The sequence below is a fragment of the Kaistella palustris DSM 21579 genome (genome assembly GCF_000422265.1).
Lineage (GTDB): Bacteria > Bacteroidota > Bacteroidia > Flavobacteriales > Weeksellaceae > Kaistella > Kaistella palustris.
This window is the reverse complement of record NZ_AULL01000016.1, coordinates 57,672-173,014: the sequence shown is the minus strand read 5'-3', so window position 1 is coordinate 173,014 and position 115,343 is coordinate 57,672. Positions and strand designations below refer to the sequence as shown.

123 protein-coding genes and 1 riboswitch (2 of these 124 cut by a window edge) are annotated in these 115,343 nt (G+C 41.0%); of the genes, 31 read left to right on the top strand and 92 right to left on the bottom strand.

Annotation, left to right across the window (positions count from 1 at the left end; translation table 11 throughout):
• The 3 genes in view from nirK to H562_RS0106050 are tightly spaced (at most 32 nt apart) and all read left to right on the top strand, a layout consistent with a single transcriptional unit that may run on beyond the window.
• Positions 1–594 carry the 3' portion of a copper-containing nitrite reductase gene (gene nirK / locus H562_RS0106060; RefSeq protein WP_027376684.1) on the top strand. The gene continues 444 nt to the left of window position 1, outside the view, so 594 of the gene's 1,038 nt are visible here — the last part of the coding sequence; its start codon lies off the left edge, out of view; it ends in the stop codon at positions 592–594.
• Between the two features lie 32 nt (positions 595–626).
• Positions 627–1,466, top strand: a complete 840-nt coding sequence (locus tag H562_RS0106055; protein ID WP_034690812.1) for a formylglycine-generating enzyme family protein — start codon at positions 627–629, stop codon at positions 1,464–1,466.
• A 3-nt stretch (positions 1,467–1,469) separates the two neighbouring features.
• Complete coding sequence (locus tag H562_RS0106050) at positions 1,470–2,045, top strand: SCO family protein (RefSeq protein ID WP_027376682.1); 576 nt, start codon at positions 1,470–1,472, stop codon at positions 2,043–2,045.
• Between the two features lie 51 nt (positions 2,046–2,096).
• Here H562_RS0106050 and H562_RS0106045 read toward each other — a convergent pair whose 3' ends face one another.
• The 5 genes from H562_RS0106045 to H562_RS0106025 form a co-directional block, all read right to left on the bottom strand.
• Entirely contained in the window at positions 2,097–3,188 is a 1,092-nt protein-coding gene (locus tag H562_RS0106045; protein ID WP_027376681.1) for a DUF4407 domain-containing protein, read from the bottom strand.
• Positions 3,189–3,458: 270 nt separating this feature from the next.
• Positions 3,459–4,013, bottom strand: coding sequence for a crossover junction endodeoxyribonuclease RuvC (gene ruvC, locus H562_RS0106040; protein WP_027376680.1), 555 nt, complete (start codon positions 4,011–4,013; stop codon positions 3,459–3,461).
• 81 nt (positions 4,014–4,094) lie between these two features.
• On the bottom strand, positions 4,095–5,249 hold the full coding sequence (locus tag H562_RS0106035; protein WP_233701979.1) for a serine hydrolase domain-containing protein: 1,155 nt from the start codon (positions 5,247–5,249) through the stop codon (positions 4,095–4,097).
• A gap of 168 nt (positions 5,250–5,417) precedes the next feature.
• A complete protein-coding gene (locus H562_RS14750) occupies positions 5,418–6,032 on the bottom strand; it encodes a hypothetical protein (RefSeq protein WP_034690808.1) in 615 nt (204 codons plus the stop codon).
• A 78-nt stretch (positions 6,033–6,110) separates the two neighbouring features.
• Entirely contained in the window at positions 6,111–9,521 is a 3,411-nt protein-coding gene (locus H562_RS0106025; RefSeq protein WP_027376678.1) for a methylmalonyl-CoA mutase family protein, read from the bottom strand.
• Positions 9,522–9,792: 271 nt separating this feature from the next.
• Between H562_RS0106025 and H562_RS0106020 the strand changes: the two genes are divergently transcribed.
• The 4 genes from H562_RS0106020 to rpsB all read left to right on the top strand — a co-directional run bounded on the left by H562_RS0106020 (position 9,793) and on the right by rpsB (position 12,219).
• Complete coding sequence (locus tag H562_RS0106020) at positions 9,793–10,125, top strand: hypothetical protein (RefSeq protein ID WP_027376677.1); 333 nt, start codon at positions 9,793–9,795, stop codon at positions 10,123–10,125.
• Between the two features lie 275 nt (positions 10,126–10,400).
• Positions 10,401–10,856: a 50S ribosomal protein L13 gene (gene rplM / locus H562_RS0106015; protein ID WP_027376676.1), complete on the top strand. Its 456-nt coding sequence runs from the start codon at positions 10,401–10,403 to the stop codon at positions 10,854–10,856.
• A 5-nt stretch (positions 10,857–10,861) separates the two neighbouring features.
• Positions 10,862–11,248 (top strand): 30S ribosomal protein S9, encoded by a 387-nt coding sequence (rpsI, locus tag H562_RS0106010; protein WP_027376675.1) that lies wholly within the window; start codon positions 10,862–10,864, stop codon positions 11,246–11,248.
• 188 nt (positions 11,249–11,436) lie between these two features.
• Positions 11,437–12,219, top strand: coding sequence for a 30S ribosomal protein S2 (rpsB, locus tag H562_RS0106005; RefSeq protein ID WP_027376674.1), 783 nt, complete (start codon positions 11,437–11,439; stop codon positions 12,217–12,219).
• 106 nt (positions 12,220–12,325) lie between these two features.
• Here the strand turns inward: rpsB and H562_RS0106000 are convergent, their stop codons facing one another.
• The 17 genes from H562_RS0106000 to lpxB all read right to left on the bottom strand — a co-directional run bounded on the left by H562_RS0106000 (position 12,326) and on the right by lpxB (position 33,324).
• Positions 12,326–12,976, bottom strand: a complete 651-nt coding sequence (locus H562_RS0106000) for a DUF6759 domain-containing protein (RefSeq protein ID WP_027376673.1) — start codon at positions 12,974–12,976, stop codon at positions 12,326–12,328.
• Between the two features lie 15 nt (positions 12,977–12,991).
• Positions 12,992–13,669, bottom strand: coding sequence for a tRNA (guanosine(46)-N7)-methyltransferase TrmB (gene trmB, locus H562_RS0105995; RefSeq protein ID WP_027376672.1), 678 nt, complete (start codon positions 13,667–13,669; stop codon positions 12,992–12,994).
• 64 nt (positions 13,670–13,733) lie between these two features.
• On the bottom strand, positions 13,734–14,519 hold the full coding sequence (locus tag H562_RS0105990) for a DUF6759 domain-containing protein (RefSeq protein ID WP_034690805.1): 786 nt from the start codon (positions 14,517–14,519) through the stop codon (positions 13,734–13,736).
• A gap of 79 nt (positions 14,520–14,598) precedes the next feature.
• Positions 14,599–15,462 (bottom strand): hypothetical protein, encoded by an 864-nt coding sequence (locus H562_RS0105985; RefSeq protein WP_233701978.1) that lies wholly within the window; start codon positions 15,460–15,462, stop codon positions 14,599–14,601.
• A gap of 213 nt (positions 15,463–15,675) precedes the next feature.
• Positions 15,676–18,618: a reprolysin-like metallopeptidase gene (locus tag H562_RS0105980; protein WP_027376669.1), complete on the bottom strand. Its 2,943-nt coding sequence runs from the start codon at positions 18,616–18,618 to the stop codon at positions 15,676–15,678.
• Positions 18,619–18,868: 250 nt separating this feature from the next.
• Positions 18,869–19,528 carry a DUF6048 family protein gene (locus tag H562_RS0105975; RefSeq protein WP_027376668.1) on the bottom strand — a complete coding sequence of 220 codons (660 nt, stop codon included), beginning with the start codon at positions 19,526–19,528 and terminating at the stop codon, positions 18,869–18,871.
• A complete protein-coding gene (locus H562_RS0105970; RefSeq protein ID WP_027376667.1) occupies positions 19,494–19,973 on the bottom strand; it encodes a DUF6452 family protein in 480 nt (159 codons plus the stop codon). The genes H562_RS0105975 and H562_RS0105970 overlap by 35 nt, the downstream gene beginning before the upstream one ends.
• Before the next feature lie 124 nt (positions 19,974–20,097).
• Positions 20,098–21,507, bottom strand: coding sequence for a 23S rRNA (uracil(1939)-C(5))-methyltransferase RlmD (gene rlmD / locus H562_RS0105965; protein WP_027376666.1), 1,410 nt, complete (start codon positions 21,505–21,507; stop codon positions 20,098–20,100).
• A 118-nt stretch (positions 21,508–21,625) separates the two neighbouring features.
• Positions 21,626–21,928: a hypothetical protein gene (locus tag H562_RS0105960; RefSeq protein ID WP_027376665.1), complete on the bottom strand. Its 303-nt coding sequence runs from the start codon at positions 21,926–21,928 to the stop codon at positions 21,626–21,628.
• 77 nt (positions 21,929–22,005) lie between these two features.
• Positions 22,006–23,517: a TlpA family protein disulfide reductase gene (locus H562_RS14745; RefSeq protein ID WP_034690802.1), complete on the bottom strand. Its 1,512-nt coding sequence runs from the start codon at positions 23,515–23,517 to the stop codon at positions 22,006–22,008.
• Positions 23,518–23,674: 157 nt separating this feature from the next.
• Complete coding sequence (locus H562_RS0105950) at positions 23,675–24,097, bottom strand: thioredoxin family protein (RefSeq protein WP_233701977.1); 423 nt, start codon at positions 24,095–24,097, stop codon at positions 23,675–23,677.
• 53 nt (positions 24,098–24,150) lie between these two features.
• Positions 24,151–26,460, bottom strand: coding sequence for a TonB-dependent receptor (locus H562_RS0105945; protein WP_027376663.1), 2,310 nt, complete (start codon positions 26,458–26,460; stop codon positions 24,151–24,153).
• A 209-nt stretch (positions 26,461–26,669) separates the two neighbouring features.
• On the bottom strand, positions 26,670–27,437 hold the full coding sequence (locus H562_RS0105940; protein WP_027376662.1) for a succinate dehydrogenase/fumarate reductase iron-sulfur subunit: 768 nt from the start codon (positions 27,435–27,437) through the stop codon (positions 26,670–26,672).
• Positions 27,438–27,459: 22 nt separating this feature from the next.
• On the bottom strand, positions 27,460–29,472 hold the full coding sequence (locus H562_RS0105935; RefSeq protein WP_027376661.1) for a fumarate reductase/succinate dehydrogenase flavoprotein subunit: 2,013 nt from the start codon (positions 29,470–29,472) through the stop codon (positions 27,460–27,462).
• A gap of 94 nt (positions 29,473–29,566) precedes the next feature.
• On the bottom strand, positions 29,567–30,229 hold the full coding sequence (locus H562_RS0105930; RefSeq protein ID WP_027376660.1) for a succinate dehydrogenase cytochrome b subunit: 663 nt from the start codon (positions 30,227–30,229) through the stop codon (positions 29,567–29,569).
• Between the two features lie 166 nt (positions 30,230–30,395).
• Entirely contained in the window at positions 30,396–32,069 is a 1,674-nt protein-coding gene (locus H562_RS0105925; RefSeq protein WP_156831969.1) for a ComEC/Rec2 family competence protein, read from the bottom strand.
• 148 nt (positions 32,070–32,217) lie between these two features.
• A complete protein-coding gene (gene lpxB, locus H562_RS0105920; RefSeq protein WP_027376658.1) occupies positions 32,218–33,324 on the bottom strand; it encodes a lipid-A-disaccharide synthase in 1,107 nt (368 codons plus the stop codon).
• 42 nt (positions 33,325–33,366) lie between these two features.
• Between lpxB and H562_RS0105915 the strand changes: the two genes are divergently transcribed.
• Together H562_RS0105915 and H562_RS0105910 are read left to right on the top strand one after the other, a co-directional pair.
• Positions 33,367–33,873 carry a DUF2480 family protein gene (locus H562_RS0105915; RefSeq protein ID WP_027376657.1) on the top strand — a complete coding sequence of 169 codons (507 nt, stop codon included), beginning with the start codon at positions 33,367–33,369 and terminating at the stop codon, positions 33,871–33,873.
• 92 nt (positions 33,874–33,965) lie between these two features.
• A complete protein-coding gene (locus tag H562_RS0105910; RefSeq protein WP_027376656.1) occupies positions 33,966–34,631 on the top strand; it encodes a DUF937 domain-containing protein in 666 nt (221 codons plus the stop codon).
• Positions 34,632–34,666: 35 nt separating this feature from the next.
• Here H562_RS0105910 and H562_RS15865 read toward each other — a convergent pair whose 3' ends face one another.
• Entirely contained in the window at positions 34,667–35,008 is a 342-nt protein-coding gene (locus tag H562_RS15865) for a 30S ribosomal protein THX (RefSeq protein WP_034690799.1), read from the bottom strand.
• Positions 35,009–35,326: 318 nt separating this feature from the next.
• Between H562_RS15865 and aspS the strand changes: the two genes are divergently transcribed.
• Together aspS and H562_RS0105890 are read left to right on the top strand one after the other, a co-directional pair.
• Positions 35,327–37,081: an aspartate--tRNA ligase gene (gene aspS, locus H562_RS0105895; RefSeq protein WP_027376654.1), complete on the top strand. Its 1,755-nt coding sequence runs from the start codon at positions 35,327–35,329 to the stop codon at positions 37,079–37,081.
• A 124-nt stretch (positions 37,082–37,205) separates the two neighbouring features.
• Entirely contained in the window at positions 37,206–38,180 is a 975-nt protein-coding gene (locus H562_RS0105890; RefSeq protein ID WP_051190414.1) for a Fic family protein, read from the top strand.
• A gap of 15 nt (positions 38,181–38,195) precedes the next feature.
• Here H562_RS0105890 and H562_RS0105885 read toward each other — a convergent pair whose 3' ends face one another.
• The 10 genes from H562_RS0105885 to eno all read right to left on the bottom strand — a co-directional run bounded on the left by H562_RS0105885 (position 38,196) and on the right by eno (position 48,044).
• Positions 38,196–38,930, bottom strand: a complete 735-nt coding sequence (locus H562_RS0105885) for an SDR family NAD(P)-dependent oxidoreductase (RefSeq protein ID WP_027376652.1) — start codon at positions 38,928–38,930, stop codon at positions 38,196–38,198.
• Between the two features lie 3 nt (positions 38,931–38,933).
• On the bottom strand, positions 38,934–39,701 hold the full coding sequence (locus tag H562_RS0105880) for an enoyl-CoA hydratase/isomerase family protein (protein ID WP_027376651.1): 768 nt from the start codon (positions 39,699–39,701) through the stop codon (positions 38,934–38,936).
• The gene (locus tag H562_RS0105875) at positions 39,701–40,390 is read right to left on the bottom strand and encodes an SMUG2 DNA glycosylase family protein (RefSeq protein WP_027376650.1); all 690 of its coding nucleotides are present in this window, start codon (positions 40,388–40,390) and stop codon (positions 39,701–39,703) included. Before H562_RS0105875 ends, H562_RS0105880 begins: the two co-directional genes overlap by 1 nt.
• Positions 40,391–40,478: 88 nt before the next feature.
• Positions 40,479–40,859: a GxxExxY protein gene (locus H562_RS0105870; protein WP_027376649.1), complete on the bottom strand. Its 381-nt coding sequence runs from the start codon at positions 40,857–40,859 to the stop codon at positions 40,479–40,481.
• A 92-nt stretch (positions 40,860–40,951) separates the two neighbouring features.
• The gene (locus H562_RS0105865) at positions 40,952–41,287 is read right to left on the bottom strand and encodes a DUF6150 family protein (protein WP_027376648.1); all 336 of its coding nucleotides are present in this window, start codon (positions 41,285–41,287) and stop codon (positions 40,952–40,954) included.
• 12 nt (positions 41,288–41,299) lie between these two features.
• A complete protein-coding gene (paaZ, locus tag H562_RS0105860; RefSeq protein WP_027376647.1) occupies positions 41,300–43,795 on the bottom strand; it encodes a phenylacetic acid degradation bifunctional protein PaaZ in 2,496 nt (831 codons plus the stop codon).
• Positions 43,792–44,076 carry a hypothetical protein gene (locus tag H562_RS0105855; protein WP_027376646.1) on the bottom strand — a complete coding sequence of 95 codons (285 nt, stop codon included), beginning with the start codon at positions 44,074–44,076 and terminating at the stop codon, positions 43,792–43,794. Before H562_RS0105855 ends, paaZ begins: the two co-directional genes overlap by 4 nt.
• Complete coding sequence (locus tag H562_RS0105850; protein WP_027376645.1) at positions 44,076–45,221, bottom strand: hypothetical protein; 1,146 nt, start codon at positions 45,219–45,221, stop codon at positions 44,076–44,078. Before H562_RS0105850 ends, H562_RS0105855 begins: the two co-directional genes overlap by 1 nt.
• Before the next feature lie 162 nt (positions 45,222–45,383).
• Positions 45,384–46,670 (bottom strand): citrate synthase, encoded by a 1,287-nt coding sequence (locus H562_RS0105845; RefSeq protein ID WP_027376644.1) that lies wholly within the window; start codon positions 46,668–46,670, stop codon positions 45,384–45,386.
• A gap of 78 nt (positions 46,671–46,748) precedes the next feature.
• A complete protein-coding gene (eno, locus tag H562_RS0105840; RefSeq protein WP_027376643.1) occupies positions 46,749–48,044 on the bottom strand; it encodes a phosphopyruvate hydratase in 1,296 nt (431 codons plus the stop codon).
• A 174-nt stretch (positions 48,045–48,218) separates the two neighbouring features.
• On the opposite strand from eno, the gene H562_RS0105835 reads away from it, so the two are divergent.
• Positions 48,219–48,593, top strand: a complete 375-nt coding sequence (locus H562_RS0105835; RefSeq protein ID WP_027376642.1) for a hypothetical protein — start codon at positions 48,219–48,221, stop codon at positions 48,591–48,593.
• Between the two features lie 131 nt (positions 48,594–48,724).
• On the opposite strand, the gene rplQ is transcribed toward H562_RS0105835, so the two are convergent.
• From rplQ to rplC, 28 genes are all read right to left on the bottom strand, one after another.
• Positions 48,725–49,258, bottom strand: coding sequence for a 50S ribosomal protein L17 (gene rplQ, locus H562_RS0105830; protein WP_027376641.1), 534 nt, complete (start codon positions 49,256–49,258; stop codon positions 48,725–48,727).
• A 6-nt stretch (positions 49,259–49,264) separates the two neighbouring features.
• Complete coding sequence (locus H562_RS0105825; protein ID WP_027376640.1) at positions 49,265–50,260, bottom strand: DNA-directed RNA polymerase subunit alpha; 996 nt, start codon at positions 50,258–50,260, stop codon at positions 49,265–49,267.
• Between the two features lie 34 nt (positions 50,261–50,294).
• Positions 50,295–50,903, bottom strand: a complete 609-nt coding sequence (rpsD, locus tag H562_RS0105820; protein WP_027376639.1) for a 30S ribosomal protein S4 — start codon at positions 50,901–50,903, stop codon at positions 50,295–50,297.
• A 92-nt stretch (positions 50,904–50,995) separates the two neighbouring features.
• A complete protein-coding gene (rpsK, locus tag H562_RS0105815) occupies positions 50,996–51,385 on the bottom strand; it encodes a 30S ribosomal protein S11 (RefSeq protein WP_027376638.1) in 390 nt (129 codons plus the stop codon).
• 13 nt (positions 51,386–51,398) lie between these two features.
• The gene (gene rpsM / locus H562_RS0105810) at positions 51,399–51,776 is read right to left on the bottom strand and encodes a 30S ribosomal protein S13 (RefSeq protein WP_027376637.1); all 378 of its coding nucleotides are present in this window, start codon (positions 51,774–51,776) and stop codon (positions 51,399–51,401) included.
• Between the two features lie 9 nt (positions 51,777–51,785).
• A complete protein-coding gene (gene rpmJ, locus H562_RS15525; protein WP_007839480.1) occupies positions 51,786–51,902 on the bottom strand; it encodes a 50S ribosomal protein L36 in 117 nt (38 codons plus the stop codon).
• 136 nt (positions 51,903–52,038) lie between these two features.
• A complete protein-coding gene (infA, locus tag H562_RS0105805) occupies positions 52,039–52,254 on the bottom strand; it encodes a translation initiation factor IF-1 (protein ID WP_015806726.1) in 216 nt (71 codons plus the stop codon).
• A gap of 5 nt (positions 52,255–52,259) precedes the next feature.
• Positions 52,260–53,642, bottom strand: coding sequence for a preprotein translocase subunit SecY (secY, locus tag H562_RS0105800; protein WP_027376636.1), 1,383 nt, complete (start codon positions 53,640–53,642; stop codon positions 52,260–52,262).
• An 8-nt stretch (positions 53,643–53,650) separates the two neighbouring features.
• On the bottom strand, positions 53,651–54,097 hold the full coding sequence (rplO, locus tag H562_RS0105795; RefSeq protein ID WP_027376635.1) for a 50S ribosomal protein L15: 447 nt from the start codon (positions 54,095–54,097) through the stop codon (positions 53,651–53,653).
• Between the two features lie 106 nt (positions 54,098–54,203).
• On the bottom strand, positions 54,204–54,380 hold the full coding sequence (rpmD, locus tag H562_RS0105790) for a 50S ribosomal protein L30 (RefSeq protein ID WP_015806729.1): 177 nt from the start codon (positions 54,378–54,380) through the stop codon (positions 54,204–54,206).
• Between the two features lie 10 nt (positions 54,381–54,390).
• On the bottom strand, positions 54,391–54,912 hold the full coding sequence (rpsE, locus tag H562_RS0105785; RefSeq protein ID WP_027376634.1) for a 30S ribosomal protein S5: 522 nt from the start codon (positions 54,910–54,912) through the stop codon (positions 54,391–54,393).
• An 18-nt stretch (positions 54,913–54,930) separates the two neighbouring features.
• On the bottom strand, positions 54,931–55,278 hold the full coding sequence (gene rplR / locus H562_RS0105780; RefSeq protein ID WP_027376633.1) for a 50S ribosomal protein L18: 348 nt from the start codon (positions 55,276–55,278) through the stop codon (positions 54,931–54,933).
• Positions 55,279–55,295: 17 nt separating this feature from the next.
• Positions 55,296–55,841 carry a 50S ribosomal protein L6 gene (rplF, locus tag H562_RS0105775; RefSeq protein WP_027376632.1) on the bottom strand — a complete coding sequence of 182 codons (546 nt, stop codon included), beginning with the start codon at positions 55,839–55,841 and terminating at the stop codon, positions 55,296–55,298.
• An 18-nt stretch (positions 55,842–55,859) separates the two neighbouring features.
• Positions 55,860–56,258, bottom strand: a complete 399-nt coding sequence (gene rpsH / locus H562_RS0105770; protein ID WP_027376631.1) for a 30S ribosomal protein S8 — start codon at positions 56,256–56,258, stop codon at positions 55,860–55,862.
• A gap of 156 nt (positions 56,259–56,414) precedes the next feature.
• Complete coding sequence (gene rpsN, locus H562_RS0105765; protein ID WP_027376630.1) at positions 56,415–56,684, bottom strand: 30S ribosomal protein S14; 270 nt, start codon at positions 56,682–56,684, stop codon at positions 56,415–56,417.
• A 3-nt stretch (positions 56,685–56,687) separates the two neighbouring features.
• Positions 56,688–57,239, bottom strand: coding sequence for a 50S ribosomal protein L5 (gene rplE / locus H562_RS0105760; protein WP_027376629.1), 552 nt, complete (start codon positions 57,237–57,239; stop codon positions 56,688–56,690).
• 11 nt (positions 57,240–57,250) lie between these two features.
• Positions 57,251–57,577 (bottom strand): 50S ribosomal protein L24, encoded by a 327-nt coding sequence (gene rplX, locus H562_RS0105755; protein ID WP_027376628.1) that lies wholly within the window; start codon positions 57,575–57,577, stop codon positions 57,251–57,253.
• A 19-nt stretch (positions 57,578–57,596) separates the two neighbouring features.
• Complete coding sequence (gene rplN / locus H562_RS0105750; protein WP_027376627.1) at positions 57,597–57,965, bottom strand: 50S ribosomal protein L14; 369 nt, start codon at positions 57,963–57,965, stop codon at positions 57,597–57,599.
• The gene (gene rpsQ / locus H562_RS0105745) at positions 57,965–58,222 is read right to left on the bottom strand and encodes a 30S ribosomal protein S17 (RefSeq protein ID WP_088263399.1); all 258 of its coding nucleotides are present in this window, start codon (positions 58,220–58,222) and stop codon (positions 57,965–57,967) included. Before rpsQ ends, rplN begins: the two co-directional genes overlap by 1 nt.
• A gap of 12 nt (positions 58,223–58,234) precedes the next feature.
• On the bottom strand, positions 58,235–58,423 hold the full coding sequence (rpmC, locus tag H562_RS0105740; protein WP_027376626.1) for a 50S ribosomal protein L29: 189 nt from the start codon (positions 58,421–58,423) through the stop codon (positions 58,235–58,237).
• A gap of 11 nt (positions 58,424–58,434) precedes the next feature.
• Positions 58,435–58,860, bottom strand: coding sequence for a 50S ribosomal protein L16 (rplP, locus tag H562_RS0105735; protein WP_027376625.1), 426 nt, complete (start codon positions 58,858–58,860; stop codon positions 58,435–58,437).
• 83 nt (positions 58,861–58,943) lie between these two features.
• Complete coding sequence (gene rpsC, locus H562_RS0105730) at positions 58,944–59,687, bottom strand: 30S ribosomal protein S3 (protein ID WP_027376624.1); 744 nt, start codon at positions 59,685–59,687, stop codon at positions 58,944–58,946.
• Positions 59,688–59,694: 7 nt separating this feature from the next.
• A complete protein-coding gene (gene rplV, locus H562_RS0105725; protein ID WP_027376623.1) occupies positions 59,695–60,096 on the bottom strand; it encodes a 50S ribosomal protein L22 in 402 nt (133 codons plus the stop codon).
• 2 nt (positions 60,097–60,098) lie between these two features.
• Entirely contained in the window at positions 60,099–60,377 is a 279-nt protein-coding gene (rpsS, locus tag H562_RS0105720) for a 30S ribosomal protein S19 (protein ID WP_027376622.1), read from the bottom strand.
• Positions 60,378–60,379: 2 nt separating this feature from the next.
• The gene (gene rplB / locus H562_RS0105715; RefSeq protein WP_027376621.1) at positions 60,380–61,201 is read right to left on the bottom strand and encodes a 50S ribosomal protein L2; all 822 of its coding nucleotides are present in this window, start codon (positions 61,199–61,201) and stop codon (positions 60,380–60,382) included.
• Between the two features lie 69 nt (positions 61,202–61,270).
• Positions 61,271–61,561, bottom strand: coding sequence for a 50S ribosomal protein L23 (rplW, locus tag H562_RS0105710; RefSeq protein ID WP_027376620.1), 291 nt, complete (start codon positions 61,559–61,561; stop codon positions 61,271–61,273).
• Between the two features lie 3 nt (positions 61,562–61,564).
• Positions 61,565–62,194, bottom strand: coding sequence for a 50S ribosomal protein L4 (rplD, locus tag H562_RS0105705; RefSeq protein WP_027376619.1), 630 nt, complete (start codon positions 62,192–62,194; stop codon positions 61,565–61,567).
• A complete protein-coding gene (gene rplC, locus H562_RS0105700; protein ID WP_027376618.1) occupies positions 62,185–62,811 on the bottom strand; it encodes a 50S ribosomal protein L3 in 627 nt (208 codons plus the stop codon). Before rplC ends, rplD begins: the two co-directional genes overlap by 10 nt.
• Before the next feature lie 365 nt (positions 62,812–63,176).
• Between rplC and H562_RS0105695 the strand changes: the two genes are divergently transcribed.
• The gene (locus H562_RS0105695) at positions 63,177–64,145 is read left to right on the top strand and encodes a hypothetical protein (RefSeq protein ID WP_027376617.1); all 969 of its coding nucleotides are present in this window, start codon (positions 63,177–63,179) and stop codon (positions 64,143–64,145) included.
• Positions 64,146–64,147: 2 nt separating this feature from the next.
• Entirely contained in the window at positions 64,148–66,814 is a 2,667-nt protein-coding gene (locus tag H562_RS0105690) for a hypothetical protein (protein ID WP_027376616.1), read from the top strand.
• 179 nt (positions 66,815–66,993) lie between these two features.
• On the opposite strand, the gene H562_RS0105685 is transcribed toward H562_RS0105690, so the two are convergent.
• The 12 genes from H562_RS0105685 to H562_RS0105625 all read right to left on the bottom strand — a co-directional run bounded on the left by H562_RS0105685 (position 66,994) and on the right by H562_RS0105625 (position 77,632).
• A complete protein-coding gene (locus H562_RS0105685; RefSeq protein ID WP_027376615.1) occupies positions 66,994–67,329 on the bottom strand; it encodes a helix-turn-helix domain-containing protein in 336 nt (111 codons plus the stop codon).
• A complete protein-coding gene (locus H562_RS0105680; RefSeq protein ID WP_027376614.1) occupies positions 67,313–67,669 on the bottom strand; it encodes a type II toxin-antitoxin system RelE/ParE family toxin in 357 nt (118 codons plus the stop codon). Before H562_RS0105680 ends, H562_RS0105685 begins: the two co-directional genes overlap by 17 nt.
• A 296-nt stretch (positions 67,670–67,965) precedes the next feature.
• Positions 67,966–70,338, bottom strand: coding sequence for a multicopper oxidase domain-containing protein (locus H562_RS0105675; protein WP_027376613.1), 2,373 nt, complete (start codon positions 70,336–70,338; stop codon positions 67,966–67,968).
• Positions 70,325–70,813, bottom strand: coding sequence for a DUF305 domain-containing protein (locus H562_RS0105670; RefSeq protein WP_027376612.1), 489 nt, complete (start codon positions 70,811–70,813; stop codon positions 70,325–70,327). Before H562_RS0105670 ends, H562_RS0105675 begins: the two co-directional genes overlap by 14 nt.
• 85 nt (positions 70,814–70,898) lie before the next feature.
• On the bottom strand, positions 70,899–71,369 hold the full coding sequence (locus tag H562_RS0105665; RefSeq protein WP_027376611.1) for a DUF3347 domain-containing protein: 471 nt from the start codon (positions 71,367–71,369) through the stop codon (positions 70,899–70,901).
• A gap of 88 nt (positions 71,370–71,457) precedes the next feature.
• Entirely contained in the window at positions 71,458–71,835 is a 378-nt protein-coding gene (locus H562_RS0105660; protein ID WP_027376610.1) for an HYC_CC_PP family protein, read from the bottom strand.
• A 29-nt stretch (positions 71,836–71,864) separates the two neighbouring features.
• Entirely contained in the window at positions 71,865–72,350 is a 486-nt protein-coding gene (locus H562_RS0105655) for a low affinity iron permease family protein (protein WP_027376609.1), read from the bottom strand.
• A gap of 412 nt (positions 72,351–72,762) precedes the next feature.
• The gene (gene rpsJ, locus H562_RS0105645) at positions 72,763–73,068 is read right to left on the bottom strand and encodes a 30S ribosomal protein S10 (protein ID WP_027376607.1); all 306 of its coding nucleotides are present in this window, start codon (positions 73,066–73,068) and stop codon (positions 72,763–72,765) included.
• An 18-nt stretch (positions 73,069–73,086) separates the two neighbouring features.
• Positions 73,087–75,204, bottom strand: coding sequence for an elongation factor G (fusA, locus tag H562_RS0105640; protein WP_027376606.1), 2,118 nt, complete (start codon positions 75,202–75,204; stop codon positions 73,087–73,089).
• A gap of 6 nt (positions 75,205–75,210) precedes the next feature.
• A complete protein-coding gene (gene rpsG, locus H562_RS0105635) occupies positions 75,211–75,687 on the bottom strand; it encodes a 30S ribosomal protein S7 (protein ID WP_027376605.1) in 477 nt (158 codons plus the stop codon).
• Between the two features lie 25 nt (positions 75,688–75,712).
• Positions 75,713–76,126 carry a 30S ribosomal protein S12 gene (gene rpsL, locus H562_RS0105630; RefSeq protein WP_027376604.1) on the bottom strand — a complete coding sequence of 138 codons (414 nt, stop codon included), beginning with the start codon at positions 76,124–76,126 and terminating at the stop codon, positions 75,713–75,715.
• A gap of 108 nt (positions 76,127–76,234) precedes the next feature.
• Complete coding sequence (locus tag H562_RS0105625) at positions 76,235–77,632, bottom strand: glycosyltransferase family protein (protein WP_027376603.1); 1,398 nt, start codon at positions 77,630–77,632, stop codon at positions 76,235–76,237.
• 162 nt (positions 77,633–77,794) lie between these two features.
• Here H562_RS0105625 and H562_RS0105620 point away from each other — a divergent pair, with 162 nt between their 5' ends.
• The 6 genes from H562_RS0105620 to H562_RS0105595 all read left to right on the top strand — a co-directional run bounded on the left by H562_RS0105620 (position 77,795) and on the right by H562_RS0105595 (position 84,451).
• Entirely contained in the window at positions 77,795–79,426 is a 1,632-nt protein-coding gene (locus H562_RS0105620) for a leucine-rich repeat domain-containing protein (RefSeq protein WP_156831968.1), read from the top strand.
• Between the two features lie 83 nt (positions 79,427–79,509).
• Positions 79,510–79,986, top strand: coding sequence for a Dps family protein (locus H562_RS0105615; protein WP_027376601.1), 477 nt, complete (start codon positions 79,510–79,512; stop codon positions 79,984–79,986).
• An 86-nt stretch (positions 79,987–80,072) separates the two neighbouring features.
• Positions 80,073–81,257, top strand: coding sequence for a nicotinate phosphoribosyltransferase (pncB, locus tag H562_RS0105610; RefSeq protein ID WP_027376600.1), 1,185 nt, complete (start codon positions 80,073–80,075; stop codon positions 81,255–81,257).
• Between the two features lie 98 nt (positions 81,258–81,355).
• Complete coding sequence (locus tag H562_RS0105605; protein WP_027376599.1) at positions 81,356–82,117, top strand: DUF5995 family protein; 762 nt, start codon at positions 81,356–81,358, stop codon at positions 82,115–82,117.
• A 63-nt stretch (positions 82,118–82,180) separates the two neighbouring features.
• A complete protein-coding gene (rmuC, locus tag H562_RS0105600; protein WP_051190413.1) occupies positions 82,181–83,659 on the top strand; it encodes a DNA recombination protein RmuC in 1,479 nt (492 codons plus the stop codon).
• Positions 83,660–83,677: 18 nt separating this feature from the next.
• On the top strand, positions 83,678–84,451 hold the full coding sequence (locus H562_RS0105595; RefSeq protein WP_027376597.1) for a TrmH family RNA methyltransferase: 774 nt from the start codon (positions 83,678–83,680) through the stop codon (positions 84,449–84,451).
• Between the two features lie 55 nt (positions 84,452–84,506).
• On the opposite strand, the gene H562_RS0105590 is transcribed toward H562_RS0105595, so the two are convergent.
• Positions 84,507–84,845, bottom strand: a complete 339-nt coding sequence (locus tag H562_RS0105590; protein ID WP_027376596.1) for a hypothetical protein — start codon at positions 84,843–84,845, stop codon at positions 84,507–84,509.
• Between the two features lie 180 nt (positions 84,846–85,025).
• On the opposite strand from H562_RS0105590, the gene H562_RS0105585 reads away from it, so the two are divergent.
• Together H562_RS0105585 and H562_RS0105580 are read left to right on the top strand one after the other, a co-directional pair.
• Positions 85,026–86,192 (top strand): hypothetical protein, encoded by a 1,167-nt coding sequence (locus tag H562_RS0105585; RefSeq protein WP_027376595.1) that lies wholly within the window; start codon positions 85,026–85,028, stop codon positions 86,190–86,192.
• Positions 86,179–86,757: a hypothetical protein gene (locus tag H562_RS0105580; RefSeq protein WP_027376594.1), complete on the top strand. Its 579-nt coding sequence runs from the start codon at positions 86,179–86,181 to the stop codon at positions 86,755–86,757. The genes H562_RS0105585 and H562_RS0105580 overlap by 14 nt, the downstream gene beginning before the upstream one ends.
• Here H562_RS0105580 and H562_RS0105575 read toward each other — a convergent pair.
• From H562_RS0105575 to H562_RS0105550, 6 genes are all read right to left on the bottom strand, one after another.
• On the bottom strand, positions 86,697–87,281 hold the full coding sequence (locus tag H562_RS0105575) for a 5-formyltetrahydrofolate cyclo-ligase (protein ID WP_027376593.1): 585 nt from the start codon (positions 87,279–87,281) through the stop codon (positions 86,697–86,699). The two genes, H562_RS0105580 and H562_RS0105575, sit on opposite strands and share 61 nt — an antisense overlap.
• A 47-nt stretch (positions 87,282–87,328) precedes the next feature.
• Positions 87,329–87,559 carry a ferredoxin gene (locus H562_RS0105570; protein WP_027376592.1) on the bottom strand — a complete coding sequence of 77 codons (231 nt, stop codon included), beginning with the start codon at positions 87,557–87,559 and terminating at the stop codon, positions 87,329–87,331.
• Between the two features lie 62 nt (positions 87,560–87,621).
• A complete protein-coding gene (locus H562_RS0105565) occupies positions 87,622–88,866 on the bottom strand; it encodes a peptidase U32 family protein (RefSeq protein ID WP_027376591.1) in 1,245 nt (414 codons plus the stop codon).
• Entirely contained in the window at positions 88,866–90,221 is a 1,356-nt protein-coding gene (trhO, locus tag H562_RS0105560; RefSeq protein WP_027376590.1) for an oxygen-dependent tRNA uridine(34) hydroxylase TrhO, read from the bottom strand. The genes H562_RS0105565 and trhO overlap by 1 nt, the downstream gene beginning before the upstream one ends.
• A gap of 281 nt (positions 90,222–90,502) precedes the next feature.
• On the bottom strand, positions 90,503–91,663 hold the full coding sequence (locus tag H562_RS0105555) for a GlmU family protein (RefSeq protein ID WP_027376589.1): 1,161 nt from the start codon (positions 91,661–91,663) through the stop codon (positions 90,503–90,505).
• A gap of 129 nt (positions 91,664–91,792) precedes the next feature.
• Positions 91,793–92,044 carry a type B 50S ribosomal protein L31 gene (locus H562_RS0105550; protein WP_027376588.1) on the bottom strand — a complete coding sequence of 84 codons (252 nt, stop codon included), beginning with the start codon at positions 92,042–92,044 and terminating at the stop codon, positions 91,793–91,795.
• A gap of 184 nt (positions 92,045–92,228) precedes the next feature.
• On the opposite strand from H562_RS0105550, the gene H562_RS0105545 reads away from it, so the two are divergent.
• The 7 genes from H562_RS0105545 (at position 92,229) to H562_RS0105515 (ending at position 98,319) form a co-directional block, all read left to right on the top strand.
• Complete coding sequence (locus tag H562_RS0105545) at positions 92,229–93,614, top strand: hypothetical protein (protein WP_027376587.1); 1,386 nt, start codon at positions 92,229–92,231, stop codon at positions 93,612–93,614.
• Between the two features lie 14 nt (positions 93,615–93,628).
• Entirely contained in the window at positions 93,629–94,441 is an 813-nt protein-coding gene (locus H562_RS0105540; RefSeq protein WP_027376586.1) for an alpha/beta hydrolase, read from the top strand.
• Positions 94,442–94,448: 7 nt separating this feature from the next.
• Complete coding sequence (locus H562_RS14735) at positions 94,449–94,826, top strand: nucleotide pyrophosphohydrolase (RefSeq protein ID WP_051190412.1); 378 nt, start codon at positions 94,449–94,451, stop codon at positions 94,824–94,826.
• A 6-nt stretch (positions 94,827–94,832) separates the two neighbouring features.
• A complete protein-coding gene (locus H562_RS0105530; protein ID WP_027376585.1) occupies positions 94,833–96,068 on the top strand; it encodes a 3-phosphoshikimate 1-carboxyvinyltransferase in 1,236 nt (411 codons plus the stop codon).
• A 3-nt stretch (positions 96,069–96,071) separates the two neighbouring features.
• A complete protein-coding gene (locus tag H562_RS0105525; protein WP_027376584.1) occupies positions 96,072–96,860 on the top strand; it encodes an SDR family oxidoreductase in 789 nt (262 codons plus the stop codon).
• 102 nt (positions 96,861–96,962) lie between these two features.
• Positions 96,963–97,640 carry a hypothetical protein gene (locus H562_RS0105520; RefSeq protein ID WP_027376583.1) on the top strand — a complete coding sequence of 226 codons (678 nt, stop codon included), beginning with the start codon at positions 96,963–96,965 and terminating at the stop codon, positions 97,638–97,640.
• 4 nt (positions 97,641–97,644) lie between these two features.
• Entirely contained in the window at positions 97,645–98,319 is a 675-nt protein-coding gene (locus H562_RS0105515) for a hypothetical protein (protein WP_027376582.1), read from the top strand.
• A 15-nt stretch (positions 98,320–98,334) separates the two neighbouring features.
• Here H562_RS0105515 and H562_RS14730 read toward each other — a convergent pair whose 3' ends face one another.
• The 5 genes from H562_RS14730 to H562_RS0105480 form a co-directional block, all read right to left on the bottom strand.
• Positions 98,335–98,988: a phosphatase PAP2 family protein gene (locus H562_RS14730; RefSeq protein ID WP_051190411.1), complete on the bottom strand. Its 654-nt coding sequence runs from the start codon at positions 98,986–98,988 to the stop codon at positions 98,335–98,337.
• A 12-nt stretch (positions 98,989–99,000) separates the two neighbouring features.
• Positions 99,001–99,957 (bottom strand): methylenetetrahydrofolate reductase [NAD(P)H], encoded by a 957-nt coding sequence (gene metF / locus H562_RS0105505; RefSeq protein ID WP_027376581.1) that lies wholly within the window; start codon positions 99,955–99,957, stop codon positions 99,001–99,003.
• 327 nt (positions 99,958–100,284) lie between these two features.
• Entirely contained in the window at positions 100,285–102,945 is a 2,661-nt protein-coding gene (gene metH, locus H562_RS14725; RefSeq protein ID WP_084466339.1) for a methionine synthase, read from the bottom strand.
• A gap of 487 nt (positions 102,946–103,432) precedes the next feature.
• Entirely contained in the window at positions 103,433–103,885 is a 453-nt protein-coding gene (tnpA, locus tag H562_RS0105485) for an IS200/IS605 family transposase (protein WP_027376578.1), read from the bottom strand.
• Positions 103,886–104,043: 158 nt separating this feature from the next.
• Positions 104,044–105,054 (bottom strand): homocysteine S-methyltransferase family protein, encoded by a 1,011-nt coding sequence (locus H562_RS0105480; protein ID WP_027376577.1) that lies wholly within the window; start codon positions 105,052–105,054, stop codon positions 104,044–104,046.
• A gap of 311 nt (positions 105,055–105,365) precedes the next feature.
• Positions 105,366–105,472, bottom strand: a riboswitch (SAM riboswitch).
• A 114-nt stretch (positions 105,473–105,586) separates the two neighbouring features.
• Between H562_RS0105480 and H562_RS0105470 the strand changes: the two genes are divergently transcribed.
• Positions 105,587–108,229 carry an MGH1-like glycoside hydrolase domain-containing protein gene (locus H562_RS0105470; protein WP_027376576.1) on the top strand — a complete coding sequence of 881 codons (2,643 nt, stop codon included), beginning with the start codon at positions 105,587–105,589 and terminating at the stop codon, positions 108,227–108,229.
• Positions 108,230–108,270: 41 nt separating this feature from the next.
• On the opposite strand, the gene H562_RS0105465 is transcribed toward H562_RS0105470, so the two are convergent.
• The 7 genes from H562_RS0105465 to H562_RS0105435 form a co-directional block, all read right to left on the bottom strand.
• Positions 108,271–108,693 carry an OsmC family protein gene (locus H562_RS0105465; RefSeq protein WP_027376575.1) on the bottom strand — a complete coding sequence of 141 codons (423 nt, stop codon included), beginning with the start codon at positions 108,691–108,693 and terminating at the stop codon, positions 108,271–108,273.
• A gap of 142 nt (positions 108,694–108,835) precedes the next feature.
• Positions 108,836–110,158 carry a DUF58 domain-containing protein gene (locus H562_RS0105460; RefSeq protein ID WP_027376574.1) on the bottom strand — a complete coding sequence of 441 codons (1,323 nt, stop codon included), beginning with the start codon at positions 110,156–110,158 and terminating at the stop codon, positions 108,836–108,838.
• Between the two features lie 114 nt (positions 110,159–110,272).
• On the bottom strand, positions 110,273–111,280 hold the full coding sequence (locus H562_RS0105455) for an AAA family ATPase (protein ID WP_027376573.1): 1,008 nt from the start codon (positions 111,278–111,280) through the stop codon (positions 110,273–110,275).
• A 51-nt stretch (positions 111,281–111,331) separates the two neighbouring features.
• Positions 111,332–112,489: a DUF4350 domain-containing protein gene (locus H562_RS0105450; RefSeq protein WP_027376572.1), complete on the bottom strand. Its 1,158-nt coding sequence runs from the start codon at positions 112,487–112,489 to the stop codon at positions 111,332–111,334.
• Positions 112,482–113,294, bottom strand: coding sequence for a DUF4129 domain-containing protein (locus H562_RS14720; protein ID WP_051190409.1), 813 nt, complete (start codon positions 113,292–113,294; stop codon positions 112,482–112,484). The genes H562_RS0105450 and H562_RS14720 overlap by 8 nt, the downstream gene beginning before the upstream one ends.
• Positions 113,284–114,249, bottom strand: a complete 966-nt coding sequence (locus H562_RS0105440; RefSeq protein ID WP_027376571.1) for a hypothetical protein — start codon at positions 114,247–114,249, stop codon at positions 113,284–113,286. Before H562_RS0105440 ends, H562_RS14720 begins: the two co-directional genes overlap by 11 nt.
• Positions 114,206–115,213 (bottom strand): stage II sporulation protein M, encoded by a 1,008-nt coding sequence (locus tag H562_RS0105435; RefSeq protein WP_027376570.1) that lies wholly within the window; start codon positions 115,211–115,213, stop codon positions 114,206–114,208. Before H562_RS0105435 ends, H562_RS0105440 begins: the two co-directional genes overlap by 44 nt.
• A 23-nt stretch (positions 115,214–115,236) precedes the next feature.
• Between H562_RS0105435 and H562_RS0105430 the strand changes: the two genes are divergently transcribed.
• On the top strand, positions 115,237–115,343 hold the 5' end (the start) of the coding sequence (locus H562_RS0105430; RefSeq protein WP_027376569.1) for an RDD family protein. It continues 646 nt past the right edge of the window; only the first 107 of its 753 coding nucleotides appear in the window; the start codon lies at positions 115,237–115,239; the stop codon falls past the right edge of the window.

Genomic DNA, 115,343 nt, shown 5'->3' with positions numbered 1-115,343 from the left:
AATTTTAAAGCTTTAAATCCCGGATTATATGTTTACCACTGTGCTGCAGCACCGGTTCCTATGCACATTGCGAACGGAATGTACGGTTTGATCCTTGTAGAGCCGGAAGGTGGTTTGCCAAAAGTTGACCGCGAATATTACGTAATGCAGGGTGAATTCTATACCAAAGGAAAAACCGACGAGAAAGGACTTCAGGAATTCGATCAGGACAAAGGTGTTGACGAAAGACCGACTTACGTAGTCTTCAACGGTAAGAAAAACGCGTTGATGGGTGCAAATGCACTTACAGCCAAAGTTGGTGAAACCGTAAGGATCTTTGTAGGAAATGGCGGACCAAACCTTGTTTCTTCGTTCCACGTGATCGGAGAGATCTTCGATAAAGTATATGTAGAAGGCGGAAGCACGATCAATAAGAATGTACAGACCACTGTAATTCCTGCCGGCGGCGCTGCAATCGTAGAATTTAAAGTAGAAGAGCCCGGAAACTATATTTTGGTCGACCACTCTATCTTCCGTGCCTTTAACAAAGGAGCTATCGGAATGCTGAAAGTAACCGGCGAAAAAAATCCGAAGGTTTATAACAAAGTACAGTAATCAAAAATTCAAATAACATAAAAGGAACTGCCATGTCTAAAATTTTCAAAATATTATTTTATACCGGCAGTTTCTTTTTTATTTTTCTCTGCTGCGATAAGGCTGCCACGATAAATTCAAAAGATGATTCTGCCACCATAACCCAGGAGCTCAGTATTACGCCGGATGTGAAAATGATTCCCATCAAAGGCGGAAAATATCTGCCGTTTTACGGGGACAGTTCACTGGTGAAAGTCGAGGATTTTCTTCTCGATGAAAGACCGGTAACCAACGCTGAATTTTTAGATTTTGTAAAGAAAAATCCGAAATGGAAACGCAGTAATGTCAAAGGACTTTTTGCCGATGAAACCTATCTGAAAGATTGGCAGGACGATGAAACGCTGCCCAAAGATGCCGATCCGGATGCACCTGTTACGTTTGTTTCCTGGTTTGCAGCAAAAGCTTACGCCAAAAGTGCAGGCAAGCGTTTACCGACTTTGGATGAATGGGAATATGTGGCCATGGCAGATGAGGAAAGCGCCAATGCACGGAACAAACCTACGTATTCTGCGCACCTGATTAACCTTTACAACAAGAAATACCGCGAGAAAAACAAGGTTAAACTATCCCAACCCAACTATTATGGTGTCTATAATATGTTCGACCTTACTTGGGAATGGACAGACGATTTTAATTCCATAATGACGACCAGCGATTCCCGCACAAGTGAATTTGATGACAAAGGACTGTTCTGCGCATCTGCTGCAACAAGTGCCGCCGATGTTCTGAATTACGCTTCGTTCATGCGCTACGCTTTCCGGTCGAGTCTAAAAGCTAATTACACGGTAGAAAATCTCGGTTTCCGGTGTGCCAAAGACCTCAAAGAAAATTAAAAAATGAAACAATTTATAATCACATTTTTTTCTCTCCTTTTTCTTATTTCCTGTACCGAAAACGCAGATAAAAAGGAGGAAGTTAAAGAAAAGATGACCGACTCCATTTTTCTGCTCGATTCGAAATGGGAAAATCAGGATGGTAAAGAAATTCAGCTGAAAGACCTGAAAGGCAAAAACCTGGTTGTAGTAATGATTTTTACGCGTTGCCAAACCGCCTGTCCTTTGCTGGTTGGTGACATGAAAGCTGTAAAATCGAAGGTTAAGCTGGAACAGCTGAAAAACACTTCCTTTGTTTTCGTTTCCGTGGATCCTGAAAATGATACACCCGCAGTGTTGAAAAAATACGCCGAAGAGCGAAATATGTACGGTGAACCGTGGATCTTTCTTCGCAGCGACGTAGAATCAACGCGTGAATTTGCAAATGTGTTGGCAGTGAAATACAAAAAAATATCGCCTATCGTTTTTTCACATTCGAACATCATAAGTGTTTTTAACAGAAATGGTGAAATGGTAAGCCAGGAAGAAGGAACGGTAAACTCCGACGCAGTCGCGAAAACAGTTAATGAACTGAAGTAGCATCTTACTTAAAGAAAAAGCCCGTAGATTTTTCTGCGGGCTTTTTCGTGGTTAAAGTTCTTCATCTTCAGGTTTACGGAGCTGACTGCTGTAATCCTGAATCCGCCAGTCGGTTCCCACATTTCCCTTTTCGATCTTTTCTTTTGAATAAAGCCGGAAATCATTTTCGGTTTTCTCTAAAAGATAATCATAAGGTCCGACAGCAGAAATAAGTTTGACCAATACCGGTGCGATTTCCAGCGTAATGAAAAGTCCCATGATAAATGCAGCAGCGACGCCGATAATCGCAGAGTTTTTCCCAAGTTCGTCCAGGGCCTGCAGACGTGCGGCGAAACCATTGAACTGATCTTCGAAAGTTTCGGTTTTGTCGCGTTCTTTCTCAATGTTGGTATAAACTTTTGAGACTTCTTTGTCAAGATATTCGAGGCGGGGCGCGATTTGCTGCTGATAATTTTCGAGGTCACGGCGGCGCTGTTCTTTCAGTTCGGCTTTTCTTTTGGCGTTCGAACCATAACCTACTTTTCCGCTTGTCAAGCCACTTTGCTTGCCAAGGATTTCTTTTTCCAGTTCAACTGCCGCGGAATCGTAAGATTTCTGATAGTCGGCGATTTTGGTTTGAATTTGCTTTTTCTCGGTTTCAAAAGGTCCTGACTGCTGCAGAATGCGGCCGTTCATTTCCGCCTGAAGCTGGGTTTTATTTCTTTGAATGATGGTGTTCAGCTGCTTGTTAACTTCTTTCTCAAAAATTTTTAATTCTAAAGGCTTTGAAATAATAATTCCCAGGAACGCAGCTAAGATCAAACGCGGAACCGCCATAAGAATTTGGTTCCACCATGGCCCGGTCTTCTTGATGGACGACACGATATAGCGGTCCAGGTTGAAGATCATTAAGCCCCACAAAACAGCGAATCCTGCAGATGCCCAAATATTATCGAAAACCGTGAACATAGCATAACCTGCTGAAAGTGTCGCAAATATTGCAGTGAAGAGGACGATACCGCCAATTCCTGCAAATTTGTTCCACTCGCTCGGCGTTTTGCGGAGGATGTGAATATTACCACCCGAACAGACGAGCAGGAATTTCTGAAACCAGTTCATTGAATGGTTTACTGTATTTACGGGTTTTATCTTTTGTGGTATCATAAGTTTGGCATTAGAGATCTGATTTATTTGTCAGAAAAAACACTACAACGTTACAAATAGTATTAGGTTTAACCAAGTTAATATTTTGTAAAACAGTTATATATTTACTGCTACAAACAAGCAGCCTAAAAATCTGTGCATGAAAGAACTGGCGGAGAAACTTAAATTGTGCTTATAGCCCGGGATCGCAGTGGATCCCGAAACTTCGGGAGTAGCGGAGAGCCGGACCGCTCTTCGAAAGACAAACGAAATTTGATGCTCCTAAAAATCCTACTTCAAACGTTCGGGATTTTGTTTCAGAAAACTGTCCCAACCCGTGTAGGATTTCTGAGCGGACAAATTTCCGGAATTAAAGTGGTGGCAAACCGCAACGGCCAACCCATCGGACGCATCAAGATACCTGGTGGGAAATTCTTTCAGGTTTAATAGGTTTTTGAGCATGCCGGCGACCATTTCCTTGCTGGCATTGCCGTTTCCGGTGATGGCCATTTTAATTTTTTTCGGAGAATATTCGGTGATGGGAATATCGCGGTGCAAAGATGCCGCCATCGCCACGCCCTGCGCACGGCCGAGTTTGAGCATGGACTGAACATTTTTACCAAAGAACGGTGCTTCGAGCGCGACCTCATCAGGATGAAATTCATCGATCAGCGATAAAGTACGGTCGAAAATATACTTGAGTTTAGTCTCGTGATTGGGATATTTACTCAGGATCAGTTCGTGCATGGAGATCATCTTGATCTTACTTCCCTGCACCGAAATAAGGCCAAAACCCATGATGCTGGTTCCCGGATCGATTCCTAAAATTATTGTTTCATTCTGCACGCTACAAATGTAAAATGTTTAAACCAGATGAACGACTATTGGCGGCGCTTTTTGCAGGAAAGCTGCGACTGAATGCATATTTCACCGCTCCAGGTTGTGCAGTCTCACATTCAGCATGTCGCTGCGTAACCCCGTGACCGCCATTTCTATATGATCAGTCGCTTTTTTCACTTCTTTATGCGTCTTAAAAATCACGTTTTTACCCTTGCTTTCATCGGCAATATTCGAAAGTACAACTACTGAAGTTTTAGTTGCGGGATAATACACGTTCAGCGAAGGCGCGCCCTTCACATAACCCGTGTGAAAGTAAGCCTCGGGTTTTCCGACATTCATCATCAAACCAAAACCATAACCCATTTTTCCCAGGATCGGGTGATTGCGATCTGCAGATTTTTCGGTGAGCTTTTTTAAAGACGCAGGTTTCAGAATTATACCATTGAACAGAGCGTTATTCCAGCGGTGCAGATCATTAATTGTTGAAAGTATTCCGCCGGCGGGCACAGAAATCGATTTATCAGTGAGCCTCTCCGGCATATTCGCGACTTTGGTAAAATGCTGCTCATCGCCAAGGTATGCGCCGGCAAGGTAATTACCTGTAAACGTATTTGCGGTAAAGGAGTTGTTCATACCGGTTTTCCTGAAAAGATCCATAGCATTCTGATCATAAGACTTCCCGGAAACTTTTTCGATGATTTGCCCCAGATAATAAAATCCTTTGTTGGAATAATGGAACTCTGTTCCGGGTTCTGAAAGTAAACCATTGCCAAAATCACTGAGCCCGGAGGTATGATTCAGCAACTCTTTAACCGTAATTTCCTTAAAAGGAGCGGCCTTAAATGCAGTTAGAAATCCTGAAACACGGTCATCGGTAGAAAGTTTTTCCTGTTCTTCCTGCAGTAAAATCAATACCGCCGTAAATTGCTTACTGACGGATCCAATGGCAAAGACGGAATTGCTGTCGAGCGGTTTTTTATTTTTAAAATTTTCAAAACCATTTTCCTTTTCATACAAAACCTGACCGTTTTGAAGAACGGAAATACTCCCATTGAATTTATTTTTGGCAAAGACTGAATCGAGCTGGCTCTTCAGTAATTTCTGCTGGAACACTATGACAGTACTGTCGATAATTGACTTGCGGACAGTGGCCTGCGTGCTGACTTTTTCAGCTTCAGATTTACAGTAGCACAGCAAGAGTAAAGAGAAAAAGATGCAATAAAGTCGGATTTTTGGAATCACAGATTAGAATTTCATTAAAAATATAACATTAAAAGTAATCCCAAAGATCGAGGTATAAGATTTTATTGTGCGAGGTAAGAGTTTTTAGTTGTTGCAAGGAGTGTGGGTGGAAGGAAAAGTGATTTAAGAAATCCTTCAAGGATTTTAAATCCTTGAAGGATTGGTCTTTTAAAGATCGATCAGCAGATCGTTTATTTCGTCGCCATACTGGCGGTTCTGCCTGTGGTATAACTTATATTCTTCCACATTGCCGAACAACCTCAACACAAATTCTCTGCTAATCTTTGTCGGCAGATTTGAGATCACACTACTGTACGAACACCAGGGATAATCCTCAACCTGCGAAACAAAACGATGATTAACGGGATTATAATGAACAAAGTGAACTAAATCTTTAAGACATCCAACCGACTCAATTTTCTTCCGTTCGAAATTTTTCTCAAATAAACTGCCGGTTCTGTTATATCGCTTATTGATCGCCTTTGCATACGAATTAAATAAATGACCAAACTGCAGATGTACGTCCAGCTTCTGTGGTTTTTCAACGGTGGAATATTCCAGTTTTTCAACATTCACCAACTCGGCTTGTCTTACATAAATAAGAAAATGAAAATGGTTTTGGAGCAATACCCAGGCTATAGTTTCACAAAAAGGTGAGATATAACGGTCGTAACGGTTCAGGAAGAAGACATAGTTTTTTTCCTCGAAAAATATGTTCTGTCCATTATTACCGCGATTATAAATGTGGTAATAATTTCCCGGTTCAAGCAGTAGTTTTTCCATAGCGAAACTTTAATGGCTTGTGATAAGAAATCCTTCAAGGATTTAAAATCCTTGAAGGATTCTCCAACTAGATTCAGTTTACATATTTCTGCGGTATTTCCCACCCACTTCGAACAAAGCATTTGTGATTTGTCCGAGTGAACAGTATTTCACGGCTTCCATCATTTTTTCAAAAAGATTTTCCTGGTTAATAGCGGCGAGTTGAAGATTATGCAAGATCTGATCACTTTTATCAGCATGAGATTTCTGGAAGTTTTCTAAATTTTTGATCTGCAGTTGCTTTTCTTCTTCAGTCGAACGGATGACTTCTCCCGGGCGAACCGTTGGCGAACCGTCTTTTCCAAGAAATGTGTTTACTCCGATAATCGGGTATTCTCCCGTGTGTTTAAGCATTTCATAGTACATTGATTCCTCCTGAATTTTTGAGCGTTGGTACATGGTTTCCATAGCACCGAGGACGCCACCTCTTTCAGTAATTCTATCGAATTCCGTATAAACTGCTTCTTCTACCAAGTCGGTTAATTCCTCAATGATGAAAGAACCTTGCAGCGGATTCTCATTTTTTGCCAGGCCTAACTCTTTGTTAATAATGAGCTGTATCGCCATGGCTCTTCTAACAGAATCTTCAGTCGGAGTCGTAATTGCCTCGTCATAAGCATTGGTATGCAATGAGTTACAGTTATCATAAATCGCATATAAGGCCTGTAAAGTTGTTCGGATATCATTAAAATCGATTTCCTGCGCGTGCAAAGATCGACCGGAAGTCTGGATATGGTATTTCAGCATCTGACTTCTTTCATTTGCGTGATATTTAAACCTCATTGCTTTTGCCCAGATCTTACGCGCCACACGGCCGATCACCGCATATTCGGGGTCGACGCCGTTGGAGAAAAAGAACGATAAGTTCGGTGCGAAATCATTGATATTCATGCCGCGGCTCAGGTAATATTCTACATAAGTAAAACCGTTTGCCAACGTAAACGCTAATTGCGTGATCGGATTGGCGCCCGCTTCAGCGATGTGATAACCGGAAATTGAAACCGAATAGAAGTTTCTTACTTTTTGGTCGATGAAATATTGCTGAACATCGCCCATTAATCTCAACGCGAATTCGGTAGAAAAAATACAGGTGTTTTGTGCCTGATCTTCTTTTAAAATATCTGCCTGAACAGTTCCGCGAACGGTTGCGATGGTTTCGGCTTTAATTTTATGATACGTTTCAGCATCGATGACTTCATCACCGGTAAGTCCTAATAATTTCAAACCTAAACCGTTGTTTCCTTTCGGAAGTTTGCCTTCATAAACAGGTCTTTTCAAACCTTTATCGTCGAATTTCGCTTTTAATTTTTCCTCAACTTTATCCCAAAGATCATTTTCGGTTAAATATTTCTCCACGTTCTGGTCGATAGCGGCATTCATGAAAAACGCGAGCAACATCGGCGCAGGTCCATTGATGGTCATTGAAACCGAAGTCATGGCATTCACCAAATCGAAACCGGAATAAAGCTTTTTGGCGTCATCCAAAGTAGCAATTGAAACGCCGGCATTTCCAATTTTTCCATAAATATCCGGTGGAAAAGCGGGATCCTGGCCGTAAAGAGTTACTGAATCAAACGCGGTCGACAATCTTTTCGCATCCATATCTGAGGAAACGTAATGAAATCTGCGGTTTGTTCTTTCCGGTCCACCTTCACCTGCAAACATTCTTGTGGGATCTTCACCCGTTCTTTTAAAAGGAAAAAGTCCTGCGGTGTAAGGAAACTGTCCGGGAACATTTTCCTGACCTTTCCATCGCAACAGATCGCCCCAATCCTGAAATTTCGGTAAAGAGATCTTTGGAATTTTTAAATGCGACAGAGATTCGTATTTGGTTTCTACTTTAATTTCCTTTCCACGCACGAAATAAGAAAAGGAATCTCCCGACATTTCTTCTTTAAAATGTTTCCAGCCTTTCAGGAAAGCGATATTTTCTTCGGAAAGTTCTTTCTTTGTTTTAAGGAAAACTTTTTCCAGCTTATCCGTTGTATGTTGATCATCAGCGATCAAAGTTTTTGCACCTTCCAGTAGATACATTCGTTTCGCAATCAGGGCCTGGCTTTCAACATCTTTATCATATTCGTGATTGCTTTCTACAATTTCCGAAAGGTAACGCACGCGTTTTGGTGGAATTACCGTAGAATCATCGGAAACGTTTTGCTCTACAAACTCTTTAAATTTCGGAGCATTTTCGCCCTGAGTTTTTTCTAAAGTCTCGTTAACCTTATTAATTAAAGCATTGTATAATTCTGTGGTTCCGTAATCGTTGAACTGGCTGGCTTTTGTAGAAAAAACCGGCATTTCTTCCAACTTTTTTTCGAAAGCAACATGATTTCTCTGATACGTTTTCCGAACGGCCTGCAGTGCATCCAAAGCACCGCGCTTGTCTGACTTATTTAGCGCAATTAAATCTGCATAATCCAGCATATCGATTTTTTCCAGTTGGGTCGAAGCGCCGTATTCCGGCGTCATCACGTACATTGAAACATCTGCGATATCGGTAATTTCTGAACCCGACTGTCCAATTCCCGAAGTTTCCAAAATGATCACATCGGGTTTTGCCAGTTTCAAAACATCTAAAGTCGAGTGGATAAATTTGGAAACCGAAACATTATTTTCCCGCGTTGCCATCGAACGCATATAAACACGCGGATCATTGATTGAATTCATTCGGATTCTGTCGCCCAACAAAGCTCCACCCGTTTTCTTTTTTGAAGGATCTACGGATACAATTGCAATTTTCTGCTCGGGATTTGAACGTAAAAAACGACGAACCAATTCATCTGTCAAAGAAGATTTTCCTGCTCCACCAGTTCCGGTGATTCCGATAATTGGAATCTTCCTCACTCCCAACCCCTCTCCAGAGGAGAGGGGAGCGGCAGCTCTTTTATTGATCTCTGCAACAAGTTCAGGTTTTTCATCAGAGAAATTTTCTACGGCAGAAATCACTTCGGCAATAGACTTAGAATCTTCGAATTTAATTTTATCTAAATCTGAAACTTGAATATGTTCACCAGTTGCGAAGTCAGATCTTTGAACCAGATCGTTGATCATTCCCTGCAGTCCCATTTCACGGCCATCATCAGGAGAATAAATTCGGTCGATTCCGTAATCCATTAATTCCTTAATTTCTTCAGGAAGGATTACACCGCCGCCACCGCCAAAAATCTTGATTTGAGGTGCACCTTTTTCGCGTAAAAGATCATAAATATATTTAAAATATTCGTTGTGCCCGCCTTGGTAAGAAGTTAACGCAATTGCGTTGGCATCTTCCTGAATGGCGCAGTTCACCACCTCTTCAGCCGATTTATCGTGACCGAGATGAATTACTTCGGCACCAGTGGCCTGAATCATTCTTCTCATAATATTAATAGCAGCGTCGTGTCCATCAAACAAAGATGCAGCTGTAACCACTCTCACTTTATTTTTTGGGGTATATTTTTCTTGATTCATAATGTAATTTCGATTGTTCCAAAGGTAAGTATTTTAGAAATTTTAAGAAAAAGCATGTTGCGTGTGAATTCCCCAGCCAAAAGTCAGAACATATAATAAGGACCACTTAAATTTATTTTTAATTAAATCGATGCTGTTTACCACCGGCGACTTAGGTGCATTGAACTAAAGGATTTTTCCGGTGAACCCATTACTGATCAAAAGCGTCTTTAAAGAAAAATTGAAGGCCAATTCAATTTTAAAGCTTTATTTTTGTGCCAAAATTTTTAGCATGCAAAGAGCACTCCTCTATTTTTTCGCCGGAACTTTGATCAGTTTTTTGCTGAATTATTTTATTCTCGGCAGTCAGGGTTGGAAGCTCGATTTTTTTTACGGCCTTTCTTTCGGTTTGGCTTGGGGAACTGCTTATTTTTTAGATGACGCAAAATTCACTTTGCCGCAGAAATTTCTTATCTCATTTCTGGCTATGGCAGTTTTGGGCGTGGCAGGAACTTTTGTATTCGGGTTGGAGTATGCGGTGCCGGCGATCATTAAATTCTCAATGCTGTTTGTAGCGTATTATTTAATTGCAAGTTTTAAAGCATCAAAATCATTGCGGTCATAATAATAGATTCAGCTTACAGTTTAGCACCAGCACGAAAACTTTTACATAACTAAAGTAAGCGGCAATATTATATTTTAATGATTACTGGTAATGTATTTACAAAGAATGTGTTCATGTGCCATGCTGACATTAAATAAGATCCCGCGCAGAACTCCATAAAAAATATATTTAATCGTGCAGAAGAATTTTGTACAAGTCACTCTAAATATAAAAAAAATTCATACCTTTGCACACCCGTTTTGGGGAAAATTATGTTTAATCGTAAACGAAAAAGTGTGAATACATTAAGTTACAAAACCGTTTCAGCTAACAAAGCTACCGCGAATAAAGAATGGGTTGTGGTAGACGCTGAAGGACAGCCGTTAGGAAGATTAGCTTCCAAGGTTGCAAAGATTTTGAGAGGTAAGCACAAAACGAATTTTACACCTCACGCAGATTGCGGAGACAATGTAATCGTTTTGAATGCTGGGAAAGTTACTCTTTCCGGAAACAAGTGGGCTGACAAGACTTACATTTGGCATACCGGTTACCCTGGTGGTCAAAAGTCAATGACTGCGCTGGAACTTCAGAAAAAAGATTCTTTGAAAGTATTGGAAAAATCTGTAAAAGGTATGCTTCCAAAAAACAGACTGGGATCTCAACTGTTCTCTAACCTTTATCTGTATGAAGGTACTGAGCACAAACACGAAGCTCAACAGCCAAAAGTTATCAATATTAACGAATTCAAATAATTAATATGTCAGTAGTTCACAAAATCGGAAGAAGAAAAACTTCTGTTGCAAGAGTTTATGTGAGACCAGGTTCTGGTAACATCACTATAAACAAAAAAGATTCGAAAGAATATTTCGGAACTGACGTTTTGGTTTACAAAGTGAATCAGCCATTTTTATTAACTGAAACAGTAGGTCAGTATGACGTGACTGTGAATGTTTTCGGTGGTGGAATTACAGGTCAGGCCGAAGCGATCCGTCTTGGGATTTCCCGCGCGCTTTGCGAAATCAACGAAGAATTCCGTTTGCTTCTTAAGCCACACGGTTTGCTTACCAGAGACGCAAGAATGGTGGAAAGAAAGAAACCAGGTCAGAAAAAAGCGAGAAAGAAATTCCAGTTCTCAAAACGTTAAGACAAGATTTGAGACGCTTAGATTGGAGATTAGAGACTGTTGTCTCGTGTCTCAAGTCTATCAATCTTCTATCTAATTATTATCTAACCAAAAAATTGCCCCGTTAGTTTAGCACCCAAACATTTCTCCCATCTAAAGAAATTGTTGATTGCGATAAGCGGCACGTAAACTAAAAACAAAAAAGCGACATGGCAAAAGCAAATGTTAAAGACCTTTTAGAGGCAGGCGTACACTTCGGTCACATGACCCGTAAGTGGAACCCAAATATGGCTCCATACATTTTTATGGAGAAAAACGGTATTCACATCGTAGACTTACATAAAACAGCAGTGAAATTGGATGAAGCTTGTTCAGCTTTGGAAAAAATTACTTCTGCAGGTAAAAAAGTTCTTTTCGTAGCTACTAAGAAGCAGGCGAAAGAAGTTGTAGCAAAATATGCAGCTGAACTTAATATGCCTTATATTACTGAAAGATGGCCAGGCGGAATGTTAACAAACTTTGTTACCATCCGTAAAGCGGTAAAGAAAATGAACCACATCGATAAAATGAAGAAAGACGGAACTTTCGAAACTTTATCTAAAAAAGAAAGACTTCAGGTTGACCGTCAGCGTGCAAACCTTGAGAAAAACTTAGGTTCTATCGCAGACATGGTTCGTCTTCCGTCAGCACTTTTTGTGGTTGACATCATGAAAGAACATATCGCGGTTACAGAAGCGAAAAAATTGGGTATTCCAATTTTTGCGATCGTTGATACCAATTCAGATCCAAGAAAAGTAGAATATGTGATTCCTGGAAATGATGATGCATCAAAATCGATCGATATGATCCTTAGTGTTGTTTCAGATTCAATCAAAGAAGGTTTATCTCAAAGAAAAGCCGACAAAGAAAAATCCAAAGAAGAAGGCGAAAAAGTTTCAGCTGATGCTGATGCAGATTTCGATTCAGAAACTCCTGCAACTGCAGCAGAATAAGAATTTCATCTTTAAATATAAAAGGTTCAGAATTAATTTTCTGAACCTTTTTTTTGGTTAAAATTTTAAATGAGATGAAACAGGAACTCATTCAACCTGTTTATTTCTAGTTTGTTACGCCGCCTCTGTTTTGAATACCTGATGATGACGCCAGCTGAACCACCGGTTTATTGAGCACAACAAGCGTACTTTTTTCAATATGTTTGTTAGATGCATATTGGGCATCGCACACATTGCTTTTCAAAAGGTAATCACCCTTTTTCAGGACGAGTGAATTTTCACCATGTGCCGGCACCGCAAGATTGTAATAATCATTTCCCTGAATCCGCACGATCATATTACAGTCGGAATTGTTTTGCATAAGAAGAATAACTTCTTTGCTCGAAACATCACTGTTGAAAAGCTGATTCAGAAGCTTCACGGTTTTACCCTCATGATTTTTCGAGTTTTCTTCAAGAAGTTTTTTAAACTCTTCAGCCTCATCGTTATTTCTCTGCTTCAGGACACTTTTCGGAATTTCTACAATCAACGGTTTTAATGACCTTACAGGTGAATTTCGGTTTTTTGCCCACTGTGAATTGCGAAGTGATATCAGTTTCGGTTTCAGGACCGTCCGGCGTGGATCATCGGGGTGAGCGGTTCTCAGGAAATTTTCTATCTCGCTGATGTTCGTACTTTTTAAAATATCCGCATAATTCTTCTGTGCAGAAACTGAAAGGCCACTCAATAAAATGAGAATTAAAAAGCATTTCTTCATTAATGAAAACGTGGTTTAAGTGATTTTAAATTTAATATAGGTAATTGTTTTGCCCTTTGCCGAAAACAAAACTTCATAATAAGTCCTGATTTCGCGCAGCAAAGGCGTTTCCGGATCAAACTCAGGTGCTCCGTAAATGTCGTGGTTTGCAAAAAGGACCTCGTGTCCCAAACCCTGCAAAAGTCCAAGCGTATAGCCGTGCAGAAATTCCGAATCTGTTTTCAGATGAACAATCCCGTCCTTCTTTAATATTTTTTTATACCGTTCCAGAAAATCGGGATGCGTCATTCTGTGTTTGGTGCGTCGGTACTTGATCTGCGGATCGGGAAAAGTGATCCAGATCTCATCCACTTCATTTTCCGCAAAAAAACAGTCAACCAGTTCAATCTGCGTACGCAAAAAAGCCACATTATTTAAACCTTCTTCCACTGCTTCTTTGGCACCAAACCAAAATCGCGCACCTTTAATATCGATACCGATAAAGTTTTTTTCGGGGAAAGCTTTTGCCAGACCTACGGAATATTCGCCCTTGCCGCAACCCAGCTCCAGCACAATGGGATTTTCATTTTTAAAGACTTCCTGCCGCCATTTTCCTTTCAGCGGATATTGGTTCAGCGCCTGCGCTCTTGTTGGTTGAAATACATTTGGAAGTGTTTCGTTTTCGGCAAATCGTGCCAGTTTATTCTTACCCATTTCTCAGTCAAAAACGTACGATCTTATAGAAAATTGTACTGTTTATTTATTTTTAATGTTAAACTTATTTTGTCGGTGAATCACCAAGCGACACGATAATCGCCTTTTGTACGGTCTTTTGCGAAGAATATTCGGCGCCGCAGACCAGGCTGCCAAAAATATAATCTCCTTTTGCAACTACAATCGTATTTTCGGAATGTGCGGGAATCGGCAATCTGTATTTTGTATTTCCCACGCCCTCGATCCGCATAATAATATTGCAGTCGGATTTATTTTCGATCATAACAATACTTTCTTTGCTGTTCGGATCATTATCGAAAAGCGAATTCAGGATTTTTACGGTATTGTTTTTATGTTCAATTGGATTTACGGTCATCAGCATCGTAAACTCCTCTGTTTCGGTATCTACAAAATTTTTGCTTCCTGCTGTTGCAGCGGCGCCGGCATCAATTCCATAAGCCTTTGTGACATAAGCGGCATTGCCGGTCTTTTTCGTAAGTTCTTCTTTAAATTTGGCAATCTGTTTCTGGCGAATGATTTCATTCATCTCTTCAAAACTTATTCTGGTAGACGGCCGGCGCCGAAGCAGCGCGATTTTTTCCTGAAAATCTTTCACACGCTGATCGGCAGGATGTGCGTTCTTTATATACTCTTTCAACATCTTTATCAGTCGCGGTTTCAGAACAGTACGTTTCGGATCATCCGGATGGGCGTCCCGCAGGAAAGCGTCGATTTCGTAAATATTGGTGCTGCGCAGGATATTGCTGTAATCCTTGTATTTCTGCTGCGCGGAAAACTGGCAAAACCATAAAAATCCGAAAAGAAAAAGAATACTTTTTAGGAAGGTCATCTCATTTAAGTTAATGAAGTTTCCTCAGCAACATCAGGAATACTTCGTAAAAATTACAATATTCAAAAATACGGCAATTTTAGAAAACGGTTTGCTGTTTAGCGACATCCATCAAATGGGAATTCTTTAGCCTGCGCTCGTAGATCGGCCTGTATTTGTCGATATAAACAGCAATCGCATCATAGTTATTGGCTGCGATGTAAGGATACAGATTTTCCGAGGTGTAAACAAACTGCAGAAAGTTTTCGATCAGATTTGAGGGGATCTTCATGGCGGTAAAATAATTTTCACCATAATAATTTTTAATGCCGGCAACGGCACTGTTCATTCGCTCGTACTGCGTGGCTCTTTCCTTTTTCTTTCGGTCTCCGGAAATTATGTCGTAAATGCTTTCTAAACTAAAGGTTAAACCCCCACCGGAAAAACCTGCAACGGGCAGTTCTGGCGGCAGACCATTGCCTTTGGGTGCGGGCAGGCCGATCATTTTCTGGAGTGCGAGTGTTTTGTCACCGGTTTTCAGCGAGCTTACATCTTTACGCAGATTTCCTGTGGGTTTAAACTTACTGATAACCACTTCCTGAATATCGTAATACGCCACCTTTAATTCTACAAAATTATTGGTGTTGTCCAGATCCTGCTGCGTGACCTTCACATCTTTGCGGTCGGTGATTATAGAGGTGAAGCGAATGATATCTCCTGCTTTTGCCGGAATTTTAAAGGCGCCGAAATAATCGGTGTAAATGGTTTTCTGGGAAGTAATGTTGGTCACATAAACCTGATTCAGGTAATATACGGAATTATCTCTGATCAAAATTTCTCCCGAAAAAAACTGTGCCTGTGTTTTGCTCATCAGGAAAAACATTACCAGCAGAAATAATTTCTTCATATAGAGCGCAAAAATAATTGAATTTTCGCAAAGGCCCGAATTTAAGGCAATATTCATCGGTTAAAATTTGGTTAAAGTACTACAAATGTTGTTAAAAGTATGGATACTCAGACATTCTGGTTGCGAAAGACTTACCGGCTGTACAATTATTGCAGTCAAAATCTTTTCAGTTTTTCAATTGATCGGATATATTTCAAAAATTCACATTAAATCATTAACAAAAAAAATCCCCGGAAAATGCCGGGGATTCATTAATATAAAGAAGTGATTTTAGTTTTTGATGAACTTCACTTTATTTGACTGACCATTGTCTTCAACAGAAATCATATAAACTCCTTTCTGCAGTTTTGATACCTGTACCTGATTGCTGGTTACTTTGCCTTTAGAAACCAACTGCCCTGCTACATTGTAAATTGCATAAGTGGCATTGTTGGAAACTTTAGTTACATTTAAAACATCAGTCGCAGGATTTGGATAAACCTGAAGAGACTGTGCTTTTACATTGTCATTTACACCTAAAGTGGGGGAAATGCTTACTGCATAATCTTCAACTTCGCCGTAGGTATAAGTTCCGCAAGGAGCTGTCTGAGCGGTGTTAAATCTCAGTGCAACGCGCATGCCCACACTTTTATCACCGGTATAAGCATCTGCAGGCACTGCGAAAGTTGCAGTAACCGGGGTAGTGGTATTGGCAGTAGTCTGCATTACTATTTCACTTGCCTCGTAAGTTCCGCTACGGTCAAAATCAATCCAAACTGTAACAGCTTCGCTATACGGCGAACCGGTCCAGGCTTTTGTTACTGAGATTGTATTGTTGGTGGTTCCTTTTGCAAGTTTCATCAGACGAGCCGGATCAGTGGAATAATTGGTATAATTGGAAGCACCAGACGAACTGTTTCCACCCGCTGCACCTTCTGCAGTTATTTTCACGTTCGAAATGTATTCATCATTAGAATTTGTGGAAGATAAAGTACAGTAAGCTACCATCAAAGTAGTAAAGGTGCTTGAAGCTGTGAAGGTTCCGGTAGTTCCTGAACAAACTGAGGCTACCTGTACATCATAAGAAGTACTTTCATCCAGACCTGTAAATGTGTAGGTGGTTGTAGCTACAGGAACTTCAGTCCAAGTGGATTCAGAAGTTTTTTTGTAACGCACCACGTATGTCGCTCCGGCGATGGCATCCCACGTAACGGTGGCAGCCGCTGTAGTGACATTAGACACCGCAAATCCTGCAGGTGCAGTTCCGTCGCAAGGAACGATGGCAGAAACTGTGACAGGAGCAATGGTATAGAATACGTTTCCGATAGCAGAAATTCTCACTTTCAGTTGAGTGTTGGTAGCAAAACTTGCAAAACTCAGATCTTCTGTACCATCATTCGGAGTGGAAGCGGCAAGAACAACCCAGGTTGCACCATTATCGGCAGTGTAGTCGATCTTAACATTGGTTACGTTGAAAGGAGCTGCGTTAGTTCCCACAACATCCCAGGTCAATGGTCCTGCTGCATTATTATACACCTTTGTGGAAGTGATCTTGAACGGTCCGTTGTTACTTACAGTTACTTTCTGCAAAGCTTCCTGTGTTTGTTTCTGTGCAGGATCGGCATTGTTATCGCGCACTGTCACGCGGAAGTTTGAGGCTCTGGCTACAGTAGAAACCGCTTCCCACTCATCTACATTCTTAACTGCACCTGTAAGTACTGTAGACAGTTTAGGGAAATATCTCGTGGGGCTTGCTGTTCCGGTAATCGACCGGAAACTTGCACCTGAAGTCGTGTTCCCTAAGTTGTTTTTGGTGATCGCTGTAGACGCATTGTCAACTTCTTCCCAAGTGTAGGTAATTGGATCGCCTTCAGGATCTGTCGCTTGAGCGGTCAAAACGAAAGGAGTTCCTTTTGGAATCGTCACATCCGCCATTGGTGTAATTACCGGTGGGTTATTAGCGATTGGTGTTTCAATATCACATGTTTTGCTGGCTGCCGCCAGGTTAGTCTGAACCTGAATGATCGTGTTGATATGGAAATAAGCATCAGAATGTGGCTGTACATCTGTAGCACCTGTAATTCCTGCGTATCCCATAATTGTGGAACCTGATCCAGGCTCTACGTTTTGGCCGGTTCCTTCAAGATTCATGGAGAATGTGTGGTTTCCACCTAACTGGTGGCCCATTTCGTGTGCCACATAATCGATATCGAAGTTATCGCCTTGTGGAATCCCATCTGCAGGAGAAGTGATACCGGAACCTTTTCCGTTTCCTGTCGGTACCCCCGAGCCATTCATTGGTGGGCTCACACATACACAACCGATACAGCCGGCATTACCGCCGCCGCCGGATTTTCCGAACATGTGTCCGATATCATAGTTAGCTTCACCTGCTACCGCCGTGATGGCTTTTTGCGCTGCTAAATTCCACGTGCTCAGTGTTGTTGAGTAAGGATCTGTATTCGGATCAGGATAGATCAGCGCCGGGAAATCCTGGAGAATCAGGTGCAGACCGAAATCCATTTCGAAAATACCGTTGCAACGGGTAAGTGTGGCATTGATGGCCACAAGCGCTCCCGCTACACCACCGAAATATTGCGTGTACTCACCATTGGTAGTCATCGCAAGGCGCATGGTTCTGTATTTTTTATCAGAAGCTCTGCTGAAATCCCCGGGATTATTGGCAAATGTATTTCCGGACATATAAAGTCGGTCGATCTGTTGCTTACTCAGCGGCGCTTCGCTGGTGGAACATACAAATGCTTTGTCGGCTTCAGTCTTGTTGGTTTTCGGGTGCACACCATATACAGACTTGTCGGTGTTTTGCGGTTCGATGAATTCGTAAACCCCATTGCGGATCATCATCGACTGAAAATCGTTTGGAGCTACACTGAAACGCACATAAGCGGTAGGATCATCGATACCTACTCCTACGTAAGAACCCAGCTGATACCGGTCTGCCAGAGATTTTACAACCACTGGTAAACTGTAAACGGCAAATCTTTCCATCTTTCCTTCCAGGGTTGGGATTTTCAGCTCAACCGGCCTTGCATTCTTTCCGGTTTCCTGGGCATCTGCCAGTGTGGACCGAATCGCATTCAGATCCAGGGAATAATAACTTGTGACGTTAGACGCCTCTCTGATCTTTTCTCCCTTCATAGATGTAGGAGCCCACTGCGCCAGGGCAGCCGAACTCATCAATCCGCAAAGTAAAGAAGTAAAAATTTTCTTCATATGATTAAATATTGTAGTGAGTCTCAAAATTAGATTTTTTTTGTCTCGCCATCAAAATAAAAAACGTTAATTTTTTAATTATATTTCAATATATCGGCATTTAAACCGAACTACCAATACGAATATTCAGTCATTAAACAAATAATTTTAAATATAATTTAATGACGCTAAAAAATTTAAGATATTATCGGCAGCAGAATAGAAGAAATATTTTTGAAGATATATTCAGTGCATAACAGTTTGGAAACCATTAAAAATAATAGGCAATGTTCCAGGAAAAGCCAAGATTAAAACGCACCGAACTTTTACCAAAACCCGGCACGATCATTGGCTGTAACCCCTCTTGTTTAGTTGTATACACAAGATAACGCGGCTGCATATTGACATCAATATAAAATGCAGATTCGAAGAGCTGCACGCGGCCACCTACAGTTCCCTCGAGCCAGTAAGAACTTTGTGTAGAAGAAGGAAAAGCTTCAGAAGTCTCGCTGCCACCATATCCGCGCACCGGCACAGCAAAATATTGCTGGGTATAATAGGAACCCGCAATTTTTCCACCTGCGTAGAAACCGTTCAGTTCATTTTCGCGGTCAGTGGCCAACATATAAAAACCGCCAAGTTTTAAAAAAGGGCCACTCGCTTCTGCGTTGTAACCACTTTTATCGTAAGTGTTTTTTTCGAAACCCGCTTCAGCAATTGCATGAATGTTTTTAGAAATTCGGGATGAGACAAATCCCTGAAAAAGTTTTCTGTTTGAAAAAATACTTGCACCGGCATTCAATACATCAAAACCTACCATAAAATGAGGCTCGTATTTCCAACTGCTTTTAACTGAATCCTGCACGTTCTGCGCAAATGTAAAGAGATACAGAAAGCTAAAAAAGAAGGTAAAAATGCGTTTTTGATTCATCGAGGATTTGGGTTTGATTTTGTTCAATGTCAACAACAGCGGCAGGAACTTCCAGAACGGGCGTTACATTTTCGTACACTTTCTTTATTCCACAAGCCGGGGAAACATAAGACGATTTGGTGGTGTAATTAATTTTAATTTCGGAAGTGACTGCCTTTCGTGACAAACCAACATACATTTTTGTAAACGGATAATCATCAACGCGCAAGGGTATTAAAACAGAATCGGTTTTTGCCCTGGCCGCTATAACCTGTACAGGACCGTTCCCGTAATCCACATTGATAAAAAGCGAATCCAGTGTTTTCAGTTTTCCGGTAGCTTTGGTTTTAAATTTCATTTTCAGGCGCGGCGTAGCTTCACCGCCAAGACATATGTCATCATCGCTGCCACAGGAAAAGACCGAAAGCAGAAAAACCGAAAGTAAAAATATTTTTAAAAACTTCATTCCAATTCCGAAATCATTAATAATAAAAAAATTAGAGCACTGCGCACATCCGTACTGTAAATTTAAGCAAAAACATCCGGCCAGGTTCGGGAAAACACTTTATACTCTCAAAGAAAAGCAGAATTTATATTTTCACCAAAAGTGCAATATTTTCTACATGGTGCGTTTGCGGAAACATATCTACCGGCAGAATTTTTACGAGCTTGTACTGCTCTTTCATCAGGGTGATATCCCGCGCCTGTGTGGCAGAATTACAACTTACATACACCACTTTTTCCGGCGAAAGTTTCAGGATCTGCTCCACTACTTTCTGATGCATCCCATCGCGCGGCGGATCGGTGACCAAAACATCTGCTTTTGGATGAAGCGCCAAAAACTCATCGTTGAAGATCGCTTTCATATCCCCGCAGTAAAACGTGCAGTTCGACAAACCGTTAAGTTCCGCGTGTTCGCGCGCCGCATCTATCGCTTCAGGCACCGATTCAATACCGATCACATGCTGCGCGTTTCTCGCCAAATACTGTGCTATGGTACCTGTTCCTGTATACAGATCATAAACCACTTCATCGCCTTTCAAATCTGCAAATTCCAAAGTTTTGCGGTATAGTTCCAGCGCCTGTTTGTAATTGGTCTGAAAGAATGATTTCGGCCCGATCTTAAACTGCAGCCCATCCATCTCCTCCATTATATAACCGTCGCCGAAATAGGTCTGTACTTCCTGATCGTATATGCTGTCATTCTGTTTCGCATTGATAGCGTACACCAAAGTAGTGATCTGCGGAAACTCAGCCAGCAGAAAATCGAAAAGTTTTTCGCGGTTTGCTTTTTCCTCGCGGAAAAGCTGGAAGAGAACCATCCACTCCCCTTTTGCATTCTGGCGCAGCATCATGGTGCGCAAAAATCCTTTCTGTTCTTTCACATCGAAAAAATCCAAACCGTTTTTTACGGCATAATTTTTCACAGCGAGTCTGATCGCATTCGAAGGATCTTCCTGCAGCAGACATTCTTTCAGGTCCAGGATCTTGCTCCACATACCGGGAATATGAAAACCCAACGCATCACGGTTACCGAAATTTTCTTCGGAACTGATTTCGTACTGTGTCAGCCAACGCGCATTGGAAAAAGAAAATTCCATTTTGTTGCGGTAGAAATACTGCTGCTCACTGCCCAGAATCGGCAATGTCTCGAATTCGTCACAACCGCCAATTCTTTTTATATTGTTAAAGACTTCGTCCTGTTTTATGGAAAGCTGTTTTTCATAAGAAAGATTCTGCCATTTGCAGCCGCCGCAAACCCCGAAGTGAATGCACTTCGGTTCCACACGGAAAGGCGAAGGCTCCACGATTTCCACCATTTCCGCTTCAAAATATTTCGATTTCGATTTTTTTACGCGTGCATTTACCACATCGCCTGGCACGGCGCCGGAAACCAAAACGGTTTTTCCTTCCGGTGTGCGGCCTACTGCGACGCCTTTGGAGCCGGCAGAAACCAACTCTATATTTTCTAAAACTATATTTTTATTCTTATTTCTCATTTCTCAATTAATGACGGCAAAAATAAGGTTTTAAAACAAAAAAGTGGCGATAATTCAATTTCGGTTTCAGTATTCGAAATCATTAAAAATAACGGATAAACAGGAAAGCCTGCGCAGTTTAAAGACCAGCATGGTATTTCCGTCGGTTTGGCAGGTAAAAAAGCGCAGTTATGCCGCCTGCAAACAAAAAGCCAAGCGTCCAGAGATATTTGCCGGGATAATTATCTTTAAAGACATCCACAATCATTACAACTGCGACAATAAAACTGCAGAAGAGGGCAAAAAAGGTAATGATATGGCTGGCATAAGGCGGAAAATTATGGTACGAAACATCGACCGTTACTGTGATCACCATGAAAACTGCCGCAAAAAGCGCCAGGAAATAAAGCAAATTTTCGGGAAGGAGCAATTTTGTTTTCATATTGTTTTTTTTCAAATATAAATAAAATTCCCACCGGAGGACCGGCGGGAACTGTATATGTAAACATGTAAATGAAATTATTTTGTGGGCGCAGTTTGCTGTGCCTGCGGCTCAACCATAAGATCATTCTGCAGTTGTGCCTCGGGCTGCATTGTCGGCGCCTTTAATCCCGAAAGTTTATCAAGAACGGCCACGATCTGCGGATCGCCCAAACTCGCATAGAAAGGACTGGCGATTTTACCGTCTTTATCTAAAACTACAAAAGACGGAAGTTTAAATCCGTAGATTCCCCATTCTTTTGCGATCTCAGAGTTCATACCACCTTCTGCATACACGTTGTTTCCGGGAATACCTTTTAGCATGGCGTTGCTGGTTTTCACGAACTGCTCTTTGGTATCATCTAAATTCACGTAGGTAAAATCCATTTTCGATTTGTAGAAATCTACCACTTCTTTCAACACAGGAATTGTAGCTTCGGAGATATAAGGATTCCAGGAGGAGTAAAACATCACCAAGGTCGGCTTGCCTTTTACATCAGACAACTCAAAGGCGCTGCCATCGGCTTTTACCAGTTTTCCGGCGGGAACACTCTCGCCAATTTTCGGACCGCCGATCACGAACTGAATTCTTTCGAGATCTTTTTTAATTCCGGCATCCTTAATTTTATCATGAATGATTTTGGCAATCTTGTTTGAATTTTCGGTGGTAATTCCGGGCGCGATGTCACCGCTTGTAAGCACGAAAGCCAATAAATAATCCTTCGTAAGTTGGGACATGTCTTTTTTGGTATCAAGAAATTCTGCAAAAAGTTCAGAGGAAAGCGCATTGTCTCTTTTTTGATGAGCGCTTACGAATTTCTGGAAATCAGGGCTTAACTTACCCAAAAGATAGTTCCTGTAGATCGGCTGGTTTTTCAGTAACCGGTCACTGTCGGTATCCAGTTTCGCAATTGCGTCTTTGAAATTTTGGGATACTTTGTAGCCAGGATCCTGTACGGCCTGCGGATGATTCACTTCGTACTGGCTCATGAGCTGAAGCACACTTGCACGCAACTCGTCTTTTTTCCATTGCACGGCATCGCTGTCGGCATTATTTTTCTTCGCAGCCTGGTCGATATTATTGTCAATGTCTGTTCTGATCTTTTCAACGTCTTTTAAAAACTCAGGTTCATTTTTCGATACAAGTTCGCCTACATTTATTTTTGCAGCGTAAGACTGAATAAATTTCTGAACTTCTAAAAGGAAATCATTATTGTTTTTGGCATCGCCGGTTACTGTAAACTGGTTTGGGAAATTCGATGCCTGCCCGGAAATATTGAGTTTCTGACCACCTTTAAGGTAGATCATAGCGGTTTTTCCTGCATACGACATTATGTACATACCGTCTTTCGGTGCCTCGAAACTGCCGGAAAAACTTCCTTTGCTGTCTACACCCATATTCACGAGCGGCAAAGTGGCCACACCAGAGGCTTCCACAAATTCTATTCTTTCCAAAGGTGAACCGCCGGCGAAATTTCCGGTCACTTCTACTTTTTTTGAACATGACATCGCAACCAGGGCGATGATAAACATTAACAGATATTTTTTCATCCTTTTAATATAAATTTCCGCAAAAATAGGAGTTTTATTCCGAATGCAGCAGATGGCATCTCACAAAAAACGTTAAGTTTTCAAAATGCGCGATCACTCCGGAACTTTTTGCAAATCGGTGCTGATCTCTTTTTGAAGTCGTGTTTACCGGCTTATTTTATTTTGTTAAAATTTTAAGCAAAGCTTTTTCATCCAGAAACTGAAAGTATCGCGCCTCTGCCTGGAAATTTTCATTAAAAAGGACAAACGCAGGAAGCGAGAAAGGCCTGTTTTTTCTGCTTGCCAGAAGAAGAGCAATTTCATGTACGGGATTTAATTTCTTTTTTCTGTTATTAATGTAGGTCTGCTCTCCAAAAGTAATTTCTTCCTCACTTTCCACGTTCATTTTCACGGCGTAAAAGTCACGGTTCAAAATCCGGACTATCTGAGGATCCCGAAAAGTGGTGCGCTCCATCTCCGTGCAGTACACGCACCAGTCGGCATAAAAGTTGACAAAAACCTTGCGCGGTCTTACGGCTAAAGAGTCATTGAGCTGCGTAAAACTGATCCAGTTGATCTGGCCCGAATTCTTTTGTGCCATTAAAAAATTCACATTAAAAATAAGGAACAATGGTAAAATTAATCTGGGCATCGTTACAGAGATTTCAGTTTAATTCCTAAAAAGAGCGTTCTGGGCAAAGACGGACCATATATAAAATCACTGTCTCGGTTTTTACCTGTGTCGAAATTTTTCTGATAAGAATCGAAAATATTCTTTAGTCCGCCAAATAATTCCAGACCGGATTTCAGATTCGTAAACTTAAACGTATGACCAGCCCGTAAACCCAGATCGGTAAACGGCCGTGTTCTGAAATATGCATCGGTGTCTTGTCCTGTTCCCTCACCGGCCACGTGTGCCAGGAGCATCCTGCCGGTAAAGACACCATTTACACTGATGTTCCAGTTTTTATTTGGGTTGTAAGTGACGGTCGCGTAACCGTAATTATTTGGCGTGCGCAGAAATTCTCTTTTCGCTTCCAGACCATCCACAACGGACACTGCGGTGTTGAACCGGCTTTTTTGAAAGGTAAATCCGCCCTCCAGCTGCACTACATAATCAAAATTTGCGCGGGCTTCCAGGGTTATTCCTTTTACCAAGGCATGGTCACCGTTTCTCTTTTCGAAGATGCTGCCGAATTCATCTTTGCCCAGAGGAAACTGGAAAAATACATCCTTCAGTTTCGTATAAAAACCTTCTACCGTAAATCCCGCTATAAAATGTTCGGTTGCTTTATCGTAATTCACAGAACCTGTAAAACTGTTGGACCTTTCCTCTTTCAGCTGTGGCGAAAGTAAAATTCTGGATACCCCACCACCGGCAAATGCGATATGCAAATCTGTATCAAAAGCCTGCGGCGCGCGGAATCCTGTTCCCCAGCCCAGGCGGAACTGTGTATTGGTTACACCTTTGTAAAGTAACGATAGCCGAGGGCTCAGGATCGCGTGGTCAAGCAGATTGTGCTTATCTAAACGGAAACCTGTGAGGAAGTTTAGTTCTGGGGTGACATCCCAATCATTCTGGACATACGCACCGATATTTTTCGTGGTCTGGTCGATTTCATAATTATACGCTGAAATCTCGTCGAAGACTTTATCATATACATATTCGGCGCCCATAGTAAGCGTGGAGTTCCCGACAAGAAACCTGTTGAACCTGTGGTTGAACTGCAAACCGCCCTGGTGGGTGATCACATCTGAAGTCCCGTAAGGTGGATCCGCAAAAAAAGCAGAAAGTTCCTCCGGATCGTCTGGGTGAATGCCGGTGTAGTGTTTTCGGTCTGTCTTTTGGCCGCCATAAAACAGACTCAGGGAATTTTTGCCGTCATTGAAACCAATCGTGTAATCTGCGCTTGCCAAAAGTATTTCGTGCGTTCGCTCTTCCGACTGTCTGGCTAAATAAGCTGGTTTCTTTACCATTTCTCCACCGAACCTGTACTCGCTAATGCTGCTTAGACTCAGCTCCAGCTTTTGATTTTTGCCCGGCTTTATGAACATATTTGCTCCAAATGTATTGTCTTTCAGTTCCGGAAGTTCAGAGAAATTATCACCATTTGCATCATACTGACGGCGCTGACGGTTATTAAAAAACACGCTTACTCCCAGGTTCCGTTCTTTGTTGACGAAAGAAGCATTTCCCGTAATGACGTTATCGGCAGTACTTCCTTTAATGCTGTGCAGCGTGTTTGTAAAACTGTAATTATTTCCGTCGGGAATTTTGGTGATCACATTTACCGTTCCGCCAATCGCACTGGAACCGTAAAGTGCCGACACGCCGCCCCGCACCACTTCGATGCGGTCGATCATATTGGCAGGAATCTGTTCCATACCATACAATCCCATCAGCGGACTGAAAATCGGTCGGCTGTTGATCAGAATCTGGGAATAGCCACCCTGTAGGCCATTGATTCTAAGCTGGGTGTAATTGCAGGTCTGGCAGTCGGTTTCTACCCGTAAGCCAGGCTGATATTTTAAACCTTCAGAAAGCGTAGTAGCGACGACCTGATCCAGCGTTTTACTGTTTATTAAATTTACGATAACAGGTGAACTTGTTTTTCTTTTTGGCGTGCGGGTTCCGGTTATTACCACCTGTTCTATGGAGTGCAGTTCCGAAGTTAAGCCGAAGTCGAGCGTTGTGGTTTGTTCGTCAGTAACAGTAAAAGGTATCGTCATTTTCCTGTAACCTTCAGCTGATACGAAAGCGTGATAAGAACCTGTCGGGATATTTTCTATTTTAAAATTTCCGGCTGAATCGGTTACTGCTGAAAAAGGAGTTTTAGGAATGGTCACCGAAACACTGGCCAGGCTTTGGTTCTTTAAGCGCACTGTTCCAGCTAAGTTTCCTGTCTGTGAAAAAAGCTGCGCCACGCCTGACATCAGCACAAGAAATGTAAATATCTGCTTCATAAAAATAATATTAAGGCAAATATAAATAAAGTTCCTGCGTTAAAACAAATTATGTTAGATTAATCTAACAAGTATGTTGAAGTTTATATTTTATAATGGTTTTATGGAAAGGTACTATATAATAGTATTTCACGTTTATCCCTTTTTTAAAATCAAAAAAGCCGTCTCAGTATTTGAGGCGGCTTCGATAATAAATGTAAAGATTCTAATTATTCCTGGTCGAGTTTCGCAACAGCATATTCGCGGTTCATTCTGGCAATAACTTCCAGTGTAATTCCTTTTGGACATTCCACTTCGCAGGCACCGGTGTTTGAACAGTTACCGAACCCTTCTTCATCCATTGCAGCAACCATATTCAGCACGCGGCGTTTGGCTTCAACTTTACCCTGTGGCAATAGCGCAAACTGAGAAACTTTGGCACCGACAAACAACATCGCAGAACCATTTACACATGTTGCAACACAGGCACCACAAGCGATGCAAGCCGCGGCATCCATTGCTTTGTCGGCATCTTCCTTCGGAACCGGAATCGCATTGGCATCCAGCGTATTCCCAGAAGTGTTTACTGAGATAAATCCACCGGCTGCCATCACTCTGTCGAAGGCACTTCTGTCCACAACCAAATCTTTGATAACGGGGAAAGCTGCGCTCCTCCAGGGTTCTATGTGAATTGTTTCGCCGTCTTTGAACATGCGCATATGCAGCTGGCAGGTGGTTATTCCCGTATCGGGTCCGTGTGGCCGGCCGTTAATGTATAGCGAACATGTTCCGCAGATACCTTCGCGACAGTCATGATCAAAAGCTACGGGCTCTTTTCCCGCATTGATCAGATTCTCGTTGAGCATATCCAACATTTCAAGAAAAGAGGAATCTGTTGAAACGTCCGAAATCTTATAGGTTTCAAACTGCCCTTTTGTTTTATTGTTTTTCTGTCTCCAAATTTTCAGAGTCAGGTTTAAGCCTTTTTGTGCACTCATTGTTTATATAATTTTTTGGAGATTATTTATAACTTCTGGTTTTCACCTCGATGTTTTCATAAATGAGATCTTCCTTATGCAAAACTTCCTGGTTAATGTCGCTGCCGTTGTATTCCCAGGTCGACACGAATTTATAATGTTCATCATCCCTTTCAGCTTCACCTTCAGGCGTCGCGTGATCCCAGCGGAAATGCCCGCCACAGGATTCCTGTCTGTTCAGAGCATCAATGGCCATCAACTGACCCAGCTCCAAAAAGTCTGCAACACGGAAAGCTTTTTCCAGTTCCTGGTTCATTTCATTCGCAGTGCCGGGGACTTTCACATTTTGCCAGAACTCTTTTCTCACCTGTTCGATTTCTGCAATCGCTTCGCGCAGACCTTCGGGCGTTCGGCCCATACCTACTTTATTCCACATAATGTGGCCAAGTTTCTTATGGAAATGGTCTACGGAATGTTCACCATTATTATTGATGAAGAATTCAACTTTTTTCTTGATTTCATTTTCCGCCTCCGCAAAATCCGGAGTTTCCGTAGAGATCGGTCCCGTACGGATATCGGCTGCAAGATAATCAGCAATTGTATAAGGCAACACGAAATATCCATCTGCCAGACCCTGCATCAGCGCAGAAGCGCCCAGCCTGTTGGCACCGTGATCGGAGAAGTTTGCTTCACCAATCACAAAACAGCCCGGGATGGTAGACTGTAAGTTATAATCTACCCATACACCACCCATTGTGTAGTGAACGGCAGGATAAATCTTCATTGGTGTAACGTAAGGATTTTCGCCGGTGATCTTTTCGTACATCACGAAGAGGTTACCATATTTTTCTTCAATCCACGCTTTCCCAAGATCGTAGATCTGTTGCGGTGTAGGATTATGAATGTTTTTTTCAAGGGCAGCTTCTGTTCCTTTCTTTAAAATCTCCGTAGAGAAATCCAGGAATACACCTTCTTTAGTATCGTTGTTTTCTATTCCGTAGCCGGCGTCACAGCGTTCTTTCGCGGCTCTGGAAGCAACATCCCGCGGCACCAGATTTCCGAAAGCCGGATATCTTCTTTCCAGATAATAATCGCGGTTTTCCGGAGCAATATTTTCGGGACGTAATTTACCTGCACGGATTGCCTCAGCATCCTCAATATTCTTAGGTACCCAAATCCGCCCTGAATTCCTTAATGATTCCGACATTAACGTTAACTTCGACTGCTGCGTACCATGAACAGGAATACAGGTTGGGTGAATCTGCACGAAGCATGGATTTGCGAAATACGCTCCTTTTTTATGGATCTTCCACGCGGCGGAAACATTAGATCCCATTGCATTTGTGGAAAGGAAATATACATTACCATAACCTCCCGACGCGATTACAACGGCATGTGCAGAATGTCTTTCAATTTCACCGGTCACCAGGTTTCTGGCGATAATTCCACGGGCTTTTCCGTCGACAATTACCAGTTCCATCATTTCGTGGCGGTTGTACATTTTGATCCTGCCCTTTCCGATCTGGCGGCTCATGGCAGAATAAGCTCCTAATAAAAGTTGCTGGCCGGTCTGGCCTTTCGCATAAAAAGTTCTTTTCACCTGAACACCACCGAAGGAACGGTTATCTAACTGGCCGCCATATTCGCGCCCAAAAGGAACACCCTGTGCCACACACTGGTCAATAATATTTGCAGAAACCTCGGCAAGTCTGTAGACATTGGCTTCACGGGAACGGTAATCGCCACCTTTGATGGTGTCATAAAACAGGCGGTAAGTAGAATCACCATCGCCCTGATAATTTTTGGCGGCATTAATCCCACCCTGGGCAGCGATCGAGTGCGCACGTCTTGGTGAATCCTGGTAGCAGAATGCTTTTACATTATATCCCTGCTCTGCGAGGGTAGAAGCGGCAGAACCCCCTGCCAAACCTGTTCCTACAACAATAATATCAATTTTATCACGGTTGTTTGGGGAAACAAGGTTCATATGATTTTTATGGTTTGTCCATTTGTCAGCCAGCGGGCCTCCCGGAATTTTTGGATCTAATTTGCTCATTTTCAGAAATTTTGATTTTTGAATATATCCGGAAATTTAAATGACTAAATTTTTCGGATAATGTATTTTAAGTTTTAATTAAAAACCTAAAATTTTATTGAGTAACGAAATGATAGACGGCAATTAAAATAAATCCTGCAGGAATCAGGATCGAATACCAGGTTCCCAAAGCTTTGATCACCGGCGTATATTTCGGGTGTCTCGCACCAATAGACTGGAACGATGACTGGAAACCGTGTGCTAAGTGCAGACCCAAAAGCACAAATGAAACTACATAGATCACAACCCGCCACAGGTCGGCAAACTTAGCATGGATCTCTCCGTAAAAGCGTTCGGAATCCAATGGATTTCCCTGGATATATTTAAAGTTGATCTCATGCCACCAGAAGTCATAAAAGTGAAGTCCCAGAAATGCGAGAACAACAAGTCCCGAAATGATCATGTTTCTGGACATCCACGTGGAGTTTGCATTCCCATTGTTCATGCCATATTTGATTGGTCGGGCATTTCGGTTCCGGATTTCCAGAATAAAACCCATCACGAAGTGGAAAATCACTGCAAAACCAAGAATAGGCTGCATAAGAAACTGAACCAAAGGATTATACCCCATGAAATCTGAAGCCACATTGTAGGACCCCGGACTTACTACCGAAAGTAAATTTACCGTGAGGTGTAGTATAAGGAAGATCAGCAAAAACATTGCGGACAATGCCATTGCGTATTTTCTACCAATAGAAGAACTGCTTAATCCTGCCATAACAAGTGTTTGAATTTGAATTTCCACAAAGTTAAAAAAATGTGATGCTACATAAAGTGAGAAAAGTCACAATCTTTTAGTTTGTAATTCTTCTAAATAAGGCAGCCCTTCCGGTATCCAAAGATTCTTTAATGATTTTAAAACAATAATTACGGCGTTCAGCAAATTATTCAAATCGGTAATTCCTGCCATTTATTTTAACGGAATCTGCTTCATCGGGTACCACAATTATTTTGAAATTCTTAGTTCTTCTCGATGTCAAATAAGGTTCAATGACATATTTCTGTACTTTTTCCTGTGGTGCCTTTTGCTTTAAGACAAACCGAATCTCTTCTTTTGATTTCACCGAAATTATCTTTTCTTTGAAATATTGATGCTCCAAAACCTCCTCCAGCATACCAGCCCGGTATGTAAGCAAAATACGAAGAGAGATAAACATCAATATAAAATAAAGTAGCCGCACACCGTGTTTGATGTTCAGCTTCACCAGTGCAGACCTCAGATAAAATACAATACCAAAAGCTACAACCACTTCCAGCAAAGTCATAGGAATCAGTTGATAAAATGCAAAGTCGATTGCCGCAAAAAAATGAATCACCTTCAATGTGGCAGTCACGCAAAAATCGTAAATCTCAAACAAGACCGCAAAATGCAGTGAAAACTCCGTTATAACAGTCATTAACAGCGCAAAAACGATCAGAAGTTCAGAAAACGGAATGATTGCAAGATTCGCTATAATTGAAATAAAAGAATATTGGTGAAAATAATAAAGCACCAGCGGCAACGTGGCGATCTGCGCAGAAATACTTACTGTTACAATATTTACAAGAAAATTTTGAAAATTGTTTTTTGGTCTCGGCAGAAAACGCAGCAGCGGCTGGTTCAGCCAGAATATCCCGAAAACCGCCAGAAAACTCAGCTGAAAACCGACCTCGAAAAGCTGGTTGGTATCGGCGATCAACACCACAAATGCCGCCAGCGCCATGGAATGCAAAAGATCCGGTTTCCTCTGCAGCAAAATATATATGTAATAACAGGTAATCATAATACAGCTCCGCACCACCGAGTTGCCGTAATTAATGAAAACTGCAAATGACCATATTAAAATAAGTGCAATAACGATTTTAAAATTTCTGAATTTTTGCGGAAACACGGGATTCAGAACCAGCAATATCACCCAAAAAATAATGGCGATATGAGAACCCGAAATTGCCAGAATATGCACCAGACCGGATCTGCTGAAATCCTGCACAGTCTCTTTGTCCATTTCTGTACGGTCTGCCAGGATAATTCCTTTTGTAAATTCACGCGTTTGTTTGCTTAGTGGCGTTACATCGATTTTCTTTAATAGCTCCAGACGCTTTTGCCGGATTTTCTCAGCAAATGTCAGGTTCGCTTTTTCGAAGATTTTTACTTCGCCGGGCAAATAACATTGGAAATAGATGTCTTTCCGGGCAAGATATTTTCCATAATCAAACTGAAAATCACTGTATGGTTTTTCGGTTTTATTGATGAACACTTCAGCCTTATAAAAATGCTTGAAATCAAATTCCACCTCAGATTTCGGAACCGAAAGCACAGTCTGAAATGCTTCTTCGCCCTTCCATGCATTCACTTCGTACTTACGGTTTTTCTCGTTTGAATTCAGCTTGCGCCGAATTTCAAAAATAATGTTTTCTTTATTGTCAAGTAGCGGCAATTGCGGCTTTTGGGACTTTAAATAATGTCCAAACACGCCAAGCGAAAAGAAGAGGAGCAAAAGTGAAATGTGCCTGAACTTATAAACGTAAAAATTCTTAATGAAAAACATGGCGAGCAGTAAAAAGCTCAGCGACAACATAATATAGATTTCGGATATTTGCCACGCGACAATATCCTGGCAGAAAATCCCAAGAATGAAACAAATGCAAAGCAGAAATAAAGGCTGTTTGTGCAACGCTATTTTTAAGTAAAAATAAAAATCTTTACTTTACAAAAATAGGGTATAATCACCCATTCACGATGATCGCTGCAGCCTGCGCACTTGCGCCGGAACCGCCCAGTTTTTTCCTTAGCCGCGCGAAATCTGCCAGCATCCTGTCCCGTTTATCTCCTTCTAAAATGGCGCTCAATTCACGGATCAGATTTTTGGTATTTAGTTCGTCCTGGATAAGTTCCGTAACCACTTCTTCATCCATAATCAGATTTACAAGCGAAATAAATCTCAGGTTTTTCACTACGCGTTTACCGATTTCATAAGAAATCCTACTGCTGCGGTAACATACGATTTCCGGAACGTTGAGTAAGGCCGTTTCCAGCGTTGCCGTGCCCGATGTCACAAGTGCAGCTTTGGAACAGCGCAGCAAATCATAGGTTTTATTGGACACAAAATGCACGTTGTCATCCACATATTTTTCGTAAAATTCCTTCGGAAGACTCGGCGCGCCCGCAATTACAAACTGATATTGGGGAAAAGAATCACGAACCGAAAGCATGATCTGCAACATTTTATTCACTTCCTGCTCTCGTGAACCAGGTAAAAGCGCAATAATCTCTTTACCGTTTAAGCCATTCTCCTTTTTAAAGACTTCGGAATTAATTGGATGAAGTTCCGAAACTACATCCAAAAGCGGATGGCCCACAAAATGTGCATCGACGCCGTGACCTTTATAAAAACCCTTTTCGAAAGGCAGAATGACCAGCATTTCATCAACAAACTTCTTGATTTTCTCCACGCGGCCTTCTTTCCATGCCCAAAGTTGTGGCGAAATATAGTAAATCACCCGGATTCCCCGTGCTTTCGCAAACTCCGCAATCCGCAGATTGAATGCGGGATAATCCACAAGAATCAAAGTTTCGGGTTTCCAGCTCACAATATCCTGTTTGCAGAATTGGATATTTTGCAGGATTGTTTTTAAGTTTTTTGCGACTTCCAGAAAACCCATAAAAGCAAGATCGCGGTAATGTTTTACAGGCGGAAAGCCTGCAACTTCCGCCATCAGGTCACCGCCCCAGAAACGGAATTCCGCCTGGCTGTCTTCGTGTTTAAGCGCTTTCATAAGGTTTGAAGCGTGTAAGTCCCCGGAGGCTTCGCCTGCAATGATATAATATTTCACTGGGTAAAAAATTGTAAATTTGTTCAAAGATAAAATAAAAAAATGTCCGGGTTAGATATAAAAAATAAAGTGGCGGAAAGCGGCCTCGTCAATTTCGATTTAAGTCAGATTATTCCCCGCGGAAACCGCGAAGGTGTGGATCTGAAAGATTTCCTTTTTGAAGGACTGATCTTAAAAGAAAAAGATTTCCGCGAAAAAGTGGCGGCACTCGACGTGACGAAATACGAAAACGCCTTCGTTTACATTTTCAATTCTGCGGAAGCCATTGTTCCGTTATGGGCGTATTTTCTGCTTACCGCAAAACTGACGGATGTAGCGAAAAAAATCATTTTCGGAAGCCGCGAAGATCTGGAAGTACTGCTTATGCACAACGCCGTGCACACGCACGATTTTTCTGAACTGACCGGAAAACGTGTGTTAGTTAAAGGCTGCTCCGACGAAAATATTCCCGAAAACGCTTACATTGAATTGGTAGAACAACTCAAGCCACTTGTAAAATCCCTGATGTTTGGTGAAGCATGCTCCAACGTGCCCATATTTAAAAACTAACGAAATTATTCTTAAATATATATTTCCGGATTCAGGAACGGAATTTGGTCATATCGAAGTTCCACTAAATATTAACAAGAAAAATTTACAGAATGAGTTTAATCGATTTAATTACCGGAAATGCCGGTAACGAAGTAGCCGCACAGGCTGAGAACAAATTTGGAGTGAGCAGGAACCAAATTATCGCGCTGTTGGCAGTTGCAGCGCCACTGGTAATTGGCTATCTGAGAAAAAAGACACAGGACGATCCGCAGGAGGCAGAAGCTTTGAACAACGCGCTCGATAAGGATCACGACGGCAGCATTTTAAACAATCCATCGCAGGTCGCAGACCGCCAACAGGAAGGCGGTTCAATTCTGAGCCATATTTTCGGTGGCCAAAAAGCAAATGTAGAAAATCAGCTTTCTCAGAATACCGGAATTTCTATGGATAAAATTGGGCCAATTCTGGGAATGTTGGCGCCATTGATCATGGGATATATCGGTAAACAAAAACAATCAAGCGGCGTAACTTCGGGCGGCGGTTTAGATGACCTGTTGGGCGGAATATTAGGCGGTGCTCAGAACGAAGCACAGTCGCAGGCATCAAGTCCACTCAATGATATTTTGGGAAGTGTATTAGGTGGCGGTTCGCACGCAAACTCTTCAGGGAATCCTTTGAATGATATTTTAGGCAGTGTTTTAGGTGGCGGCAGTTCACAGCAATCGCAGGGAGGTTTAGGTGGTTTGTTAGGAAGCATTTTGGGCGGCAGCAGATAACTATCAATTTTCATAAATACAAAAAAAACCGAAGATTATTCTTCGGTTTTTTTAGCTTTAGCAGTTTTAGGCTTTTCTTCCTTCGTTTCGTCAGAAGCTTTATCCTCCGCTTTGTTTTTGGCGTCTGCTTTTTTATCTTCCGCTTTCGGCTTTGCCGCGGCTTTTGTTTTAGGTTCTTTTTTTACGTCTGCATTTTCCGAGTGGTCAGATGGGTAACCTACCTCTTTCCGCACTTTTCCTTTGCTGTCCTTTTTATCATCCTCATCCAGAACATTTACCGGAATATTTTTTACAGAACCAGATTTGCGTGGCCGTTTATTACCATAGCTTCCAGAAATGATTTTTCCGCGTTTTGATTTTTGATCTCCTTTTCCCATAATAGTACTTTTTTTGAAGTTGATTTACACAAAGCTACACAAAATAGCTAAAATTGCGGTCTTAAATAATCACAAATTTTTGGGCGTGCCCCTTTCCGATGCTTTACAAAAACGGCGCAGAATTTCCAGCCGCGCGGGTCGGGCTTTTCATTGCAATTCCTCATTCCGCTGCGCTGCATTCCGGGATTTCCATTGTAATCCCTCACGCGGGGAACCGATAAAACTGCACTTCTGTAATCATTCAAAAAACTTATCTTTGCACCTGAAAATTCAGGAAAATCTAATATCCTAAATCTAACTACAAATATCTGTCAACTTATGTTTCGTACACATACCAACGGGGAATTAAATATCGAAAACCTTGATCAACATGTCACCCTTTCCGGCTGGGTCCAAACCATTCGCGACAAAGGATTTATGATGTGGATCGATCTGCGCGACCGCTACGGAATTACGCAATTGGTATTTGATGCAGACCGTTCCTCACCAGAACTGCTGGAAAGCGCAGGCAAACTTGGCCGCGAATTCGTAATTCAGGTAGAAGGAAAAGTAATCGAAAGACAAAGCAAAAATCCCAAAATCCCTACAGGCGATATCGAGATTTTAGTAGAAAAATTAACCGTTCTAAATCAGTCAGAACTTCCTCCCTTCACCATCGAAGACCAAACTGATGGTGGTGAAGAACTTCGGATGAAATACAGATATTTAGATATCCGGAGAAATCCTGTAAAAGAAAAGTTGATCTTCCGTCACAAAATGGCGCAGAAAGTCAGAAACTATTTGTCTGACCAGAACTTTATCGAAGTAGAAACGCCGGTTCTTATTAAATCAACTCCCGAAGGAGCAAGAGATTTCGTCGTTCCAAGCCGTATGAATCCGGGACAGTTTTATGCATTGCCACAATCGCCACAAACGTTCAAACAGCTATTGATGATCGGTGGAATGGACCGCTATTTCCAAATTGTAAAATGTTTCCGTGATGAAGATTTAAGAGCCGACAGACAACCGGAATTTACGCAGATTGATTGCGAAATGGCATTTGTTGAGCAGGAAGATGTTCTGCAAATCTTCGAAGGAATGACCGCAACTTTATTGAAAGATATCGCAGGAAAAGAATTCGGGAAATTCCCAAGAATGACTTTCGCCGATGCGATGCAAAAATACGGAAACGATAAACCGGACATCAGATTCGGGATGGAATTCGTGGAAGTAAATGAATTGGTTAAAGGAAAAGACTTCAAAATATTTGACGACGCAGAATTGGTGGTCGGAATCAACGTTGAAGGTTGCGCAGAATATACCAGAAAACAAATCGACGAATTAATCGATTGGGTAAAACGTCCACAAGTTGGCGCCAACGGACTGATTTGGATCAAATTCCAGAATGATGGCGTTGTTACTTCTTCTGTAAATAAATTTTACAACGAAGAAGATTTACGGCGGGTCGCCGCGACATTTAATGCGAAAGCAGGTGATTTGATACTGCTAATGTCCGGAAATGAAAATAAAGTAAGAACCCAACTTTCCGCTTTGAGAATGGAATTGGGGAACAGATTGGGATTAAGAAATCCAAAAGAATTTGCACCACTTTGGGTAATCGATTTCCCTTTATTAGAATGGGATGAAGAAACAAACCGTTACCACGCAATGCATCATCCGTTCACTTCACCGAAACCGGAAGACGTTCATTTATTAGAAACCGACCCAGGAAAAGCCAGAGCAAACGCTTACGATTTAATCCTGAACGGAAATGAAATCGGTGGTGGTTCTGTAAGAATTTTCGATAAAGATCTGCAGGCAAAAATGTTTAAATTATTAGGATTTACGAAAGAAGATGCAGAAGCACAGTTTGGCTTCCTGATGAATGCTTTTCAATACGGAGCGCCACCTCACGCAGGTTTAGCCTTAGGTTTCGACCGTTTGGTTGCAATTCTTGATGGCAATGAAGTAATCAGAGATTATATCGCTTTCCCGAAAAATAACTCAGGACGAGATGTGATGATTGATGCGCCGAGTGCGATTGCTGATGAACAATTGAATGAATTGGCTTTGAAAGTTGAACTGATAGATTAATTTTTTTTATTTATCATCGTAAAAGGAGGTGAATCTCCTTTTTTTATGCAAAAAAAACGTTAACATCGGATAAATAAATATAAGTGATCAGCCGATATTAAGAATAAAGTTGTACCTTTGGGGAATGAAATGGCAATTATATCCATATTACTTTGAAGGTTTAGAAAAACAGCTGGAAAGAATTCACGAAAAAAAACGTGAACTGGATAAAAAACGTCCCATTCCGAGCATTGTGCTACAAAGCATCAAAGACAGTTTGAGCATTGAATGGACTTATAATTCCAACAGTATTGAAGGAAATACTTTAACACTGCAGGAAACAAAAATGGTGATCGAAGACGGATTCACCATTAAAGGAAAATCGCTGCGCGAACATTTCGAAGTGGTGAATCACCAGGAAGCTATTGAATTTGTTGAATCACTTGCTTCAAAGGATTACATTCTTAATACCTTGGATGTTTTGAGTGTTCATCACCTCGTGCTCCAGAAAATCGAGAAGGATTTTGCAGGCAGATACAGAACTTCCGGAGTTCGGATTTCGGGCGCTAATTTCGTTCCGCCTAACGCACTGAAAGTGGATGAATTCATGAGCGAACTGATCGGTTTTGCAAACGATCCCGAAGTGGATATACTGATAAGAGCTGCAATTTTCCACCATCGGTTTGTTTGGATCCATCCGTTTTTCGATGGAAATGGAAGAACAGCGAGATTGCTGCTCAATCTCCTTCTGATGAAAAGTGGTTTCCCACCGGCAATTATTTTGAAAAATGACCGTAAGAAATACTACGACGCCCTTAATCAGGCGAACAATGAGGATTATTCTAAGTTGTTGCTTTTGATCTTGCAGGCCGTTGAGAGAACTCTGGATATTTACCTTGGAAATCTCAATAATACCTATGATCAGTATCAAAGTATTACGGATATAGTGCGCGAACCCGATGTTCCTTATGGACAGGAATACGTAAGCTTGCTTGCACGACAAGGAAAAATTGATGCGTTCAAGGAAGGCAGAAACTGGCTTACTACGAAAGATGCAGTTTTGGATTATATCGAAAATCGCGACCGAAAAAGAGTCTTAAATAAAGAGGCGGAAAATTAATTTTTTCCGCTTTTTTTATGGTAATTTTGAAACTAAACCTTCCGGTAATATTTTCAGAATATAATAAATGATTTTCCATTTAAAATGAGGAACGATTGAAAACGAATTTCCTGCATTTACAATATGTTTCGCCACATAATCCGGTTCCATCAACAGCGTTTTATTCAGATCCAAACCTTTATTAACTTTGGTATTGATGTAACCGCTCACTACAACATTTACGATGATTTTTCTTGAAGATAATTCCTGTCGAAGTCCGGCCAAATATTGCGTGAACGCAGATTTCGTACTTCCATAAATGAAATTACTTTTTCTACCACGAACTCCGGAAAGTGAAGACAGACCAATTATTCTTTCTAAATTTTTGTTGGTTTGATCCATCGCAATAATATTGAGAATAGAAACTGCGCCCATATAATTGACTTCCATCATTTGTTTTGCTCCAGCAAAATCGTGTAAAGCTTTCTTATTTTCTACTAAAAATCCTGCAGCATAAATTACAATATTTGGCTTTATTGGAAGTTCATTATAAAATTTTTGATGAGAAGAAAAATCTGCAGCATCAAAATATTTGAGAGTAATTTTAGAAGAATCAATTTCATTTTCTTCCACGAAATCTTCTAAAGAATCAAGATTTCGAGAAGACGCAATAATCGAAAAACCCTTTTCCAGATATTGCAAAATACATTGTTTTGCAACATCCGAATTGGCTCCTAAAATGAGAACGGTTTTGTTAGAATTATTAATCATTGACTATTTCGCTCGAAGTCGTTCTTTGATCTTCTCAATATTTTTCTTAGCAGAATCTTCTAAAATTAAAGATGCGCTCATCAAAATTCTTTCAGGCATTAATCGTTCGAAATGTTCCGTTCCTTCCCAAGAAACTTTTTTAATTAAGGATAAAGCATCAGAACTTCTGGTCGATAATTTCTCTAGAAACTGAGTGATTTCAACATCCATATTTTCAATAGTTTCGGAAACTGAATGATAGACATCGTGTTTTTCACACCAATCTGCACTTCTGAAATCTGCGTCGATTGACATTGCAGAGTAGGCAGATTTGCCCATTTTTCTTTCAACATATGCTCCGATTACGAAAGGTCCGATTCCTAAATTCAATTCTGTTAAAGCCAACGCAGAATCTTTTGTGGCGAAACAATAATCTGCAGCACAAGCAATTCCAACTCCACCTCCAGTTGTTTTTCCCTGAACTCTTACGATCACCAATTTACCGCAAGATCTCATTGCATTTAATACTTTAGCAAAACCACCAAAGAATTTTTTAGAATTATCTAATTCATCGATTGACAATAATTCATCGAAACTTGCACCGGCGCAAAATGCTTTTTCACCATCAGATTTTAATAGAATTGCTTTTACTTCTTCTTTCGCTCCTTCATCCAAAATCGTTTGAGCGAGTAATTCTAAAATTTCACCCGGCAAAGAATTGCTTTTCGGATGTCCAAAAGTGATTTCTGAAATGTTATTTTTAAGTTCTTGATTTACAAATCCGTTGTTCATTATGCTTTGTTTAATGCGATTAAATACTTATCGATGTATAATTGTTTTTCTTTGCTTTTGTATTGCTGGATATATCTCGGATGTTCCAACACCGTCATTTTATCAAAGAAATGTTCCTGTCTGTTTATTTTATCAATGAAAGTGGCATTCTTTTTTCCTAAAATAAAAACTTCTGAAGTGTCTAAACCTAAACTGATATGATCTTTTAAACTTTGAATCATAAATGGTTTTACGGCTTCGAAAAGTTTTTTATCATCATAATAATTGGCGTTGATGGCGCCGCGAAGATTTCTTTGCGTGATGGCAAGCGGGAACGGCGAATTGATATAAAATTCTTTGTAGAAACGCTCTGGCCCACCAAACTGTTGGATGACATCATAAAGAAAAAGAGAAGAGATTTCGTGCGTATGGGCAGATTTCATCTCAATTCCACACACAGCTTCCAATCTTTTGGTATCGGTGAAAGGGACGCCCGTAACTCCGGCTCCGTGGCGGCTTGGGTTGATTCCGATGATGAATTTTCTTTGCAAATCATCATTGTAAAACTTCTGATAAAAATCGGCCATCACCGTTAAAGTTTCGGGATTATCGAAGAAAGGATTGAGCACATCGAAACCTTCAGGAAGTTCACCTGAATAGTTTAGTTTTTTGTTGAATGCTACTACTTTTTCTCCGATGGTTTTTTTCAAAATATTTTGCTGTTTTTTATTCTGTGCAAATCTGTGAAATCTGTGAGCATTTTAACGCACAGATTTCACGGATGTGCACAGATTTTATTTAAACATATCCGTTTATAATTCTAACTATGTCGCTATTTAGATTATACGTGTTGAAATTAACAAGAATACCTAAATGACAATTTGTTAGTTTCAAGTAGTTCAGTAATTGTTTATGATGAATTGGCGCTAATTCTACGACCGATTTAATTTCAATAATGATCTTTTCTCCAACTAAAATATCTGCACGAAATCCCAAACCTAAATCAATTTCTTTATAAATAACTGAAATTGGAACTTGAACTTCCACTCTTAAACCTTGATTTTCAAGTTGTAGTGCAAGTGCTTTTTCATAAACACTTTCTAGCAATCCTGGACCAAGCGTATTATAAACTTCAAAAATTGCTTTTCTTATCAAAAAGGTAATTTCATTTTCAGTCATAATTCTACATTTTTATATTCGGATCTTGAACGCTTATTCTGTAAATCTGTGCGGTTTTATAGCACACAGATTTCACAGATTTGCAAAGATTTTTAATACATCAACTGCTTCTTTTCATTTTTACTCCAACCAGCCTGACTTTGATATTTCACAAAAAATATTTTTAAATCGGCTTGGCTTTCGTAATCGACGAAATAAATATTCTTATCTGCCTGACTAGGGTATTTTACAAAAAACCATTTCCCATCATTTCCGTCTGCTTGACTTTGGTAATCGACTTTATAAACTTTCAAATCTGCCTGATTTTCATATTTTACCACAAAAACTTTCAAATCTGCCTGACTTTGATAATCAACAGAAAAAACCTTCTGCGCAGAAATTTGCAAAGTAAATAAGAGAACAAAAAACGCAGAAGTCAATGTTTTCATTTCAGCTAAAAATTAATCCGTTAAACCAAATTGCTCAAAATGATGTGTCACATGTTTTTGGTGAAACAATTCCATCATCTCTTTATTTAATTTTCCGAAAACAAAATGTAAGTGTTCTGCTTCTGGATTTTCGCGGTAATAAATCTGATAATTCTTCACCGATTCAATGAAATGTGTTTTGGCTTCATCCAAATTTTTATATTTCAATTCCGGTAATTTTCCATCTTCTAAGAAAGGTGCTGGAAAATCTTTCGGCATTTTTCTGAAGTTATAAAGAGAATCCTGATATTTTTCCAGATGTTCTTCCGGCGTTTTACATTCTGAAGTTTCTAATTCACCAGTGCTGTATTTCATGGTGGTTTCTAAATGTTCCAACATTTGTTGAGCATTCATTTGTCCCCAATTCGGCACCGATTTCTCCGTTAAATTATTTAATCTTTTTGCAAAATCTTTGTAATCGATTTTAATAAAAGGAGATTTTTTTGCTACTAAAGTTAAAATCGTGGCAACACAAACTGTTTCTTCACGTTGATTAACCACTTCTACCAACCATTTTACAACGCCACTTGGAACATTTCTTCCTTTTACGCCTTTGTTGATTCTTTCTTTTGCTGTTAAATAAACCGTAATCGTATCTCCCGCATAAACAGGTTTAAAGAAACTCGCATTTTCTAAACCATAATTCGCGATAACCGGACCTTTTTTGCCAGAAACAAATAATCCTGCAGCGGCAGATAGAATAAAATATCCATGAGCAACTGTTTGATCGAAGATTGTTCCGTTTAATGAAGTTGAATCGGTGTGAGCGTAGAAATGATCCCAAGAAACATTTCCGAAGTTAACGATATCTGCTTCTGTCACTGTTCTTCCGGCAGTTTCTAATGAATCGCCAATTTCTACTTCTTCGAAATATTTTCTAAATGGATGTTTATCTGAAAAATGTTGCGTTGCTCCTTGCTGATAAACTTTAGTAATCGCAGTTAAAATATCTGGTGAACCTTGAATCGCTGTTTTTTGCAAAAAGAAATGTAGTCCATTCAAACCACCCATTTCTTCACCACCTCCTGCTCTTCCGGGTCCACCGTGCATTAAGGTTGGTAAAGGTGAACCGTGACCCGTTGATTCTTTGGCATTATCTCTGTTTAAGACGAAGATTCTTCCGTGAGAAGATGCCATTTTCCAAGAGGTTTCTGCAACGAATTTTTCATCACGAGAAATAATTGAACCTACCAAACTTCCTTTTCCACGTTTTGCTAAAGCGGCTGCTTCTTCTGCATCTTTGTAAGGCATCAAAGTTGAAACGGGTCCGAATGCTTCTACATCGTGCGAAATATTTTTTTCGAAAGGTTTATCGTTGTAAAAGACTTTTGGAGTCATAAAGGCTCCAGTTTCGTAATCGGCATCTACTAATTCCTGTTGACCATCGTAGATTAATTCTGTTTCCGCTTTCAGCAAATTTATTTTTTCCTGAAGAACTGCCATTTCATTTTTGCCAACAATAGAACCCATTCTTGTTTCCCTGCTTAAAGGATTTCCAATTTTGGTTTGATCTAAGGCTTTACTTAAAGCGTTCTGAACATCACCAATTAAATTTTCGGGAACAATAATTCTTCGGATTGCGGTACATTTTTGTCCGGCTTTGGTTGTCATTTCGGTACGAACTTCTTTGATGAAAAGATCAAATTCCGGTGTTCCTGTTTTTGCATCGAGGCCGAGAATTGAGCAGTTTAAAGAATCCGCTTCCATATTAAAACGAACCGAATTACTGGAAATCGAAGGTAAAGATTTTAATTTTTTTCCTGTTGAAGCAGAACCTGTAAAAAGTACAGAATCGCCATCCTGAACATAATCCAGAATATTTCCCGGCTCTCCGCAAACCAATTGGATTGCTCCTTCCGGAAGAATTCCGCTTTCTATCATATCCTGGAAAACGGTGTTTGTCAAATAAGATCCTGGCGTTGCAGGTTTTACAATACTCGGAACTCCGGCCAAAAGTGAAGTCGATAATTTTTCCAGCATTCCCCAAACCGGGAAATTGTAAGCATTAATTTGTACGGAAACTCCTTCGCTGGGCGTTAAAATATGCGTTCCGAGAAAAGTTCCGTTAGCTGAAATTTTTTGCGTATCACCATCAACCCAAAATGGCGTATTGGGCAACATTCTTTTTGCAAGTCCCGAATAGGTGAAAAATGTGCCGAAACCTCCTTCGATATCGACCCAAGAATCGGAATGAGTTGCACCGGTTTTATAGGATAAATCGTAATATTTTTTCTTTCTTTCTAATAAATACAACGCTACTTTCTTCAACATTTCGCCACGATCATAGAAAGTCATGGAGGACAAATTTTTGTAACCTACGGTTCTTCCATAATCTAAAGCTTGTTCGAAATTAATTCCGCCTGTATCTGAAATCGCGACTAAATTGCCGTTGACCGCGTTATAAAGTGGAACTTCATTTCCTGATCCTTCGATCCATTGTCCGCTGATGTAATTTTTTAGTTTCATTATTTTGGTGTGGAATTTTTTAAAGATTTAAAAATAAATTTAAGAAAGAGAAATAACAGGAATAAAATACCGACAATATCAATGGTAAGAACAACCGCAGGAAAAACATCACTGAAAACCTGCTTTTGCGCAAGGGATTTCCGCAGCGCATCATTGTTCGCATGCTCAATCAAATGCTGATAATCAGGGCTATTTGTAAGAAGTTGATAGGCGACTAAATTTAAAACAGACCACACTGCGAATCCTAAAACGATCCATTTTCTCTTCTGAATATTGCTCAACATTAATCCGCTATTTTTTTCAGTGTTAAATTACAAATTTTATCCCGCGCAGCATAAAGCGCCGCGAAGAACAGGAGCAGGAGAAATCCTATAAAGAAGCGGTACTCACCCGGTGCAGGAAAAAATGCGAACTTTATATAAATATTGATTACGAGCAGAACCGCTAAACTTCGGAGCCACAAGTCTTTGCTGAAATAAAAAACCACGGTGATCAGTCCCAGCATTATTAAGAAAACCTTTTTAAAATTTATAAGGTGATCAGCCAATATGCGCACATATTCTTTAAAAGAAAACTGCGCGTCTCCTGAAATATATTTTCGCCGGTGAATGAAAGTATCGTAAAAAACGTCTTTCCAGCCGGGATAACTGTTAACCTTCAGTATTAAAAAGTAAGTGGCAGCCATGACCAAGGCAAGCAAAACCGGCATGTAACCAAAGTTTCTGCGTTTGTATAAACCATGGAGGAAAAAGATGGCCAGGTAACTTATCCCGAAAATAATAAAATCTGGCCGTGAAAAAATTAAGAGCATCAAAATCATAAACTGAATGTACAACTCCTGCCTGTTGACCACGCTGTACGCAAACCACGTCAGGAATAAAAGGGTGAGCATATCGGGAGAAGGAATTGTAGCTAAATATCTAAATGGCGGAATAAGCAAGAGTATGAGCGTCAGCAGGAAAGCTAATAATTTTCTGTCTTTCAGGATCTCTTTAAAAATAAAAAAAAGCAGAAAACCGAATATGAAAAACGAAATAATGTTAGGCAAAAAAGAAGCAACCGGCAGCGAAAATCCAATTTTGTGAAAGCAGAAAATCAAAAAGACGTAGAAAACTTTGATTGAATAATATGGAATCTGAAGATTAAAAGCGTCATCGATTTTCGAGATAAAATCATTCCAGTTTTCTGCCTGTCCAAAGCCAACCATTTTACTATATTGAAATTCAGGAGCTTCGGCGCGAATTGCAGAATATACGTTTTCGCGGATTCCCAAACTGTTGTCAGGAGGATCAACAAGATAATAGCTGCCGATATAACCGGGCATATCCCAACCGTATTCGCGATGTTGAAAATTCAAATAAAAAAGCACCACACCCACAATAAACAACAGTAAAAGATATGTCTTATCACTCCAATTTTCAAAAATCATAGTACGCTATTAAATTTATTTTGAACTCCGAATGCCGAAATAAATCCCGCATTCTTAACGTCTAAATATACTCAATTTATAATTTTCGATTTTCCTTAAACCAGATAAAAAAAATCCCTTCCAAAAAAAATCTGAAAGGGAAATTACTATTTGAAACTTAATTTATCTGGCACTGATGTCCACGTAATCGCGTTTTGCTGAACCCTGATAAACCTGTCGAGGACGACCGATCGGATCGTTGTGCAAACGCATTTCTTTCCACTGAGAAATCCAGCCTGGTAAGCGTCCTAAGGCGAACATTACGGTAAACATTTCTGTTGGGATTCCTAATGCTCTGTAGATGATTCCTGAGTAGAAATCTACGTTTGGATATAGTTTTCTGCTCACGAAATAGTCATCTTCCAATGCTACTCTTTCTAACTGACGCGCAATATCCAAAGCTTTATCTTCGATTCCCAGGGAATTTAAGATGTCATCTGCAGCTTTTTTAATGATGGTTGCTCTTGGGTCGAAGTTTTTGTAAACCCTGTGTCCGAAGCCCATCAAGCGGAAGTTATCTTCTTTATTTTTGGCTTTTTCCACATATTTTGCCACATCGCCGCCATCATTCTCAATCATTTCCAGCATCTCGATCACTGCCTGGTTTGCGCCACCGTGAAGTGGTCCCCAAAGCGCAGAAATCCCTGCAGAAACTGAAGCGAACAAACCTGTATGCGCGGAACCGACCATTCTAACTGTTGATGTGGAACAGTTCTGCTCGTGATCTGCGTGCAGGATCAATAATTTCTCAAGTGCATTTACCACTGTAGAATCTAAATGAAATTCCTGGTTAGGACGACGGAAGCACATTTTGTAGAAATTCTCTACGTAATTTAAGCTGTCATCGCCATGGTTTATTGGCAAGCCCATTTTCTTCCGGTAAGTCCAGGCACAAAGGTGAGAGAATTTAGCAATAAGCATTTCCGCTGCATGATCCATATCTTCTTTGGAATTTACGTCCACTGCTTTTGGATTAAAGGCTGTAAGGGCGGAGGTTAATGAGGATAAAACTCCCATTGGGTGCGCAGAGCGGGGAAATACATCGATCAGACGTTTCATTTCATCGGCTACGAAATTATATTTTTTAATCCCTTTTTCAAAACCTGCAAACTGCTCGGTTGTAGGCAGACTTCCGTTTAAAAGCAGGTACATGACCTCTGTAAAATTCGATTTTTCTGCGATCTGCTCAATAGGGTAACCGCGATAGTAAAGTTCGCCGTTGTCACCGTCCAGATAAGTGATCTCACTGATCGTGGCGCCCGTATTTTTATATCCTAAGTCTAAAGTGATTAAACCAGTCTGGTCTCTTAATTTTGAAATATCGATCCCGCGATCGCCGATGGTGCTGTCTACGATTGGGTATTCGTATGCATTCCCATCATAGTTCAATATTACTTTGTTATCTGACATTATAATTTATTTTTTTACTAATTTATACATATTGCGAGAACGCCGCAAATCAATTTTGGCGTTTACAATTCATTTTATCTATGAGCGTTTTATTTTGAAGGCATCCAGGCCGGGGAAAACAGCGGTTTCACCAAGCGCTTCCTCAATGCGGAGCAGTTGGTTATATTTCGCCATTCTGTCTGAGCGGGAAGCGGAACCTGTTTTGATCTGTCCGCAGTTCATAGCTACCGCCAAATCTGCGATGGTCGAATCTTCGGTTTCACCGGAGCGGTGCGACATTACGGAGGTGTAACGGTTGTGTTGTGCCATTTGTACAGCTGCCATGGTTTCTGACAGTGTACCGATCTGGTTCACTTTGACCAGGATAGAATTTGCGATTCCCTCTTTAATTCCACGAGACAGCCGCTCAACATTAGTTACAAAAAGATCATCACCAACAAGTTGCACTCTGTCACCAATTTTGTCAGTAAGCATTTTCCAGCCTTCCCAGTCATCTTCATGCATACCATCTTCAATAGAAATAATTGGATATTTTGAAGCCAGTTCTGCCAGATAATTTACCTGCTCACTTCTGTTGAATTTTGCAGAATCCGCCGTTTCAAACTTGGTATAGTCGTAAGTACCATCTTTATAGAATTCTGAAGCTGCACAATCAAGCGCAAACATAATATCGTCACCGGGTTTGTATCCTGCTTTTTCTACGGCCTGCGTTAAGGTATCCAGCGCATCTTCGGTTCCTTTGAATTTCGGCGCAAAACCTCCTTCATCGCCCACGGCTGTAGAAAGACCTCTGTCATGTAAGATAGATTTAAGGCTGTGGAAAATTTCAGTTCCTTTTCTTAATGAATCTGAAAAAGATTCTGCCTTAACCGGCATAATCATAAATTCCTGGAAGGCAATCGGTGCGTCGGAATGGGAACCGCCATTGATGACATTCATCATCGGTACAGGAAGTGTATTTGCGTTTACACCACCAACATATTTGTACAGTGGCATTTTGAGATCTGTGGCAGCGGCTTTTGCGGCGGCTAAGGAAACTCCCAGAATCGCGTTTGCGCCCAGATTTCCCTTATTTTTAGTCCCGTCGAGTTCGATCATGATCTGATCAATAAAATTCTGATCATTAACAGGCATTCCTATCAGTTCGGGCGCAATTACTTCTCTTACATTTTCCACGGCTTTCAGAACTCCCTTGCCACCGTATTCTTTGGCGCCATCGCGCAGTTCCACGGCTTCGTGCTCACCTGTTGACGCACCGGAAGGTACGGCAGCGCGACCCATAGATCCGCTCTCGGTAAACACATCGACTTCGATCGTGGGATTACCCCGGGAATCTAAAATCTGTCTTGCTTCAATGTAAGAAATGTAACTCATTATGTAGATTTTTATATTATAATAGTGTAGTACAAATTTAGTGAAAATATGATGACTGCGTGGTCTGCAAGGGATGATTTTAATAAGGTTTCAGTTAAAATTTAGTTAATAATGATTTGATATTTCATTTCAAAAAGTAGGCGTAACTTTGAATCTATCAAAAAAAACAGAAAAATGAAAAATCTAATTTATGTAGCGGGTGCGGTTGCGCTGTTAACATTTACAAACTGTAACAAAAGCACGGACGGAAATACAGGTATAATCCCAACCGACAGCGCACAGACGGGCACAGCGCAAGGTTCGCCCGCAGAATATACAGACAGGTATGTGGCTGAAGACGGTTCTTCAGCATTGGTAACCTTTAAAAATACAGGTTCTGAGAAATCAATAAGTATAAGCCGGGATAAAATGACGATCAACGCTCAACAGAAAGGTACGGAAGAAGGCGTGTATACAGATCATGATTACGAGATTGTGGCGAAGAATGACAGCGTAACGATCACCCAGGGAAATAATGTAATCGGTTTAAAGAAAGCACGTACGCAGTAAGCCATTTAAGTTTAGATTTCTGCATGAAACCGGCCGACATTATTTGCAAAGACCTAACAACTTTATATAAAATAAAAATCCGTCCGGTTAAAAAAACGGGACGGATTTTAAAAATATAACTTTAAGAATATTTATTCTTCAGTTTTTTCTACTGTTGTATCTGCAGCTTCTGCTGTAGGTTCTTCAGTTGCAGCTTCCGCTTTTGGAGCTTCTTTTACGTCGGCAACTGCTGCTTCTGCTTTCGGAGCACCTGCTCTTCTGCTTCTTCTAGTTACTTTTTTCTCTTCAGCGTTCGGGTTGTAAAGCTCATTGAAATCTACAAGTTCGATCATTGCCATGTCGGCAGCATCGCCCTGTCTGAATCCAGTTTTGATGATTCTTGTGTAACCACCATTTCTTTCTGCGATTTTCGGAGCAACTGTTCTGAATAGTTCAGTAACTGCCTCTTTGCTTTGCAGGTAAGAGAAAACTGTTCTTCTGTTGTGCGTTGTATCTTCTTTGGATTTCGTCAATATAGGTTCAACATACACGCGCAAAGCTTTTGCTTTGGCAACAGTTGTGTTGATTCTTTTATGCTCAATAAGAGAACAAGCCATATTAGAAAGTAGGGCGCTTCTGTGTGAAGCAGTTCTTCCTAAGTGATTGAATTTTTTACCGTGTCTCATTGTTTTTTATTTGTCAGCGTCTAATTTATATTTAGCAACGTCGAAACCGAAGTTAAGACCTTTTGCATGCACTAATTCTTCTAATTCTGTTAAAGATTTTTTACCGAAATTTCGGAATTTCATCAAATCAGACTTCGTGTAAGAAACCAGTTCTCCCAAAGTTTCCACTTCGGCAGCTTTCAGGCAGTTAAGTGCCCGTACCGACAGATCCATATCCGTTAATTTAGATTTAAGGAGCTGTCTTGTGTGTAAAGTTTCTTCATCATACTGAATGGAGGCTTTCACGGCTTCAGTTTCAAGAGTAATTCTCTCGTCGGAGAACAACATGAAATGATAGATTAATATCTTCGAAGCTTCAGTTAAAGCGTTCTGAGGACTGATGGAACCATCAGTTTCAATATCCAGAATGAGTTTTTCGTAGTCTGTTTTTTGCTCGACACGATAATTTTCAATGCTGTACTGTACTTTTTTGATCGGGGTAAAGATTGAATCAATTGCAATTGTTCCTACGGGAGCGTTGCCGGATTTATTCTGGTCTGAAGGCACATAACCTCGTCCTTTCTCAATTGTAAAAGTGATTTCAAATTTCACTTCTTTATTCAGATTACAGATCACCAGGTCAGGGTTCAGAATATCGAATCCCTGCATAGATTTCCCAAGATCTGCAGCTGTTACAGTAGTTTGTCCGGAGACTTTAGCAGAAACTGTTTCAGGTGCAGCACCATCGGTCTTTGCTTTCAGTCTTAATTGCTTCAGGTTAAGAATAATTTCCGTAACGTCTTCAATTACACCGGGAATTGTTGAAAATTCGTGCTCTACGCCTTCTAATTTGATAGATGAAATAGCATATCCTTCCAGAGAAGAAAGTAAAACTCTTCTCAAAGCATTACCGATCGTTAATCCAAAACCTGGTTCCAGCGGTCTGAATTCAAATTGGCCTTTGAAATCATCGGAATTAAGGAGGATTACTTTATCGGGTTTAATAAATGTTAAAATTGCCATATAATTTGGGTTGAGCAAAAATTTGAAAAAATTATTATTTAGAGTAAAGTTCCACGATCAGCTGTTCCTTCAGATCTTCCGGAATTTGGATTCGCTCTGGAGCAGATACGAAAGTACCTGATTTGGTTTCGTCGTTGAACTGTAGCCACTCATAGTTTCCTCTGTAAGCCAAAGAGTCAGCAATAACTTCCAAAGATTTTGATTTCTCTCTGATAGCTACCACGTCGCCTGGTTTCAGGGAATAAGAAGCGATGTTTACCAAAGCACCATTTACAGTAATGTGTCTGTGGGAAACGAGTTGTCTTGCACCTGCTCTGGTTTTTGCAAAACCAAGTCTGTACACTACATTATCCAGTCGGGATTCGCACAATTGAAGAAGAACTTCACCGGTAACGCCTTTTGCTCGGTTGGCTTTTTCGTAAAGGTTCGCAAATTGTCTCTCCAAAATACCGTAAGTGTATTTTGCTTTCTGCTTTTCCATCAGCTGGACAGCATACTCAGATTTCTTTGAGCCTCTTCTCTTGTTTACACCATGTTGTCCTGGTGGTTGATTTTTTCTTTTCTCGAAGTTTTTATCGTCTCCGTAGATTGCAGCTCCAAATTTTCTTGCAATCTTAGTTTTTGGTCCAATATATCTTGCCATATTTTTTTTAAGATTTTAGATTCTAGATTTTAGATTTTAGATTTAAAAATGAATACATTCAAAATTTAAAATTCAAAATATAAAATTGTAGATTATACTCTTCTTCTTTTTGGTGGTCTACATCCGTTGTGTGGCATTGGAGTCACGTCAACGATTTCACTAACTTCGATACCTGAATTGTGAATAGTTCTGATGGCAGATTCTCTACCTGCACCAGGACCTTTCACGTAAACCTTTACTCTGCGTAGTCCAGCGTCGTGCGCTACTGTAGAGCAATTTTCTGCAGCCATTTGCGCTGCAAAAGGAGTATTCTTTTTAGAACCTCTGAATCCCATCTTTCCGGCAGATGCCCAGGAGATCACCTCTCCGCTTTTATTAGTTAAAGAAATAATAATGTTGTTGAATGTTGCCTGAATGTGTGCTTCACCAATCGCCTCAACTTTTACTTTTCTTTTTTTAACTGCTTTAGTCTGTTTTGCCATAATTCTTTACCGATTATTTACTTGCTTTTTTCTTGTTAGCAACAGTTTTTCGTTTTCCTTTTCGGGTTCTAGAATTGTTTTTTGTTCTTTGGCCTCTTAAAGGTAATCCCAGTCTGTGACGTATTCCTCGTTGGCATCCAATATCCATCAATCGCTTGATGTTTGTGGAAGTTTCAGATCTTAGTTCACCCTCTACTTTAATGTTATCGGTGATGTAGTTTCTGATCAGTGCCAATTCATCGTCATTCCATTCGTTGACTTTCTTGTCTTCGCTGATACCGGCAGCTTTTAGGATTTCAGAAGAAGTACTTCTCCCGATTCCGAAAATATAGGTTAAGCCGATAACGCCTCTTTTGTTCTTTGGTAAATCAATACCGGAAATTCTCGCCATAATTTAATTTTAGCCTTGTCTTTGTTTAAATTTTGGGTTCTTTTTGTTGATCACAAAGAGAACGCCTTTTCTGCGAACAATTTTGCAATCAGCACTTCTTTTTTTGATAGATGCTCTAACTTTCATTTTTTGTTGTTTAATTTTCCGACGGTTAAATGGATCCTGTGATCACATTCCCTTTCGTTTAAATATTTAAATGACAAATGGAATCCTTCGATTTCATTTTGTTTTCTTATATAATAATCTTCAGATTTCCCTGAAATTAGTATCTAAAGGTGATTCTCCCTTTTGACAAGTCATAAGGAGATAATTCCAGCTTTACCTTATCGCCAGGTAAAAGTTTAATGTAATGCATTCTCATTTTCCCCGAAATATGAGCGATAAGGATATGCCCATTTTCCAGTTCAACACGGAACTGCGCGTTAGAAAGTGCTTCTGTAATAACGCCGTCCTGTTCTATATGTTTTTGTTTTGCCATTTAAATTACTGGTTGTTCGATGTTCTGGATAATTTTGACTGCATCAGCCCATCATAATGGTGATTCAATAAATAAGTATTGATCTGCTGCACCGTATCGAGAATCACACCCACCATAATCAAAAGCGATGTGCCCCCGAAAAATAAGGCAAAACGATCCGTCTGAACAAACACTCCGTGCACTAGTGCCGGAAGGATTGCAAAGATAGCTAAAAACATTGAACCCGGCAAAGTTATTTTTGAGAGGATATCATCCAGATAATCTGAGGTTTCCTTGCCCGGTCTTACTTTTGGAATCAAACCGCCGTTCCGCTTTAAGTCATCGGCCATCTGGTTTACCGGAATTGTAATCGCAGTATAAAAGAATGAGAAGATGATAATCAATATAGCGAACAGCACATTGTACTGCCAGCTGAATACATTTTTGAATCCTGCCAGGAAAGTATTGGACTCATCAACCTTGGTCAAAAGTCCGGGAACAAACATTAATGCCTGAGCAAAGATGATGGGCATAACTCCGGAAGCATTAACTTTCAGAGGAATCCACTGTCTTGCGCCCTGCATTAAATTTCTGTTGGATCCGCCTCTTGCCTGCGCGCGGCTGACATACTGAATTGGAATTTTGCGTACGGCTACTGATAACACGATCGCCAAAAGTACAACTACCATCCAGAACAGGACTTCGATCAGAATCATGATTGCTCCGAATCCACCTTTTCCGGTCTGTGTAGCCACCTCCTGAATAAATGCACCTGGGAAATCTGCAAGGATCCCCACCATAATAAGGATAGAAATACCGTTACCGATTCCTTTGTCGGTGATCTTTTCACCCAGCCACATTGCGAATACAGAACCTGCAACCAAAATTACGATACTTGGCAACCAGAACATAACGGACTGCGGGTGCACGTAGTACGCCGAAGCAAACTGCGCATGCGGCAGAAACATCTGTGTGATCGAAGTAAGGTATGAAGGTGCCTGTACGAGACACACGGCAATTGTCAGCCATCTTGTAATTTGGTTCAAAGTGTTTCTGCCACTTTCGCCATCTTTCTGCAGCTTCTGAAGATATGGAATTGCCATACCCATCAGCTGTACAATAATGGAAGCAGAAATATAGGGCATGATCCCCAGCGCCATAATGGAAGCTCTGCTGAACGCACCGCCTGTAAACGAAGAAAGCAAGCCCAGGAGTCCTGCTCCCTGCTTGTTTCCTCCCTGGTCTTTGTAAATGTCCAAAAGATTCCCTACTTCTGCCATATTGATGGCGGGTAGGGAAATATAAGATGCGAATCTATACACGAGGATGATCCCCAGGGTAAACATAATTTTTTCCCTAAGTTCCTTAAGACTCCAAATGTTTTTTAGTGTTTGTATAAATTCCTTCATTGTCGTAATTATAGAGTAATTGCTTTTCCGCCTGCTTTCGCAATTGCTTCTTCAGCAGATTTAGTGAATTTGTGTGCAGAAACTGAAACTCCTGTTTTCAACTCGCCTCTCCCCATAATTTTTACGATCTCGCTTCTTTTTGCCAAGCCGTTTTCTACCAGTACATCGTGATTGATCTCGGTAAGGTTTTTAGTATCAGCAAGGATCTGCAAAGTATCGATATTGATTCCTCTGTATTCCTTTCTGTTCACGTTGGTGAAACCGAATTTCGGCAATCTTCTCTGCAAAGGCATCTGACCACCTTCGAAACCGATCTTACGGGAATATCCCGCTCTCGCTTTCTGACCTTTGTGTCCTTTTGCTGAAGTACCGCCTTTTCCGCTTCCCTGTCCTCTACCAAGTCTTTTTGAGTTGTGGGTAGAACCTGCTGCCGGTTTTATATTATTTAAATTCATTGTTTTTTAGATTTTAGATGTTAGATGTCAGATGTTAGATTAAAAATCAGATTCAGTATATGAAATGCCAGAATCTGATCTCTAACGTCTAACTTCTATTTTAAAATTATTTTTGAACTTCTACGAGGTGACTAACCGCCGACACCATTCCTAAGATAGAAGGAGTATCGTCATGTTCCACAACTTGGTGAAGTTTTTTTAATCCTAATGCTTCAAGCGTTCTTTTTTGGGTTTTTGTTCTACCAATAGCGCTTTTTACTTGTTTTACCTGAATTTTAGCCATTGTTTTAAAATTAACCGTTAAACACTTTATCTAATGAAATACCTCTCAGTTTTGCGATCTCTTCGGGTCTTCTGATATCCAATAAGGCTTTGAAAGTAGCTTTCACAACATTATGTGGGTTAGAAGATCCTTTTGATTTTGAAAGGATATCTTTAATACCGGCAGCCTCCACTACCATACGAACTGTACCACCAGCGATTACACCGGTACCGTGAGTTGCAGGTCTTAAGAAGATATCTGCACCACCGTATCTTGCTGAAGTCTGGTGAGGAATAGTGTGGTTCACAACAGGAATCTTCACTAAGTTTTTCTTCGCATCTTCTACTGCTTTTGCAATAGCTGAAGCAACTTCTTTGGATTTACCCAAACCGTAACCTACGATCCCGGCTTCGTCTCCTACAACCACGATTGCAGAAAATCCGAAAGCTCTACCCCCCTTGGTTACTTTGGTAACTCTGTTTACTGAAACGAGACGATCTTTAAGTTCTAATCCTCCCGGTTTTATTTTTTCTATATTATCTAGTCCTAACATATTTCCGAAATTTATTGATTAGAATTTTAGTCCGCCTTCTCTTGCGCCGTCTGCCAAAGCTTTCACTCTGCCGTGATACACAAATCCGTTTCTGTCGAACACTACATTTTCAATTCCTGCAGCTTTGGCTTTTTCAGCGATTGCCTTTCCAACTTCTGCAGAAATCTCTGTTTTGTTTCCTGTAGCCTTCAGTGTTCTGGATGAAGCTGAAGCTAAAGTTTTACCGTCCTTATCGTCGATCAACTGAGCGTAAATTTCTTTGTTGCTTTTGTAAACTGATAATCTTGGTAATTCAGCAGAGCCGGAGATTTTCCCACGAACTCTTCTTTTAATTCTATTTCTTTTTTCTACTTTGCTTAGTGCCATTTTCTTAAGTTTTAAAATTAAGCAGATTTACCAGCTTTACGTCTTACAATTTCTCCAACGAATCTTACACCTTTTCCTTTGTAAGGTTCCGGTTTTCTGAAAGATCTGATCTTTGCGGCTACCATTCCCAATAATTGCTTATCGTAAGAAGTGAGCGTAATGATCGGGTTTTTACCTTTTTCAGAAAGTGTTTCTACCGTAATTTCTTTCGGCATATCCAAAACGATTCCGTGAGAGAATCCCAAAGATAGATCTAATCGGTTACCCTGATTAGAGGCTCTGTATCCTACTCCTACAAGTTCAAGTTTTTTAGTCCATCCTTCAGATGTACCCTGAACCATATTGTTGATTAACGCTCTATAAAGACCGTGTAATGCTTTGTGCTGTTTAGATTCGGACGGGCGGTCTAGGGTTAGAATTCCGTCTTCTTGTTTTAGCGTAATCCCATCGCTAAACTGCTGTGTAAGTTCACCTTTCGGGCCTTTTACAGTCACAAGACCGTCTTTTTCTGTAACGGTAACATTAGCGGGAATTTCTATAATTGCTTTACCAATTCTTGACATTTTCCTTCAATTAAAAAATTAATATACGTAGCAGATTACTTCTCCACCCACTTTTTCCTGACGTGCTTTCTTATCTGTCATCACTCCGCGTGAAGTTGAGATAATTGCCACTCCCAAACCGTTTAATACTCTTGGCAGCTCTGCTGATCCTTTGTATTGTCTTAAACCTGGTCTTGAAGCTCTTTGAATGCTCTTGATCGCAGGTCTGTTGGTTTGCTTGTCGTACTTTAAAGCGATTTTGATATTTCCCTGAACGGCGTTATCCTCGAACTTGTAGTTCAAAATATAACCCTGATCAAACAAAATTTTTGTAATCTCCTTTTTGATTTTCGATGCAGGAATATCCACCACTTTGTGGCCTGCGCTTTGTGCGTTCCTTACTCTGGTTAGGAAATCTGAAATTGGATCTGTTACCATTTTTCTATTTTAAATTATTGGTTTGTGATGAGCAGTTTTGACAATTAGATAATAGATTTGCAGATAATAGATGATAGACTTTGAAATCTTTTATCTATCCGTCTGTCCGTCTATAATCTAGAAGATCAACTTGCGCATCTCGATTGTTCTAAATTATTACCAACTTGCTTTTTTCACTCCCGGGATCAGACCTTTGTTGGCCATTTCTCTGAAAGTTACTCTGGATAGACCGAATGTTCTCATGTAACCTCTTGGTCTTCCTGTTAATTTGCAACGGTTGTGCAATCTTACTGGTGAAGCATCTTTTGGCAGCTTTTGTAAACCTTCGTAATCTCCGGCTTCTTTCAGAGCTTTTCTTTTCTCTGCGTATTTTGCTACTGTAGCTTCTCTTTTGCGCTCACGCGCTTTCATTGATTCTTTAGCCATCTTTTAGTTCTTTTTGAAAGGTAAACCGAAGTGTGTTAATAGTGATTTAGCTTCTTTATCGGTTTTCGCAGAAGTTACGAAAGTAATGTCCATCCCCTGGATTTTTTTTACTTTGTCGATTGCGATTTCCGGGAAGATAATCTGCTCGGTAATACCAAGGTTGTAGTTCCCACGACCATCAAAACCATCAGCTTTAATACCGTTGAAATCACGGATACGTGGTAAAGCAGAAGAAGTAAGTCTGTCTAAGAACTCATACATTTGATTGGATCTTAGCGTAACTCTTGCGCCTACAGGCATACCTTTCCTTAATTTAAAGGCAGCTTCATCTTTTTTGGAGATGGTTCCCACGGCTTTCTGACCGGTGATCGCTGTAAGTTCTTCAATTGCGTAATCTACGATTTTCTTATCGGCAGTTGCTGCACCCAAACCTTGCGATACAACGATTTTCTCCAATTTAGGTACCTGCATAACAGATTTGTACCCAAATTCTTCCATCATTGCAGGAACAATTTTATCTTTATATTGTTGTTTTGGTCTTACTATATATTCCATCGTCTTTTTAATTATAAAGTTTCACCGGTTGATTTAGCAACTCTCAGTTTTTTATCACCGTCTACTTTAACTCCCGTTTTTGTTGGTTTACCGTTTTTATCGATAAGCATAACATTGGAAATATGAACCGATGCTTCTTTTTCTACAATTCCGCCCTGTGGATTCGCTGCAGATGGTTTGGTATGTTTTTTAACAATATTCAGACCTGCCACGATCACGCGTGCATCTTTGCCTTCTTTCCTGATCACTTCGATCACCTCACCTTTTTTACCTTTGATTTCTTTTCTTCCGGTAGTGATGATGACGTTATCTCCTTTTTTGATTTTTAACTTTGACATTTTTCTGTAAATTTTAAAATTAAAGTACTTCAGGAGCTAATGAAATAACCTTCATATATTCTTTGTCTCTCAGTTCACGGGCCACGGGTCCGAAGACACGTGTTCCTCTCATTTCACCGGTAGCGTTTAACAGAACACATGCGTTGTCATCGAACTTGATGTATGAACCATCTTTTCTACGAACAGCTTTTTTAGTTCTTACGACTACGGCTTTGGAAACAGTACCTTTCTTGGCAGTTCCCTGTGGTGATGAATCTTTGATAGTCACTACGATCTTATCACCAACTGAAGCATATCTTCTTCTGGTTCCTCCCAGAACTCTGATTACAAGTACTTCTTTGGCACCTGTGTTATCAGCAACTTTTAATCTTGATTCGGTTTGTAACATTACTTAGCTTTTTCAATGATTCGTACTAATCTCCATCTCTTACTTTTACTTAAAGGTCTTGTTTCTGTAATCAATACAGTATCGCCTTCAGTACACTCGTTGTTCTCGTCGTGAGCGGTATATTTTTTCGTTTTCAGAACGAATTTACCGTACATCGGGTGTTTTACTCTCGTGGTTTCACTTACAACAATGGTCTTTTCCATTTTATTGCTGGAAACAATTCCGATTCTTTCTTTTCTTAAATTTCTATCCATGATAAAATGAAATTCTTATTGTTGTTTTAGTGTTAATTCAGTTTCCAGACGTGCGATTGTTTTTCTCATGTCTCTGATTTGAATAGGATTTTCAATTGGGCTGATCTTATGAGCCATTTTCATTTTATTGAAATCTGCTCTCACTTCGGTCAGTTTGTTTTGAATGTCTCCTGCGCTTAGATTTTTGATATCCGCTTTTTTCATAATAATTCAGATTATTGAGGTTGAACAAAATCGTTAGCCACTACAAATTTTGTAGTTACAGGAAGTTTCTGAGCAGCAAGACGCAAAGCTTCTTTTGCCACATCATAAGGAACACCTCCAACTTCGAACATTATTTTACCAGGTTTCACTACAGATACCCAATATTCCACAGCACCTTTACCTTTACCCATACGTACTTCGGCTGGTTTCTTGGTAATCGGCTTATCCGGGAAAATCTTGATCCATAACTGACCTTCTCTTTTCATATATCTAGTTGCAGCAATACGCGCCGCTTCTATTTGTCTTGCAGTAATCCAAGCACCTTCATTTGCTTTGATCCCGAAAGTTCCGTACGCAAGTTGATTCCCTCTCTGGGCAATCCCCTTCATTTTCATCTTGTGAACTTTCCGGAATTTGGTTCTTTTTGGTTGTAACATAATTTCTAGGAATTTTAGATTTTAGATTTTAGATTTTAAAAAAGTAACGGTCATTTAAAAAATAGCCTCTAAAATTTCATTAATTATTTTCGGTCTCTTGGTCTACGGTCGTCTCTGTCTCTGCGGTCATTACGATCGTTGCGATCGCCTCTTCCTGCAGGGCCTTTTTTCTGTTGTCCTACTAGCGGGCTAAGGTCTCTTTTTCCATAGACTTCACCTTTCATGATCCAAACTTTTACGCCTAATTTACCGTATTGGGTAAGTGCTTCACCGATATGGTAATCGATATCTGCTCTAAAGGTTGACAACGGAATACGTCCGTCTTTAAAGTTTTCACTTCTTGCCATCTCAGCCCCGTTTAAACGTCCGGAGATCTGAACCTTGATTCCTTCAGCACCCATTCTCATGGTACTTTGGATCGCCATTTTCACAGCTCTTCTGTAGGAGATACGGTTTTCGATCTGCTTAGCGATACTGTCTGCAACTAATACTGCATCAAGTTCCGGTCTTTTGATCTCGAAGATATTGATCTGGATGTCTTTATCCGTCAGTTTTTTAAGCTCTTCTTTCAGTTTGTCAACTTCCTGACCGCCTTTACCGATGATTAAACCCGGTCTTGCAGTGGTGATGGTAATTGTAACTAATTTCAGAGTTCTCTCGATATAGATTCTGGAGATTCCTCCTTTGGATAATCTTGCTTCAAGGTATCGTCGGATTTTGAAATCTTCAGCGATTCTGTCGCCGTAGTTTTTCCCGCCATACCAGTTAGAATCCCATCCTCTGATGATTCCTAATCTGTTACCAATTGGATTTGTTTTCTGTCCCATACCTTGATTATTTAGTTTCTTTATTACCCAAAATTAATGTGATGTGGTTGGAACGTTTTCTGATTCTGTGGCCACGTCCCTGGGGAGCCGGTCTCAGTCTCTTTAACATTCTTGCACTGTCTACAAAAACTTCTTTTACGATTAAGTTAGCTTCTTCGATGTCTGCACCTTCATTTTTCGTCTGCCAGTTGGCCATTGCCGAAAGAAGGACTTTTTCCAACTTTTCAGAAGCTCCTTTTTTGCTGTATTTTAGGATAGATAAAGCTTTGTCTACTTGTACTCCTCTGATGATGTCTGCGACCAATCTCATTTTTCGTGGAGAAGTCGGGCAGTCATTGTGTAATGATTTTGCCACATCCTGGTTTGCTATTTTACGTGCCAAGGCACTTTCTCTTTTTCTTGATCCCATGATTATCTACCGCCTTTATTTTTGTTACCGCTGTGACCTCTGAAAGATCGCGTCGGAGAAAATTCGCCTAACTTGTGACCTACCATGTTTTCAGTTACATACACAGGGATAAATGATTTCCCGTTGTGTACTGCGATGGTCTGTCCTACGAAGTCCGGAGAGATCATTGATGCTCTGGACCAAGTTTTAATTACTGTCTTTTTGTTTGACTCAATATTTGCCTGAACCTTCTTATCTAAAGTGTGAGCAATGAAAGGTCCTTTTTTAAGTGATCTTGCCATAATTATTTACGTTTAGATATGATATGACGGTTAGACGCTTTATTTTTCTTTCTGGTTTTGAAACCTTTTGCAGGTTGACCGTTTCTAGAACGTGGGTGACCACCGGCAGATTTACCTTCACCACCACCCATCGGGTGATCCACAGGGTTCATTACTACTGGTCTTGTTCTTGGTCTTCTACCCAACCATCTGCTTCTACCTGCTTTACCGGAAACGGTAAGCTGGTGATCTGAGTTGGATACTGATCCGATCATAGCCATACATTCTGAAAGAACCATTCTTGATTCTCCGGAAGGCAATTTTATGATCACATACTTTTTGTCTCTGGAAGTTAACTGTGCTGATGAACCTGCACTTCTTGCCATGATTGCTCCCTGACCAGGTCGCAATTCGATACAGGAAATTACAGTTCCCAAAGGAATGTTCTTCAGTTTCATCGCGTTCCCGATGTTTGGTTCTGCAGTTTCTGCAGCGATCACTGTTTGATCTACTTTGATTCCGTTTGGAGCGATGATGTATCTTTTCTCTCCGTCGGTATATTCTACCAAAGCGATAAATGCAGTTCTGTTCGGATCATACTCTACAGTTTTTACCGTACCTTCAACATCGAATTTGTTTCTTTTGAAGTCGATAATTCTGTATTTTTGTTTGTGTCCACCTCCGGTGTAACGCATGGTCATTTTACCAGTATTGTTACGACCACCTGACTTTTTAATACCAACGGTTAGAGACTTCTCCGGTTTGTTGGTAGTAATTTCCTCAAAGTTGTTTACAACTCTGAATCTCTGTCCCGGGGTGATAGGTTTTAATTTTCTAACAGACATTACTATTGTTTATAATTAATAAATATTTCTAATTTATATTACAGACTTAAGTTATCCTTTCGGAGTTTCTTAGTTCGTTGCAAAAATATCGATCACTTCTCCTTCTGCAAGAGAAACAACTGCTTTTTTCAACTTATTGGTTTTCCCAACCTGCAATCCTTTTTTGGTGTGTTTCGAGGAAACTTTAGGTCCGTAAATCATTGTTCTTACGTCCGCTACTTTTACACCATAAGCTTCTTCTACTGCTTTCTTAACCTGGATTTTATTCGCTTTTGGATTAACCAAAAAAGAATAAGCACCTCTTAGGTCAGTAAGGTAGTTGGCTTTTTCTGAGATGATGGGTTTAATGATAATAGACATGATTTACTTCTTTAGATTTTCCTGGAATTTTTCGATAGCACCTTCTAAAAATACGATCTCACCGGCATGAATCAAATCGTAAGAACTGATTTCGTTGTAAGTCAAAACCTTAGTTTTCGCTAAGTTTCTGGATGACAAATAAACGTTCTTGTTTGCTTCCGGTAAGATGTAAAGGGATTTTTTACCTTCAAAACCCAATGCGTTGTTCAAATTGATAAATTCTTTGGTCTTCGGCGCATCAAAATTGAATGCCTCCAGAACTTTAATAGAATTGTCTCTCATTTTTTGAGAAAGCACAGATTTTTTAGCCAGTCTCTTCAAAGACTTGTTCAGTTTGAAACGGTAGTCTCTCGGTTTTGGACCGAACATTCTACCTCCACCTCTGAAGACCGGGTTTTTGATATCACCATATCTTGCAGAACCCGAACCTTTCTGCTTTTTCAACTTTTTGGTTGATCCTGCAATCTCGCTTCTGCCTTTTGATGAGTGAGTTCCCTGGCGCTGAGCTGCCAGATATTGTTTTACTTCTAAGTAAACCGCGTGCTTGTTAGGCTCGATTCCGAAGATTGCTTCGTCCAGAGTTACTTTTCTTCCGGTTTCAGCTCCTGATGTATTAAATACTACTAGTTCCATTTTCTGATAATTACATAAGAATTTTTTGCTCCCGGAACGGCACCTTTTACTACTAAAAGATTTTGTTCTTCATCTACTTTTAACACTTCAAGGTTTGATACGGTAACCTGCTTGCCACCCATTCTACCAGCCATACGCATTCCTTTGAATACTCTGGAAGGATCGGAACCTGCACCAATAGAACCCGGAGCTCTTAATCGGTTGTGCTGTCCGTGAGTTGCCTGCATTACCCCAGCGAAGTTGTGTCTTTTCACAACACCCTGGAAACCTTTACCTTTCGAAGTTCCTGTAACATCTACATATTCGCCTTCAGCAAATAAATTTACTTTCACTTCGTCTCCAACGTTTAATTTCTCTACGAATTCATGATAGAATTCTACCAATTTAGCTTTTGGAGCTGAACCTGCCTTTTTGAAATGGCCGGCTAACGCTTTACCAACGTTCTTTTCACTCTTGTCATCGAAACCAAGCTGAGCAGCTTTGTACCCATCTTTTTCTACGGTTCTGACCTGTAAAACCGAGCAAGGACCTGCTTGAATAACGGTACAAGGAATATTCTTTCCTTCTTCGTTAAACAGGGAAGTCATCCCGATTTTTTTTCCAATAATACCTGACATTGTTTATATATATTATTTAAATTCACTTTATCATTTCAGGGCTGTCGTGATTTCTACGTTTGAAATAGGCATACTTTTTCCCTAAATTGAGTGTGCAAATGTATGAAGTTTTTTTGATATGACAATAGCTGAAATAAAAATAATTCGTAAATTTTACGGGCCTACTCCATCAACGTCAATATATTAAAGAATGAATTTCTGTCCCCGCTAAGAAAAACAGTACAGAAATGCGTTTTCATTTTGTCATCGTTCCGGAACGGCGACCGGATCGCTGCATACAGAAAATCACACGCATTTTTGCACGATTACATAAAGCGCAGGGCGGGTTAAAATTCACTTTCGCCGCAATTTTATACTTTTAACGTATGAACCGCCTCATTTGCACACTTCTCCTTCTGATGCTGCTTTCCTGTAAAAAATGGGACCAGCATCCGTATACCTTTTATTACTGGCGTACGAATCTTTCGATGAGTGCACACGAAAAGAAAACCTTAGCCGAGGCTGACGCACCATATTTATATACGCGGTTTTTCGATATTGAAAAAGTAAACGGGAAATTCCAGCCAGTGGCTGTCATTACAAAAGATGATACATTTCAAACAGATAAAGAAATCGTGCCTGTGGTATTCATTAAAAATGACCTGTTCTACGACATTACTTTAAAGGAGATCGATTTTCTGGCAAAAAATGTATCGACCTTAATTCAAAAAAAACAGAAAGACTTTGGCTTTAAGCCTTCCGGGGAAATACAGATCGACTGCGACTGGACGGCCGGAACCAACAAAGAATATTTTGCTTTCCTGGAAAAACTGAAAGATTACTCAAAAAAAGAAATCACCTGCCCGCTGCGTCTTCACCAGGTAAAAGACCGCACACTCTCCGGCGTTCCACCTGTTGATAAAGTGTACCTGATGTGCTACTCCACCTCGTCGCCGCTGGAAAACACAGACCGGAATTCAATACTCGATATGCCGACGCTGAAAAATTACCTGAGATATATCCAAAGATATCCGCTCGACATCGATGTTGCAGTGCCGATCTTTTCCTGGGGAATCGTTACGAACCACGTTGGCAAACACAAACTGATCAATGCGCTGACTACAAAAGATCTGCAGAATCCCAACTTTAAAATGATCTCCGAAAATAAAGCCGAAGTTTTAAAAGACGGTTTCTATTTCGGCAGTTATCTGAGCAAAGGTTTCACCATTAAAGTAGAAGAAATCTCAAACGCACAGATCCGTGAACTCAAGCAGTTTATAGGCGGCAAACTCTGGAATTATAATATCGTGTATTACCACTTAGACGGTAGATTTCTAAACCATTATAACTTTTAGCTATGAAAAAATACTTCCTTTCAGCTGCTGTTTTATTTTTAATGATTTCGAAAACGCAGGCCTGTGCGTGGTACGATCCCGATTACGAATATTTTAATCTCTTCACGCAGAGCATCATCAAGGACAAAACCTATCTGCCTTTTCTCCATACGCTGTCGAACAGATTCTACGGCCACGAACATTTTGAGATTCCTGACGAAAACATTGAAAACTGGCAGAAGTATTTCGGTAATACGCTGACATACAAAGAAACCAAAACACTTGTGGAGCAGTTGCCCACGGGCGAACTGAACGCCTTTAAAAACGGAAATTCCAATAACCTTTTATTAAAAAAGACCGGCAGCTATACGGACCATGCAGAAGGAATCGATTATCTGATCGAGGCAAAATATCTGGAACCTTATATGCGGATCAATTTTGTTGAAAATCCGAACTCCTTTTATTATACACCGGACCAGGCCGACAGAAATGCCACCGATCTCGATTACAGAAAAACGGTCGCCGCCCTTAAGTCGCTTTACGCCGCGACGCAGAATCCCGACATCAAACTGCGTTACGGTTATCAGCTTGTGCGGTTTAATCACTACACCAGAAATTACGCGGAAGCTGTGAATGCTTTTAAAAATTACGTTGAACCCTTAAAGATAAAATCCGCACCGTATTTTCTGGCACTGGATCAGCTGGCGGGCGCACAGCGCGGTCTGAGGCAATCTGACGAAGCCAACTGGAATTTTTTCCAGGTTTTCATGAACAGCAAAAGCCGTAAAGAAAGCGCTTTCGTCTCGATGAAACTGTCGGATTCGGCGACGTTTGATCATTTGCTGGAAAGGGCGGAAACGCCAAAAGAAAAAAACATGGCCTATTTTCTTTTAGGTTACGATGATTACAGCGATCCCATTCCTGTGATGAAAAAGATGCTGGAAATAGATCCGACGTCGGAAATCCTGAAAGTCCTCGCTGCCAGAAGTGTAAACGAACTCGAAAGGCATTATCTTCAGATTGATGTAGGCGCGCCTGCCGGCGACAATTCATCTGTAATAAAAGCAAAGCCGTCAACACAGACAAAAACAAAAGGTGAGCGTACGCTGAGCTTTTGGCAAAAACTGAAGAATTTCTTCCTTAAACTCTTTGGTTCGAAGGAAAGCGCTGCACCTGAAAAAGATAATCTCCCGAGCACAGAAGATTTGGTAAACAATCCGAACCGCCTGCCTGTTTATTCGAAAGATGAAAGTCTGTCGGATGAACCGGTGAAAAATTTCCTGGATGAATTCCAGAAGATCACTTCAGAAATAAAAGAAAAGTCACCCGATGAATTCTGGCAGATCACTGATGCTTATCTTTCATTTTTACAAAAGGATTACAAAAAAAGCACAGAAACATTAACCCAGATCAAAACAAATAATCCGGAGTATATCGCCGAGATAGACCGCATGAAAATGCTGAATGATATTGTTTCCGCACCGGTCATAACACCGGAAGTAGAAAATGAACTGCTCACGAAATATCCAAAAATTTTCGAGTCTGTGTTTGCGAAGAATGATTCCGAAACTTTTTATCAGGATGCTAATGAGCCGTCAACGCAGGAATTCATCACCGATATTTTAGCAAACCGCTATTTCTTGCAAGGTGAGGAGGGAAAGTCTTTTTTAATGAACAACCGACTTTCGGATCTGCAGTATAATCCTAATGTCAAACTTGTAAAAAGCGTGGAGGATTTTACCACGAAACCGAACAAAACCGCTTTGGAAGAAAAGATCATTTCAAAGGGTGTAGATGATGTTGGAAATATTCCGGCTTTCTTCAACGTGATTTACGGTGACGGTGAAATGCGGCAAGCCAATTTTGAGAAAGCAAAAAGTTTCTATGCACAGGCAAAGGATTTTTCAGGAATTCCGCGAACCGAGTATACGTGGAATGGAGACGGTGCGCCAACAGTTTCAAAAATTGCTTTCGGCAATGCTTACAACGGTTTTTCCCATATTCCTTCTCTGATCTTCGGTCATAATGCTTGGGAGAGTTTCCAGAGCGCTCCGGATGTTTCGATGAAAGCTGAAAATCTGAGCGAATTCCCTTTCATTAAAAATGAAATGAATAAGCTTGAGTTAAGTGCAGCTTTGATTGAGTTAAAGAAAATCGCGCAGGGAAGCGGCCAAAAAGCCTCACGTGCAAATCAGCTGATCGGTAATCTTTTGTACAACACCTCGAGTCTGGGATATTTCCGTGAAATTTTCGTGATGGACATCAATAATGAAGGCGGCCCAAAATACCATTTCTATAATTACGAAGAACCGCAGTTTAATTATTATTTTAAAGATTTTGCGCGAAGCAGTTTTGTGGAGCCCGATAATTTTGATGTTGCCATCAGTTATTATCAAAAAGCATTGGATGAAAGTGAAGATCATGAACAAAAAGCTCGGCTCCTTTTTCAGATGGCAAGTGCGGAGCAGGGAAAATACTATCAGTACGAAGCAAAAAATCCGGTCCAGTTAAGATATGACGATCCGCAATACGAAGAGAAATCACAGGCATACGACAAAAAAATGGCTGCGGTGGAAAATGAGAAATACCGTACCTATTTCTCGGAGCTAAAAAAGAATTACAGCCAAACGCAAACCGCGCAGGCGCTGAAAGGCAGTTGCTCTTACTTTGACTATTTTATGAAAAGGTAAATTCCGGGAGACTGAATAACCGGGAGATTTAAGATATTGAAAAAAAACCTGTTGGCTCCAAGCGCGCGGCGGAAACAGAAGCATAAAACTTGAACTCTTCAGAAAAACTGAACTGAAAAACGCCTTTTAAAGAACACTAACCGCCACATTGCCAAACTGATGTCGGCAAAAGTAGTTTTCTATCCTGCGACTTGAATTTTGTTGTTCATCAGTTCTACGTTGATGTTCACCTTTGCATTTAAAGCTCCAAAGACTTTCAGAATTGTTTCCATTGTAACGTTGGTTGTATTGTTTTCAAGCTTCGAAATTTGCGCACGTTGAACACCAATTAATTTCCCCAATTCTTCTTGTGTCAAATTCCTTTCAAGACGAACTTTCTTGATGATTTCGCCCAGTACTTCAAGCTGTAATTCCTGTTCGTATCGCGTTCTTCTTTCTGTTCCGAGTTCGCCAATAAATTCATCTTTTATTTGTTCGAAACTAAACATTTCTAATTCTTTATTTTTTGTCTTCATCTTTTTTCATTTTAATTTCGAAGTATTTCAACCTTATTTGTTCCGCTTTTTCAATTTCTTTCTCAGGTGTTTTGTCAGTTTTCTTAATGATTCCGTGTGTTGCTAAAACCAGAGTTTCCTGCTTGTTGTCTTTGTCCCCAAATGCGAAAATTCGATAATGAGTTTTATTAAATAAAGTTCTGAATTCCCAAATTTCCCCTTTTAGTTTTTTAAATAATTCGCTGTCTGATTTTATTGCGGCTTTGTCGATATTAAAAATTATTTTATCGCGACTTTTCGAGTCCAATTCGCGTAAAAATTCTCTTGCATCGCTCCAAAATATTACTTCAAATTTTTTCATTCACATTTTATATGTGTTTCCATACAAAGATACACATTAATTTTTCCCGTTAGAATATTTTTATATTTCTTCACAACGAACTCTTGAACTATAATTCCCGCCCTCTCTCAAATACAAACATCTTTTCATAAAATATATTCATTTTTAACGAAGTAATAATCAATACAATATTAATTATTTCCGCTAATAATTGAACGCACCACCTCAGTTATTTAATGCAGTTTGAGGTAATTTGCACGGCATAAAAGTAAACCAACGCGTTATTGGGCTGGTTTACTAATAAGTGCAAAAAGTGATCAGTACGTAAACCTGAGGCCGGCACCGAAGCCATATTCGCTGTCGTAACTGGTAGAAACAGAAATATATCTTCCCAGAATATACCGTAAGCCTAAATCAAATTCTTGATCTGAATTCACGGCAAAAGCTCCACGCAAGCGTGGCGACAGGGCAATATCTTCCCGACCCAGTTCCAGGCGCACTTTTCCGGTGTGGTCTACGTTAGCATCTGCCCTGATCAGGAAAGGAAGGATATACTGGAATCCGACCAGCGCCACATTTTCTGCAGAAGACTTAATACTCTGGCCAAACCAGGAATTGCCGCTGCGGTGGATCTTTGCCGTTCTGAATCCCACATAAGGCATTGCCCACTGGAATTTCCCCAGGTAACGGCCAACCTTTACATTACCTTCCAGATGGTCGAAACGGTAATTGCTGTGGAAATCCAGCGCTGAAACCCAGCGGCTGCCAAACATGGTCATATTTTCGATCATCAATCTGTTACTGGTAATGTCGGCAAGTGCCGTAGTGCTTACCATCCGGTTTTTACTCAGGAATTTCCTGTAAGCCGCCTCTTTATCGGGAATCTGTGGATTGGGTGCTGAATTTTCGTAAGTGAAAACACGGCCCATCCCTGTCATCATGTGATACAGGATATGGCAGTGGAAAAACCAGTCACCATCCTGGTTTGCCGGGAACTCAATAGTATTGGTTTCCATTGGCAGCACATCCAGTACATTTTTTAGCGGTGCATATTCACCGTGCGCATTGACCACCCGAAAATCATGGCCATGCAGGTGCATCGGGTGGCGCATCATGGAATTGTTGTACATGGTAATCCGCAAAACCTCTCCTTTTTTAATTAAAATTTTATCGGTTTCGCTCACCGTTTTATTGTCCAGTGTCCACAGATAATTACGCATATTTCCTTCCAGGGTAAAATTGAGTTCACGAACTTTCTCATCTGGCAGGATGGTTTTAAACGGCGACTGCAGCATGTTATAATTAAGTCGCACCGGAACTCGAACGTCAGACAATTGGTGAGCGCTGTGGTCCATCTTCATAGGATCACTGTGATTGCTGTGCGCTGTAGATTGATTTTTTTTGGTATGACCTTTTTGTTCCGAAGCGGGCTGCATCATTTCATCCATGTGTTTCATGGTTTGCATGCGCTGCTCCTCCGGAATTTCCGGATACATTACTTCGTTCATATCCATTACCTGATTGTTCATTTTCATAGTCATAGGCTTCATGTCGCCGCTCATTTTCATCATGCCGTTCATCATTTTCATACCTTCGAAAAGCATTAATTTAGGCAAAGCCGGTGCTTCCACCTTCGGTCCCTCGCCCAGCCACAGTGAGGCGTAACCCTGGCGGTCTTCTGAAGTAGCGCGAAATTCATAGCTTTTATCAGCCGGCAGGGTTACTTCAATATCGTAACTTTCAGAAGTCCCTACGATGAGTTTATCAACTTCCACAGGTTCCACACTATTACCGTCACTGGCGACAACTTTCATTTTTCCGCCCGCCCAGCTGAGCCAGAAATACGTAGACGCACCACCATTTACAACACGCAGCCGCGCTGTTTCGCCGGGTCTAAGATCAGGAAATACTGAGGAAGGCGAACCGTTAATGAGAAAACGGTCATAATACACATCGCTTACATCCATAGCTTCCATCCGTTTCCATTCGTTGATCAGTTTGGTTTTTAAATGTCCCGCTTTTATGGCTTCGCTGTAACTCTGCACCGTTCCTTTGCGGATATTATACCAGTCGGTTTGGTCCATATGCAGGCGCCGCATTACTTCTTTGGGATTTTCATCTGTCCATTCGCCCAGCAAAACAGGAATATCCGCTTCTACTTTATCTTCAGGCTGTGTATCTCGTTTACGGAAAACCAGCATTCCATTCATACCGATCTGCTCTTGCAAACCTTCGTGCGAGTGGTACCAATATGTACCGTTTTGGGAAACGCGGAATTTATATAAATGTGTTTCTCCCGGGCGCACTTCCTTTGTAGTAAGGTAAGGTACGCCATCCATTTCATTAGGAAGTATAACGCCATGCCAGTGGAGACCGGCATTTTCCTTGAGTTGGTTATGAAGATAAATTTCCGCGGTATCACCTTCTGTAAAATACAGGGTCGGCGCCATAAGTTTTCCGTTGGTTGCAATGGCGCGCGCCGATTTGCCGGTGAAATTAACGAGCGTATCTTTTACATAAAGGTCGTAACGTACTGTTTTCCCGCCGAAGGACACCGTTCGCTGTTCTTTTGTCGCGCTCTGCGAATTTGCACTTTGGTGATTTCCGTGATGCTGTGCAGCCACGGTGACGCTTACCAACAAAGCAAGAACAAAAGTGATCCGCAACAGAATATTTTTATTTTTTTTCATTCTCAAGTTTTTTGATAAGCTGTTTCATCTGTCCGATCTCTTTCTTTTGTGCTTTAATAATATCATCGGCCAATTTGCGTACTTCCGGATCCTGAATATCGGCGCGCTCACTGGTTAAAATCGCGATGGAATGGTGTGGGATCATAGCACGCATCCACAGCACATCCTTGATCGGTACCTGCGCGCGCACCAGGAACAGCGCAGCAAAAAAGAGGACTGCGCTTCCGCCTAAAATCAGGCGGTTGTTTTGTTTGCTTCCGTACATTTTTTTCATGAAAAGAAGCATGATCACGGCCATGGTCGAGATCATCAGGCAGGTCATGTAAAAACGGGTGAGACTAAAATAAATCTGGTCGGGCTGGTAAGTGTTAAGATACATTACGGCGTACATAACAACGAAAGAAACAGCCAACATCAACAGGAAACGTGTGTACGGATTGTGCTCCATATCTGGCTTGTGCGTATGAGAATTCATTTTTTTAAATTTTAAAGAGGTTAAAATGTGCCGGCAGCATTTGTGTTTCACAGTGGAAACGACGGCTACCGAAACCGGCAGAATTTTACTTTACTTCGGACGTTACGGAGCCACAGGTCAGCATAGAGCTGCCATAATACGGGTTTTTAACGGCTTTTTCTGTACTCAGCCATTGTGCTTTTGCCATCGGGCAGTACTGAACATAAACAGTGTCTTCCGAAAGTTTAAATTTTGGAGATAATCTGACCATATTTTCAGATAGTTTTTGAAAGGCAATGCGTTGCTTTTCGATGCTTCGGCTTTCTGCTATGGTCGTGGCATCCTGACGGAGAAGATCGAGATTTCCCTCGGACAAAGTTCGGTAGCTGACCATAGAGGTAGATTTTATGAATTCATCCGCGGCTTTAGCCGCCCGGTCACCATTATCGGCAACCAAGGCATTTTTAAGGTTCAGATATTTTGTGAAAACTTCGCTGACAGAAGCATCTTTCTGTTGTGCGGCTGTGATGGTGAATGCACACAAAGAAATTATGAAGGTGAAAAAGTATTTTTTCATTGTAATAGGTTTTAGGATTAAATTATAGATTGGTACGGTTGTAACCGCAATTGCCGGCTTCCTTAAAAAAGCCGGTATTGAACCGATCTTAAATCCTGTAATTACAATGAATCACGAAGAGCGCAGGCCTGTAAAGGTCCGGCGGCGCATTGATATGAATGAAATGGCTGTTCGATTCTCTAACATTTTCTGCGAATGTATACACGAATTCCGGCGCCAGAATTGCCGGTTGGTCAATTGTTTTGAAAACGAAATGAGACGCGATTTGCGAAAGGTCTGTTTTTACAAGCGTAAGTTCAGACTTGCAGCAGTCCTTTTTACTTTGTGTGCCGCAAATTCCGCAGGCACCATCTTCCGCACCCACGGAAACAAAAACTTCGTCAAAACACTGGTGAAGCTGCCAAACCATCCCCGATGAAGTCGCGGAATAAAATACAGTTAACAGTATGACGAAAATATTTTTCATGAATGCAGTGCAAAATTACTAAATTCCAGTCACTTATCCTTTTCTTCTTTTTCAATTTCTTTTTCGATGAGCGTATTGCGCTGTTTGTGTTCCTGGTTATCTTCCGCAGCATCGATGGAATGTGAGACGTGAAGGTCCTGATCTTCCTGCGCGAGTTCTGAAAGTTTCTCGTAATAACGGTGCAGTTTTACAAGTTCCTTTTCGGTGAGGTCTTCGATATCGACAATACGGTTGCTGGCTTTTTCGTGCGCCGCTATCAGTTCGTTGAGTTTGATCTGTATGGCAATACCGTCTTTGTTCTGTGCTTTCTGTATAAGAAAAACCATAAGAAATGTAACGATCGTAGTTCCTGTATTGATGATGAGCTGCCAGGTCTCGGAATAATGGAACAGCGGACCGGTCGCAGCCCAGATGACCACTACAGCAGCAGCAATAAGAAATGCGGCGGAACTGCCGGTAAATGCGGTTGCGCTGTTTGCGAATTTTTCGAAAAAAGAACTTTCCTGTTTTGACATGATACAAGGTTTTGAAATAAAAGTATTTTCATGCCGATGTGAAAGGACTCACAGGCAATTCTTATATATTAAAAAGCGTACCAACAGCGGTCAAACTGCATAAAAGTTAGTTTTACAACCAATGTTTTGGCGCTTACTTTGTGGTTTGTAGGCTTTGGCCTGAACACTGACTATTTTTTCTTGCCGGGGAAATGGTTCCTAAATTGTAGCCCCGATTGAAGCCTTGTTTGAGCTCTTTTTTCGGCGGCAGCTGCCGCCGAAAAAAAGCGAGGGCGGAAAGCGGGCGGAGTCTCCGGAAGGGCGACCACTGAACTGCTCCTAAAAAAAAGAAAACAAAAAAATCCCTCTTCTTGCGAAAAGGGATTTGGTATCATGAGCAAAGTGTTTGGAAAACGTGCGTCTTCCGACTTTATCACACTTTAATTTCTACGTCAACTCCTGAAGGAAGCTCTAATTTCATCAGGGCGTCTACAGTTTTGGAGGAAGAGGAATAGATATCCATCAAACGCTTGTGAGCGGAAAGCTGGAACTGTTCTCTTGCTTTTTTGTTAACGTGCGGAGATCTTAGTACGGTAAAGATTCTCTTGTTGGTAGGCAAAGGGATCGGGCCGTTTACAATGGCACCGGTTGCTTTTACCGTTTTTACGATCTTCTCAGCAGACTTGTCTACTAAACTGTAATCGTAAGATTTTAATTTTATTCTGATTCGTTGTGACATTTTGATCTAATTTAAATATTAACCTCTTGCTTTTTCGATTACGGTTTCAGCCACGTTGCTTGGTGCTGCTTCGTATTTCTCGAATTCCATAGAAGATGTAGCTCTACCTGAAGACAGGGTTCTAAGCGTTGTTACATAACCGAACATTTCGGAAAGCGGAACGAATCCTCTGATTACTTTCGCGTTGTTACGGTCATCCATACCATTTACAGTACCTCTTCTTTTGTTAAGGTCACCTACGATATCACCCATGTATTCTTCGGGAGTTACCACTTCAATTTTCATGATTGGTTCCATGATCACAGGTTTTGCTTTCCTACCGGCTTCTTTGAAACCCATTTTGGCAGCAAGCTCGAAGGAAAGTTGATCAGAATCCACAGGGTGGAAAGATCCGTCTTTCAAAGTTACTTTGATGCCTTCGATTTCGAAACCAGCTAAAGGACCGTTTTTCATCGCTTCCTTGAAACCTTTTTCAACAGAAGGAATAAATTCTTTTGGAATGTTACCCCCTTTGATCTCATTGATGAATTCCAGACCTGGTTTGTTGTCATCAGCCGGAGCCAGTTCAAACACGATATCAGCAAATTTACCACGTCCACCGGATTGTTTTTTGTAAACTTCTCTGTGGTTGGCAGACATTGTAAGGTTTTCTTTGTATTCTACCTGCGGCTGTCCCTGGTTAACTTCTACTTTGAACTCTCTTCTCATACGGTCAACAATAATGTCGAGGTGAAGTTCACCCATACCGGAAATGATCGTCTGTCCTGAAGCTTCGTCGGTTTTAACCTGGAAAGTAGGATCTTCTTCAGCAAGTTTTGCCAAAGCGTTACCCATTTTATCCTGGTCAGCTTTAGTCTTAGGTTCTACCGCGATACCGATTACAGGATCCGGGAATACCATAGATTCCAGTACGATCGGATGTTTCTCATCACAAAGTGTATCACCTGTCTTGATGGATTTAAATCCAACCGCTGCACCGATATCACCAGCTTCGATATATTCGATAGGCTCCTGCTTGTTGGCGTGCATCTGGAAGATACGGGAAATTCTTTCTTTATTGTTTGATCTTGTGTTCAAAACATAAGAACCTGCATCCAATCTACCGGAATAAGCTCTGAAGAATGCAAGTCTGCCTACGAAAGGATCGGTTGCAATTTTAAAGGCCAATGCCGCAAAAGGTTCAGTAACTGAAGGTTTTCTTGAGATAGGTTCATCGGTTCTTGGATCTGTACCGTCGATCGCTTCCTTATCCATTGGTGAAGGAAGGTATCTACAAACAGCATCAAGCATGAACTGTACTCCTTTGTTTTTGAACGAAGAACCACAAGTCATTGGAATGATGCTCATGTCAAGCGTTGCCGCTCTAAGTGCAGTGTGTACTTCTTCTTCTGTAATGGAATTTTCGTCTTCCATAAATTTCTCCAGAAGTTCCTCGTCATACGCTGCAATTTCTTCGATAAGCTGTGCTCTGTACTGCTTCACATCGTCAGCCATTTCAGCTGGGATTTCTACAATATCAAATGTTGAACCGTGGTTTTCATCGTGCCATACAATCGCACGGTTTTTCACCAGGTCAACCACACCTTTAAAGTCAGCTTCGTCGCCGATTGGCAATACGATTGGCACTGCATTGGAACCAAGCATTTCTTTCACCTGCTTACAAACGTTCAGGAAGTCAGCTCCCTGTCGGTCCATTTTGTTTACGAAGCCCATACGTGCAACTTTGTAGTTGTCGGCAAGTCTCCAGTTGGTTTCAGATTGCGGCTCCACTCCGTCTACTGCGGAGAAAAGGAATACAAGACCATCAAGCACACGAAGTGAACGGTTTACCTCTACGGTAAAGTCAACGTGTCCCGGTGTATCGATAATGTTAAAGTGATAATCTTTCGCTTCCGGAAGGGCTTTTCCCTGCTCAGTCGGGAATTTCCAGTCTACAGTTACTGCTGCAGATGTAATGGTGATCCCTCTTTCAGCTTCCTGCTCCATCCAGTCGGTAGTAGCACCACCTTCGTGGGTTTCACCGATCTTGTGATTTTTTCCGGAATAGAATAAAATTCTTTCTGTCGTGGTGGTTTTACCGGCATCAATGTGCGCAGCAATACCAATGTTTCTTGTAAGTTTAAGATCTCTTGCCATTTCAGATTAGAATTTAAAGTGTGAAAATGCTTTGTTTGCTTCAGCCATTCTGTGAGTGTCTGTTTTCTTTTTGTACGCAGCACCTTCTTCTTTAGCAGCAGCGATCACTTCTGAGGCTAATTTCTGAGCCATCGATTTATCGTTTCTTGCTTTAGAATATTTAATGAGCCATTTCATTGCCATAGAAATCTTTCTATCAGCTCTGATCGGCATAGGAATTTGGAAGTTGGCACCCCCGATTCTGCGTGAACGTACTTCTACGTGCGGCATTACGTTGGTTAAGGCATCTTTCCAGATCTCCAAAGATGTTTTCTCGTTTTCACCTTTTTTGCTTTCTACGATATCCAAAGCATCATAGAAAATCTTGAATGCGATAGATTTTTTACCATCAAGCATCAGGTTGTTTACAAATCTCGTTACCAGTTGATCATTAAATTTAGGATCCGGTAACAACGGTCTTTTTTTCGCTTTTGTCTTTCTCATTGTTTCGTTTCTTACTGATTAATGATTACTTCTTTTTACCTTTTGCAGGTGCTGCGGCAGCCTGACCTGGTTTTGGTCTTTTTGCTCCGTACTTAGATCTTCTCTGGGTTCTCCCAGCTACTCCTGCGGTATCCAAAGCTCCACGAACAATGTGATAACGTACTCCCGGTAGGTCTTTCACCCTTCCGCCTCTTACCAATACTATCGAGTGCTCCTGAAGATTGTGTCCTTCGCCCGGGATATAGGCGTTGACTTCTTTACCGTTAGAAAGTCTTACCCTTGCCACTTTTCTAAGTGCAGAGTTAGGTTTCTTAGGTGTGGTGGTATATACTCTTGTACATACACCTCGTCTTTGTGGACAGGAATCAAGGGCAGCCGATTTGCTCTTCTTGGCAAGCGTGGCTCTTCCTTTTCTTACTAATTGTTGAATAGTAGGCATTTATTGCTTTTTATTTTAGGGTGCAAAAGTATGAATTATTTCTCAACCTGCAAATATACAGATCACATTATTTGTACTTTACTACGGAATATCATTCTTTTTAATGAACTATTTGCTGGACTTTGAGCGTAATTCACTTGAGTAAATGACTTCTGATTTGTTTTTTACTGTATCCTTTAATATCCATAATATATAAGGACTGCGCATCATGATAATATCTCCGTTTACCGCAGCATCCTGCATATTCTGGTGTTCGTACTGTACTTCCTTATTAATGAGTGGTATCCTGTAATATTCAATTCTTTTGTCATCAGCATCGTCGATACAGAAATATTTTTTGCCCGTCAGATTTGGATAATTCTTCTCCAAAGCGGCTTTGCGCTTCAGATAATTTTCCGGAATCTTGATTACATACAGCGAATTGAAGATTAGCGAGAAAACGGCCAGCAGGAAAATCAGCCTTTCGTAAACTTTCTCCTTATAACATATAAAGACCAGCGAAAAGAAATAGCAAAATGAACTTTCAGCCAAAAGCCGGATATTAAGTTCCTCGATACCCTGAAAAAATACTGTTGCGAAAACAAATACCGTATATACCAAGCCGGTGAGTAACAGAAGAAGATGAAACCCGCTCCCTTCTTTCTGAAAATGTTTCCTCCATATTTTGACGGCAAAATAAATAAAGAAAAGATTAATCAGAAACAATACAGATTCTGCAAGATAAATGAAATTACTGTGTCCGTTAAACTTTAACCCCAGTACGGGATTAAAGGAATTGAAAATACTGATGATGTTCCGGAAAAAATCTTCGCCAATGGTATTTAAATAAGGTCGGTGACGGTAATTTTCTCCGGCAAAATCTCCAAAACTAAAATAGTTGAAAAGCACATAAATCCCAATACCGACCGAAGAGAGAAGTAAAAATTTAAAGAAATCATTTCTGAAAAAGTGGATTTCCTTTCTCTTCTTAAAATAATAAAAAAGATAAAAAAAAGACATTCCTACAAGAAGGTAAACTCCGGAATACCGTACCGAAAACATAAGTGTTACCAGTAATGCAGCAGGAATATAAAATTGGTAAGATCTTTTTTTACCTTCGAAGAAATTATATAAATAATAAAAAAGAAAGTACATCAGTGTGAGAAAAACCCCTTCAGAAATGGCATTAAAGAAGCTGTAAAAGAAAATTTTAGTCGAAAGAAGAATCACTGTTTCCTTGAAATGAAACCTCTTTAACCAGGAAAAAATACCCACCAGCGAATAAAGCGAAATACTCACCAGCCGTGCGGACCAGTAATAATCATCGGTCACAAAGTGAAACACCTTTAAAGCAAAAGGATAGCCCAGTGGGAAAAGACTGTCGCGCACATCACAGGGCAGATAATATGCCTGCCGGAAGTAGGAAATGGAATCAGCGCCAATTCCGCCATAAGGAAGAAAGGGAGGAATTACAGCAATACTCAGCAAGCCTGCGAAAAATAAAAACCAGTAAAAAGATAATTTCATGTGCTCATATAAAGTGGCCCAAAATTATTGAAAAATATAAGGATTTCAGCGGTGTGAAAAGAACTTTGTAATCCCGTGCAATTTATTATGATGACAAATTATTAATTTATCAATATTTCAACAATTAATATATATTTGTACATCCAAAAAAAACACAGTTCGGTGAAGAAAATTCTATTTTTTCTGCTCTTTTCGCAACTATATTTTTCACAGCAGTACAGCATCTCATTTGCCGAGAGGAATGCTTTGGTCAACATTTATTCCACAACCGATGGTGAACACTGGAGCCAACAGTGGGATTTCGATAAAGATCCTAAATACTGGTACGGAGTAAAAGTGAAAAACGGCAGTGTGACCGAAATCAACCTGCGCGGCAATGCTCTGAAAGGAAGTTTTCCACAAAACCTTGCCACTTTCCTGAAACTTCAGAAGCTTGATCTGAGTTCAAACCAACTTTCCGGCGAGGTAGCTCCCACACTTTCGTCGCTGAATAATCTGGTGCGGCTCGACATCAGCAATAACAGGTTTACCGGTGATCCTACATCCGCAATTTTACCGCTTTCAAATCTTCGCGAAATTTCTGTGGGAAACAATGGCTTTTCTTTTGGTGACATTGAAACATTTATCCAGAACTTTCCTAAACTTACTGTGCTGGACCTTTCGCATACAGGTTTGAGCAGCGTACCGCAAAAAATAGCCACACTCACCCAGCTCGAAGTTTTAGATTTAAGCAACAATACACTTTCCCAGAATTTTCGGAATTTATCTGCTTTAATAAAATTAAAGGAACTTTACCTGTCGGGAAACCAACTTACCGGAATCCCACCGGAAATCTCAACCATGACTTCACTGACTACCCTTGATGTAAGTCACAATGCATTTGCACCCAATTACGCTGCGCCTTTATCATCATTAAAAAATCTGGAATGGCTGTCGCTCGCCGATAATCAGATCAAAGATTTTCCGGCACAGCTCGGCCAACTCACCAATCTCATCCACCTTAATTTATCGGATAACAAAATCAGCGGAGGCTTCAGTACGCTACTAGCGCTGAAAAATCTGGAACAGCTTTACCTAGACAAAAATCTGATCACCGGAACTTTCCCGGAAACTTTACTGCAACTCGATAAACTGCAGATGCTCTCGCTCACGGGAAATCAACTTTCCGGCGCACTGCCGGACGCGTTACCGGCCTTAACTTTCCTAGAGAACAACCGGTTTACGAAACAGGAAATCCGGAACTATATCTTAAAAGGAAAAGTTGCCGCAGACTTCACCTATTCACCGCAGCGCTACGATGAAGTAAAAACAGTCTCGGCGCCGCTTGGTTCCTCTGCAAGCCTGCCTCAGGCGCTTTCAGGAAATGAGTATCAGTTTACCTGGTTTAAAAATCTGGATCAGATAACACCGGTAAGTACAGAAAATTACACCATCAACAAAGTGACCGAAGAAGATTTCGCGGATTACACCTGTGAGGCCTATTATTTTGAAAAATTACCTGATGAGTTAATGGAAATTTCATTTTTCCGCGAACCTGTGACTTTGGTCAAGGATCTCGCCACCGAAGAGATCAGCAGCGGCCTGGCGGTTTATCCCAATCCAACCACGGATTTCCTTCACATCAAAGCATCAAAAATCAATATTGAAAAAGTATTTATTTTTGATATCAGCGGTAAACTTCTGATCACCGCAAAAACCACTACCGTTGATGTGAGCCATCTTCCCGCAGCAGCCTATATTATTTCCGTAAAAACCGATAACGGAATTAAATCCTTTAAATTCCTGAAGCACTAGCACTTCCTGAAATCATCCGTTTGACAAACGCAACAGTTTGGAAATCTGCTTTAATTTTCTTATCTTTAAAATAAAAAAAAGATATGAACAATCCGAAAATTATTGGTTTAAACGAAACCGACTGTGCACAGATTTCTGCGAAACTCAATATCCTTTTAGCCAATTACTCTCTGTTTTACCAGAATACGCGCGGCGCACACTGGAACATCAAAGGAGAAAAATTCTTTACGTTGCATCCCAAGTTTGAGGAACTGTATAATAACCTTTTCATCAAGATCGATGAGATCGCGGAAAGGATCTTAACGCTTGGCCACACGCCGAATCACAATTACTCAGAATATCTCACGCAGTCTACAGTAGCGGAAAGCAAAGAGGTTTCTGATGCAGACAAAGCGGTAGAAAATATTTTGGCGTCGTTCAAAACCGTAATCGACCTGCAGAGAGATCTGCTGGAGGTCACAGAAAAAGCCGGCGACGAAGGTACCAATTCGCAGATGAGCGATTATATCACAGAACAGGAAAAAGAAGTGTGGATGTACAATTCCTTCCTCGGAAAATAAAAAAACTTCTTAAAACAAAATTAAAATCGCCTGCCGACGGGCGATTTTTGTTTTGAAGCTTTACATTTGTTAAATATTTGTTTTTTATGAATGAAGTCCGCTTAAAATCCATACTCGATAACGATTTTTATAAGATCACCATGCAGAATGCCGTGGTAAAGTTATTTCCCAATGAAAAAGTAAAGTACAGTTTCATCAACCGCGGAAAACATGAGTTCCCCGAAGGTTATGGAGCCGAACTCCGGAAAGCTGTAAACGCAATGGCAGAACTGAAACTCACGCGCGAGGAAAAAGATTACCTGCGCATTACCTGTCCTTATCTTGAACTTCCTTATCTGGATTTTTTGGGAGGTTACCATTACGATCCGTCGGAGGTTACGATTACCCAAACCGGCACCGATCTGGAAGTAACTGTTGAAGGTGAATGGTACCGCACCATTTTGTGGGAAGTTCCGCTTTTGGCTTTAATCTCTGAACTTTACTACGAAATGACTTCGCAGCAGCGGGATTCCAATGAAAGCGTAATTGAAAAAACCCTTGAAAAAGCGGATCAGCTTAATGAGCTCGGCGTAACCTTCGCAGAATTCGGCACGCGCAGAAGGCATTCTTATAAAGTACAGTCTTTGGTGGTCGAAGCCTTGACACAGCATAACCAAACAAAAAAATTCACCGGTTCCTCCAATGTACATTTTGCAATGAAATATGGCATTAAACCGATCGGCACGCACGCGCACGAATGGTTTATGTTCCATGCTGCAGAATATGGTTTCAAAATGGCCAACGCGCTTTCACTCGAACATTGGGTAGATGTATACCGCGGCGATCTGGGCGTTGCACTTTCCGATACTTACACCACCGAAGTTTTTTTTCAGCAGTTCGACAAAAAATTTGCAAAACTTTTTGATGGCGTGCGGCATGACAGCGGTGATCCGATTGAGTTTGCCAATAAAACAATCGCGCACTACGAAAAAAACGGCATTGATCCACTCTTCAAATACATCATTTTTTCTGATGGATTAAATCTTGAAAAAGTAGCAGAAATCACACGAGCATGTAAAGGACGGATCGGCATTTCTTTCGGGATCGGAACCAATCTCACTAACGATGTCGGGCTAAGGCCGATGAACATTGTGATGAAACTTGTAGGCGCACAAGCCATTAACGGCGAGTGGATTCCCACAGTAAAACTGTCCGATGAACATGGCAAATACACCGGCGATCCAAAGATGATCGAACTTGCAAAAGAATTTCTGCGGATCCAGAATTCATAAGGAGATCAGTCATTATTATATTACTATAAATCACAGATTTCCGCTGTGATTTTTTTTGTTTAAAAAAGTTACTTTTACTTTTACATAAACACAGAAAAATGAAAACCCTTAACTCAATTGAAGATGTCGTGCAGGAACTGGACGGGATCATCGCCTGGTCGGTCCGGGAAAACAGTCCGCTCGGTTACTTTGCATGCACCTACCGCAGCATGACGCTTGCGGTTTCAGATGCGGTAAAAAAGAAAAAATTCGAAGACGGTAAAAGAATGATCACGCTTGATCTTGCTTTCGCTACACGCTATCTGGAAGCATTTGAAAATTTCCGGAACGGGCACAAATGCACCAATGCCTGGTTTACTGCCTTCGAAGCTGCAGAAAATAAGAATCTCCTCATCATGCAGCACATTCTGTTGGGAATCAACGCCCATATTAATCTGGATCTTGGCGTGTCCGCCGCATCGATTATGCCGTACCGGAAGATCGCACCGCTTAAAAATGATTTTAATAAAATCAATGAGGTGATCGCATCCATCAACCAGAAAGTTCAGGATTCGCTGAGCAAGATTTGCTATCCTGTTGAACTGATTGATGAGATCTCGCAGGGTCAGGACAACGTGATACTGGATTTTGCAATTTCCAGAGCACGCGAAACTTCCTGGGCGGGCGCTTTTGTACTGTCCAATGCCGCCACTTTTATCCGCCCGACGCTGATCAATATGATCGACAACGCCGCTACATTGGTGGCGCGAAACATCATTGTCTCCACTAAAACTCCGGCGAATCTTCTGCAAAAATTAAAATCCTGTGAAAGCGGCGACGTGGGCCACAACATAAAAATCCTTTCAGACACAAAGCTGTAAATGTGGCAACAGAACTTTTCCACAAACACCACAAACCATTTTAATTCTTTCTATTTTTGAAATATGGAAATCACGACTTTGTTTGCGGGTATAATTTTGGGTGTAATTATTGGTACGGCTCTGCTTTTTTTGATTTTAAAGTCTTCGCATGTCCCCCGAAATTCTTTTGAGGAACTCCACAGTAATTATACGCGCTCTACCTTCGATCTGGAAAACTCCACATCTAAGCTTAGGGAAATGGAAGAAATTCTGCAGTCTGAAAAAAAAACAAATAGTGGACAGACAGAGATTCTAAACCAGCTTAAAAATGAGCTGGCTACAATTTCTGCTGAGAACCGCGCCCAAAACCAGAAAATTGCAGAACTCGCTGAAGTAAATACAACGCAAAATTCTGATATAAAAAAGCTTCAGTCAGAAAAACAGGAACTTATAGGACTGAAATCGCACCTGTCCGCACAGAATGAAAGTCTGCAACAACTGTTAACCAGCCAAAAGGAGGAGATTGCGAAAATGCAGGAACTCGCCAAAAACGAATTCCAAAATCTGGCAAATAAAATCTTAGAGGAAAAAACCGAAAAATTTACCGCGCTGAATCAGTCAAACCTTAAAAACATACTGGAACCTCTCGGTGAAAATCTGGAAATTTTTAAAAAGCGCGTCAACGAGGTTTATGACAATGAAGCGCGGGAACGGTTCTCACTGAACAACACCATTAAGCTGATGATGGAGCAAACCACGAAGATCAGCCAGGAAGCCAACAATTTGGCAACAGCGCTGAAAGGTCAGACTAAAACCCAGGGCGATTGGGGCGAAATGATTCTGGAGCGCATTCTGGAAGATTCGGGTCTGACAAAAGACCGCGAATATTTTGCGCAGTACAACATTAAAAATGAAGCCGGTGAGAACCAGCGGCCGGATTTCGTACTGAAACTGCCGGGAAATCAACTGGTGATTATCGACTCTAAAGTATCGCTGAATGCTTACGAGAGAATGGTTTCTGCTGAAAATGAAGAAGACCGCAAATCAAATCTCACACTTCATATTGCGGCCATCAAAAAACACATCGACACCTTGTCGCAAAAAAAATATGATGATCTAAAAGATTCGCTCGATTTCACCATTATGTTTGTTCCCGTGGAACCGGCGTTCCTTACCGCTGTGCAATATGATTCGCAGCTCTGGAATTACGCGTATCACAAACATATCATTTTGCTGAGTCCCACAAATCTGATCGCTTACCTGAAACTTATTTCAGATGTTTGGAAACGTGCTGACCAGAACCAAAATGCTATGGAGATTGCAGAACGGGGTGGAAAACTGTATGATAAATTTGTCAGCTTTGTTGAAAACCTGGAGAAAGTGGGCAAAAATATTGATCAGGCGAAGAATTCCTACAATGACGCATTTAAACAACTCGCCACAGGTAACGATAATCTGGTAACACAAACCCAGAAACTGAAAGCGCTTGGAGCAAAAAGCAGAAAGAGTATTCCGGCAAACCTGGTAGAAAATGCCAATAACGAAATCGATTTCGGCGAATAGTTTTCCTAAATTTGCGGGATGCTGATCGAAAGCCCACATAACGAGAAAATCAAGAACCTCATACGCTTACTTACCGATAACCGCTTCCGGAAGAAATCCGGCTATTTTGCCGTAGAAGGCAAGCAGGAGAACGAGCGCGCCGTGAAATTTGGTTTCCGGAATCAGGAATTTTTTATCTGTGAAGATATTTTCCAGGGCGATTTCCCGAAAGGAAGAATAACGCTTGTTTCTGCCAAGATTTATGAAAAGATCGCATACCGTGGAACGACAGAAGGAATCATCGGCGTGTTTTCTGTCAAAAAATCAGATTTAAAAAACTTTGAACCAAGAGAAAACTCTGCGATAATCATTGTTGAGAGCATTGAAAAACCCGGAAATCTGGGAGCCATTCTCAGAAGCTGTGAGGCTTTTGGCATTGATGCACTGATTGTTACTGATCCCAGGGTTGATTTTTATAATCCCAATGTGATCCGCTCCAGCGTGGGATGCCTGTTCGGAATGAATATCATCCAGAGTTCCAATGAGGAACTGTACGGATTTCTGCAGGAAAACCGTTACAATATTTTTACCACGATCATGGATGAAAGCGCAGGTGTTCTTTATAAAGCAGACCTTCGTAGCAGAACCGCAGTTCTTTTCGGCACCGAACATTCGGGTTTAAGTGAATTCTGGATCGGGAAAGGCAGAAATGCGCTGATCCCAATGGCCGGCAGCATTGATTCCCTTAACTTGAGTAACGCAGTGGCGATCACATGTTACGAGATTCTGCGGCAGAAAGAACTGGTGAAGTAAGGCACGAAAAAACCGCCTCTCGGGGAGAAGCGGTTATTTTGTAAGTAAGTACTAATTATTTAGTAGCTTCTTTTACAGCATCTTTAGCATCTTTAGCAGCATCTTTAGCAGCATCAGCAGCACCTTTAGCAGCATCACCAGCACCGGCAGCAGCATCTTTAGCAGCATCAGCACCAGCAGCAGTAGTTGCAGAAGCAGCATCTTTAGCAGCATCAACAGTTACTGAAGCAGCAGAATCAACAACAGCAGCAGCAGAATCAGCAACCATTGCAGAAGAATCAGTTGCAGCAAGTGCAGCAGAATCAGCAGCGTTAGCAGTTTCTACAGTTTCAGTTTTTTTACAAGCTACAAGAGCTAAAGCAGCGAACGCAGCTACGAATAATGACTTTTTCATAATAAATTGAATTAATTGTTTTGTTTAAATTTTACAGTCCGTATGATTTATATCATTTCGAACAGGACAAAGGTATAGCGAGAAATAAATTTTGTTTCGCAAATTAATTGTAATATATTTGTAAAATAGTTTTACAAAAAAACATACGTGACAATCAGCCCATTACATAAAATTTAGCAGTTGAGCGATTTAGATTTATTACACTTTGAACAGCTAAAAAATGAGGTCCAAACTCAGTATTTAGAGAACCACACGCCTTCTTCAGATGACATCTCGAAGTGGAAAGGCATTGACATCATCTATTTTCAGGAAGATCTGCGCAAAATCGCCAAAGGAAACATCAGCGAGAAATCATTCTATACTTACTTTAAAAACTCTCCCGTCACCAAACTACCGCGCATCGATATGCTCAATATTCTGAGTATTTATGCGGGTTATGTCTCCTGGTATGATTTTAAGAAAAGTCATCTTTTCGCCGATGAAGTCCTAAAAGAACACGACGAACTGGACGACAGTGAAATCAGCGAGCTGGAAAAAACAGTTGAAAATTCCGATCATTTACCGACAAATCATATAACAGCCGTATCAAATGTAGATTCGGCCATTAATACGCCTAATCTGGCTGAAGAAAAACCAATTTTACAAAAATCCGCTGCTGAAAATCAGCACAATAACAAAAATAACGCGGCTGAAAATTTGACTTCAGCATCAAAGGATAAATCGTCCTTAAGTCTTGTAAAAAAATATCTTTGGCTGGGAATCTCAGCAGTTTTGGCAGTTTTAGTCGGACTGCTCGGATTTAAAGAAGAACTCTTCAGTAAAAAATTTACGTACAGTTTCATCGACGCGGACCGAAATTCAAAAATAAACGCGGAGCTGCAGGTTCAAATTCTGAAAGAGGACGAATCTCCAATAATATATGTCGCAAAGCCCAATGAGCCGTTTGTGTACACCACGAAATCGAAAACGCTGAAAATGGTGGTTTCATCGCCTTATTATAAGACAGATACCATACAGAGAAACCTGGATAACGCACCGGAATTTGAAAATATAGAGCTTAAGCCGAATGATTATGCCATTATGCTGTTCTATTACTCCAAATCGCTGACCGATCTTAAGAAGAAAAGGGTAAGTTTAAATTACCTCATCAGCGACAGCGCACTCATTTACCAGGTTTTTAACAACCAGTTTTATGGTGTAGAAACTATGGATAAGCAACGCTACATCAACCTTGTAACTTTACCCTCAACATCTCTGGAGAACCTGCAGGTGATTGACACCCAAACCGATAAAGACGGCAAAATTGCCATGATCAAATTTAAAATCGAAAGCGATGAAAAAAAATAATTTCATTTTCCTCCTGGTCGCCCTTATTTTCACCGTTTTTTCATGTAAAAAGGAAAGTACAGAAATATCTGACCTTCAGAAGATCCGGAACAATAATAATCTGAAATCCTACCCTGTAACAAAAATGGACAGTGCGCAGGCCATAGAATTTATCACGAAGCAGAAAATTCAGGAACTCCTCGACCTTTCCACACTTTATACCTCAGGAAACCGCGACACAGAAATCGATTCGGTAATCTACGCGCAAATGAAAAGCTATTTTGCAGAGAGCGACTCCAATAAACTCGTCCCTTTGCTGAAACAACTCGACAGCTTTAAAGTGAAAACCGCGAAAGTGGGAAATCTGAATGTTAAAAAGCAAATTACAACCAAAGACACACTTGATTTTGCAAAATTCGAGGTAGAGTATTTCGACAGCAATGATAAACTCATCGGAAAATTCGAGAAAAATGCGCAGTATATGCTGAAGCTTTCGCCGGTAAAATTCAAGAAAGAATTTAAATTTTATTTTGTCGATTTCGATTCACCACCAAAGGACAGCACCGCAGTTGGCGTTACCAAATAATGCAGTGGAATATCGTGCTCGGAAACGTCGGTTACTTTTTCGGCAGGATCAAACAAGCCGACACCAATCCGTTTCACCCCATCAGAAAGTCCGGAAAAGAAACGGTCGTAAAAACCTTTTCCATAGCCTACTCTATTGCCTTTCGCGTCACAATATAAGAGTGGCGTAATGACGTAATCAAAATCCTGTATGCCCGAATCAGTGTTACTTTCAGGTTCAGGAATGCCCCATGAGTTTTTTATCAGCGGAGTCTTTCTTTTAATTTCAACCGAAACAAGTTTACCGTTCACTATTTTCGGCACGAAAACGCGGATTCCGATATCAAAAAACGCCTGCAGAAATAAACCTGTTTCCACTTCGTTTTTCCCGGAAATTGAAAGGAAGCAGTGAATTTTTTGGTTTTTCTTTAACGGAAAAAAGGACAGGAAATTGGTAAAAATGATTTTAGACATTGCAAAAACCTCATCGTGCGAAAGGCTGTTTTTCTTCGCTGTATAACGTTTTCTAAGCTCGGATTTTTTCATCTTTAAAATTAATTAAAATTTCTGCGGGCAGATTAACAGTCGAAAAATTATACAATTTTCACAGAAATAATATTCACCGGACAGGCTTTGGACGCTTTGGTGCAAGGTTCAAATGCTTCAGCGTTCTGGGTTTTCAGCGTATAAAATCCTTTTCTGTCTTCTGTTCGCAGGAGCACAGATTTACCGTCCTTCTTCGACATGCGAAAATATTCCGGCGCGAATTCTGCGCAGTAGTTACAGCCGATGCATTTCTCGCGTTGAAGGGTTATGATCACCATTTTCTAAAGTTGACAGTTGATGGTTGACAGTTGATGGTTGATGGTTATCGGCATCACCAACTTTATGTTGCCACTATTTTATACAGCTTATCGGAAGGTCTTATTTTAAAATCTGTTTTAAAAGTCACCACATCCGATTTTGTGGCTTTTTCTGCATCCGGTTTTGCATCTACTCTCATCGCTTCTAAAAGCATTTCCTGCGAACCTGTTGTCGGTCCCTGAATCAGGACTTTATCGCCAACTGTTAAATCATACGCTTCGATTAAAAATTCTGCAATGTTAGATTTTGGGTAGAAATGTCTTCCTTTTCCGATGTACACTTTTTTCTGTGTCGCGGCTGAACCGTTATCCGCAGACCATTCGCCGAGTTCCTGACCGAGATAATAACCTCCCCAGAAACCTCTGTTATACACGGTTTCGAGTTTCTTCATCCATTCTGCCAATTTCTCATCGCTGTAAGTGCCGTCTGCAATTGAATCGATGGCTTCACGATAGCATTTGGTGACAGTTGCTACATATTCCGGCGCGCGGCCACGTCCCTCGATTTTAAGTACGCTTACGCCGGCATCAACAATTTGATCCAGAAAACTGATGGTGCACAAATCTTTCGGCGACATCATGTATTCATTCTCGAGTTCAATTTCGAAACCGGTTTCCTGATCGATGACGGTATATTTTTTCCGGCAGTTTTGTTTGCATGCTCCCCTGTTTGCGGAAGAGTTCGACGAATGTAAACTCAGATAACATTTCCCCGAAACTGCCATACAAAGTGCGCCATGACCGAAAATCTCGATTTCTACCAGATTTCCAGATGGTCCTTTGACCTGCTCTTTTACCACCTGATCACAGATCTTTTTAATTTGAGAGATACTCAGTTCACGGCTCATCACCATGGTATCGGCAAAAAGCGCGTAAAATTTTACTGTTTCAATATTGGTGATATTGATCTGGGTAGAAATATGAACTTCCATACCGATTTGTCGGGCGTAGGAAATCACAGCCTGATCCATCGCAATTACTGCAGTGAGACTGGCGGCTTTTGCTTTATCTAAAAGTGTTTTAATTAAAGAAAGATCGTGGTCGTAAATAATCGTGTTTAAAGTGAGATAAGTCCGGACGCCTTTCTCCGAGCATCTTCGGGAGATTTCCGGCAAATCATCCAAAGTGAAATTCATGGAAGCGCGCGCTCTCATGTTCAGCTGTTCAACACCGAAATAAATTGAATCGGCACCATTGTCGATTGCTGCCTGCATCGAAGTGAAATCACCTGCTGGCGACATTAATTCTATTTTTCCTGATCCAGTCATTATTCCGAAATTTTAAATAATTTGTCGGACAAACGAATCCTGAACGGAGTTTCGAAAGTGATCTGGTCTCCAGGCTGAGCTGTTTCGCAATGATTTCCATTGGCAAAAAGTTCAGTTATTATCAATTCCTGTTCGCCGGTTGTGGGACCTGAAATCAACACTCTATCGCCAACTGAAAGTTCACTGTTTTCGATTAAAAATTGAGCGATCTTTGATTTTGTATAATAATGTTCCGCTTTTCCAACCAATATTTTTTTGACCGCTATTTTCTGACGGATATTTTTATTTTCCGCTTTTGCTAACGGTTTCCTTGGTAAATCGCCGCTGTTTTTAAAAAGCAAAGACTCCGATTTTCCCTTTCTGAAAACCTTGTTACCCACGTCTTTTCCTCTCCTTAACTTTAACTGTTCAGATAAAGGCAGGTGAATAATATCGAGACATTCAGTCGAACAGCAATTCTCCATGGCCGCCTTGCAGTCATCACATTGAATAAACAATAGATGACAGCCATCATTCGCGCAATTCGTATGATTATCACAAGGTTTTCCACATTGGTGACATTGTGAAACAATATCGTCTGTAATTCTTTCCCCTAAACGATGATCGAAAACGAAATTCTTCCCGATAAATTTGCTTTCGATATTTTCTTCTTTGATCTGGCGCGTATATTCAATAATTCCGCCTTCCAGCTGATAAACGTTTTTAAAACCCTGATGTTTGAAATAAGCGCTGGCCTTTTCGCATCGGATTCCGCCTGTGCAGTACATCAGCAGGTTTTTATCTTCTTTGAAATCCTGTAACTGTTCATTGATGATCGGCAAACTTTCTCTAAAAGTTTCAACATCCGGCGTAATCGCACCTTCAAAATGTCCGACTTCACTTTCGTAATGATTCCTGAAATCGACTACAATTGTATTTGGATCTTCGAGTAAATTATTGAATTCCTGTGCTTTGAGGTGAATTCCTTTATTGGTGACGTCAAAGGTTTCATCATTTAAACCGTCGGCAACAATTTTATGTCGGACTTTTATGGTCAATTTTAAGAAAGAATGATCGTCATGTTCAATTGCTACGTTGAGCCGAATTCCTTTCATGAAATCATAAACTTCCAAAGTCTTCCGGAAGTCCTCAAGATTATCTGCAGGAATACTCATTTGAGCATTGATTCCTTCATGCGCCACGTAAATACGGCCAAGCGCATCGAGTGCGTTCCAGGCTATGAATAATTCGTCGCGAAATCGTTTGGGATCTGAGATTTTGGCATACGCATAGAAAGATAAAGTAAGTCGTTGCTTACCGGCTTCATCAATAAGTTGAGCTCTTTCTTCTGCGCTTAAGGTGTTGTACAGTTGCATGCTATAAACGGTTTAAGTGAGAAATTTGTGGGTGCAAAGGTAAGGAAATAGATTGGGAAATTGAGGTGTGCGAGGGTGCAACGGTAATTTTGTGGCGATTATTAAAACCGGCGAAGGTCCGTTGCTAATTTTTTATGGCAGACATTTCCGCCTTCCGTTCCCGCTTTTTTTCCTGTAGGCTTCGGCTCCGCTCAGCCTACAGGAAAAAAGAGCTTCACTCAAGTCGGGCTGCGACACGCGCGGTCTTTTTGTTGGAAACTTACTTTTGGGTAAAACAAAATTTAAAATTCGGTGTAGATATGTTTCAGGATATTACGGTCAATATCCGTAAATTCAACTTTTCTTCGCGCCATCGCGAGTTCGGCAACTTCATAAGCTTTCTCGAGTTTGAACTTTTCGTCGCCTTTCATGCCGCCCCACGAAAAACTTTCAATCAAATTCGGTGGAAATCCACTTTTGAAAATATTGGCTGCAACACCAACCACAGTTCCTGTATTTAACTGCGTATTGATAGCAGTTTTCGAGTGATCGCCCATAATTAAACCGGCAAACTGTAAACCTGTATCGGCGAAACGTTTCGTGCGGTAATTCCACAGTTTCACCGAAGCATAATTATTTTTCAGGTTTGAAGAATTGGTATCAGCCCCAATATTACACCACTCGCCGATCACCGAATTTCCCACAAAACCATCATGCCCTTTGTTGGAATAACCGAAGATCACGATGTTATTCACTTCACCACCAACTTTACAATGCGGACCAATTGTTGTGGCCCCGTAAATTTTTGCACCCAGATTGAATTTTGATTCTTCGCAAAGTGCAATAGGACCACGAAGATTGCAACCTTCCATCACTTCGGCATTTTTGCCAATATAGATTTTCCCTGTTTTGGTATTTAAAGTCGAAAATTCAACTGCAGCTCCATCTTCGATAAACAGATCTTTCTTATCACCAAGAAAACCATTGGTTTCTGAAAGTTCGGCAGAAATCCTTCCTTTTGTAAGCAGACCAAAATCGAATTCGAGCGCCTTTTCATTAAAGGAAAACAAATCCGTCGGCTTTCGGAAAAACAGCAGGTCTTCATGAATATCGGTCATTTTTTCGATCTGATTCAGAGAAAAATTCTGCATATTGATTCTTACTGCCAGGAGTTCATCTTCATACACCAAAGCTTCCCCCAACTTTAGTTCCCTGATCTGAGACAATACTTTTTCGGTAGGCAGAAAATTAGGTACCAGAAAGACACTTTCCACCTTTGCCGGCTTCGGGAATTTCTGCTGCAGAAAATCTTCGGTCAGGTAAGAGATCTCTTCAGATTGCAGCAGTTTTTTCCAGCGTTCTGAAAATGTAAGAATTCCACAACGCATTTCTGCGACAGGACGGGTGAAGGTTAAAGGCAAAAATTCATCCCAGAACTGGGCATCGGAAAAAACGAGTTGCATATAAGAACTTTTAGATTTCAAATTTTAGGTTTTAGATTTTCGTACCTAACCTCTATGATCAAGCGAATTTACAATAAAAAAAGTCTCTCAGTTTCCTGAAAGACTTGTAATATCGGTAAACTCAAAAAATTACTGTGCGAATTTTTTGTATTTGTTCATAAATTTGTCAACACGACCTGCAGTATCAACCAATTTTACTTTTCCTGTGTAGAAAGGGTGTGAAGTTGAAGATATCTCCATTTTGATTAATGGGTAAGTTTCGCCTTCATACTCTATAGTATCTCTGGTATCAGCAGTAGATTTGCAAAGGAACATTTCGTCGTTGCTCATATCTTTGAAAACAACAAGTCTATAATTTTCCGGGTGAATTCCGTTTTTCATAATAAAAAGTTTAATAAATTAAAGTTTTGCTTCAGAAATAGTAATGGATTTTCCTCTGCTAAATTTTTAGACCGCAAAAGTACGATATATTTTGTAATCTACAAACACACAGCTTGATAATTTTATAATTTTTAGGTTCAACATTTTTAATTAAATTTGAAAACCCTATATATTCACAATTTCAATGAAGACATTTAAACTTATATTCGGAGTTTCATTATGGTTTCTCCTGGCGGTGGTAAGCTGTAACAGAGACGATATTACTTTCGACAGCCCGACTCAGGCTCTCAGATTTTCTGCAGATACCGTTTTTTGCGATACCGTGTACAACCAGGTGCGGTCTGAATCGTATGCTGTAAAAATATATAACGACGAAGATAAGGATGTTCTTATCCCAAAAATATCTTTAGCCAGCGGCGCTGCTTCGCTCTACCGAATTAATGTGGACGGGAAAGCCGGCACAGACTTCAGCGATGTTCCATTAAGAAAAAAAGACAGTCTTTATATATTTGTAGAAATCGCACCGATTGCCACCGCGCCCGAAGCAATTGCAGAAGACCAGATCGTTTTTCAAACGCCGGCCGGCACGCAGCATGTAACTCTTTTTTCGGTTGTGCAGGATGCTGAATTTTACATCCAGACGAAAACCAATCCCAATATCCTTACCGAAAATACAGTTTGGGATAACGCTAAAGCAAAAATCATCGTAGGCGACCTTACGCTGGACCCGGGCAAAACCCTGGAAATCAAGAAAGGAACAAAAATATATTTCCACAAAAACAGCGGCCTGAAAATTTCCAGGAATGCCAAGCTCAACGTTTTGGGCGACCTTAGCCAGGAAGTCATTTTCCGGGGTGACCGAAATGACACAAAATACGATACCATCCCAAAAAACTGGAACGGCATTTCATTCGACACCGGCGCACAGCTTAATATGAACTACGCGCGGGTTTTTGGTGGTACGCGCGGACTTGAAATGACGGAAACAACCGCCCAGATTAAAAACTCGATTATACATACACATCAGGAATTTGGAATTTATGCAGTGAAATCCAATATTACCGCATCAAATCTCGTGATGAATAATTGTGGAGAGGCCGACATAGCCATTTTCAAAGGCGGTAATATCGACCTTACACACTGTACTTTAGCCAATTACTGGGACCTCAACTCTGCACTTCCCGGCCTCAGTATTTATGCGACTAATGAATATTCCGGCGAATCAACTCTTGAGCAGGGACCATTAAACCTAACCCTTAAAAATTCAATCGTGTACGGAACCGCAGGAAATGCAATCGTGTTCAAAGCGACCTCCGGCCAGACCTTTGCGACCAGCTTTCAGAACAACCTCCTGAAGTATGGCGAAAATGCCGGTTATAACGCAGACGGAACGAACATTAAAAACGAAGATCCCAAATTTCAGAATTACTTTACGCAGAAAATGAATCTTCGCGTTAAAGATGATTCACCGGCGAAAGGCAAAGGAAATGTTGCCGTAGCAGCGACTGCTCCGCTGGATATTGTAAAAGTTTCAAGAACAGCCTCGCCTACACTGGGCGCATATCAATAAAAAGTATATTTCCGATGAAAGCACTTTTCAGCTCGTTAACCTTTTTATTATTTTTAATGAGCTGCCGTTCTGCCGCACCGGTTCAGGATATTATTCCGGCGCATGACACTTTCATCCTGGAGTCTAAATATACGGGTGAAACCAGAGTCATCAACGTGTGGAAACCCGAAAATTACAACAGTGATACCGGGAGATTTCCCGTGCTTTATATGCCGGATGGTGGCCTGAAGGAAGATTTTCCGCACATTGCAAATACGCTTTCCAAACTCATCAGCGCAAAAGAAATTCCACCCATTATCCTGGTGGGAATAGAAAATACACAGCGTAGACGCGACCTGACCGGCCCTACGCAAAATGCAGAAGATAAAAAGATCGCTCCTGTTGTCGGCGGTTCCAAAGAGTTCCGCGCTTTCATTAAAGAAGAACTTTTTCCTGTAATCGAAAAAAAATACAGAACCGGTGATAGAAGAGGCCTCATTGGTGAATCACTGGCGGGGTTATTTGTAACTGAAACATTACTTGAAAGTCCCAATATGTTCGATTATTACATCGCTTTTGATCCGTCGCTTTGGTGGAATGATCATGCACTGGTCGGTTCTGCGGAAAAAGATCTGGCCGGATTTCCTACGGCGGAAAAGCGCTTCTGGTTTGCAGGTTCCGGCACGGAAGAAATTTCAAAATATCCGCGCGAGCTGGCAAAGATTTTAAAGGAAAGAAATTTGCCTAACCTCAAATGGAAATATTCACCTGAGCCAAAAGAAGAACACAGCACCATTTTCCGCGCAACAAAGGAAAAAGCGCTGATCTGGACTTTCGCAAATCAATAGGTATTTTATGGAGATCACAAAACTTCAACATGAAGTCGACGAATGGATAAAAACCGTGGGAGTACGGTATTTTAACGAACTTACAAATATGGCCATGCTCACCGAAGAAGTGGGCGAAGTCGCACGGATCATCGCAAGGAGGTATGGCGAACAAAGTGAAAAAGAAGCCGACAAAAATAAAGATCTTGGCGAAGAGCTTGCCGATGTTTTATTTGTAACTTTATGCCTCGCAAACCAAACCGGCACCGACCTTCAGCAAGCTTTTGACAAAAAAATGAAGCACAAAACTGAAAGAGATGCTGTGCGACATCGGGATAACGAAAAATTGAAAGACAATCCACAGCAAACTACAAAAACTACCGACGGTGAAAGCCGGGGAAACTGACGATATATGTTATTGGAAAGATCGAAATTAAGAGGAAATAAAACCATAGATATCGGCGGCTCGAAAAGTATTTCGAATCGCCTCTTAATTTTGAAAAAACTTTTCGAGACCATTATTATCGATAACCTTTCAGATTCGGAGGATACCAGGCTTTTAGAAGCGGCTTTGAACAGCGAATCAGAAATCATCGACATACACCACGCCGGCACGGCTATGCGTTTTCTTACCTCTTACTATGCCGTTCAGGAAGGCAAAACAGTAACGCTAACCGGCTCTGAACGGATGAAAAACCGCCCTATCAAATTTCTAGTGGAAGCGCTGAGATCTTTGGGTGCAGAAATTTCTTATCTTGAAAAAGAAGGATTCCCGCCATTAAAAATAACCGGGAAAAAGTTGGAAAAAAGTTCAGTGACAGTTGCTGCGAATATTTCCAGTCAGTTTATATCTTCATTAATGATGATCGGCGCGAGTCTGGAAAATGGTCTGGAAATTACATTGGCGGGAAAAATCACCTCCCGCCCATACCTGGAGATGACGCTGAAAATCTTAAGAACCATTGGTATTTCAACGAATTGGGAAGATAATATTATTACGATCGGTTCCGAACTGCATAGTGAAAAGAATTCCCAGCTCATCCATTTCGTGGTAGAAAGCGACTGGAGTTCGGCCTCCTATTATTATTCGCTGGCGGCAATCGGGCGCGACACCATTAACCTGAAATATTTTAAGCCCTACTCATTGCAGGGAGATTCTGTTTTAAAGGAAATCTACTGGAAATTTTTCGGCGTAAATACGATTTCCGAAGGTGCCGAGTCGAGAATTTCTCTTCTGCCCGAAAACTTTTTTACTTTCCCCGAAAAGATCGAAATTGACATGAATGACTGTCCGGATATTGCTCAAACCGTCTGTGTGACAGCTACGGCTATGAATATTCCCTTTGAAATTACCGGCCTCTCGACTTTAAAAGTAAAAGAGACAGACCGCTTAACTGCACTTAAAAATGAACTTTTTAAAATCGGCTGTATCGCAGAGATTACGGACGATTCCATATCTTCGCAGAAATTTTTTGCACCGCACGGGCATATAAGTATTGATACCTACGACGATCACCGCATGGCAATGAGTTTCGCACCCTATTGCCTTGTTAAAGATATTCACATTCAGAATCCCGAAGTGGTGCAGAAATCTTACCCTGAGTTTTGGGCAGACCTTCAGCAAATTCTGGAAAAATCAGATTCATAATCAATGACAATTATAATTACGGGAACTTCTGCAGGAATCGGCTTCGCGCTGGCAGAATATTTTGGCAGAAAAGGACACACTGTTTACGGACTGAGCAGAAAAACTGCGGATTCCGACTTTTTCAAAACCATCGGTACCGATATTACAGATAATTCGCAGATTTTGGCTTCAGTTTCAGAAATCTTGAAAGCCGAAAGCCGGATCGATGTGCTGATCAATAATGCCGGAATGGGTATGGTTGGCGCCATAGAAGATTCAACCCAGGAAGAGATCCTGAAATTATTTAACCTGAATCTTGTAGGTTCGGTGCAGATGATGGCAGCAGTTTTACCAAATATGCGGCAGCAGGGATACGGACAAATCATTAATATTTCAAGCATCGGTTCGGAAATGGGTCTGCCTTTCCGCGGCTTTTACTCAGCTTCAAAATCAGCTCTGGATAAAGTGACGGAAGCGATACGCTATGAAGTTTCACCCTGGAATATTGAAGTTTGCACCTTACATCTAGGTGACATAAAAACAAATATTGCCGAAAACCGGGTGAAAACAAAAGTTTCACAACCTTATCTCGCCACTTTCAATAAAGTATATTCGCTGATGAATTCGCATGTAAACGACGGGTCTGAACCGGTTGAAGTTGCGAACTATATCGAAAAGCTTTTAGCTAAAAAGTCCTGGAAAGCACATTACTATTTTGGGAAATTCGGTCAGAAAATAGGCATTCCTCTGAAGTGGATTTTGCCACAAAACCTTTATGAAAACTTAATGCGGAAATACAATAAGATCGACTAATATTTAAACCGCATCGAATTTTATCATTTTCGCTTTAACATTATTGTAAACTAACAATCTTATGTATATTTACAATCCAATAAATCTTCAATAAACAAGCTGATGAAAACCTTTTACACCCTTGCTTTTACATTATTCACAATGGTTACTCTGAGTGCGCAGGCTAACTTTTTTAATGAAGCATTCCGCTTTAATAAATTTATCGACCGCGTGAGTTCACCACAGGGAGAACAGTTGCGCTACGGCGATATTGAAGGCAGTGCATACTTATATAAAGGTTTTGAAACAGCAAATATCGAAGGAGCTTCCAGCGCCATCCGAACCAGGTACAATACTTATACCGACACTGTAGAACTGCTGAATGACGATGACATCTTCGAACTGCCGAAATCGCAGAAATACGCCCGCATTTCTTTTCCAAAAACGCGCACTGTCCTTGTTTACTTAAATTCCAGCGACATTCCCGCAGGTTATTATTTTGAACTCGCTACCGGCAAATATTCACTTTACAAAAAAATGAAAACAGAATACCGTGCAGGTGCAAAAGCGGTAAATTCCTTTACACCGGCGATCATGCCACGCTTTGAAAACCTGAACCCTATATATTATATCAAGACGGATTCGCAGTTTGTTAAAGTCCCGAAAAACGTCAAAGAGCTGGCAACAGCTTTCCCAGAAAAATCTGCGGCGATAAACGACTTTGTTAAAAAGAACAAAGTGAAAATGACGCAGGAACAGGATCTGCTTAAATTGATCAACTTTATGAATTCATCAAACTAAAAATATGCGAACACTATTTGGATTTCTTGCGATTCTTGCAACCGGCCTCCTATTGCAGGGGCAGCAGGTTTCTCTGCATGAAATTGCGAGCAACAGGCGTTTCGAAAAACTTGCGGAAAACGAAAGGGGCGAAAATAAAATTAAGTACAGCGATGTACTGGGCATTCCTTATTACCGCGCAAACTTTATTCCTGCAAAAGTTGGTAACACCGACGATGAAATCCCTGTGCGCTATAACAGTTTTCTGGATACGGTGGAAGTTTTGAACGGAACTGATGTGTATGAACTTCCGAAGGATGAGACTTCACCGGAATTTACTTTTGTGTCGACACATGAAAAACTGGTTTTTGTAAAGACAAACAATTCGTATTCGGGCTATTTCTTTGAAGTGGCACCGGGTAAAAACCGAATTCTAAAAAAAATCATCACCACATATTATCCGCCAAAACCGGCCGCAAACACTTTAATCCCGGGAGATAAAGCGAGGTTCGAATCGCAGAAACCTATTTATTTTGTGCAGTCAGCAAATGGTCTGGTGAAAATACCAAAAAACGAAAAGGAATTTGCAGCGATTTTTCCGGAGAAAAAGACTGAGCTCACGGCTTTCATTAAAAAGAATAACATAAAACTCAATAACGAGGAAGATCTTGTAAAGCTCGGGCAGTTGCTTAACCAGTAATTGTGTTCTGGAAATTTAGTTCAAAGGATACTTTATCCTGAAATAGAAGATAAGCAAAAACAGCCAGGAATATCCCAGGCAGAAACCTGCCAACACATCGCTCGGATAGTGAACCATTAAATAAATCCTGCTTACGCCAATACTCAGCGAAAGAAGCATCAGAAAAGTCATCATCAGTAGCTTCACCATTTTTGGCAGCTGACTCAGCCAGACAAAATAGGCCAGACTCCCATAAAGAATAAAGCCGAAAGTTGCGTGGCCACTCGGGAAACTGTAACCCGACTCCTTATAGAGCAAAGGATATAACGGCCGCGGGCGCTGAAAAAACATTTTTACACAATAAATCAGAATGAGTCCGCCCGCTCCTGCCAGAAACAGGAACAGCGCACGTTTATACATTCTAAATACTAAAAACACCGCCATTATAAACGGGTAAGCAATTTTAATAAACACCGGCGAGCAGAAACCGGTGACCATAACCATAAGATCGGTAAGCCTGTTTCTGATGATATGTGTTTTGAAAAACTGAAAGACCCAAAGATCTGCATACTGCTCCTTCTCGAGCACCACTTCATCAGTGATTGCCGCAAAAACAAATATTGCAGCCACGAGAAAAAGAATCGAAAGGATCAGTTTGGCAGACCTGTTTTTGAAGTAGTTGAAATTCATTGCCTAAATATACTAAAACAGCTCGCGTGCAATCTTTTTTATATTGTCGCTTTTTCCCATGGAATAAAAATGCAGAACAGGAACGCCGAAATCGAGCAGTTCCCTGCATTGGCTGATGGTCCACTCAATGCCAATCCGGTTCACAGCGCTGTTGTCTTTAGCTTTAATTACTTCTGAAATAAGATCTTCCGGCAGATCGATTTTAAACACTTTTGGCAGCATTTGCAAATGCGCTTTTGTGGCAATGGGTTTGATCCCGGGAATAATGGGAACATTAATTCCAATTTCCCGCGCCTGATTTACGAATTCTATAAATTTTTTATTGTCGAAGAACATCTGGGTTACGATATAATCTGCACCTGCATCTACTTTTTCCTTCAGCCATTTCAGGTCATAACTGATGGAGGGCGCTTCGATATGTTTTTCAGGATAGCCGGCAACACCAATGCAGAATTTATTGTTTTCATCCAAAACCGTATCGTCGTGCAGGTATTTGCCGCGTCCCAGATCATTCATCTGGTGAACCAGATCCATGGCATTTTTGTGTCCGCCGGGCGTGGGCTCAAAGTATTGCTGACCTTTCATTGCATCGCCGCGCAGCGCCATCACATTCTCAATTCCCAGATACATACAGTCCACCAGGAGATATTCGGTTTCCTCCTGCGAAAAGCCGCCACACAAGACGTGCGGAACAGTATCTACGCCGTATTTATGCTGGATTGCCGCACAGATCCCAAGTGTACCCGGCCGCATTCTGGTCACTTTGCGCTCCATCAGTCCATTACCTTTATCCAGATAAATATATTCCTCACGCGAAGTGGTGACATCGATGAACGGAGGTTTAAATTCCATCAGCGGATCAATGTTTCTGTACAGATCCTCGATACCAATTCCTTTTTGGGGCGGCACCACTTCGAGAGAAAACAGGGTTTTCCCGTTTGCTTTTTTAATATGTTCGGTAATTTTCATTTTTTTATTGTCATTGCGAGGTTAGTGGAGTAATCTCGCCTCAAATTTTTAAATATTTTGGGCAGACATATCCGCCTTCCGTTCCCGCTTTTTTTCTTGTAGGCTTCGGCTCCGCTCAGCCTGCAATAAAAAAGAGCTTCACTCAAGTCGGGCTGCAGATTCAGTTGTTTAATCAGTTTCGTATCAATGTAGACAAACTCCTTCCCTAAAATTGATTGCGCCCTTTGACTTGATTGAATCATCTATCTGAGACTTCGCGATGGATTTACATTTCATTTTCAATGGGCTTCAACCAGTGCTGTTGGATTTCGCCACTTCGTGGCTTTCTTATTCCGCAAGATTCGGACTCAGCCATTTTCTGGCATAATCTAAATCAACTCCTTTTCTTTCTGCGTAATCTTTGAGCTGATCTTCTTTGATTTTTCCTACGCCGAAATATTTCGTTTTTGGATTTGCAAAATAATAGCCGGAAACGGCGGCAGTTGGGAACATCGCCAAACTTTCTGTCAGTTCTAAACCGATGTTCTCTTTAACTTTTAAAAGCTGCCAAATTGTTATCTTTTCCAGATGATCCGGGCAGGCGGGATAACCAGGAGCCGGACGGATCCCTGAATACTTTTCCGCAATCAGATCTTCATTACCTAAATTTTCATTTTCAGCGTAACCCCAGAATTCGGTCCGGACCTTATGATGCAAAAATTCTGCAAAAGCTTCTGCGAGGCGGTCTGCCAAAGCTTTCACGATGATTGCGTTATAGTCATCGCCGTTATCATAATATTTTTGGGCCAGTTCTTCAGTTCCGAATCCGGTTGTCACCGCGAAAGCTCCAACATAATCCTGTTTACCGGAAGATTTCGGAGCGATGAAATCACTTAATGCCAGATATTCTTTACCGGCAGATTTTTTTAACTGTTGCCTCAAAGTATGGAATTTCGCCATTTCGTTTCCTTCTTCATTTAAAACCAAAACATCATCTTGCTCGTTTGAATTTGCGGGGAAAATTCCAAAAATTCCTTTGGCAGCAAATAGTTTTTCATCAAGAATTTTATGGAGTAAAACTTTGGCTTCCTTAAATAATTCTGTAGCCTGTTCGCCAACAACCTCATCGGTTAAGATCTGGGGAAATCTGCCGTGCAATTCCCAACTGCGGAAAAACGGCGACCAGTCCATGAAATCAATCAACTCGTTTAAGTCCTGATTTTCAATGACTTTAACTCCTAAAAAGTTCGGCTCGGAAATATGTTCATTTTCCCAGGCAATCGTGAATTTCTGTTTTCTCGCTTCCTCAATCGAAAGATATACTTTCTCGATTTGCCGGTCTAAAAATTTCCGGCGGAAATCTTCATAATCAATTTTTAAATCTGCCTTATACTGAATACTGTTGTGATCCAGGAGCTGCGAAACTACTCCAACAGCTCGGGAAGCATCATTTACATGAACAACCGTATTCCCATATTTAGGGAAAATTTTCACCGCAGTATGGGCTTTGGAAGTTGTAGCTCCACCAATCAACAGCGGAAAACTGAGATTCTTTCTCTGTAACTCGTCCGCAACGTGAACCATTTCATCTAAACTTGGCGTGATCAATCCACTCAAACCAATTACATCAACCTGATGATCGATTGCGGCCTGAATAATTTTCTCCGCCGGAACCATCACACCCAAATCGATGATCTCATAATTATTACAACCCAAAACTACGCTCACAATATTTTTTCCGATATCATGCACATCACCTTTAACGGTTGCCATTAATATTTTGCCGTTTGGTTTTTGTTTTTCATCTTTTTCGGCTTCGATGAAAGGCTGCAGATAAGCCACAGCTTTTTTCATTACCCTCGCAGATTTTACCACTTGCGGCAAGAACATTTTTCCGCTGCCGAATAAATCACCCACAACGCCCATTCCGGTCATCAGATTGATTTCGATCACGTCCAAAGGTCTTGCAGAATTGAGCCTTGCTTCTTCTACATCATCAATAATAAAGCGGTCGATTCCTTTGACTAAAGCGTGCGTAATTCTATCCTGCAATGAATCTTTTCGCCATTCCAGATCTTCTGTAAATTCTTTTCTGGTCGATTTTACCCGTTCCGAATAATCCAGAAGCCTTTCAGTTGCGTCATCTCTTCTGTCGAGCATTACATCCTCCACCAATCCGAGTAATTCTTTGGGAATTTCGTCATATACTTCCAGCATCGCGGGATTCACAATTCCGATGTTCATTCCTGCTTTGATTGCGTGATAAAGGAAAACGGAATGCATCGCTTCGCGCACATTATCATTTCCCCGAAACGAGAAAGAAACATTTGAGACACCGCCGCTCACCGAAACATTGGGTAAGTTTTCGCGGACCCATTTTGTAGCATTAATGAAATCAAGCGCGTTTTTGCGGTGTTCTTCCATCCCCGTTGCGACAGGGAAAATATTGAGATCGAAAATAATATCTTCCGAAGGAAAACCGACTTCGTTAACCAGAATATCATAGGATCTTTTGCAAATCTCAATTCTGCGCTTGTAATTATCTGCCTGCCCCTTTTCATCAAAAGCCATTACAATGACGGCGGCGCCATATCTTTTTATTTTTTTGGCATGAGAGATAAATTCTTTTTCGCCCTCCTTTAAGCTGATGGAGTTCACCACACATTTTCCCTGCACGACCTGTAAACCGGCTTCCAGGATTTCCCATTTGGAAGAATCGATCATAATGGGAATCCGTGAAATATCCGGTTCGGCAGCGATTAAATTCAGGAATTTGACCATCCAGTATTTTCCGTCGAGCAAACCGTCATCAAAATTGACATCCAGGATCTGTGCACCGCCTTCAACCTGGTGGCGGGCAATATCCAACGCTTCAGTATAGTTCCCTTCTTTAATAAGTCGCAGAAATTTCTTAGAACCAGCGACATTGGTACGTTCGCCAACATTAATAAAATTGGATTCTGGTGTTATAATTAAAGGTTCTAAACCTGATAATCTTAAATATCTCATAATTTTATAATTCATTTTAAAAGGCACGAAGTGGCGTAATCATCAGCATTAGGTAAGCGAAGCGCAGCCCAATGACGGTAATAAAAACACAAATCAAAGCCACAAAGTGGCGCAGTCATCAGCATTGGGTGTAGCCCAATGAAAATATCACACGTCGCCGGAGAGCCACGAAGTGGCGCAATCATCAGAATTGGGTAAGCGAAGCCCAGCCCAATGACGGTAATAAAAACACAAATCAAAGCCACGAAGTGGCGTAATCATCAGCATTGGGTAAGCGAAGCGCAGCCCAATGAAGGTAACAAAAACACAAATCAAAGCCACGAAGTGGCGCAATCATCAGCATTGGTAAGCGAAGCGCAGCCCAATGAAATTATCACACGTCGTTGGAAAGCCACGAAGTGGCGCGATCATCAGCATTGGGTGTAGCCCAATGAAATCATCACACGTCGCCGGAGAGCCACGAAGTGGCGCAATCCTCTCCATTAAGTTAATCCCAAATATATCTCTCATCATATTCAACATTGTATTTCTTTAAAAACAACAGAAGTTCTTCCTGGAAAGATTTATTTTGATGATGTACTTCCTGATTAATAATATAATTCTTTACAGTTTCTATCTCCGTTGGATTTACCGAAAATGCACCGTAACCGTTCTGCCAATAAAAATTTTTAAATTCATGACCTTTTGTTTTTATCCATTTTGAAGAATGAGACTTTACTTCTTCGAGTAATTTCATCAAAGCAATTTTCTTGGATAATAAACACAAAATATGAACGTGATCTCTGTACCCGCCTATCTGGATTGGATCACATTCCAGATTTTTACAGATACCTCCTAAATATTTAAAGAGTTCTTCTTCTATCTTCGCCGATATTAAAGGATTTCGGTGTTTGGTCGAAAAAACCAAATGGATGTAGATTTTATTTAAAGACTGGCCCATTTTATTTGTGTTTTATTTCTTGACATCTTGATTTCGGTCTTTCAGACCTTTTATGCTTTTGCCGTATTTTCATTGGGCCGCGCTGCGCTCACCCAATGTTGTTGATTTCGCCACTTCGTGGCTTTATGGCGTTTTAATAAAACCAGATAGTTATCAATTTAAATCTCTACTGTGATTTTACGCGGTTCGTAATTCTTCACCAAATCAGCGACGGCCTTGATGTGAGCCGGAGTTGTTCCGCAACAACCGCCGATAATATTCACGAGACCTTTGTCAACATATTCGCGTATCTGTTCAGCCATGAATTCGGGACTTTCGTCGTACTGACCGAAAGCATTCGGTAAACCTGCATTGGGATAAGCAGAAATAAATAATCTGGAATTTTTGGCTAATGTTTCTAAATATGGTGTTAACTGTTTCGCTCCCAAAGCGCAGTTTAAACCGACACTTAAAAGATTCAGATGCGATACCGAAATAAGGAACGCTTCTGCGGTCTGGCCGCTCAATGTTCTTCCGGAAGCGTCGGTGATGGTGCCGGAAACCATAATGGGAATATGAACATTTCTTTCTTCCTGAATTTCATCAATCGCAAAAAGTGCGGCTTTGGCATTTAAGGTATCAAAAACCGTTTCTACGAGGAGAATATCGCAACCGCCGTCTAACAAAGCTTCTGCCTGTTGCCGGTAAGCAATCCTTAACTCATCAAAAGTAATGGCGCGGAATCCCGGATCATTTACATCCGGACTTAAACTTGCAGTTTTGTTGGTCGGACCTATCGAGCCTGCTACAAATCTCGGCTTGCCCGGATTTACTGCGGTGAATTCATCGCAGACTTTTCTGGCTGTTTTTGACGATTCATAATTGAGTTCGTACACCAATTCCTCCAGGTGATAATCTGCCATTGCGACTGTAGTACCGGAAAAGGTATTGGTTTCGATGATGTCTGCGCCGGCTTGCAGATATTTGCGGTGAACTTCTTCGATCGCATTTGGTTGGGTTAATGACAGCAAATCGTTGTTTCCTTTTAAAGAATGCGGCCAATCATTGAATCTTTCGCCGCGGTAATCTTCCTCGGTGAAATTATAGCGTTGCAGCATTGTTCCCATGGCACCGTCGAGAACGAGGATCCTTTCGGAAAGCGCCTGATAAAGTATATCGGTATTTTTCATTGTATCACTGATTTTATTGGATGCAGTACGCTGCGTGAGGGCGGAACTGGAAATCCCGCAGTATGCGGGGGCGGTAGCGCGGGCACGAGGAATTGGAAGTGCAGACCGACGCGGTTTTGGAATTTGGAAGGGACTTCAGTTGGGGAAATTCTAAAATCGGGGCACGCCCAAAAAAGAGACATGCGAAGTGAGCTTCAGGTTTTATTTCTGAAACGAAAGTGTGTAAATAACGGGTGTTTTTTGGCAGCGGATCTTTCAATTTATCTATAAATTAAAATTGAAAATGCTACCGGTACAAGGGTAAAATATGTGTGTTATCTGTTCCCGAAATTTCGGGATAGAATGTAGCACCTTCTCCGTTGCCGAAGGGTTGCCAAGGTTTCACAGAGTCTAATCTCTCCACCTTTCTTGATAACATTTTCAATAAGTAAATGAACAAAGTCTGTTGCAAATATAACTATTTTTTATAAATGCGCTCACCGGCAGAAAAGTATTTATTTGCTATTTTTGACAGCTTAAAACATGATTTGTAATGACGGCTGAGAAAGAAAGACTGCTCAATGATGAATGGAAAAAATGGGGACCGTATGTGAGCAACCGCCAATGGGGCACGGTACGCGAGGATTACAGCAACGATGGCGATGCCTGGGGATATACCACTTACAATGAGGCGATGAGCAGAACTTACCGCTGGAGCGAAGACGGAATAGCGGGTATAAGTGATGATAAACAAAGGCTTTGTTTTGCGTTGGCTTTCTGGAACCGGAATGATAAAATGGTTAAGGAACGTTTCTTCGGCCTGAGCAACTACGAGGGAAATCACGGCGAAGATGTAAAGGAAATATATTATGAATTAGACAACACACCATCGCATTCCTACATGAAAATGGTGTACAAATATCCCATAAATGCTTTCCCGTACGATGATCTTATTGCTGAAAACGGCCGCCGAAGTAGATCTGACCCCGAATATGAACTTGTAGATACCGGAATATTTAACAATAATGAATACTTTGACATATTTATAGAATATGCCAAAATCCATTTTGATGATATTTTGGTGCGCGTCACCGTTACGAACCGAAGTACACAGAAAGCACCTCTTGTCGTATTACCAACCCTGTGGTACCGCAATAACTGGTCCTGGGGTTATGGCTCTTATAAGCCTAACCTAAAAAGTTCGGTGAATGGAATCATCGATATAAAACACGACACGGTAGCGGTAAAAAAACTGTACGCAAGAAATCCGGAAACATCGGCAGTCTTTTGCAATAACGAAACCAACGCGCAGAAAATTTTCGGTGTGGCGTCGGAGGAAAAATATTTTAAGGATGGCATCAACAATTTCCTTGTTCATGGTGAATGGAATGCCATAAATCCTGAAAAAGAAGGCACAAAAGCCGCTTTTCTTGTAGAGGCAGATATTGAAGGCGGTGCTACAGAAACTTTTGATTTCAGGTTAAGTCCGCATGATATGGACAATGCTTTCTTCGATTTTGATGAAGTCTTCGACCTGAGAAGGCAGGAAGCGGAAGAATTTTATGCAGACATACAAAGCAAGATGCCGGATGAAGAAGAAAAAAATGTGCAGCGGCAGGCATTTGCAGGTTTACTTTGGAACAAGCAGTTTTACCACTACAATGTTTCGAAATGGCTGAAAGGCGATCCGAAATGGGAAGCACCACGAAACTTTTCGAAGTTTGTGCGCAACACCGAATGGAGCCACATGCAGAATAAAGATATTGTTTCAATGCCGGATAAATGGGAATATCCGTGGTTTGCAACATGGGATCTGGCTTTCCATTGTGTACCTTACGCGATTATTGATGCCTGTTTTGCAAAAGACCAGCTGAAACTCCTAACCAAAGAATGGTATATTCATCCCAACGGGCAACTTCCCGCGTATGAATGGGATTTCAGCGATGTAAATCCACCAGTGCACGCGTGGTCTACTTTCCGGGTTTTTAAAATTGACGAAAACATCAACGGTAAAGCAGATATTCCTTTTCTGGAAAGCGTCTTCCAGAAGCTTCTACTCAATTTTACCTGGTGGGTAAACCGGAAAGACAAGAACGGAAATAATGTATTTGGTGGCGGCTTTCTGGGGCTGGATAATATCGGAGCCTTCGACCGGAATATGGAATTTAAAAATGGCTACCACCTGGAGCAGGCCGATGGAACAAGCTGGATGGCGATGTTTGCGCTGAATATGATGCGGATCGCAATGGAACTTGCCCTGCATAATCCGGTATATGAAGATATGGCCATAAAATTCTTCGAGCATTACCTTTATATCGCCAACGCGATGGAAAATCTTGGACAGAAAAAGAACGGCTTGTGGAATGAAGAAGACGGCTTCTTCTATGACGTTTTGCAACTTAATGACGGCGATTCGAAATCACTGAAATTACGGAGCATTGTGGGTTTAATTCCGCTGTTTGCTGTGGAGATCGTAGAACATGAATTGTTGGAGAAACTGCCGAATTTCCGGGCACGCATGGAGTGGATCCTGAAACATAAACCAGAACTGGCCGAACTTGTTTCGCACTGGGAAGTAGAAGGTAAAGGCGGAAAACACCTGATGAGTATTCTGCGCAAAACACGTTTGAAAAGAGTTCTGAACCGGATGGTCGACGAAACAGAATTCCTCTCCGAGTACGGGATCCGGTCTATGTCGAAGATCTATGAAAATGACCCTTACGAATTTCATGTCGACGGTAAGAAATTTACAGTAAAATATACGCCGGCAGAAAGCGACAGCAGCATGTTTGGCGGAAACAGCAACTGGCGCGGACCGATTTGGTTTCCGGTTAATTTCCTTATTGTCGAAAGCCTGCAGCGGTTCCACTATTACCATGGGGAAAACTTTAAAATAGAATATCCTGCCCGCAGCGGTGAACTGAAAAACCTCGATTTTGTAGCACTTGACCTCAGCTTAAGGCTCTATTCGATATTCAAAAAAGATGAACTCGGAAACCGGCCATTTAATGGTGGAAACGAACTCCTGAATCATGATGAGCATTTCCGGGATTATATTATGTTTTATGAATATTTTAACGGTGATACCGGTCAGGGAATTGGCGCATCACACCAAACCGGCTGGACCGCAACCATTGCCAAACTACTGCAACCCCGGATAGGCTCCAGACCGATAATTGAAAAAGCAGTGTCCTAGAACACCGCTTTTTCCTTTTATATTGTTGCATTAAACTCTGTTTAAACCTTGGCACCATTCACAGAAACCTCGTAGTTTACAGTAACATTCGGCTCGAGCGTTTTTGATACTGAACAATATTTTTGAAATGAAAGTTCCGCAGCCCGAAGCGCTTTTTGAGGATCGATGTTTCCTTCGAGGAAAAATTGAACCAAAATGGTTTTGAAAGGTTTTGCTTCATCCACGGAAATTCGCTCACCCTGTACCTCCGCTGAAAAACCGGTGAGTTCCTGACGCTGTTTTTTCAGAATATTTACCATATCGATCCCGCTGCAGCCTGCAACTGCCATCAGAAGTGATTCCATAGGTGAGACCGCTATTGTTCCCTCGTTTTGCGAAATATTATCGAGTAAAATGCTGTTTCCCAGTGCATTTTTACATTCAAATAAATAATCGTCATTGATTCTGTTGAGTGTGATTTTCATTTATAGATTTTATTGATTTTTTTATGATTAGAATTTAAACGTGATCCATTGACTCTAAACTTTTTTTAATTAAAATTGTAAAATCGCATTAAACATAATTATGAAACTACGGAACGTTCAAGTATTTTTCGATTCAAATATTTTACAAAATTCCGCGCGCCTTAATTTCAAGATATTTGTTTATGACTTCAACATTCAGATTTTCAGGCAGTGTATAAACAGTATAAATACCATATTTCTTTAGTTCCTGAATGATCAGTCTTTTCTCGTATTCAAATTTCTCAGCTAAGATCTCATCGTAAATTTCCTGCATATTTTCAGGATCGTGCTGAATAAGCTGCTGCAGTTCCGCATTCTTAAAAAAGATAAGTACAACCAGATGGTTCCGCGCTATGCCACGTAAATATTTGATCTGTCGGTTGAGTGCATCCAGCGTTTCAAAATTCGAAAAAAGCAGAATGAGGCTCCGCTGGGCAACCGAAAACTTTAGGTCTTGATAAAGTCTGCTGTAATCGCTTTCATCAAAATTAGTCTGAACATTGTACAATGCTTCAGAGATTTTTCTGAGTTGCCCAGGTTTACTGTCTGCAGCAACTTTATTTTCTGTATTTTTCGCAAAAGTCATCAAGCCCGCGCGGTCATTTTTTTTAAGGATAATATGGCTTAAGGCCATTGCGGCGTTGATCGAGTAATCGAGCAGACTTACGCCATTGAAAGGCATTTGCATGGTTCTTCCTTTGTCGATGAGCATATAAACCCGCTGCGATTTCTCATCCTGAAACTGATTGACCATAAGTTGGCTCCGTTTAGAAGTGGCGCGCCAGTTGATGGTCCTTACATCATCGCCGGGAACGTATTCTTTGATCTGCTCGAATTCCATTGTGTGTCCCAACTGCCGGATCTTTTTTACACCTCCTAAAAGAAATTCATTCTGCAGCGCCATCAGTTCATACTTTCTCAGATGAACAAATGAGGGATAACTTGGCAAAACCGCATTTTTTTGAAAACTGAAACGCCGCGAAACAAATCCCAGCCCGGATTCTGCGAAAATATGAAGACTGCCGAAACTGTATTCACCGCGTTCTTTAGGTTGCAGGAAATATTCCAAAAAAACGTGGTGGCCGGAACTGATATCTCGTCTAATCAAAAAGTTTCTTTCCTGAAACTGATACGGGATCTCGTCGATTATTTTTGTTTTAATTCTGAAATCATAATTATTTTTAAGATCGATCTTTACAGAATTTGAGTCACCGTTAGAAAGTTTTTCAGGCAGAATACGTTGGGCCTGAATTCCGCTCCTGTTGGTAAAAAGAAACATGAACTCCACACAGGCAGCGATGAAAACACCGATCAGTAAAGCGTGTGCAAACCCCATCAATACCGGAAAGAAAAATGCCAGTACGTAACAAATTCCGACACCCAAAAGTGCAGCGAAAAAACGGGTATTGAGGAAAAGGTTTTTCATCACCTGAAAATTTTCGTTATGGTCATAGAAAGTATCGCTTAAAATTCAGTTTAATAATCACAGTTTTGAGTCGCATTCTCAGTCACCTTTGACTTTACAAATTTCCTGATAGGTTTATCTTGGAATTTCAATAGTTTCAAGTATCTGGCGAATGATCTCGTCGGCAGTTAAACCTTCCATCTCACGCTCCGGAGAAACCATGATCCGGTGGCGCAAAACAGCAAAACTGGCTTCTTTGATGTCTTCGGGTGTTACAAAATCCCGGGCGCGCAGGGCAGCAAAAGATTTGGAGGCAGCCAGCAGTGCAAGGCTTGCCCGCGGCGATGCACCCAGATACAGAAACTGATTTTCACGCGTGCTCACAGTTATCTTGGCAATGTATTCCAGGAGTTGTGGTTCTACAAGAATATTGCGAACAATAGCCTGGTAAGCCCGTAACTGCTGAGCAGTAATGATCTTCTGCACCGCATCTGACTTATCATCAAGTCTGTTCTCATGCTGTTTTTTAATGATTTCGGTTTCCTGCTTCAGATCCGGATAACCGACATTGATCTTAAAAAGAAACCTGTCCAACTGTGCTTCCGGAAGACGGTAAGTTCCCTCATGCTCGACAGGGTTCTGTGTAGCAACTACGAGAAACGGTTCCTGCATATCGTACTGTATACCATCCATCGTGATCTGGCGCTCCTCCATCACTTCAAATAAAGCAGCCTGTGTTTTCGCGGGCGAACGGTTGATTTCATCAATGAGAATAAAACTGGAAAATACAGGACCTTTTTTAAATTCAAATTCAGCGTTCTTTACATTAAAGATCGATGTCCCTAAAATATCGGATGGCATGAGATCCGGCGTAAACTGTATCCTGCTGAAATCCACATCTACAGTCCTAGCAAGCAGTTTTGCAGTGAGCGTTTTTGCCACGCCAGGAACACCTTCGATCAAAACATGACCGTGAGAAAGCAGTGCAGCCAACAGATGCTCTACCATGGATTCCTGACCGATTATTACTTTTCCGATCTCTGCTTTTACAGCTTCCATATTTTGCTGCAGTTCTTTCATCTCAAGACGGGGTTGAAATTCGTTGTTTATATTTTCAGCCGTAGAAGTTTCGGTATTTTCCATAGTGTTATTTATTTTTATTAAAAGGTTTTTAAACCTAAAGCAAATTTTGTTTTACCTTAAAATTTCGTCGAGTAATTTATTCATCGTGATCAAATCTTCTTTCGTCACCGCAGCGTACGGATCCTGTGCCTTTTGAAGGAGGTTTACGGCTTCAGGAATTTTCTGTTCGGGCTGTCCTGATTTTAATTGCAGAGCGTATATAAATTTTTCATCCAGATTCTGGGTGTCAAGAAGTAGATCCTGGCGCACACGGTTAAGGAAATACTGCGCTTTTTTCGCCATCATATCATGGAAATCACCTTCCTGCATATACAAATTGCTGATGCTTTTTACGAATTCAACCGAGCGGTTTTTCAATGGCTCAATCACCGGAATAACACGTTGCTTTCGCTTTGCATTGAAAATAACAAAGAGTACAAGTCCAGCGAGAAAGAGCCACCACGCATATTTCAGCGCCGGCTTCGACAAGATGAACCGCAGCGGCGAAGCAGATTCTGCGGCGTCCCCGGTTGTGTTCATAAACCAGACTGTTTCGCGGTCGGGCAGATAAGAAAAAACATCCTGCACATACTTTTCATTTCCCGGACGCAAAAGATAATAATTTGTGATGAACAGCGGTTGTGAATGTAAATACAAATTTCCTTTGCCGAATGGAATTTTGATGAAATTTAGCTTACCGCCATCGAACGCAGCAGTTCCCAATACAGAAGCTTCATCTCCAAAACTTGAAAACCCCCGCCCGTCCGCAAATTTATCGAGTATCAAGGAATCGCGCTTAAATTTTCGGTCTGTAAGTTTCAGTACATTATCGTAGCGAAGGCTGCTGGTCCTGATGCGAAAACCCAGGGAATCCATGACCGCAGCAGGAAACTCCTCGGAAATAAAAAGCGCATCAGAACCATTCTGAACATTTGTAAGGATTTTTTTCCAGGACTCAATATCCAGCTCCGACTGTACTACGAGTATATTTTGCGGAAACCGGTTTGTGGCAGAATAATAGTCGTAAGGTGACAATTGTGTTCTTTTCAGTTTTCCTTTGAGCAGGTGACCGGCTTCATTATCAAAAATATAAAGACCAAACGGCGATTTTTTTGTCACATCGAAATTTTTGCGCCAATCGGTTCTTTCTGTTTTGCCCATTTCGAGCAAAACCAACAGCAACATCACGAGAATGAAAATAATCCCGTATAACCTGAATGTTTTATTCATTTGATGACGCGGTATTTTTTTCAGTCTGAATTCTGAAGTTTAAAAATTTCTGCCGGTAACTGAAGTAATCATTTTCGGTAACATTAAATTCACCATACCAAACATAATCGAAAATGTAAGTAAGCTCTTTGAAATCCTTTTGCAGATTTGAATTGTTAATTTCTGCCAGATAATCTTTATTGGTTTTTTCGGGAGTCCAGCGCAGGATCTTCTGGTCGGACATTTTTTTTAATACATATAAAAAGTGATATCTTACCGCTGCGCGGAAATCTTTCGTTTTTTCGAGATCCGCGATTTTACCTGCAAAATTAATCTCATGGATGTTTTCTACTATGTCCTGACTCGTAATATTGAACTTCCCGCGTCTTTTCCCGAAAAATATATTTCCGCTGTTACCCAACAGAAAGCGAATAAGAAAGTAGACCACCACCGCACTTATCGCCAAAGCCAGAAAACGGAGAATATAAATAACGTAGGTTGCGCTTTTAAGTGGATCTGTTTGCCCGAAAATGGTCTGTATCAATTTTATGAGCCTTTTCTGAAGTTTTTGCCAGAGAGATTCCCGGGGTTTTGTAGTACTGTAATCAAAATCCGGCGTTTTGTATTTTTCCCGGAAACCTTCCTGAAAAGATTTCGGATATACCAAATTATCAGTCCAGTGAAATCCCCGCACAGAATCTTCTGCATAATTTCTGTATAAACTTTGGAGGGAATCCGCTTTTGGCGTGGCAGGCGGAACAGCTACATTCTGTGAAAATGCACTTGCGGACACATACAGTAAAATGGAAATCAGCTTAAATCTCATGGGTACCGATCGAGTCTATTTCTGTAAAGTCGCTGTGCCGGTGCAGATCAGTCCGGCTGTCATAATACTGCAAACCGGAGTTCACGAGAATTGCGTTCATCATTAAAAAAGAAATTAAAACAGCAATTCCGTAAAAGATGAGGAATAAAATACCGTCGGTTCCCTGCAAAATGTTTTCGGGTTCGGATCCGTCTGGCGTAACCGTAAATATCTTGCCGAAGATAATGAGCGTTGGAATGAGGGTAACCGCTGAGATAATGGTTTGAATGATCAGATAAAGCACGACTGTTGAACCCCAATATTTCCAGAACGGAGATTTCTCGCGTCCGTTTCTGTAGGAAAACTGTGCACGAAGCGCATAACTCAGGGAATCAAAAAATCCCTTGTCGGTACTGAAATAATCATACATCAGGAAGTTGATAACACTAAGGGTGGCAGGTCCGAGAAGGATCAGAAGCAAAAACCCTACGAAGATAAATACGAGCAGACCTGAAATCCCGAACACAATCATAGCTAATGGCATCACGATGAAAACGAGCCCCAGAAAAAATTTCAGAAATCGGCCGGTATTTTTCTTCAGGTCTCCAAGCATGTCATCTACGGTAATATTTTTGCTTCCGGTTTCGCACAGGCGTTTTATGTAAAGTACGGGAAATAAATACGACACCATCATTACTGCCATAAAAAGTAGAAATACAATTCCCGTGACAAGAAAAAGTACGCCCTGATTTTCCTGGAAATAGGTTTCGAAATAATAACTTCCGCCGCCTGTATTGGAACCTGCGATCTGCAAAAACAATTCGCGGTAACCGATGATAAAAACAAAAACCAAAAGAATGAGCAACAGTCCGTTGATCAGAATATAGTTTCTGAAGTAATTTCTTCCGTACTCTTTAAAAAAATTAAAGGTATCAGAAATGAACGTTCCGAAGTCCCGTTTCCGGTAAAACTGCATTGGCGGGTTTGGTTTTGTTTGAGACAATATAGGGATAAATGAAATAATAAAAACCAACGAAAGTCAAACTTGTAGCGATCAGCAAAAAATTAAGGATCGGCGGCATCGTGAGCGCATACCGCGTTACGAATCCTTCCAAAACTCCGGCCGCGATGGTGAAAGGAACCGTGCTGAGGAAAATTTTGAAGGCATCTCTGAAACCCAGCTTGAAAGAATTGAACCGCGAATAGGTTTTCGGGAATAAAATCGAGGCACCTAATATCAGGCCGGCCATAGCCTCCACGACCATACTGAAAATTTCGAAAACGCCATGCAGCCAAATGCCTTTCGCGCTTTGCACCAGTGCACCGTGCTCATGAAAAAAATATTGGAAAGAACCCAACATAATACAGTTCTGAAGCAGCGCATACAATGTACCCACGCCGCCGAAAACCCCATAAGTAAAAAGCACAGCACCCACTTTTAAATTATTAAAGATAATAGAAACCGCACTTCCCCAGTTGGATCCCTGCTGGTAAACGCCAACGGCATTGCCTTTTGCAATATTTTCAATAGTTTCGTTAACATACTCCTCCCCCAGAATGATCTTCACAAATTCCTTATCGTAATACGCAGAGATAAAACCAATCAGCGTAAACAGAATAAAAAAGCCAAAAGCATAGCTTAAAAACCGGCGGTACTGAAAAACCAACAGCGGGACTTCGGTGGTGAAGAAAAAAAGAAAACGGTTTTTCCCAATCCGTTTCGTTTTGTAAATTTTCTGAAAAATGAGCGCCGATAAATTGTTGAGATAAAGTGTTGTTTTGCTCCTGGGATAATAGGTTTGTGCAAACGAAAGATCATTTACCAGATTGATGTATAGCGAGGAGAGTTCGTCGGGGTTTTTTTTCGATTTTCCAGTGATAACCTGCTCGATTCCCAACCATTTTTCTTTATTTTGTTTAATGAAGGCTACCTCTCTCATAAGGAGCTAAAATAATAAAAAATATGTCGCTTATCGCCATAAACACTTCACAAAATGTGAACATAAATTTCCATACTGCAAGTATTGGTACCCGTATACTGGCTTTCGGGATCGACATGGTAATTAAAGC

Excerpts from the sequence above, each read along its gene's own strand:
- H562_RS0106055 (WP_034690812.1), top strand. The coding sequence starts at position 627 with ATGTCTAAAATTTTCAAAATATTATTTTATACCGGCAGTTTCTTTTTT.
- H562_RS0106050 (WP_027376682.1), top strand. The coding sequence starts at position 1,470 with ATGAAACAATTTATAATCACATTTTTTTCTCTCCTTTTTCTTATTTCC.
- H562_RS0106045 (WP_027376681.1), bottom strand. The coding sequence starts at position 3,188 with ATGATACCACAAAAGATAAAACCCGTAAATACAGTAAACCATTCAATG.
- H562_RS14750 (WP_034690808.1), bottom strand. The coding sequence starts at position 6,032 with ATGGAAAAACTACTGCTTGAACCGGGAAATTATTACCACATTTATAAT.
- H562_RS0106025 (WP_027376678.1), bottom strand. The coding sequence starts at position 9,521 with ATGAATCAAGAAAAATATACCCCAAAAAATAAAGTGAGAGTGGTTACA.
- H562_RS0106020 (WP_027376677.1), top strand. The coding sequence starts at position 9,793 with ATGCAAAGAGCACTCCTCTATTTTTTCGCCGGAACTTTGATCAGTTTT.
- rpsI (WP_027376675.1), top strand. The coding sequence starts at position 10,862 with ATGTCAGTAGTTCACAAAATCGGAAGAAGAAAAACTTCTGTTGCAAGA.
- rpsB (WP_027376674.1), top strand. The coding sequence starts at position 11,437 with ATGGCAAAAGCAAATGTTAAAGACCTTTTAGAGGCAGGCGTACACTTC.
- H562_RS0106000 (WP_027376673.1), bottom strand. The coding sequence starts at position 12,976 with ATGAAGAAATGCTTTTTAATTCTCATTTTATTGAGTGGCCTTTCAGTT.
- trmB (WP_027376672.1), bottom strand. The coding sequence starts at position 13,669 with ATGGGTAAGAATAAACTGGCACGATTTGCCGAAAACGAAACACTTCCA.
- H562_RS0105990 (WP_034690805.1), bottom strand. The coding sequence starts at position 14,519 with ATGACCTTCCTAAAAAGTATTCTTTTTCTTTTCGGATTTTTATGGTTT.
- H562_RS0105985 (WP_233701978.1), bottom strand. The coding sequence starts at position 15,462 with ATGAATATTGCCTTAAATTCGGGCCTTTGCGAAAATTCAATTATTTTT.
- H562_RS0105980 (WP_027376669.1), bottom strand. The coding sequence starts at position 18,618 with ATGAAGAAAATTTTTACTTCTTTACTTTGCGGATTGATGAGTTCGGCT.
- H562_RS0105975 (WP_027376668.1), bottom strand. The coding sequence starts at position 19,528 with ATGAATCAAAAACGCATTTTTACCTTCTTTTTTAGCTTTCTGTATCTC.
- H562_RS0105970 (WP_027376667.1), bottom strand. The coding sequence starts at position 19,973 with ATGAAGTTTTTAAAAATATTTTTACTTTCGGTTTTTCTGCTTTCGGTC.
- rlmD (WP_027376666.1), bottom strand. The coding sequence starts at position 21,507 with ATGAGAAATAAGAATAAAAATATAGTTTTAGAAAATATAGAGTTGGTT.
- H562_RS0105960 (WP_027376665.1), bottom strand. The coding sequence starts at position 21,928 with ATGAAAACAAAATTGCTCCTTCCCGAAAATTTGCTTTATTTCCTGGCG.
- H562_RS14745 (WP_034690802.1), bottom strand. The coding sequence starts at position 23,517 with ATGAAAAAATATCTGTTAATGTTTATCATCGCCCTGGTTGCGATGTCA.
- H562_RS0105950 (WP_233701977.1), bottom strand. The coding sequence starts at position 24,097 with ATGGCACAAAAGAATTCGGGCCAGATCAACTGGATCAGTTTTACGCAG.
- H562_RS0105945 (WP_027376663.1), bottom strand. The coding sequence starts at position 26,460 with ATGAAGCAGATATTTACATTTCTTGTGCTGATGTCAGGCGTGGCGCAG.
- H562_RS0105940 (WP_027376662.1), bottom strand. The coding sequence starts at position 27,437 with ATGAGTGCACAAAAAGGCTTAAACCTGACTCTGAAAATTTGGAGACAG.
- H562_RS0105935 (WP_027376661.1), bottom strand. The coding sequence starts at position 29,472 with ATGAGCAAATTAGATCCAAAAATTCCGGGAGGCCCGCTGGCTGACAAA.
- H562_RS0105930 (WP_027376660.1), bottom strand. The coding sequence starts at position 30,229 with ATGGCAGGATTAAGCAGTTCTTCTATTGGTAGAAAATACGCAATGGCA.
- H562_RS0105925 (WP_156831969.1), bottom strand. The coding sequence starts at position 32,069 with ATGTTGTCGCTGAGCTTTTTACTGCTCGCCATGTTTTTCATTAAGAAT.
- H562_RS0105915 (WP_027376657.1), top strand. The coding sequence starts at position 33,367 with ATGTCCGGGTTAGATATAAAAAATAAAGTGGCGGAAAGCGGCCTCGTC.
- H562_RS0105910 (WP_027376656.1), top strand. The coding sequence starts at position 33,966 with ATGAGTTTAATCGATTTAATTACCGGAAATGCCGGTAACGAAGTAGCC.
- H562_RS15865 (WP_034690799.1), bottom strand. The coding sequence starts at position 35,008 with ATGGGAAAAGGAGATCAAAAATCAAAACGCGGAAAAATCATTTCTGGA.
- aspS (WP_027376654.1), top strand. The coding sequence starts at position 35,327 with ATGTTTCGTACACATACCAACGGGGAATTAAATATCGAAAACCTTGAT.
- H562_RS0105890 (WP_051190414.1), top strand. The coding sequence starts at position 37,206 with ATGAAATGGCAATTATATCCATATTACTTTGAAGGTTTAGAAAAACAG.
- H562_RS0105885 (WP_027376652.1), bottom strand. The coding sequence starts at position 38,930 with ATGATTAATAATTCTAACAAAACCGTTCTCATTTTAGGAGCCAATTCG.
- H562_RS0105880 (WP_027376651.1), bottom strand. The coding sequence starts at position 39,701 with ATGAACAACGGATTTGTAAATCAAGAACTTAAAAATAACATTTCAGAA.
- H562_RS0105870 (WP_027376649.1), bottom strand. The coding sequence starts at position 40,859 with ATGACTGAAAATGAAATTACCTTTTTGATAAGAAAAGCAATTTTTGAA.
- H562_RS0105865 (WP_027376648.1), bottom strand. The coding sequence starts at position 41,287 with ATGAAAACATTGACTTCTGCGTTTTTTGTTCTCTTATTTACTTTGCAA.
- H562_RS0105855 (WP_027376646.1), bottom strand. The coding sequence starts at position 44,076 with ATGTTGAGCAATATTCAGAAGAGAAAATGGATCGTTTTAGGATTCGCA.
- H562_RS0105850 (WP_027376645.1), bottom strand. The coding sequence starts at position 45,221 with ATGATTTTTGAAAATTGGAGTGATAAGACATATCTTTTACTGTTGTTT.
- H562_RS0105845 (WP_027376644.1), bottom strand. The coding sequence starts at position 46,670 with ATGTCAGATAACAAAGTAATATTGAACTATGATGGGAATGCATACGAA.
- eno (WP_027376643.1), bottom strand. The coding sequence starts at position 48,044 with ATGAGTTACATTTCTTACATTGAAGCAAGACAGATTTTAGATTCCCGG.
- H562_RS0105835 (WP_027376642.1), top strand. The coding sequence starts at position 48,219 with ATGAAAAATCTAATTTATGTAGCGGGTGCGGTTGCGCTGTTAACATTT.
- rplQ (WP_027376641.1), bottom strand. The coding sequence starts at position 49,258 with ATGAGACACGGTAAAAAATTCAATCACTTAGGAAGAACTGCTTCACAC.
- H562_RS0105825 (WP_027376640.1), bottom strand. The coding sequence starts at position 50,260 with ATGGCAATTTTAACATTTATTAAACCCGATAAAGTAATCCTCCTTAAT.
- rpsD (WP_027376639.1), bottom strand. The coding sequence starts at position 50,903 with ATGGCAAGATATATTGGACCAAAAACTAAGATTGCAAGAAAATTTGGA.
- rpsK (WP_027376638.1), bottom strand. The coding sequence starts at position 51,385 with ATGGCAAAACAGACTAAAGCAGTTAAAAAAAGAAAAGTAAAAGTTGAG.
- rpsM (WP_027376637.1), bottom strand. The coding sequence starts at position 51,776 with ATGGCGAGAATTTCCGGTATTGATTTACCAAAGAACAAAAGAGGCGTT.
- rpmJ (WP_007839480.1), bottom strand. The coding sequence starts at position 51,902 with ATGAAAGTTAGAGCATCTATCAAAAAAAGAAGTGCTGATTGCAAAATT.
- infA (WP_015806726.1), bottom strand. The coding sequence starts at position 52,254 with ATGGCAAAACAAAAACATATAGAACAGGACGGCGTTATTACAGAAGCA.
- secY (WP_027376636.1), bottom strand. The coding sequence starts at position 53,642 with ATGAAGGAATTTATACAAACACTAAAAAACATTTGGAGTCTTAAGGAA.
- rplO (WP_027376635.1), bottom strand. The coding sequence starts at position 54,097 with ATGAATTTAAATAATATAAAACCGGCAGCAGGTTCTACCCACAACTCA.
- rpmD (WP_015806729.1), bottom strand. The coding sequence starts at position 54,380 with ATGGCTAAAATTCAGGTAAAACAAGTAAAAAGCGCTATTGGTAGAACA.
- rpsE (WP_027376634.1), bottom strand. The coding sequence starts at position 54,912 with ATGTTAGGACTAGATAATATAGAAAAAATAAAACCGGGAGGATTAGAA.
- rplR (WP_027376633.1), bottom strand. The coding sequence starts at position 55,278 with ATGGCACTAAGCAAAGTAGAAAAAAGAAATAGAATTAAAAGAAGAGTT.
- rplF (WP_027376632.1), bottom strand. The coding sequence starts at position 55,841 with ATGTCAAGAATTGGTAAAGCAATTATAGAAATTCCCGCTAATGTTACC.
- rpsH (WP_027376631.1), bottom strand. The coding sequence starts at position 56,258 with ATGGTAACAGATCCAATTTCAGATTTCCTAACCAGAGTAAGGAACGCA.
- rpsN (WP_027376630.1), bottom strand. The coding sequence starts at position 56,684 with ATGGCTAAAGAATCAATGAAAGCGCGTGAGCGCAAAAGAGAAGCTACA.
- rplE (WP_027376629.1), bottom strand. The coding sequence starts at position 57,239 with ATGGAATATATAGTAAGACCAAAACAACAATATAAAGATAAAATTGTT.
- rplX (WP_027376628.1), bottom strand. The coding sequence starts at position 57,577 with ATGTCAAAGTTAAAAATCAAAAAAGGAGATAACGTCATCATCACTACC.
- rplN (WP_027376627.1), bottom strand. The coding sequence starts at position 57,965 with ATGTTACAAACCGAATCAAGATTAAAAGTTGCTGATAACACAGGTGCC.
- rpmC (WP_027376626.1), bottom strand. The coding sequence starts at position 58,423 with ATGAAAAAAGCGGATATCAAAAATCTAAGCGCAGGAGACATTCAAAAC.
- rplP (WP_027376625.1), bottom strand. The coding sequence starts at position 58,860 with ATGTTACAACCAAAAAGAACCAAATTCCGGAAAGTTCACAAGATGAAA.
- rpsC (WP_027376624.1), bottom strand. The coding sequence starts at position 59,687 with ATGGGACAGAAAACAAATCCAATTGGTAACAGATTAGGAATCATCAGA.
- rplV (WP_027376623.1), bottom strand. The coding sequence starts at position 60,096 with ATGGGATCAAGAAAAAGAGAAAGTGCCTTGGCACGTAAAATAGCAAAC.
- rpsS (WP_027376622.1), bottom strand. The coding sequence starts at position 60,377 with ATGGCAAGATCACTTAAAAAAGGACCTTTCATTGCTCACACTTTAGAT.
- rplB (WP_027376621.1), bottom strand. The coding sequence starts at position 61,201 with ATGTCTGTTAGAAAATTAAAACCTATCACCCCGGGACAGAGATTCAGA.
- rplW (WP_027376620.1), bottom strand. The coding sequence starts at position 61,561 with ATGTCTATTATCATTAAACCCATCATCTCAGAAAAAGCCAACTACCTT.
- rplD (WP_027376619.1), bottom strand. The coding sequence starts at position 62,194 with ATGGAACTAGTAGTATTTAATACATCAGGAGCTGAAACCGGAAGAAAA.
- rplC (WP_027376618.1), bottom strand. The coding sequence starts at position 62,811 with ATGTCAGGTATTATTGGAAAAAAAATCGGGATGACTTCCCTGTTTAAC.
- H562_RS0105695 (WP_027376617.1), top strand. The coding sequence starts at position 63,177 with ATGAACCGCCTCATTTGCACACTTCTCCTTCTGATGCTGCTTTCCTGT.
- H562_RS0105690 (WP_027376616.1), top strand. The coding sequence starts at position 64,148 with ATGAAAAAATACTTCCTTTCAGCTGCTGTTTTATTTTTAATGATTTCG.
- H562_RS0105685 (WP_027376615.1), bottom strand. The coding sequence starts at position 67,329 with ATGAAGACAAAAAATAAAGAATTAGAAATGTTTAGTTTCGAACAAATA.
- H562_RS0105680 (WP_027376614.1), bottom strand. The coding sequence starts at position 67,669 with ATGAAAAAATTTGAAGTAATATTTTGGAGCGATGCAAGAGAATTTTTA.
- H562_RS0105675 (WP_027376613.1), bottom strand. The coding sequence starts at position 70,338 with ATGAAAAAAAATAAAAATATTCTGTTGCGGATCACTTTTGTTCTTGCT.
- H562_RS0105670 (WP_027376612.1), bottom strand. The coding sequence starts at position 70,813 with ATGAATTCTCATACGCACAAGCCAGATATGGAGCACAATCCGTACACA.
- H562_RS0105665 (WP_027376611.1), bottom strand. The coding sequence starts at position 71,369 with ATGAAAAAATACTTTTTCACCTTCATAATTTCTTTGTGTGCATTCACC.
- H562_RS0105660 (WP_027376610.1), bottom strand. The coding sequence starts at position 71,835 with ATGAAAAATATTTTCGTCATACTGTTAACTGTATTTTATTCCGCGACT.
- H562_RS0105655 (WP_027376609.1), bottom strand. The coding sequence starts at position 72,350 with ATGTCAAAACAGGAAAGTTCTTTTTTCGAAAAATTCGCAAACAGCGCA.
- rpsJ (WP_027376607.1), bottom strand. The coding sequence starts at position 73,068 with ATGTCACAACGAATCAGAATAAAATTAAAATCTTACGATTACAGTTTA.
- fusA (WP_027376606.1), bottom strand. The coding sequence starts at position 75,204 with ATGGCAAGAGATCTTAAACTTACAAGAAACATTGGTATTGCTGCGCAC.
- rpsG (WP_027376605.1), bottom strand. The coding sequence starts at position 75,687 with ATGAGAAAGACAAAAGCGAAAAAAAGACCGTTGTTACCGGATCCTAAA.
- rpsL (WP_027376604.1), bottom strand. The coding sequence starts at position 76,126 with ATGCCTACTATTCAACAATTAGTAAGAAAAGGAAGAGCCACGCTTGCC.
- H562_RS0105625 (WP_027376603.1), bottom strand. The coding sequence starts at position 77,632 with ATGAAATTATCTTTTTACTGGTTTTTATTTTTCGCAGGCTTGCTGAGT.
- H562_RS0105615 (WP_027376601.1), top strand. The coding sequence starts at position 79,510 with ATGAACAATCCGAAAATTATTGGTTTAAACGAAACCGACTGTGCACAG.
- pncB (WP_027376600.1), top strand. The coding sequence starts at position 80,073 with ATGAATGAAGTCCGCTTAAAATCCATACTCGATAACGATTTTTATAAG.
- H562_RS0105605 (WP_027376599.1), top strand. The coding sequence starts at position 81,356 with ATGAAAACCCTTAACTCAATTGAAGATGTCGTGCAGGAACTGGACGGG.
- rmuC (WP_051190413.1), top strand. The coding sequence starts at position 82,181 with ATGGAAATCACGACTTTGTTTGCGGGTATAATTTTGGGTGTAATTATT.
- H562_RS0105595 (WP_027376597.1), top strand. The coding sequence starts at position 83,678 with ATGCTGATCGAAAGCCCACATAACGAGAAAATCAAGAACCTCATACGC.
- H562_RS0105590 (WP_027376596.1), bottom strand. The coding sequence starts at position 84,845 with ATGAAAAAGTCATTATTCGTAGCTGCGTTCGCTGCTTTAGCTCTTGTA.
- H562_RS0105580 (WP_027376594.1), top strand. The coding sequence starts at position 86,179 with ATGAAAAAAAATAATTTCATTTTCCTCCTGGTCGCCCTTATTTTCACC.
- H562_RS0105575 (WP_027376593.1), bottom strand. The coding sequence starts at position 87,281 with ATGAAAAAATCCGAGCTTAGAAAACGTTATACAGCGAAGAAAAACAGC.
- H562_RS0105570 (WP_027376592.1), bottom strand. The coding sequence starts at position 87,559 with ATGGTGATCATAACCCTTCAACGCGAGAAATGCATCGGCTGTAACTAC.
- H562_RS0105565 (WP_027376591.1), bottom strand. The coding sequence starts at position 88,866 with ATGACTGGATCAGGAAAAATAGAATTAATGTCGCCAGCAGGTGATTTC.
- trhO (WP_027376590.1), bottom strand. The coding sequence starts at position 90,221 with ATGCAACTGTACAACACCTTAAGCGCAGAAGAAAGAGCTCAACTTATT.
- H562_RS0105555 (WP_027376589.1), bottom strand. The coding sequence starts at position 91,663 with ATGCAACTCGTTTTTTCCGATGCCCAGTTCTGGGATGAATTTTTGCCT.
- H562_RS0105550 (WP_027376588.1), bottom strand. The coding sequence starts at position 92,044 with ATGAAAAACGGAATTCACCCGGAAAATTATAGACTTGTTGTTTTCAAA.
- H562_RS0105545 (WP_027376587.1), top strand. The coding sequence starts at position 92,229 with ATGAAGACATTTAAACTTATATTCGGAGTTTCATTATGGTTTCTCCTG.
- H562_RS0105540 (WP_027376586.1), top strand. The coding sequence starts at position 93,629 with ATGAAAGCACTTTTCAGCTCGTTAACCTTTTTATTATTTTTAATGAGC.
- H562_RS14735 (WP_051190412.1), top strand. The coding sequence starts at position 94,449 with ATGGAGATCACAAAACTTCAACATGAAGTCGACGAATGGATAAAAACC.
- H562_RS0105530 (WP_027376585.1), top strand. The coding sequence starts at position 94,833 with ATGTTATTGGAAAGATCGAAATTAAGAGGAAATAAAACCATAGATATC.
- H562_RS0105525 (WP_027376584.1), top strand. The coding sequence starts at position 96,072 with ATGACAATTATAATTACGGGAACTTCTGCAGGAATCGGCTTCGCGCTG.
- H562_RS0105520 (WP_027376583.1), top strand. The coding sequence starts at position 96,963 with ATGAAAACCTTTTACACCCTTGCTTTTACATTATTCACAATGGTTACT.
- H562_RS0105515 (WP_027376582.1), top strand. The coding sequence starts at position 97,645 with ATGCGAACACTATTTGGATTTCTTGCGATTCTTGCAACCGGCCTCCTA.
- H562_RS14730 (WP_051190411.1), bottom strand. The coding sequence starts at position 98,988 with ATGAATTTCAACTACTTCAAAAACAGGTCTGCCAAACTGATCCTTTCG.
- metF (WP_027376581.1), bottom strand. The coding sequence starts at position 99,957 with ATGAAAATTACCGAACATATTAAAAAAGCAAACGGGAAAACCCTGTTT.
- metH (WP_084466339.1), bottom strand. The coding sequence starts at position 102,945 with ATGAGATATTTAAGATTATCAGGTTTAGAACCTTTAATTATAACACCA.
- tnpA (WP_027376578.1), bottom strand. The coding sequence starts at position 103,885 with ATGGGCCAGTCTTTAAATAAAATCTACATCCATTTGGTTTTTTCGACC.
- H562_RS0105480 (WP_027376577.1), bottom strand. The coding sequence starts at position 105,054 with ATGAAAAATACCGATATACTTTATCAGGCGCTTTCCGAAAGGATCCTC.
- H562_RS0105470 (WP_027376576.1), top strand. The coding sequence starts at position 105,587 with ATGACGGCTGAGAAAGAAAGACTGCTCAATGATGAATGGAAAAAATGG.
- H562_RS0105465 (WP_027376575.1), bottom strand. The coding sequence starts at position 108,693 with ATGAAAATCACACTCAACAGAATCAATGACGATTATTTATTTGAATGT.
- H562_RS0105460 (WP_027376574.1), bottom strand. The coding sequence starts at position 110,158 with ATGAAAAACCTTTTCCTCAATACCCGTTTTTTCGCTGCACTTTTGGGT.
- H562_RS0105455 (WP_027376573.1), bottom strand. The coding sequence starts at position 111,280 with ATGGAAAATACCGAAACTTCTACGGCTGAAAATATAAACAACGAATTT.
- H562_RS0105450 (WP_027376572.1), bottom strand. The coding sequence starts at position 112,489 with ATGAATAAAACATTCAGGTTATACGGGATTATTTTCATTCTCGTGATG.
- H562_RS14720 (WP_051190409.1), bottom strand. The coding sequence starts at position 113,294 with ATGAGATTTAAGCTGATTTCCATTTTACTGTATGTGTCCGCAAGTGCA.
- H562_RS0105440 (WP_027376571.1), bottom strand. The coding sequence starts at position 114,249 with ATGCAGTTTTACCGGAAACGGGACTTCGGAACGTTCATTTCTGATACC.
- H562_RS0105435 (WP_027376570.1), bottom strand. The coding sequence starts at position 115,213 with ATGAGAGAGGTAGCCTTCATTAAACAAAATAAAGAAAAATGGTTGGGA.